Origin of the sequence: Cupriavidus alkaliphilus, from assembly GCF_014191175.1 — a bacterium.
In the GTDB taxonomy this organism is placed as follows: domain Bacteria; phylum Pseudomonadota; class Gammaproteobacteria; order Burkholderiales; family Burkholderiaceae; genus Cupriavidus; species Cupriavidus alkaliphilus.
In genome coordinates, this window is sequence record NZ_JACHWE010000003.1 from 223,073 (window position 1) to 331,746 (window position 108,674).

At 65.7% G+C, this 108,674-nt stretch carries 112 protein-coding genes, 5 tRNA genes and 1 pseudogene (2 of these 118 running past the window's edge); 71 read left to right on the plus strand and 47 right to left on the minus strand.

From position 1 onward, the window contains the following. A protein-coding gene (gene mutS / locus FHX60_RS12475) for a DNA mismatch repair protein MutS (protein WP_260163865.1) crosses the window boundary here: on the minus strand, positions 1-1,310 show its 5' portion. 1,315 nt of this gene lie to the left of the window's left edge; the window shows 1,310 of its 2,625 coding nt (coding positions 1-1,310); it begins with the start codon at positions 1,308-1,310; the stop codon falls past the left edge of the window. Positions 1,311-1,554: 244 nt separating this feature from the next. Between mutS and FHX60_RS12480 the strand changes: the two genes are divergently transcribed. From FHX60_RS12480 to FHX60_RS12490, 3 genes are all read left to right on the plus strand, one after another. Next, positions 1,555-2,835 (plus strand): tyrosine-type recombinase/integrase, encoded by a 1,281-nt coding sequence (locus tag FHX60_RS12480; RefSeq protein WP_183283525.1) that lies wholly within the window; start codon positions 1,555-1,557, stop codon positions 2,833-2,835. Between the two features lie 240 nt (positions 2,836-3,075). Beyond that, on the plus strand, positions 3,076-4,683 hold the full coding sequence (locus FHX60_RS12485) for an AAA family ATPase (protein WP_183283526.1): 1,608 nt from the start codon (positions 3,076-3,078) through the stop codon (positions 4,681-4,683). Then, positions 4,680-5,777 (plus strand): hypothetical protein, encoded by a 1,098-nt coding sequence (locus FHX60_RS12490; protein ID WP_183283527.1) that lies wholly within the window; start codon positions 4,680-4,682, stop codon positions 5,775-5,777. The genes FHX60_RS12485 and FHX60_RS12490 overlap by 4 nt, the downstream gene beginning before the upstream one ends. A gap of 284 nt (positions 5,778-6,061) precedes the next feature. Here the strand turns inward: FHX60_RS12490 and FHX60_RS12495 are convergent, their stop codons facing one another. Together FHX60_RS12495 and FHX60_RS12500 are read right to left on the minus strand one after the other, a co-directional pair. After that, the gene (locus tag FHX60_RS12495; RefSeq protein ID WP_183283528.1) at positions 6,062-6,520 is read right to left on the minus strand and encodes a hypothetical protein; all 459 of its coding nucleotides are present in this window, start codon (positions 6,518-6,520) and stop codon (positions 6,062-6,064) included. 17 nt (positions 6,521-6,537) lie between these two features. Then, a complete protein-coding gene (locus FHX60_RS12500; RefSeq protein ID WP_183283529.1) occupies positions 6,538-7,827 on the minus strand; it encodes an H-NS family nucleoid-associated regulatory protein in 1,290 nt (429 codons plus the stop codon). A gap of 54 nt (positions 7,828-7,881) precedes the next feature. Here FHX60_RS12500 and FHX60_RS12505 point away from each other — a divergent pair, with 54 nt between their 5' ends. The 7 genes from FHX60_RS12505 (at position 7,882) to FHX60_RS12535 (ending at position 10,791) form a co-directional block, all read left to right on the plus strand. Beyond that, positions 7,882-8,127: a hypothetical protein gene (locus FHX60_RS12505; protein WP_183283530.1), complete on the plus strand. Its 246-nt coding sequence runs from the start codon at positions 7,882-7,884 to the stop codon at positions 8,125-8,127. A gap of 104 nt (positions 8,128-8,231) precedes the next feature. After that, complete coding sequence (locus FHX60_RS12510) at positions 8,232-8,519, plus strand: hypothetical protein (RefSeq protein WP_183283531.1); 288 nt, start codon at positions 8,232-8,234, stop codon at positions 8,517-8,519. Beyond that, complete coding sequence (locus tag FHX60_RS12515; RefSeq protein WP_183283532.1) at positions 8,516-8,689, plus strand: hypothetical protein; 174 nt, start codon at positions 8,516-8,518, stop codon at positions 8,687-8,689. Before FHX60_RS12510 ends, FHX60_RS12515 begins: the two co-directional genes overlap by 4 nt. Before the next feature lie 79 nt (positions 8,690-8,768). Next, positions 8,769-9,086 carry a hypothetical protein gene (locus tag FHX60_RS12520; protein WP_183283533.1) on the plus strand — a complete coding sequence of 106 codons (318 nt, stop codon included), beginning with the start codon at positions 8,769-8,771 and terminating at the stop codon, positions 9,084-9,086. Positions 9,087-9,136: 50 nt separating this feature from the next. After that, on the plus strand, positions 9,137-9,778 hold the full coding sequence (locus tag FHX60_RS12525; RefSeq protein WP_183283534.1) for a glycoside hydrolase family 19 protein: 642 nt from the start codon (positions 9,137-9,139) through the stop codon (positions 9,776-9,778). Between the two features lie 91 nt (positions 9,779-9,869). Further along, complete coding sequence (locus FHX60_RS12530; RefSeq protein WP_183283535.1) at positions 9,870-10,283, plus strand: hypothetical protein; 414 nt, start codon at positions 9,870-9,872, stop codon at positions 10,281-10,283. Further along, entirely contained in the window at positions 10,276-10,791 is a 516-nt protein-coding gene (locus FHX60_RS12535; RefSeq protein WP_183283536.1) for a DUF2514 family protein, read from the plus strand. Before FHX60_RS12530 ends, FHX60_RS12535 begins: the two co-directional genes overlap by 8 nt. 9 nt (positions 10,792-10,800) lie before the next feature. Here FHX60_RS12535 and FHX60_RS12540 read toward each other — a convergent pair whose 3' ends face one another. From FHX60_RS12540 to FHX60_RS12560, 5 genes are all read right to left on the minus strand, one after another. Further along, positions 10,801-11,085 (minus strand): hypothetical protein, encoded by a 285-nt coding sequence (locus FHX60_RS12540; protein ID WP_183283537.1) that lies wholly within the window; start codon positions 11,083-11,085, stop codon positions 10,801-10,803. A gap of 119 nt (positions 11,086-11,204) precedes the next feature. Further along, positions 11,205-11,543 (minus strand): helix-turn-helix domain-containing protein, encoded by a 339-nt coding sequence (locus FHX60_RS12545; protein WP_183283538.1) that lies wholly within the window; start codon positions 11,541-11,543, stop codon positions 11,205-11,207. Positions 11,544-11,605: 62 nt separating this feature from the next. After that, entirely contained in the window at positions 11,606-11,863 is a 258-nt protein-coding gene (locus tag FHX60_RS12550) for a type II toxin-antitoxin system RelE family toxin (protein ID WP_183283539.1), read from the minus strand. A gap of 58 nt (positions 11,864-11,921) precedes the next feature. Next, positions 11,922-12,305 (minus strand): hypothetical protein, encoded by a 384-nt coding sequence (locus FHX60_RS12555; protein ID WP_183283540.1) that lies wholly within the window; start codon positions 12,303-12,305, stop codon positions 11,922-11,924. A 4-nt stretch (positions 12,306-12,309) separates the two neighbouring features. Then, entirely contained in the window at positions 12,310-12,558 is a 249-nt protein-coding gene (locus FHX60_RS12560; RefSeq protein ID WP_183283541.1) for a hypothetical protein, read from the minus strand. 445 nt (positions 12,559-13,003) lie between these two features. Here FHX60_RS12560 and FHX60_RS12565 point away from each other — a divergent pair, with 445 nt between their 5' ends. Genes FHX60_RS12565 through FHX60_RS12575 form a run of 3 tightly spaced genes read left to right on the plus strand, consistent with a single transcriptional unit; the run spans position 13,004 to position 16,059 of the window. Then, positions 13,004-14,152, plus strand: a complete 1,149-nt coding sequence (locus FHX60_RS12565; protein ID WP_183283542.1) for a ParB/RepB/Spo0J family partition protein — start codon at positions 13,004-13,006, stop codon at positions 14,150-14,152. A 1-nt stretch (position 14,153) separates the two neighbouring features. Continuing rightward, positions 14,154-15,161, plus strand: coding sequence for a hypothetical protein (locus tag FHX60_RS12570; protein WP_183283543.1), 1,008 nt, complete (start codon positions 14,154-14,156; stop codon positions 15,159-15,161). Continuing rightward, positions 15,154-16,059 (plus strand): DNA adenine methylase, encoded by a 906-nt coding sequence (locus FHX60_RS12575; RefSeq protein ID WP_260163868.1) that lies wholly within the window; start codon positions 15,154-15,156, stop codon positions 16,057-16,059. The genes FHX60_RS12570 and FHX60_RS12575 overlap by 8 nt, the downstream gene beginning before the upstream one ends. Positions 16,060-16,424: 365 nt before the next feature. Here FHX60_RS12575 and FHX60_RS12580 read toward each other — a convergent pair whose 3' ends face one another. From FHX60_RS12580 to FHX60_RS12595, 4 genes are all read right to left on the minus strand, one after another. Continuing rightward, positions 16,425-16,859 (minus strand): universal stress protein, encoded by a 435-nt coding sequence (locus FHX60_RS12580; RefSeq protein WP_112775385.1) that lies wholly within the window; start codon positions 16,857-16,859, stop codon positions 16,425-16,427. An 82-nt stretch (positions 16,860-16,941) separates the two neighbouring features. Then, positions 16,942-18,051, minus strand: coding sequence for a polyphosphate kinase 2 (ppk2, locus tag FHX60_RS12585; RefSeq protein ID WP_260163870.1), 1,110 nt, complete (start codon positions 18,049-18,051; stop codon positions 16,942-16,944). Between the two features lie 14 nt (positions 18,052-18,065). After that, positions 18,066-18,281 (minus strand): HP1242/YdcH family protein, encoded by a 216-nt coding sequence (locus FHX60_RS12590; RefSeq protein ID WP_183283545.1) that lies wholly within the window; start codon positions 18,279-18,281, stop codon positions 18,066-18,068. Positions 18,282-18,506: 225 nt separating this feature from the next. Continuing rightward, complete coding sequence (locus FHX60_RS12595; RefSeq protein ID WP_112775388.1) at positions 18,507-19,340, minus strand: inositol monophosphatase family protein; 834 nt, start codon at positions 19,338-19,340, stop codon at positions 18,507-18,509. 203 nt (positions 19,341-19,543) lie between these two features. Between FHX60_RS12595 and FHX60_RS12600 the strand changes: the two genes are divergently transcribed. Continuing rightward, positions 19,544-20,362: an RNA methyltransferase gene (locus FHX60_RS12600; protein WP_373861837.1), complete on the plus strand. Its 819-nt coding sequence runs from the start codon at positions 19,544-19,546 to the stop codon at positions 20,360-20,362. Positions 20,363-20,664: 302 nt separating this feature from the next. Continuing rightward, positions 20,665-21,408 carry a serine O-acetyltransferase gene (gene cysE, locus FHX60_RS12605; protein ID WP_183283546.1) on the plus strand — a complete coding sequence of 248 codons (744 nt, stop codon included), beginning with the start codon at positions 20,665-20,667 and terminating at the stop codon, positions 21,406-21,408. Between the two features lie 35 nt (positions 21,409-21,443). Here cysE and FHX60_RS12610 read toward each other — a convergent pair whose 3' ends face one another. The 4 genes from FHX60_RS12610 to FHX60_RS12625 form a co-directional block, all read right to left on the minus strand. After that, on the minus strand, positions 21,444-22,241 hold the full coding sequence (locus FHX60_RS12610) for a UDP-2,3-diacylglucosamine diphosphatase (RefSeq protein ID WP_183283547.1): 798 nt from the start codon (positions 22,239-22,241) through the stop codon (positions 21,444-21,446). Positions 22,242-22,307: 66 nt separating this feature from the next. Beyond that, complete coding sequence (locus FHX60_RS12615; protein WP_183283548.1) at positions 22,308-22,808, minus strand: peptidylprolyl isomerase; 501 nt, start codon at positions 22,806-22,808, stop codon at positions 22,308-22,310. Positions 22,809-22,830: 22 nt separating this feature from the next. Then, complete coding sequence (locus tag FHX60_RS12620; protein ID WP_092313732.1) at positions 22,831-23,415, minus strand: peptidylprolyl isomerase; 585 nt, start codon at positions 23,413-23,415, stop codon at positions 22,831-22,833. Between the two features lie 70 nt (positions 23,416-23,485). Continuing rightward, positions 23,486-24,211 (minus strand): tetratricopeptide repeat protein, encoded by a 726-nt coding sequence (locus FHX60_RS12625; RefSeq protein ID WP_112775391.1) that lies wholly within the window; start codon positions 24,209-24,211, stop codon positions 23,486-23,488. Between the two features lie 250 nt (positions 24,212-24,461). Between FHX60_RS12625 and cysS the strand changes: the two genes are divergently transcribed. The 10 genes from cysS to FHX60_RS12675 all read left to right on the plus strand — a co-directional run bounded on the left by cysS (position 24,462) and on the right by FHX60_RS12675 (position 37,614). Then, the gene (cysS, locus tag FHX60_RS12630) at positions 24,462-25,853 is read left to right on the plus strand and encodes a cysteine--tRNA ligase (protein ID WP_183283549.1); all 1,392 of its coding nucleotides are present in this window, start codon (positions 24,462-24,464) and stop codon (positions 25,851-25,853) included. Further along, positions 25,850-26,698 (plus strand): DNA-3-methyladenine glycosylase family protein, encoded by an 849-nt coding sequence (locus FHX60_RS12635; protein ID WP_112775392.1) that lies wholly within the window; start codon positions 25,850-25,852, stop codon positions 26,696-26,698. The genes cysS and FHX60_RS12635 overlap by 4 nt, the downstream gene beginning before the upstream one ends. A gap of 115 nt (positions 26,699-26,813) precedes the next feature. Then, positions 26,814-27,785, plus strand: a complete 972-nt coding sequence (locus FHX60_RS12640) for an acetyl-CoA carboxylase carboxyltransferase subunit alpha (protein ID WP_025582220.1) — start codon at positions 26,814-26,816, stop codon at positions 27,783-27,785. Next, complete coding sequence (tilS, locus tag FHX60_RS12645; RefSeq protein WP_260163871.1) at positions 27,751-29,205, plus strand: tRNA lysidine(34) synthetase TilS; 1,455 nt, start codon at positions 27,751-27,753, stop codon at positions 29,203-29,205. Before FHX60_RS12640 ends, tilS begins: the two co-directional genes overlap by 35 nt. A gap of 144 nt (positions 29,206-29,349) precedes the next feature. Further along, complete coding sequence (locus FHX60_RS12650) at positions 29,350-30,603, plus strand: aspartate kinase (protein ID WP_092313717.1); 1,254 nt, start codon at positions 29,350-29,352, stop codon at positions 30,601-30,603. Between the two features lie 129 nt (positions 30,604-30,732). Then, positions 30,733-30,826: transfer RNA gene (locus tag FHX60_RS12655), tRNA-Ser, on the plus strand. A 280-nt stretch (positions 30,827-31,106) separates the two neighbouring features. Further along, positions 31,107-32,036, plus strand: coding sequence for an adenylate/guanylate cyclase domain-containing protein (locus FHX60_RS12660; RefSeq protein WP_183283795.1), 930 nt, complete (start codon positions 31,107-31,109; stop codon positions 32,034-32,036). Between the two features lie 217 nt (positions 32,037-32,253). Then, complete coding sequence (locus FHX60_RS12665; protein ID WP_183283796.1) at positions 32,254-35,757, plus strand: pyruvate carboxylase; 3,504 nt, start codon at positions 32,254-32,256, stop codon at positions 35,755-35,757. Positions 35,758-36,030: 273 nt separating this feature from the next. Continuing rightward, a complete protein-coding gene (locus FHX60_RS12670; RefSeq protein ID WP_112775396.1) occupies positions 36,031-36,606 on the plus strand; it encodes an acyloxyacyl hydrolase in 576 nt (191 codons plus the stop codon). A 132-nt stretch (positions 36,607-36,738) separates the two neighbouring features. Then, positions 36,739-37,614 carry a pirin family protein gene (locus tag FHX60_RS12675; RefSeq protein WP_183283550.1) on the plus strand — a complete coding sequence of 292 codons (876 nt, stop codon included), beginning with the start codon at positions 36,739-36,741 and terminating at the stop codon, positions 37,612-37,614. A gap of 50 nt (positions 37,615-37,664) precedes the next feature. On the opposite strand, the gene FHX60_RS12680 is transcribed toward FHX60_RS12675, so the two are convergent. From FHX60_RS12680 to wrbA, 5 genes are all read right to left on the minus strand, one after another. Further along, the gene (locus FHX60_RS12680) at positions 37,665-38,063 is read right to left on the minus strand and encodes a Zn-ribbon domain-containing OB-fold protein (RefSeq protein WP_111519702.1); all 399 of its coding nucleotides are present in this window, start codon (positions 38,061-38,063) and stop codon (positions 37,665-37,667) included. A 17-nt stretch (positions 38,064-38,080) separates the two neighbouring features. Beyond that, positions 38,081-39,247 carry a thiolase family protein gene (locus tag FHX60_RS12685; RefSeq protein ID WP_183283551.1) on the minus strand — a complete coding sequence of 389 codons (1,167 nt, stop codon included), beginning with the start codon at positions 39,245-39,247 and terminating at the stop codon, positions 38,081-38,083. A gap of 333 nt (positions 39,248-39,580) precedes the next feature. Continuing rightward, on the minus strand, positions 39,581-40,999 hold the full coding sequence (locus tag FHX60_RS12690) for an FAD-binding oxidoreductase (protein ID WP_183283552.1): 1,419 nt from the start codon (positions 40,997-40,999) through the stop codon (positions 39,581-39,583). Between the two features lie 19 nt (positions 41,000-41,018). Further along, complete coding sequence (locus FHX60_RS12695) at positions 41,019-41,426, minus strand: DUF2069 domain-containing protein (RefSeq protein ID WP_183283553.1); 408 nt, start codon at positions 41,424-41,426, stop codon at positions 41,019-41,021. Continuing rightward, positions 41,423-42,025 carry an NAD(P)H:quinone oxidoreductase gene (gene wrbA, locus FHX60_RS12700; protein ID WP_092313672.1) on the minus strand — a complete coding sequence of 201 codons (603 nt, stop codon included), beginning with the start codon at positions 42,023-42,025 and terminating at the stop codon, positions 41,423-41,425. Before wrbA ends, FHX60_RS12695 begins: the two co-directional genes overlap by 4 nt. A 184-nt stretch (positions 42,026-42,209) precedes the next feature. Between wrbA and FHX60_RS12705 the strand changes: the two genes are divergently transcribed. After that, complete coding sequence (locus tag FHX60_RS12705; protein ID WP_183283554.1) at positions 42,210-43,556, plus strand: YihY family inner membrane protein; 1,347 nt, start codon at positions 42,210-42,212, stop codon at positions 43,554-43,556. Positions 43,557-43,996: 440 nt separating this feature from the next. On the opposite strand, the gene FHX60_RS12710 is transcribed toward FHX60_RS12705, so the two are convergent. From FHX60_RS12710 to FHX60_RS12720, 3 genes are all read right to left on the minus strand, one after another. Then, complete coding sequence (locus FHX60_RS12710) at positions 43,997-44,314, minus strand: Mpo1-like protein (RefSeq protein ID WP_183283555.1); 318 nt, start codon at positions 44,312-44,314, stop codon at positions 43,997-43,999. 98 nt (positions 44,315-44,412) lie between these two features. Next, positions 44,413-45,237 carry an alpha/beta fold hydrolase gene (locus FHX60_RS12715; protein WP_183283556.1) on the minus strand — a complete coding sequence of 275 codons (825 nt, stop codon included), beginning with the start codon at positions 45,235-45,237 and terminating at the stop codon, positions 44,413-44,415. Beyond that, positions 45,237-46,559 (minus strand): O-acetylhomoserine aminocarboxypropyltransferase, encoded by a 1,323-nt coding sequence (locus tag FHX60_RS12720; RefSeq protein WP_183283557.1) that lies wholly within the window; start codon positions 46,557-46,559, stop codon positions 45,237-45,239. Before FHX60_RS12720 ends, FHX60_RS12715 begins: the two co-directional genes overlap by 1 nt. Before the next feature lie 246 nt (positions 46,560-46,805). On the opposite strand from FHX60_RS12720, the gene FHX60_RS12725 reads away from it, so the two are divergent. From FHX60_RS12725 to FHX60_RS12745, 5 genes are all read left to right on the plus strand, one after another. Continuing rightward, complete coding sequence (locus tag FHX60_RS12725; protein WP_183283558.1) at positions 46,806-47,252, plus strand: CBS domain-containing protein; 447 nt, start codon at positions 46,806-46,808, stop codon at positions 47,250-47,252. Positions 47,253-47,401: 149 nt separating this feature from the next. After that, the gene (locus tag FHX60_RS12730; protein ID WP_183283559.1) at positions 47,402-49,300 is read left to right on the plus strand and encodes an MFS transporter; all 1,899 of its coding nucleotides are present in this window, start codon (positions 47,402-47,404) and stop codon (positions 49,298-49,300) included. 21 nt (positions 49,301-49,321) lie between these two features. After that, complete coding sequence (locus tag FHX60_RS12735; RefSeq protein WP_183283560.1) at positions 49,322-50,056, plus strand: glutathione S-transferase C-terminal domain-containing protein; 735 nt, start codon at positions 49,322-49,324, stop codon at positions 50,054-50,056. An 86-nt stretch (positions 50,057-50,142) separates the two neighbouring features. Further along, on the plus strand, positions 50,143-51,252 hold the full coding sequence (gene aroC / locus FHX60_RS12740; protein ID WP_026164292.1) for a chorismate synthase: 1,110 nt from the start codon (positions 50,143-50,145) through the stop codon (positions 51,250-51,252). A gap of 1 nt (position 51,253) precedes the next feature. Further along, on the plus strand, positions 51,254-52,525 hold the full coding sequence (locus FHX60_RS12745; protein ID WP_183283561.1) for an MFS transporter: 1,272 nt from the start codon (positions 51,254-51,256) through the stop codon (positions 52,523-52,525). Here FHX60_RS12745 and FHX60_RS12750 read toward each other — a convergent pair. Together FHX60_RS12750 and FHX60_RS12755 are read right to left on the minus strand one after the other, a co-directional pair. After that, positions 52,447-53,553, minus strand: a complete 1,107-nt coding sequence (locus FHX60_RS12750; protein WP_183283562.1) for an NAD(P)/FAD-dependent oxidoreductase — start codon at positions 53,551-53,553, stop codon at positions 52,447-52,449. The genes FHX60_RS12745 and FHX60_RS12750 overlap by 79 nt on opposite strands. 37 nt (positions 53,554-53,590) lie before the next feature. Next, positions 53,591-54,307 carry a FadR/GntR family transcriptional regulator gene (locus FHX60_RS12755; protein WP_183283563.1) on the minus strand — a complete coding sequence of 239 codons (717 nt, stop codon included), beginning with the start codon at positions 54,305-54,307 and terminating at the stop codon, positions 53,591-53,593. Between the two features lie 244 nt (positions 54,308-54,551). Here FHX60_RS12755 and FHX60_RS12760 point away from each other — a divergent pair, with 244 nt between their 5' ends. The 3 genes from FHX60_RS12760 to FHX60_RS12770 all read left to right on the plus strand — a co-directional run bounded on the left by FHX60_RS12760 (position 54,552) and on the right by FHX60_RS12770 (position 57,687). Further along, positions 54,552-55,439 carry a flagellar brake protein gene (locus tag FHX60_RS12760; RefSeq protein ID WP_183283564.1) on the plus strand — a complete coding sequence of 296 codons (888 nt, stop codon included), beginning with the start codon at positions 54,552-54,554 and terminating at the stop codon, positions 55,437-55,439. Between the two features lie 90 nt (positions 55,440-55,529). Next, positions 55,530-56,654 (plus strand): esterase/lipase family protein, encoded by a 1,125-nt coding sequence (locus FHX60_RS12765; protein ID WP_183283565.1) that lies wholly within the window; start codon positions 55,530-55,532, stop codon positions 56,652-56,654. Continuing rightward, positions 56,641-57,687: a lipase secretion chaperone gene (locus tag FHX60_RS12770; RefSeq protein WP_183283566.1), complete on the plus strand. Its 1,047-nt coding sequence runs from the start codon at positions 56,641-56,643 to the stop codon at positions 57,685-57,687. The genes FHX60_RS12765 and FHX60_RS12770 overlap by 14 nt, the downstream gene beginning before the upstream one ends. Before the next feature lie 82 nt (positions 57,688-57,769). Here the strand turns inward: FHX60_RS12770 and FHX60_RS12775 are convergent, their stop codons facing one another. Continuing rightward, on the minus strand, positions 57,770-59,458 hold the full coding sequence (locus tag FHX60_RS12775) for an electron transfer flavoprotein-ubiquinone oxidoreductase (RefSeq protein ID WP_112775414.1): 1,689 nt from the start codon (positions 59,456-59,458) through the stop codon (positions 57,770-57,772). 374 nt (positions 59,459-59,832) lie between these two features. On the opposite strand from FHX60_RS12775, the gene FHX60_RS12780 reads away from it, so the two are divergent. From FHX60_RS12780 to FHX60_RS12800, 5 genes are all read left to right on the plus strand, one after another. After that, positions 59,833-60,618, plus strand: coding sequence for an SDR family oxidoreductase (locus tag FHX60_RS12780; protein ID WP_018006823.1), 786 nt, complete (start codon positions 59,833-59,835; stop codon positions 60,616-60,618). A 267-nt stretch (positions 60,619-60,885) separates the two neighbouring features. After that, the gene (locus tag FHX60_RS12785; RefSeq protein ID WP_116308968.1) at positions 60,886-61,488 is read left to right on the plus strand and encodes a TRAP transporter small permease; all 603 of its coding nucleotides are present in this window, start codon (positions 60,886-60,888) and stop codon (positions 61,486-61,488) included. Beyond that, positions 61,485-62,789 carry a TRAP transporter large permease gene (locus FHX60_RS12790; RefSeq protein WP_174549297.1) on the plus strand — a complete coding sequence of 435 codons (1,305 nt, stop codon included), beginning with the start codon at positions 61,485-61,487 and terminating at the stop codon, positions 62,787-62,789. Before FHX60_RS12785 ends, FHX60_RS12790 begins: the two co-directional genes overlap by 4 nt. A 65-nt stretch (positions 62,790-62,854) precedes the next feature. Next, positions 62,855-63,883, plus strand: coding sequence for a DctP family TRAP transporter solute-binding subunit (locus FHX60_RS12795; protein ID WP_183283567.1), 1,029 nt, complete (start codon positions 62,855-62,857; stop codon positions 63,881-63,883). 52 nt (positions 63,884-63,935) lie between these two features. After that, complete coding sequence (locus tag FHX60_RS12800; RefSeq protein WP_183283568.1) at positions 63,936-64,337, plus strand: acyl-CoA thioesterase; 402 nt, start codon at positions 63,936-63,938, stop codon at positions 64,335-64,337. A gap of 12 nt (positions 64,338-64,349) precedes the next feature. On the opposite strand, the gene FHX60_RS12805 is transcribed toward FHX60_RS12800, so the two are convergent. Further along, positions 64,350-64,895, minus strand: coding sequence for a PAS and helix-turn-helix domain-containing protein (locus FHX60_RS12805; RefSeq protein ID WP_092313615.1), 546 nt, complete (start codon positions 64,893-64,895; stop codon positions 64,350-64,352). 181 nt (positions 64,896-65,076) lie between these two features. Between FHX60_RS12805 and FHX60_RS12810 the strand changes: the two genes are divergently transcribed. The 3 genes from FHX60_RS12810 to FHX60_RS12820 all read left to right on the plus strand — a co-directional run bounded on the left by FHX60_RS12810 (position 65,077) and on the right by FHX60_RS12820 (position 67,012). Further along, positions 65,077-65,778, plus strand: coding sequence for a CoA transferase subunit A (locus tag FHX60_RS12810; RefSeq protein ID WP_012352543.1), 702 nt, complete (start codon positions 65,077-65,079; stop codon positions 65,776-65,778). An 11-nt stretch (positions 65,779-65,789) separates the two neighbouring features. Further along, complete coding sequence (locus tag FHX60_RS12815; RefSeq protein ID WP_112775418.1) at positions 65,790-66,428, plus strand: CoA transferase subunit B; 639 nt, start codon at positions 65,790-65,792, stop codon at positions 66,426-66,428. Between the two features lie 203 nt (positions 66,429-66,631). Next, the gene (locus FHX60_RS12820) at positions 66,632-67,012 is read left to right on the plus strand and encodes a putative zinc-binding protein (RefSeq protein ID WP_183283569.1); all 381 of its coding nucleotides are present in this window, start codon (positions 66,632-66,634) and stop codon (positions 67,010-67,012) included. Between the two features lie 43 nt (positions 67,013-67,055). Here FHX60_RS12820 and FHX60_RS12825 read toward each other — a convergent pair whose 3' ends face one another. Together FHX60_RS12825 and FHX60_RS12830 are read right to left on the minus strand one after the other, a co-directional pair. After that, positions 67,056-67,547 carry a DUF411 domain-containing protein gene (locus FHX60_RS12825; RefSeq protein ID WP_183283570.1) on the minus strand — a complete coding sequence of 164 codons (492 nt, stop codon included), beginning with the start codon at positions 67,545-67,547 and terminating at the stop codon, positions 67,056-67,058. Between the two features lie 39 nt (positions 67,548-67,586). Further along, positions 67,587-68,363: a 3-hydroxybutyrate dehydrogenase gene (locus tag FHX60_RS12830; protein ID WP_112775421.1), complete on the minus strand. Its 777-nt coding sequence runs from the start codon at positions 68,361-68,363 to the stop codon at positions 67,587-67,589. A gap of 203 nt (positions 68,364-68,566) precedes the next feature. On the opposite strand from FHX60_RS12830, the gene phaZc reads away from it, so the two are divergent. From phaZc to FHX60_RS27715, 14 genes are all read left to right on the plus strand, one after another. Continuing rightward, positions 68,567-69,448, plus strand: a complete 882-nt coding sequence (phaZc, locus tag FHX60_RS12835) for a 3-hydroxybutyrate-oligomer hydrolase PhaZc (RefSeq protein WP_183283571.1) — start codon at positions 68,567-68,569, stop codon at positions 69,446-69,448. A gap of 69 nt (positions 69,449-69,517) precedes the next feature. Continuing rightward, entirely contained in the window at positions 69,518-69,880 is a 363-nt protein-coding gene (locus tag FHX60_RS12840) for a RidA family protein (protein WP_092313594.1), read from the plus strand. A 15-nt stretch (positions 69,881-69,895) separates the two neighbouring features. Next, a complete protein-coding gene (locus FHX60_RS12845) occupies positions 69,896-72,124 on the plus strand; it encodes a RelA/SpoT family protein (protein ID WP_092313591.1) in 2,229 nt (742 codons plus the stop codon). A 21-nt stretch (positions 72,125-72,145) separates the two neighbouring features. Further along, positions 72,146-72,222: transfer RNA gene (locus tag FHX60_RS12850), tRNA-Val, on the plus strand. A gap of 360 nt (positions 72,223-72,582) precedes the next feature. Continuing rightward, positions 72,583-74,490 carry a threonine--tRNA ligase gene (gene thrS / locus FHX60_RS12855; protein ID WP_183283572.1) on the plus strand — a complete coding sequence of 636 codons (1,908 nt, stop codon included), beginning with the start codon at positions 72,583-72,585 and terminating at the stop codon, positions 74,488-74,490. 47 nt (positions 74,491-74,537) lie between these two features. Then, positions 74,538-75,059 carry a translation initiation factor IF-3 gene (infC, locus tag FHX60_RS12860; RefSeq protein ID WP_081479471.1) on the plus strand — a complete coding sequence of 174 codons (522 nt, stop codon included), beginning with the start codon at positions 74,538-74,540 and terminating at the stop codon, positions 75,057-75,059. Positions 75,060-75,226: 167 nt separating this feature from the next. Beyond that, on the plus strand, positions 75,227-75,424 hold the full coding sequence (rpmI, locus tag FHX60_RS12865) for a 50S ribosomal protein L35 (protein ID WP_006575466.1): 198 nt from the start codon (positions 75,227-75,229) through the stop codon (positions 75,422-75,424). 28 nt (positions 75,425-75,452) lie between these two features. Further along, positions 75,453-75,809 carry a 50S ribosomal protein L20 gene (gene rplT, locus FHX60_RS12870; protein ID WP_008650487.1) on the plus strand — a complete coding sequence of 119 codons (357 nt, stop codon included), beginning with the start codon at positions 75,453-75,455 and terminating at the stop codon, positions 75,807-75,809. A gap of 250 nt (positions 75,810-76,059) precedes the next feature. Further along, positions 76,060-77,091, plus strand: a complete 1,032-nt coding sequence (gene pheS / locus FHX60_RS12875; RefSeq protein WP_112775424.1) for a phenylalanine--tRNA ligase subunit alpha — start codon at positions 76,060-76,062, stop codon at positions 77,089-77,091. A 58-nt stretch (positions 77,092-77,149) separates the two neighbouring features. Next, positions 77,150-79,597 carry a phenylalanine--tRNA ligase subunit beta gene (pheT, locus tag FHX60_RS12880; protein ID WP_183283573.1) on the plus strand — a complete coding sequence of 816 codons (2,448 nt, stop codon included), beginning with the start codon at positions 77,150-77,152 and terminating at the stop codon, positions 79,595-79,597. 87 nt (positions 79,598-79,684) lie between these two features. After that, positions 79,685-80,095, plus strand: a complete 411-nt coding sequence (locus FHX60_RS12885; RefSeq protein ID WP_037024300.1) for an integration host factor subunit alpha — start codon at positions 79,685-79,687, stop codon at positions 80,093-80,095. A 116-nt stretch (positions 80,096-80,211) separates the two neighbouring features. Then, the gene (locus FHX60_RS12890; protein ID WP_018006802.1) at positions 80,212-80,637 is read left to right on the plus strand and encodes a MerR family transcriptional regulator; all 426 of its coding nucleotides are present in this window, start codon (positions 80,212-80,214) and stop codon (positions 80,635-80,637) included. A 55-nt stretch (positions 80,638-80,692) separates the two neighbouring features. After that, positions 80,693-80,769: transfer RNA gene (locus FHX60_RS12895), tRNA-Pro, on the plus strand. Between the two features lie 113 nt (positions 80,770-80,882). Next, positions 80,883-81,698 carry a toll/interleukin-1 receptor domain-containing protein gene (locus FHX60_RS27715; RefSeq protein ID WP_260163879.1) on the plus strand — a complete coding sequence of 272 codons (816 nt, stop codon included), beginning with the start codon at positions 80,883-80,885 and terminating at the stop codon, positions 81,696-81,698. Between the two features lie 59 nt (positions 81,699-81,757). On the opposite strand, the pseudogene FHX60_RS27720 reads toward FHX60_RS27715, so the two are convergent. Next, a pseudogene (locus tag FHX60_RS27720) lies at positions 81,758-82,351 on the minus strand (site-specific integrase); the annotation flags it as partial. Next, a complete protein-coding gene (locus FHX60_RS12905; RefSeq protein WP_183283574.1) occupies positions 82,351-82,722 on the minus strand; it encodes a hypothetical protein in 372 nt (123 codons plus the stop codon). The gene FHX60_RS12905 and the pseudogene FHX60_RS27720, both read right to left, overlap by 1 nt. 827 nt (positions 82,723-83,549) lie before the next feature. On the opposite strand from FHX60_RS12905, the gene FHX60_RS12910 reads away from it, so the two are divergent. The 5 genes from FHX60_RS12910 (at position 83,550) to FHX60_RS28055 (ending at position 85,944) form a co-directional block, all read left to right on the plus strand. Further along, on the plus strand, positions 83,550-84,173 hold the full coding sequence (locus FHX60_RS12910; protein WP_183283575.1) for a hypothetical protein: 624 nt from the start codon (positions 83,550-83,552) through the stop codon (positions 84,171-84,173). A gap of 511 nt (positions 84,174-84,684) precedes the next feature. Next, entirely contained in the window at positions 84,685-84,960 is a 276-nt protein-coding gene (locus FHX60_RS12915) for a hypothetical protein (RefSeq protein WP_183283576.1), read from the plus strand. Continuing rightward, the gene (locus FHX60_RS12920) at positions 84,957-85,448 is read left to right on the plus strand and encodes a lysozyme (RefSeq protein ID WP_183283577.1); all 492 of its coding nucleotides are present in this window, start codon (positions 84,957-84,959) and stop codon (positions 85,446-85,448) included. The genes FHX60_RS12915 and FHX60_RS12920 overlap by 4 nt, the downstream gene beginning before the upstream one ends. After that, on the plus strand, positions 85,445-85,669 hold the full coding sequence (locus tag FHX60_RS27725) for a hypothetical protein (protein ID WP_260163927.1): 225 nt from the start codon (positions 85,445-85,447) through the stop codon (positions 85,667-85,669). Before FHX60_RS12920 ends, FHX60_RS27725 begins: the two co-directional genes overlap by 4 nt. Continuing rightward, positions 85,669-85,944, plus strand: coding sequence for a hypothetical protein (locus FHX60_RS28055; protein WP_512698853.1), 276 nt, complete (start codon positions 85,669-85,671; stop codon positions 85,942-85,944). Before FHX60_RS27725 ends, FHX60_RS28055 begins: the two co-directional genes overlap by 1 nt. On the opposite strand, the gene FHX60_RS12930 is transcribed toward FHX60_RS28055, so the two are convergent. Then, entirely contained in the window at positions 85,931-86,149 is a 219-nt protein-coding gene (locus tag FHX60_RS12930; RefSeq protein WP_183283817.1) for a hypothetical protein, read from the minus strand. The two genes, FHX60_RS28055 and FHX60_RS12930, sit on opposite strands and share 14 nt — an antisense overlap. Before the next feature lie 548 nt (positions 86,150-86,697). On the opposite strand from FHX60_RS12930, the gene FHX60_RS12935 reads away from it, so the two are divergent. Next, on the plus strand, positions 86,698-88,218 hold the full coding sequence (locus tag FHX60_RS12935; protein WP_183283578.1) for a hypothetical protein: 1,521 nt from the start codon (positions 86,698-86,700) through the stop codon (positions 88,216-88,218). 57 nt (positions 88,219-88,275) lie between these two features. On the opposite strand, the gene FHX60_RS12940 is transcribed toward FHX60_RS12935, so the two are convergent. The 4 genes from FHX60_RS12940 to FHX60_RS27985 form a co-directional block, all read right to left on the minus strand. Further along, a complete protein-coding gene (locus tag FHX60_RS12940) occupies positions 88,276-88,860 on the minus strand; it encodes an ATP-dependent DNA ligase (protein WP_183283579.1) in 585 nt (194 codons plus the stop codon). 530 nt (positions 88,861-89,390) lie between these two features. Continuing rightward, positions 89,391-89,618 carry a DUF2188 domain-containing protein gene (locus FHX60_RS12945; protein WP_183283580.1) on the minus strand — a complete coding sequence of 76 codons (228 nt, stop codon included), beginning with the start codon at positions 89,616-89,618 and terminating at the stop codon, positions 89,391-89,393. A gap of 192 nt (positions 89,619-89,810) precedes the next feature. Continuing rightward, positions 89,811-90,140: an SOS response-associated peptidase family protein gene (locus FHX60_RS27730; RefSeq protein WP_311729268.1), complete on the minus strand. Its 330-nt coding sequence runs from the start codon at positions 90,138-90,140 to the stop codon at positions 89,811-89,813. Beyond that, positions 90,056-90,493 (minus strand): SOS response-associated peptidase family protein, encoded by a 438-nt coding sequence (locus tag FHX60_RS27985; protein ID WP_375790537.1) that lies wholly within the window; start codon positions 90,491-90,493, stop codon positions 90,056-90,058. Before FHX60_RS27985 ends, FHX60_RS27730 begins: the two co-directional genes overlap by 85 nt. A 517-nt stretch (positions 90,494-91,010) precedes the next feature. Between FHX60_RS27985 and FHX60_RS12955 the strand changes: the two genes are divergently transcribed. Together FHX60_RS12955 and FHX60_RS12960 are read left to right on the plus strand one after the other, a co-directional pair. After that, positions 91,011-91,742: a hypothetical protein gene (locus FHX60_RS12955; protein ID WP_183283581.1), complete on the plus strand. Its 732-nt coding sequence runs from the start codon at positions 91,011-91,013 to the stop codon at positions 91,740-91,742. A gap of 411 nt (positions 91,743-92,153) precedes the next feature. Then, complete coding sequence (locus FHX60_RS12960; protein WP_165835159.1) at positions 92,154-92,294, plus strand: hypothetical protein; 141 nt, start codon at positions 92,154-92,156, stop codon at positions 92,292-92,294. A 15-nt stretch (positions 92,295-92,309) separates the two neighbouring features. Here the strand turns inward: FHX60_RS12960 and FHX60_RS12965 are convergent, their stop codons facing one another. From FHX60_RS12965 to FHX60_RS12975, 3 genes are all read right to left on the minus strand, one after another. After that, the gene (locus FHX60_RS12965) at positions 92,310-92,534 is read right to left on the minus strand and encodes a DUF2188 domain-containing protein (protein ID WP_092313567.1); all 225 of its coding nucleotides are present in this window, start codon (positions 92,532-92,534) and stop codon (positions 92,310-92,312) included. 265 nt (positions 92,535-92,799) lie between these two features. Then, positions 92,800-93,306: a cupin domain-containing protein gene (locus FHX60_RS12970; RefSeq protein WP_183283582.1), complete on the minus strand. Its 507-nt coding sequence runs from the start codon at positions 93,304-93,306 to the stop codon at positions 92,800-92,802. Positions 93,307-93,350: 44 nt separating this feature from the next. Next, positions 93,351-93,611, minus strand: a complete 261-nt coding sequence (locus tag FHX60_RS12975; RefSeq protein WP_112775428.1) for a hypothetical protein — start codon at positions 93,609-93,611, stop codon at positions 93,351-93,353. 185 nt (positions 93,612-93,796) lie between these two features. On the opposite strand from FHX60_RS12975, the gene FHX60_RS12980 reads away from it, so the two are divergent. The 3 genes from FHX60_RS12980 to FHX60_RS12990 all read left to right on the plus strand — a co-directional run bounded on the left by FHX60_RS12980 (position 93,797) and on the right by FHX60_RS12990 (position 95,037). After that, positions 93,797-94,183 carry a hypothetical protein gene (locus FHX60_RS12980; RefSeq protein WP_112775429.1) on the plus strand — a complete coding sequence of 129 codons (387 nt, stop codon included), beginning with the start codon at positions 93,797-93,799 and terminating at the stop codon, positions 94,181-94,183. Positions 94,184-94,313: 130 nt separating this feature from the next. Continuing rightward, positions 94,314-94,586 carry a hypothetical protein gene (locus tag FHX60_RS12985; RefSeq protein WP_112775430.1) on the plus strand — a complete coding sequence of 91 codons (273 nt, stop codon included), beginning with the start codon at positions 94,314-94,316 and terminating at the stop codon, positions 94,584-94,586. 97 nt (positions 94,587-94,683) lie between these two features. Next, on the plus strand, positions 94,684-95,037 hold the full coding sequence (locus FHX60_RS12990; RefSeq protein WP_112775431.1) for a hypothetical protein: 354 nt from the start codon (positions 94,684-94,686) through the stop codon (positions 95,035-95,037). Positions 95,038-95,058: 21 nt separating this feature from the next. On the opposite strand, the gene FHX60_RS12995 is transcribed toward FHX60_RS12990, so the two are convergent. Continuing rightward, the gene (locus FHX60_RS12995) at positions 95,059-99,912 is read right to left on the minus strand and encodes an NAD-glutamate dehydrogenase (protein WP_183283583.1); all 4,854 of its coding nucleotides are present in this window, start codon (positions 99,910-99,912) and stop codon (positions 95,059-95,061) included. Between the two features lie 165 nt (positions 99,913-100,077). After that, positions 100,078-100,638, minus strand: a complete 561-nt coding sequence (locus FHX60_RS13000) for a winged helix DNA-binding protein (RefSeq protein WP_092313549.1) — start codon at positions 100,636-100,638, stop codon at positions 100,078-100,080. Positions 100,639-101,026: 388 nt separating this feature from the next. Between FHX60_RS13000 and scpC the strand changes: the two genes are divergently transcribed. Continuing rightward, on the plus strand, positions 101,027-102,544 hold the full coding sequence (gene scpC, locus FHX60_RS13005; protein ID WP_183283584.1) for a succinyl-CoA:acetate CoA-transferase ScpC: 1,518 nt from the start codon (positions 101,027-101,029) through the stop codon (positions 102,542-102,544). 66 nt (positions 102,545-102,610) lie between these two features. On the opposite strand, the gene FHX60_RS13010 is transcribed toward scpC, so the two are convergent. The 3 genes from FHX60_RS13010 to FHX60_RS13020 form a co-directional block, all read right to left on the minus strand. Then, positions 102,611-102,970, minus strand: coding sequence for a hypothetical protein (locus FHX60_RS13010; RefSeq protein WP_183283586.1), 360 nt, complete (start codon positions 102,968-102,970; stop codon positions 102,611-102,613). 321 nt (positions 102,971-103,291) lie between these two features. Next, positions 103,292-104,272 carry a tripartite tricarboxylate transporter substrate binding protein BugE gene (locus tag FHX60_RS13015; protein WP_092313541.1) on the minus strand — a complete coding sequence of 327 codons (981 nt, stop codon included), beginning with the start codon at positions 104,270-104,272 and terminating at the stop codon, positions 103,292-103,294. A 343-nt stretch (positions 104,273-104,615) separates the two neighbouring features. Then, positions 104,616-104,691 (minus strand) — tRNA-Lys (locus FHX60_RS13020). Positions 104,692-104,831: 140 nt separating this feature from the next. Here FHX60_RS13020 and FHX60_RS13025 point away from each other — a divergent pair. Both FHX60_RS13025 and FHX60_RS13030 read left to right on the plus strand, forming a co-directional pair. Continuing rightward, positions 104,832-105,740, plus strand: a complete 909-nt coding sequence (locus FHX60_RS13025) for a LysR family transcriptional regulator (protein WP_112775483.1) — start codon at positions 104,832-104,834, stop codon at positions 105,738-105,740. Positions 105,741-105,878: 138 nt separating this feature from the next. Next, positions 105,879-107,267 (plus strand): 8-oxoguanine deaminase, encoded by a 1,389-nt coding sequence (locus FHX60_RS13030; protein WP_183283587.1) that lies wholly within the window; start codon positions 105,879-105,881, stop codon positions 107,265-107,267. A gap of 79 nt (positions 107,268-107,346) precedes the next feature. Here FHX60_RS13030 and FHX60_RS13035 read toward each other — a convergent pair. Beyond that, positions 107,347-107,422, minus strand: a tRNA-Lys gene (locus FHX60_RS13035). Positions 107,423-107,649: 227 nt separating this feature from the next. Here FHX60_RS13035 and FHX60_RS13040 point away from each other — a divergent pair. Next, positions 107,650-107,913 (plus strand): DUF1488 family protein, encoded by a 264-nt coding sequence (locus FHX60_RS13040; RefSeq protein WP_018006788.1) that lies wholly within the window; start codon positions 107,650-107,652, stop codon positions 107,911-107,913. Between the two features lie 183 nt (positions 107,914-108,096). Here the strand turns inward: FHX60_RS13040 and FHX60_RS13045 are convergent, their stop codons facing one another. Beyond that, positions 108,097-108,674, minus strand: partial view of a SulP family inorganic anion transporter gene (locus FHX60_RS13045; protein WP_183283588.1) — the 3' end only. It continues 1,216 nt past the right edge of the window; 578 of the gene's 1,794 nt are visible here — the last part of the coding sequence; its start codon lies off the right edge, out of view; it ends in the stop codon at positions 108,097-108,099.

Sequence of the window (108,674 nt, forward strand, 5' to 3'; positions counted from 1 at the left end):
AACTGGCCGCAGTTCTCGGAGATATCGCGCAGCTCGTCGAGCTCGGTATCGAAGCCGCGGGCGATCACGCCGCCGTCGCGCACCACGGTGGCGGGCTCTTCGGCCACGGCGCGCACCAGCAGGTCCAGGCAGTCCTGCGGCACGGCCAGGTCCTGCAGGGTCTGCACCAGCAGCAGGCTGCCCTGGTCGTCGCGCAGGCAGGCCTGCACCTCGGGCAGTGCGCGCAGCGTATCGCGCAGCGATGACAGGTCACGCGGGCGCGCGTTGAGCAGCGCCAGCCGCGAGGTGATGCGCTCGACGTCGGCCAGCCGGCGCAGCGCCGCGCGCAGCGCGTCGGTGCCCTGGTCGATCAGCACGCCGATGGCCTGCTGGCGCGCCTGCGGCACCGCCGGGTCGCGCAGCGGGTGGTGCAGCCAGTGGCGTAGCGCGCGGCTGCCCATGGCGGTGCAGCAGGTGTCCAGCAGCGAGAACAGCGTGGGCGACTCGCCGCCACGCAGGGTTTCGGTCAGTTCCAGGTTGCGCCGCGTGGCGGAATCCAGTCCGACATATTCCGATTCGCGCTCGACCTTCACGCCCTGCACATGGCGCAGCGACTGGCCCTGCGTGGTGGCGGCGTAGTTCAGCAGCGCGCCGGCCGCGCCCAGCGCGGCGCCCAGCCCGGCACAGCCGAACGGGTCCAGGCTGGCCACGCCCAGCTGCTCGCGCAGCCGGCGCGTGCCGGCATCCTGGTCGAAATGCCATTCCGGCAGGCGCGTGCGGGCGCACGCCAGCGCGGGCAGTTCGATGCCATCGGCATAGAGCAGCTCGGCCGGGCGAATGCGCTCCAGCTCGCGGCCCAGCAGCGCCGCTTCGCATTCCATCAGGCGCAGCTCGCCGCTGGCCAGGTTCAGCCATGCCAGCCCGGTCTTGCTGACGCCGCGGCGCGTGGTCTGCTGGTGCACTGCCATCAGGAAGGTATCAGCCTTGTCCGGCAGCAGCGCGGCGTCGGTCAGCGTGCCGGGGGTGACGATGCGCACCACCTTGCGCTCCACCGGCCCCTTGCTGGTGGCGGGGTCGCCGATCTGCTCGCAGATCGCCACCGACTCGCCCAGCTTTACCAGCCGCGCCAGGTACTGATCGGCCGAGTGGAAGGGGATGCCGGCCATGCGGATCGGCACGCCATTCGACGAGCCGCGCGCGGTCAGCGTGATGTCGAGCAGGCGCGCGGCCTTCTCGGCATCGTCATGGAAGAGTTCGTAGAAGTCACCCATGCGGTAGAACAGCAGGGTGTCTGGGTGGTCCGCCTTGATGCGCAAATATTGCTGCATCATCGGGGTGTGTTTCTCCGCGACGGGTTTTGCAACTTCCTGATTCAACTTGTTTTTCTCCTGCAATCCCTTTGCTCGTCTAGCTTCGCGGGTGTTTAGTGTTCGTCCGCTTGTGCTCCGAACGCTTCTGGTCACTTCACTACACTCAGGGCGCCAGCGTAGGTTTTTGACGCATCATGCCGGGAAGCCTACGCCGCTGCCTTCATTAGCGTTTGCGGCAAAACCTACGCTGCCGAAAACCTACGCCATGTACTTCGATGCCCGCGCCGCCAAGCAGCTGCAACCTGGTGAGCATCTCACAATCCCTGACCACCCGGGCCTGCGCCTTGAATGCAATGCCACGCGGCGCACCTGGATCTATCGATACAAATCGCCGCTCGATGGGCGTATGAAGCAAACGAAGATCGGTGCTTGGCCAGCGATGTCGCCCGCCGCTGCGATAGTCGAGTGGGAAAAGCTGCGTGCAGCCCGGGACGCTGGTTGTGACGTGGCGGCCGAGAAGCGCGCCGCTCGGTCGCTCGCGCAAGCGGTCAAGGAAGGGAGTTTACCGCAGGCCGGGCCGTACACCGTTCGTCGCCTGTGTGAGGACTACCTGGTTGGCCACGTCGAGCGCAATCGGGCCTTGAAGGGCGCCAAGGAAGTGCGGCGCATGTTCAACACCATGTTGGGCGATTTGGCGGCTGCGCGGCCCGAAACCATTACGCGCGCACAGGCCTTTGATCTGTTGAACTCACACGCATCCATCCCAGTACAGGCAGCGAAACTCCGCTCGGAATTGGGGGCGGTGTGGGACTACGCTTTGGACTCCGGGCGGCTGCCCGAAGCGGTGCCGAACTGGTGGCGCCAGATCATGCGTGGGCGCCTGCGCAGCGCCGGCAAGAAGATCCAGGGGAAGTCCGTTGGAGAAGTTAAGCGCGTTCTAACCGAAAGCGAGGTCGGGGAGTTGATCCGGTGGCTTCCAAACTTCAGTCGCATCGTAGCTGACGCACTGGCGCTTTACTTATGGACCGGCACGCACGGGTCGGAGATAGTCTCGATGGAGGCGGCCGAGATCAGCGAGGAGAGTGACGGTCTCTGGTGGACGATCCCGAAGGCGAAGACAAAGAACGCCAAGCGGCAGGGCGCGACGGACCTGCGCGTGCCGCTATTCGGCCAGGCCGAGCAGATTGTGCGCCGGCGGCTGGCGGTGGCTGGCGATGGATATCTATTCCCGTCCAGGGTCGGCGGCCCGACCGAACAGAAGACCATTCAGACGGCCGTGCACTACCATCAGCCATATTCCAAGACTCGGCCAGAGGACCAGCGCCCCCGGTTGACCGTTACCCACTGGGCTCCGCATGACCTCCGCCGCACTGCGCGCACGCTCCTAGCGTCTATGGGCTGCCCCACCGAGGTAGCGGAATCCATCCTCGGGCACATGCTGCCCGGCGTGCAAGGGGTCTACAACCGACATACCTATGACCGAGAGCGACACGAGTGGCTGGCAAAGCTATCGCAGAAGCTAGAGAGCCTGGAGGCTCTTCGCTAGGCTTATCGGAATCCGAAATGTACCGGTGAGAGGGATGCGAATGGCCGTGGGTTTCCGCCCGGGGGGCGGCGCTGCGGGGGCGGGGGCCTCGCCAAGTTAGCTTCTCATTTCCGATCGCCACCATTGGTAATGCGCTAATTTTTAAACATCCAGTTTCTCGGGCTTCGCAAGCGCTTTCGGCGGGGTTGCCACGCAGAGGAGGCTGACGCACAATGCAAAAAACTATAGGTAGGGCCAAATATGAAGGTCACGCAGGTTAGTAAGTTAAGGATCGAAAATCTTCGTGGGATCTTGGATACAGATTTTATTGATCTGAAGCCGATAACGCTTCTGGTTGGTAAAAATAGCGCGGGAAAAAGCTCATTTTCTCGGATATTTCCACTTTTGCGGCAAAGTGGTGAGGCAGTCCGAAGTGCTCCGGTTTTGTGGTGGGGGAAATATGTTGATTATGGTGATTTTTCGCGGGCGGTAAGTCGGCATGCAGATAAGAGGGAAATATCCTTCTCATTTGCATTCGATGTTGAGCCGGGAATAATAACCCATACAGATTTTGTTGGATTCCGCCGTAGTGCTGGAATGCTCGCTGCCAAAGCGACTGCAGTAGTTCGTGTCTCGATCGCAGAGTCGGAGAAGGGTGAATCTTATATATCGAATGTCAACCTAAAGATGTTCGATTTGACTTGTGATCTAAAAATATCTGAGGATAATCTCGTTGAATATATTCAGTGCGGCTCAGTAATTTGGCGGCCTAAGGCTGATGGCGAAATAATAGGCCATGTGACGACTGGTCAATTTCTGCCGGATATTTATTTTTCAAATATTGATGCTCGCGACGAGAGCAAAACCAGAAAAATTTATCCGGGTGCGCCACTTAAAGAGTTGTTTCATTCGTACTTGCGCGCCTATATTCATGGCAATGCTAGCCATGCAAGCATGAATAGTGCAGCAAGGCAAGTTGTTATTGCCGATAGGGATACTTGCCTACTTTCAATACAGGGTTCTAGAAGCGGGCCGCCATCGTGGCGTGAGAACGCTAAGAAATTTGTAGTGAATGGAAGCGGGTTGCGGAACCTGCGCTGCGCTAGCTTTATGGAGGCTCTTTCGGGCATTTTGCAAAGCTTAAACGAAAAGCTTGGTGGCTTTGCCGATGGGGTGCGCTACATGGAGCCTATACGTGCAACGGCCCAGCGCTTCTATCGCCAACAAGAATTGTCACTCACTGAAATTGATCCAAAGGGTGATAATCTGGCAATTTTCATAAATTCATTCAAGAAGCACCTTGGCTTCGGCCAATTCAACAATTGGTTGAAGGCGCATTTGGACTTTCGCGTTGCGCCAGCGGTGGAGGGGGCTCAAATTGAAATGAAGATTGCACTCGGCGATTCGCAAGAAGCCACGAATTTGGCGGACATGGGTTTCGGATACTCCCAGATATTGCCGATCGCAACTCAATTGTGGGCCTCAGCTCATCCGCGTTTAGAAGTCAGGCGTAGATCCGGCAATAATACGCAAAGTTGTATTGTGATCGAACAACCGGAGTTGCACCTGCATCCAGCCTATCAGGGGCGGATTGCTGACTTGTTTGTGGCTACGATTGGTGAGGCAAAGAAAGCGAACCCTGGCCCAATAGCATTGAGCATCATCGCTGAAACTCATAGTTCCGCGCTCGTGAATCGTCTCGGCGAGTTGGTGGCGACAAAGGTAATTCCGAAGGACGACGTCCAGATTCTTCTCTTTGAGCAGACGGATCATTCAGCGCCGGCATCCGTGCGAAGTGTCGGATTCGATGAGGAAGGCGTTTTGGAGAATTGGCCTTTCGGTTTCTTTTCTGGAACGGCATACGAATGATAATTGAATTTGATTCATCGATTATCGATTCGGATGCGCCAGAGGGCGAGGTTCGTTTTGCTATCGAATCGGTATGTGCGGCAGTACGGCGCGGCTATCATTTTTTATTTTCGGGGCGAGCTGTTCTGGATTATCTTTTGACATTTCCTGGTATCACAAAGGAGTCTCGGGTCGTTATTGATGGTGTTCGGTCGAGCTATGCGACGACCGCAGGATTTTTGTCTAGCTTTGGTTACAGAGTTATCATCCGTTCCGATATACCGGCGTGTCGCCAAGTTGCGGGGGGGCGATGGGAAGTCCCTTTGAGTAGCATCGTTGATCATGGTGTTCAGCCGGTTAATTTGTTGGGTGAAAATTCCAGGGATGCAGAACTCTATACGGAAGCTGCTAGGCATTACGTCATCAATAATAAACTGGGCCCTATACAAATTCATGGGGTACCGAGAAATGGAAATGGCGCGGGAACTTCACAGGAATTACGAAGATATATTGAGCAGCGACGGGAGTGGGTGGTTTGTCTGACCGATTCAGACCGATGTTGCCCTGCAGATTCGCTCGGCGACATTGCGCAAATGTGCGCGGGCGAGGTCAGGCGGGGCTCTTGGGTAGCGTTGCATGCTCACGTTTCGGGTAGAACGATCGAAAATGTGCTGCCGCATAATCTAGTAGCAGACGCTGTTCCACCAGAACTGCAAGAACGTGTTTCCAACGTTAGCAGGCTTCATCATCTTCATGGAAGCGAAGTAATCAACCACGCCAATCTAAAGGATGGCGTCCATGCGAAGTGGATCAGAAATTTAGGAGAAAATTCCGCCAGCCGAAATTTCTGGGAGCCAATTGCTGTTGCTGAGGGCATTGATTGCGCAGATTGTTGCTTGCCGCAAGCGCAGTGTGGCAGGGATAGCGTCTGTCAAAGGTATGTGCTCAGAGGCTTCGGTAGTGCGCTGAGCGAGCATGTTCAAAGGCATTTGGAGGGAATCAGTCCTCATAAGGCGGCGGAGAGGGCAAAGTCCTCTTTTAATTCCGATCTCTGGAATGCCATCGGAAAAGTGGTCTGCCTTATGGCTATGGCGCCAAAGCCTAGTAGGAGCTAATGCATTTATCGAACCCTGGTGCTCCTTCTGGCATCAGCCTGCGGCATCCAGGGGGGCATCGCTGTTTCGGATTTCGGATTTATTGTCTGATCGGCCGAGAGTCGGCAGGTGAGCGCGGCTAGAAGCGAAGGACGGAGTATTCCCATAGTCCGGGCATTGGATCTAAGCTAAGGCAGCCAAGCGGCGATGGATGTCATCCACCTGGCCTGCAGAATGGCAGCGTAGGTGCCACCGCGGCGAAGATCACTCCCGCGGTGGCCGTAACGATCAAAGCTGTGGTGCAGTTATTGCGGGGTGGCGTTCGCCTCGGCAAGGCGCGCTTCGAACTCGGCGATGCGCTGCGACTGGTCTTCGCGACTGCCCCACAGGAGCGCCCGTATGGCTGTCTGTGAGATGAGTTGGTGATCGCCGCCGCGCGCGTGCAGCATCATGGCGAAGTTGGCCACATCGACTGGGTCGCCCTTGCAAACGGCTTCGCCCAGCATTGCGGCAAGCCGCTCGATCGAGCATCCCATGGGATCGTCCCAGCCGCCGCGGCCGGCGGCGCGGCACTTGGCGAGCTTGCGTTTCATCGCGCTGGCCAGTTGATCCACGGCGATGTCGTCGGTGTGAGCGCGGGGCGCCTTTCGGAAGGTGTGAGCGTCGCGCGAGGTGGCGGCGAGCCGAATGCCTTGCTCTTTTGTGATGCGCGCGCCAATGCTGGTGATTAACGGCACGCGGGTGTTGCGGTTGCGCTTTGCCATGGAGATCTCCGGTGTGGTTAGCTGACCAGCAGCTCGTCAAGCGACTTACCGGCTTTCAGGGCTGCCTCGACCCAGCCGGGGCGCTTGCCGCGGCCGGTCCAGGTGTTGCCGTTCTCGTCGCAGTAGCGGATTGCGGGCTGGCCCGGCTTTCTGGTTGGGGCGCCCTTGGGTGCGGTCTTCTTCGGTCCGCGCAGGATCTTCGGCAGCCAGCGGGTGCCGGCAAGCAGCTTCTCGGCCTTGGCGGCCAAGTCGGCCTTCCTCATGATGGCCAGTGGGGCCGCGGCCTTTTTGCCGCAGGCCTCGGTAACGGCAGCGATCGCCATGGTCTTCGGCACGAAGCTCAAGTAACTGCCGGCGGTGACCGACCACCAGTCCGCCATGTCTAGGCCTGCGGCTTCTGCGACGGCGTCGGCGGCGCACGCGCCCTCGGCAGTAGAGACGGCGCTGGTGCAGGCGGCGGTGCAGAGCGCGACCAGTTGCAGCAGATCCTGCTGGGGCAGGGCGATCAGATGCGCCAGTAGTGCGCTGTCGGCCTTCGGCAGGTCGGCGAGAAGCTGCGCGCGAAGCTCCTGCAGGCGGATCGAGGCGGGACTGCGATCAAGGTCGTCGGCGATGGCGGGCAGGCCGTGCATCTTGTCGCTGACAGAAAGGTCCAGCGCGCTGAGAGATGCGAACTTGTAGCTGGCGTCGCGGAAGAGTTTCAGCAGCAAGCCATGCACCAGCACGGCAAGCGCCAGCGTCGGCTGCTCGACCAGGTGCAGCTGTAGGGCGGCGGTTTGGTGCGCGGTCAGGCGGCTGGCCAGACTGGCGGACAGGGTTGCCTTGTCGGCGGCCTTCTTCGCCGGCGTGCCGCTGTCATCGCTGCCGGAGCCGGTGGTACGGATCTTCTGTTTGACGACCAAGCCACGGTGGATCTGCAGCACGCCGCCCTCGGTGATAGCCAGGATCGCGCCGCTCTTCGCCTTATCCGCAGCACTCCAATCCTGTCGGCTCTCCTCGATGGCGGCAAGCTCGTCGTTGATGGCTTCCAGTCGGGCGGAATGCTCATCGTGCGCGTCGCCATAGTCGTCGTCCTCTTCGAGCTGATCGATCGCCTTCTCGGCCTCGGCGCGTTCCTTCTCCAGAGCCTTTATGCGCGCCTTCTGCGTCTTGCTGGGAGAGGTGGTGGTCGAATAGGGCAGGCGCTCGTAATCGTAGTGCACCTGATAGTTCTGGAAATCCGGCTTCGCCTCGGTCCAGCCCCAGCCTTCGGTGCGGAGGTCGGCGGCGGCCGCTTCGAGCTTGTCGCTGGCCAGCTGCTCGAGCAAGGCGCTGTCAGCGAGGTAGCCGTTGCCGGCGTCGCTGAACAGCTCGCGCTCGACATGGCCGCCGGCGGCCTCGTAGGCCTCCAGCGTGACGAACTTGGCCAGCTTGCTGTTGCGTACGTCGATCTCGCCCTTGGCAAGCTCGGGACCATGCGAGTAGTCAACTACAACACCGGAGCGATGATGGCTTCGGGAATGGGTGGGGCGTCCGTCGGACTATCTCTGGCGCCGGGGACCTACTACTACGCGCCGGAAGAATATGGCAACGCGTATTTCTGCACCGTCGTTATCCTCAAGAGGTAAGTCATGATTGATGCAAGCACAATGCCGGAAAGCGGGCGCTGCACTCCATACCAAGGTGACGGCAGATTGGGGGCACATTTCATTCTCCAGCCGAGCATCATCCAGTGCTTCAGGAGAACGAAGGGAAGCGGTTCTGGCCTGGGTGGCCAGACGGCGCCACCCATTACGTTAAGGAGGGTGCGCTGGTCGAACGCCCGGTCAACACGGCCCGGCTCGATGGCATGACGCTGCGGGATCTCCCGGTACCGTGCGTCATCGTCATCGACGGTGCGCGCTATGACTGCGATGAGCCCCTGGCTGAGCTGGATTTGTCGGGCCCGGGTATGTACGCCGTCACGGTGGAGGCCTTCCCGGCGCTGGATGCGAGCTTCGTGGTGGAGGTGTCAGCATGAAGATTCGCCACCGCCCCGACCACGCCCCCCGCCGCAAGGGCGAGTATCCGCCGATCGAAGAGCAGCTGGACGCGCTATGGCATGCCATGGATCGCGGCGAGCTTCCCAAGGTCAACGGATTCTATGACCGCATCAAGGAGATCAAGGACCGACACCCGAAACCTGACTGATCGCCGCATCCGTCTTTCAACCGACAGCCGCCAGCGAGCGGCTTTTCTTTTGCCCATCGGGCAGCAAAAAGGGGAATACATGCTTCAAAAAGCTATCGAAACGCCGACGACCGGCGCGCTGGCCAACCATCATGTGATCGTGAGCTATACGGCCGACCTGGCGAACAATCGCAGCGTCGTCGTTGTGAACAGCTATTTCAACGAGGCCGCCCACGCGGCTGGCCGTCAGGCCATGCATACCTGGCACGTCCAGCTCTACGAGGTGCCGCCGGTGAACCAGCCGGCTCTGCCGTGGTTCGAGCAGATGCTGGCCACCGACGAGGTGCCGCCGGAAGGCGACCCCTCCTGGAGCATGAGCCCAGACCGCTGGGTCTTCTCCGGCGCCCAGGTCCTCTGAGCGCCAGCCGAACAATGCCGCCGCCTCCGGGCGGCGCTTTCACTTGCGTTATGGACAAGAAGACATTTCAGTTGGCCGCAGGCCTCGGCGAGGCGCTGGCCGACCGCTGGTGGCCGCACGTCGACGCCGCGCTGTTCGAATTCGGCATCTTGCTCCCGCACCGGGTGGCGGCCTGGATTGCCCAGGTCGGCCATGAATCGAAGGGCTTCTCCACGTTGGCGGAGTCCTTCGATTACTCGGTGCCGGGCCTGGTGGCCACCTTCCGCACGCGCATGCCGGCCAAGCTGGCCAGTTCGCTGGGCCGGCAGCCCGGTGAGCGGGCGGTGCCCTCCGATCGGCAGCAACGCATTGCCAGCATCGTCTACGCCGGCCGCTACGGCAACGGGGACGCCGCGAGTGGCGATGGCTGGCGATACCGTGGCCATGGCCTCAAGCAGATCACGTTCGCCGACAACCACCGCGACTGCGGCTTTGCGCTCGGCGTCGACCTGGTCGCGCGGCCCGAGCTGCTAGCCACGGACGACCGCCTGGCTGCGCGATCCGCGGCGTGGTTTTGGTACGCCCACGGCTGCAATCAATTGATCGACGCCGGCGACTTCGTCGGCCTGACGCGACGCATCAATGGAGGTGTCAATGGCCTGGAGGATCGGCAAGCGCGCTGGGACCGCGCCAAACAGGTGCTGCTGGGATAAGCAGCCGATCGCGCCCGAGCAGGGCGCCGACAATCCATCAAGTAACTACAGAGCCCGCACGCGCGGGCTTTTCACTATGCGGGGTCAAAACATGTCGGAACCGATCAGCGGCAGTGCCGCTGCAGGAGCGGCCGGAGCGGCTGCATTCAAGGCGATGGGCGGAGCGGCTGGCATCGCTGCCGGGGCCAGCGGGCTCGCCGCCTTCGTCGTCATGCTGATGATGCGGCCGCGCACGCGCGGGGAATGGGCTGTCGCCCTGATCAGCACGCTGGTGTCGAGCATCGCCGGCGGGGCCGCCGTGGTCCAGTACTTCGAGCTGGAGCACTGGACGCACAACTACATCGGCCTGGTGGCGCTATTCGGCCTGGTGTTTTCCTGTGGGCTGCCCGGCTGGGCGCTGGTGCGCTGGCTATTCAACTTCATCGACCGCCGTCGGGACAAGGATCTGGCTGACGTGGTCGGCGATGTGCGCGACGTCATTGCAGGCGGGGGGCAACATGGTTGAGCGCGCGGTGCCGTGGCGCCTTGTTGCGGTGTTGCTGGCCGTCGCGGCACTGCTTGGCGCCGGCTGGGTAGCCAACGGCTGGCGCAAGGACGTGCAGCTCGCGCGGCAGGACGCCAAGACGGAGAAGCAGCGCGCGGACACCAATGCCGCGAAAGTTATAGAGCTGGATGATGCCAGGCGCGAGGACCAGCGCCGCATCGAAAAACAATCGGAGATTGCAAATGAAGCAACGAAACAGAGGAATGTGGCATTGGAGGATGCTCGCGCTGCTGGCCGTATCGCTGAGCAGCTGCGCGCGCGACTTGCCGCCTATGTCGCCGAGCGCCGTGCCGATGGTGCCGCCACTGCCGGCGGCAGCCCGCCAGCCGCAGACCCCATCGGAGTGCTCGTCGACGTGCTCGGCCGGTGTGACCGCCGAGCGGGAATCCTGGCTGAATACGCTGACGCCGCCCGGATCGCGGGGCACGCCTGCGAGCAGGCCTACGATGCGTTGACCGGCAAGCCGTAAGGCGGCGTGTCAGAACTGGTCGGGGATCGTAGGCGTGCTGACAACCTTGCGATCTTTCAGAATGAAGCTGGCCGACCGAGTGCTCCCGGCAAGAGCATTGGCGTGGCTGTAGACCCAAATGGTCTGTTCGCCGCGAGTGGTCACCATGTACGGCTTGCCCATGATTCCCTCCAGTTCTGCCTCGGTCATTCCAACCTTGACCGCCCGCGCCTGATTCCACTCGAACGATGTGCCGGCGCAACCGGCCAGAAGAGTTGTCGCTGCTGCAGCTGCCAGTGCAATTTTTCGGACCATGACCCCTATCCTGTTGTTTTGGGAAGGGCCCAACGATACACAATCCGGCGTGAAACCGACAAGGCCATGAAAAAAGCCGGCGCTAGGCCGGCTTAAATGGACAGTGACACTAACGCGGATCAGGCGACTACGTCGAGCTGTCCGGGGGTGATGCCGAGCGCCGTGGCGATCTTCTCGCGAGTGGCCTTGCGTAGCTTGCCAGTGCTGTTTTCCTGTTCGGCATAGGCCGGCTGGCTGATGCCAAGGCGCGCGGCCACTTCCTTCTGCGTCAGGCTAAGGTACTCACGCCACGCCCGCACGGGCGTCATGTCATCGACCAGGATGCGGCGCGCTACTTCGTTGGGCACCAGGTCCTTGTCCTGATCGCGTTGTGCCAGGTAGTCGGCATATGGGATCACAACAAATGCGGGGTGTCCTTGGGCGTCGTTGATGATCTGGATGTTTTGCGGTGTGTCCATCGTAATCCTCTGTCTTGAGGCGGGGGATCTGAAGGGGCCGGTTTCCCGGCCGGCCCCTTGTCTTAGTAGGTGTTCTCGTTTCGGATCTTTACTTCCTGTACATCCACGATCCTGATTTCGCCATCCCAATCAAACAACACCCTGTAATTTCCAACTCGAAGGCGGTAGCCATATTTGTGTCGCTCTAGCGCTTTGACGTTTCTTGTGTTCGGCATCTCCTTCAGTTCCTGTACTGCCGTGTAGATTTTGGTTCGAGTAGGCCGGTCCAGCTTACTCGCCTGTTTCAGCGCCTTTGGCGCCCACCGGATCGCGTTGTCCATGCACAGCAGTATAGGGAAAATATAGGTATATTGCAAGTAGAGTCGGGAAAATATAGGTTTATTCTTTTCCCCGTGCCCGGGCGCGCCGCTTGGCGATGCGGCCTCGCGCTTCCGCCTGCATGGTGGCCAGCCGAACCTCATGCTCCGGCGTGCGCACTTCCCCGCGCCAGCCCCGCGAGCCCGGCGTGCCGCTGCCGTAATCGGCCTCTAGCGCCTCGATGATGCACGGCTCGGCCATGAGCTGTTGCATCCAGCTTTGCCCCATCACCCCATCCTTCTCGTACAGCCGCTCCGCCATGTAGTGAGCCCGCTGTATCGTCTCGCGCAGCCGCGCAATCTCCCACAGCAGATCCCTCACATCCTGGTTGCGATGGCGCAGCCCGATGTCTCGCAGTTCCTCTCCCGTCAGCGCTGGAAGATCCAGCGGCACCTTGATCGCCATGGCGTCAGCGCAGCGCAAAGCGCACCGTCATCGGCGCCACAGCAATCCATGGCCCGACAGCCAGGCGCAGCAGTTGACCGTCCGCCCAGTAGGACAGGTAATCCGGGCGCCATTTCAGCTTCTGGAGCGGGCGCAGCTCAACGCCGGTGACGATCAGGCCGCCGCCCGCAGCAGCGACAGCCTCGCACGGCAGGCGCAGCTCTTTGTGGTCCTCGCCGAAGTAATGGGCTTCGAGACAGATAGTGGTGGCCATTGGGTGGTGTTTGTGATGGACTGTATAAATATACAGTGTCGTCCGCCAGCCATCCAAACATCAGGACCTGACGTGGCGGGAGATTGACGTCACCCTTTACTTGTCGTATCGCGTGCATTACAGGCTGGAGGCTGTAATGCAAATAAACAGCTGTTGGCCTGTGGCGCCATGCCAATGTAGGGTTGGAAGCACGTTCCCGGCGCGACAGCAAACGCCTCCTCCATGTGCGCTGGCGTGCCGGTTGCACCTTCGCAGCATGAGCCACTGCACCAAAGGACTGCGCGTCTGGGGGAGGAACCGAAAGCAGGGCCTTGAGGGAGGGCCGCGGAGGGAGAGATGGCTCAAGAGCGCAGAGGATTCCTCATGATTTCAGGGGCTTGCAGCGCGTTCGGGGAGAAGCCGTTAGGCTATACTTCGTCGCTTAACCTCCCAGCCAGAGCCCATTGTGCAAGCGCAAACCACAAATCTAATTCCTAGCATAGGCTCAGTTCAAAAAGTGGCATTTGAGCTACTTGAATTTGATAAGTCTAATCCTCGCCTGATGACCGGGGATGAGTGGGCCGTATCTGATGACGTCGCTATCATTAGCGCCTATCGGGAGATAGCCGCGCTGGACGAACTGGTCCTTTCCATCGCAACGAACACCTATCTCAATCTAGAGCCACTGATCATTCATGGGAACGATGGTGGTCCTTACAAGGTTCTAGAGGGCAACCGACGACTGGCAGCAATGAAGCTGCTCAGTGACCCCCAGCTGGCAAAGGACTGCAAAGTCTCTTTGCCAGAAGTCACACAGAAGGTCCTTGACTCTTTCTCGGACGTGTTGGTGTTTCGTGTGGCCAACCCTGAGGATGCGCACTCTTTCATTGGCTTCAAGCACATCAATGGTCCTCAACGGTGGGACGCCTACGCCAAAGCAAGATTTGTTGCGGAGTGGTACCGCAAAGACCAGGCCAACGGTTTAACGATTGATCAGATTGCTCGCCAAACGGGCGACACGAACGATACCGTGCGTTCCTACATTGGCGCCATCCTGGTAGCCGATCAAGCGGAGCGCCAAGGCCTTTTTGAGATTAAGGATCGATTTAATAAAGGGCGCTTTGCATTTTCGCATCTATATACGGCGCTTGATCGACCGGAGTATCGTAATTTTTTGGGATTGGAGCTCGGCTGGAATAACAATCCAAGTGAAGCACCGATTCCTGCTGAAAAGTCTGAAGAATTAAGGGAAGTCCTAACATACGTCTACGGCTCCAAGCGAGATAAGGTAAAACCGCTGGTGCTTAGTCAGAATCCTCACTTGGCTCAATTGGGCCGCTGCTTAGGGAATGAGCGAGCCCTTTTGAGACTCCGCGCCGGTGAACCTTTGTCTACGGCTTTTGCTGAGATTGAGGGCGGCTCGATGTTCAACCATGCGCTTGGCGAGTTGATGGCCAAGGCTGAGAAGGTGTTGTCGCTAGCGACAAAATACGACGGTAACCCCGAGTTGATGTCATTTGTCGCCGAAGTAAAGCTAAAGGTGGAAACCGTCGAGGCGATGATGGCCGTCAAAGCAAACAGTGTGTCCGCAAAGAACAAAATCGAGAAGAACTAAAATGGCTCTGGCAACGCCTCCCTTGAGGGATGACTTGCATGTTGTTTGTGATTGGTTGGAGTTATCCGTCTTGGCCGGAGAGTATTACACATATTCTTTCGAAAACTTGGCCCGGGCTTGGGACGTGCTTCGCAACAACGAAGATAGAGATCCTGAGGGTGGCGACGATACTGATGAGAGCTTTATCGAATCCGTGAAGTCGGAAATATTAGAGCGGATCGATGTCTTAGGGGATGCCTACCCTTTTCAGCTTTCGGCAAGCGGTGAAAGTTTAGAGTTCGATGAGGATTCGTGCTCTGCCGGTGGGTATGTGTATCTCCTGTGTTTATTGTTGTCTCATCCTAAGGCTGGCCCTGTTTTTTCGGGGAGCTATTTGCCACCAATAAACAATGTAGTCCGCGATTTTTTTCAAGCTTGTGCGACCTTGGCTGCTGCAGGTTTTTATTCAGGAAACTCTTATTCGTTCGGATTCCCGCGTCCGGACCACACGGGATTTCTGGAAAAACTGCGGATCGTTTACACGCATTTTGGTGAGAATGTGGAGGTAGTCGCGGCTGTGCCTAGCGGCGCCTCGCCCTACCAAAAGGATGCTCAGATTGATGTGATAGCTTGGGCAACGCCAAACGACGGCGCTGCTGGGAAGCCGTATTTGCTAGGTCAAGTGGCAAGCGGTGCAGATTGGACCGCGAAGACTATTAAGGGCGGGCCAATTGATTCGTTCCATAACGTATGGTTCAGTCGGTCGCCGGCCAGCATGGCAACCCCAGCTCTCTTCGTACCTATTTGTTATGGCAGCTTGTGCGATGGCTCAAACAATGATCGCGTAGGGATCCAGTGCTACGAGTTCGGTGTCATTTTCTATCGTTTCCGAGTACCTCTTTTGGCACAGAAGGGCCTCGAAATGGCTGCAAATGATGCGCTGGTTGTCGAGCGTGTAAATGATGTTGATGGTATCCGTCAGTGGGTATCGAGTCAAATAACGAGAATACGGGAAGTTTCAGTTGCGTGAGCGTCTAATAAGTCCTCTTCGATACCCTGGTAGCAAAGCAGGGCTAACTGGTTACGTGGAAAAATTTCTTCGTGATCATGATCTATGTGGCATGCAAATGGTGGAGCCATTTGCGGGAAGCGCTGCGCTCTCGCTCAATCTTTTGGCTAGGGACGTCATTGGTTCAATCATGCTTTTCGAGCGTGATCCGCTAGTGTTTAGTTTTTGGCATGCGGTTTTCTTTGAAACCGATCGATTGGTGCATTTAGTGCAAGCGTATCCACCAACGCTTGAGACGCGTCGAGAATTGGAATGGTTGCGGGAGATGGATGAGGTTCACGCAGACGTCGCCCTGATGGGTTATGCGGGACTCATGTTTAATAGAACTAGCTTCTCAGGCGTGCTGCATGCTGGGCCTATTGGCGGTGTTTCGCAATCGTCCGCGTATAAGGTTGGGTGTCGTTACAATGCCGTCGATTTGGTTCGGCGCATAAGTGAAATATCGGAATATCGCGATAGGGTAGAGGTCTATTTCGGCGACGCGCAGGATGCTCTTGCTGATGCATGCAATGTCGATAATGAGGGGCGATTCTTTTATGTCGACCCGCCTTATTATGTGCAAGGTCCAAGGCTCTATCGCTATAGTTATGGTTTTGCCGAGCATCATCGGCTTGCCTCAGTCTTGGCAGAGGCGAATTACAAGTGGTTCTTGAGTTACGATGATCATCCCGTCATTCGCCATTTCTATCGCGACTACCAAATACACGAACCGATTCTGCGGTATAGCTCCAAGGTACCTAAGTCTGAAGCAGAGGTGTTCATCACCAACGTGTCGACCGATGGGGTGATCGGAAAGGCATCGAGCGGGCGGTTAGCTTTACCTGAGCAGAATTCTGACGAGACTGCGCTTTTGGCCTAGCCAGTGTTGCAGCGCGTGGCTTTTGGCGTAGGTCAGCCCGTAGCTCCAGGCAGGGCTTGGCACAGGCGCTGCTGCATCATGGGCGTGTGGCGGCTGCCTGCGGCGTCTGCCTGTGCCTGTTCAGGGTCGGTTTTCTTCTGCAATCCCATTGCCATTTAGCCTGTCTGGCGGTGGGCCTGCGTCGTGCCGCCCGATCCGCGCCGAGCGCACCTTGCGTGCCGAAGAAAAGCGCCCCCGCGGGGGCGGGCCGGGCGCTGGTCCGGCGGCCGGTGGCCGCGGCACGAAGGGGCGTTTTCGAATATGGGCGATATGGTACAGCACGGTGCTGCCGCCGAAGGGCCGCAGACCGCCGCGCCGGCCCCGGATCAGCGGAACACCAGCACCGGGATGTCGCTATGGGTCAGCACTTTTTGCGTTTCGCTGCCCAGCAGCAGCCCGCTGAGCCCCCGGCGGCCGTGCGAGGCCATGAAGATGACATCGCAGCCCAGGTCGCGGGCGGCATGGATGATGCCCTGGTACGGCGCCGAAGCGCTGGAGACGTGGCCGCTGCATGGCACGCCGGCCAGCGCGGCCGCGGACTCGACCTTGGACAGTTCCTGGCGCGCCTCGGCTTCGGCGCGCTGCTGGTAGGCGTCGCGCTTTTCGTGCGAGCTGTCGCTGGTCAGCACATAGGGATAGCTCTCCACGCACATGTATGGCGTGAGCCGTGCCCCGGCGGTGCGGGCGAACTGGATGCCGGCGGAGACGGCCTGGTGCGACAGCTCCGAGCCGTCGACGGGGAGCAGGATGTGCTTGAACATGGGTTCCTTTTCTGTTGTGTGGAGGCAAGGGCGCGAAGCGAAGCGGACGCCAGCGGGTAGCGTCCGCGCTTCGGCGCCGCGTTCAGTTGGCCAGCGCGCGCCCGACGATCAGCGGATCCGGCTGGCCGATCGCGGTGGTGTCGCGGTTGGCATAGGGAAAGCGCGACAGGATGTAGCGCAGGGCATTGAGCCGCGCGCGCTTCTTGCAATCGGAGCGGATCACGGTCCAGGGCGCATCGGCGGTATCGGTATGCGCGAACATCGCTTCCTTGGCGCGGGTGTAGTCGTCCCATTTGTCGAGCGAGGCGACGTCGACCGGGCTGAGCTTCCATTGCTTGAGCGGATGGATCTCGCGCTCGCGAAAGCGCCGCCGCTGCTCCTTCTGGCTGACCGAGAACCAGAACTTGAACAGGTGGATGCCGCTGCGCACCAGGTGCCGCTCGAAATCGGGCGCCTGCTGCAGGAACTCCTGGTATTCGCGCGTCGAGCAGAAGCCCATCACATGCTCGACGCCGGCGCGGTTGTACCAGGAGCGGTCGAACAGCACGATCTCGCCCGCGGACGGCAGGTGCTGCACGTAGCGCTGGAAATACCATTGGCCGCGTTCGCCTTCGGTGGGCTTTTCCAGCGCCACCACGCGGGCGCCGCGCGGGTTCATGTGTTCCATGAAGCGTTTGATGGTGCCGCCCTTGCCGGCGGCGTCGCGGCCTTCGAACAGGATCACCACGCGCTGGCCGGTCTCGCGCACCCAGGCCTGGAACTTGAGCAGTTCCACCTGCAGGCGGTACTTCTGCTTCTCGTAATTGCGCCGCGACATCAGGTTCTGGTACGGGTACGCGCCTTCGCGCCAGCCGGCGGACAGCTCATCGTCCGGATGGCGCTGGCGCCCGGCCTGCCAGGCAGCCGGGTCGCCTTCGAGTATGAGGCTGCGCAGCTGCGCGGCCTCGTCCGGCGCCAGGCCGTCGAGCAGCGTGCGGATGGCGCCCAGCATGCCGCTGCCATCGCCGGCCTGGCTGGCGAGGATGTCCTGCATGCCGCTTGCCGCGAGTTGCACCGCGGCTTCGATGGCGCCGTCGACTTCATTGCGCTGGGCCGACAGCGCCGAACGGGTGGGCAGCACATCGCCCCTGGCGGTGGCGCGGGGTCGTGTTGCGGTGGGGATACGGGTGGGGAGGGTGTCGCGATCGGTCATCTGCGCGCCTCCGGTCAGGCGGTGGCACGGCGCAGGATCTGGTAGAGCTGGTCCTTGAGCAGCAGCTTCTCTTTTTTCAGCCGCTCGATCTCGAAGGTGGACGCAGGTACCAGGCCCGCTTCCATGTTGTGGATTTCCTGGTCGAGCGAATTGTGGCGGTGGAACAGCCGCGCAAAGCGGGCGTCCTGCGTCTTGAGGGCGGTGATCTGGTCGCGGTACTCGGGAAACATGCTGGCTCTCCTGTAGCTGGATCCGCGCGCACATGGCGTGGCGCATGGATTCATTCTGGTGAGCGCAGGGCGGCGCGGCCTTGACCAGGATCATGGCTCGCCGGGGAATGAGACGAGGCCGCAAGGCGGGATGCACGCGCTTGCGGCGGGGCCGGGAAAAACAAACGCCCGCCGGGATGCGGCGGGCGTGCTTGCCTGCATGGCCGCTCAGGCCATCTGCGAGGGTCAGGCGGCGCTGGGCCTGGCGCTCGGCTTGGCGTTGTCGAGCGAGTACGGCGACAGCAGGCGCACCATCTGGGCAAAGGCCTTGGGGTTGCCGGCCAGCACTTCGCCTTGTTCCAGCTGGCGCGGCTCGCCGGCGTAGTTGCCGACCAGGCCGCCCGACTCGGTGATCAGCAGCATGCCGGCGGCCATGTCCCACGGCTGCAGGCCACGCTCGAAGAAGCCGTCGAGGCGGCCGCAGGCGACGTAGGCCAGGTCCAGCGCGGCGGCGCCCGGGCGGCGCAGGCCGGCGCAGCTGCGCGTCATCAGCGCGAAGATCTCGAGGTACTCTTCCACGCCCTCCAGGTCACGGAAGGGGAAGCCCGTGCCGATCAGGCAGTCGGCCAGCTTGTCGCGGCGGGTGACGCGGATGCGGCGGTTGTTGAGGAAGGCACCGGCGCCCTTGGTGGCGGTGAACAGCTCGTCGCGGGTCGGGTCGTAGACCACTGCCTGCACCGGCGTGCCGCGGTGCAGCTGGGCGATCGAGACCGCGTATTGGGGAAAGCCGTGGATGAAGTTGGTGGTGCCGTCGAGCGGGTCGATGACCCAGGTGTACTCGTGGGTGGCTTCTTCTTCGGTCCAGGACTGGCCGGACTCTTCCGCTAGAATGCCGTGTTCCGGGTAGGCCGTGCGCAGGATCTCGATGATCGCGGCTTCGGCGGCGCGGTCCACCTCGGTGACGAAATCGTTGTGTTGCTTGCGCGAGACGCGCACCAGATCGACGTCGAGCGACGCGCGGTTGATGATGGATCCCGCCTTGCGGGCCGCCTTGATGGCGATATTGAGCATCGGATGCATGAATCTCTCCAGGCCGGCCATGACCGCGCGGCGGGGCGCCAAAGCGCCGCTCGCCCGCTCATGGGCAGCTGACAACACAACGGATTGTAGAAGAACGTGGGGCGTCGCCGGCCTTGCCGCAGGACGCTTCGCAAATGTGTCGCGAACGTCTCGCGGGCATGCATAAACCTGGCGCCGCGCCAAAGAAGAACCCCGAATTGTATATGAACCCGGCAATTGATACGAGCCAGCCCGCCACCCCCACGTCAGGCGGGGATGCCTTCGGCCGCGTGCGCTTCGTGCTGGTGGAAACCAGCCATCCCGGCAACGTCGGCTCGGTGGCGCGGGCCATCAAGACCATGGGCTTCGGCAGCCTGGTGCTGGTCTCGCCGCGCGAGCCCGAGGTGCTGCGGCATCCCGACGCCGTGGCCATGGCCAGCGGCGCCGACGACGTGCTGGCCGCCGCCGTGATCGTCGACCAGGTCGACGCGGCCCTGGCCGGGGCCGCGCTGACCGTGGCCATGACCGCGCGCCAGCGCGAGTTCGGACCGCCGCGGCTGCTGCCGCGCGCCGCCGCCGCGCGTGCGCGCCAGACCCTGTCCGGCAGCGGCGACGTGGCGTTCGTGTTCGGCAACGAGCGCTATGGCCTGCCCAACGAGGTGGTGGAGCGCTGCAACGCGCTGACCCATATCCCGGCCAATCCGGCCTATGCCTCGCTGAACCTGGCGCAGGCGGTGCAGCTGGTCGCCTACGAGATGCGGCTGACGCTGCTGGAGGCCGCCCCGGACGCGGGCGCCAATATCGGCTATGCTGGCGAGCCGGCCACGGCCGAACAGGTCGAGGCCATGTTCGGCCACCTGCAGGCCGGACTGGAGGCGATCGGCTTTCTCGATCCTTCCAATCCTCGCAAGCTGATGACCCGGCTGCGCCGTCTGCTGGCGCGCAGCGGCCTCGAGCGCGAGGAGGTGAACATCCTGCGCGGCATCGCCAAGCACATGCTGATTGCCGCGCAGAACCAGTCGGGCCCGCAGGCCGACCGGTGACAGGAGCAAGGGATCGTGGCAGCAACCCGTAGCGATGCGATGTGGGACCAGAACGGTGCATGCCGAGGCGGCGTGGTCGGGAGTCCTGCCGGCGCGGGTGGGCGCAGGCCCGGTCGATGTTGATCGCAGCATCGCAGCAATGTCCCTGGCGGATCAGGGGCCAATCGCCGGCGCCGCAAGGCGGCCCGGCAAATCCCTTACACTCCTGATCCTCTTCACCGGCCCCCGACCGCGCCGGCGACCCTGCCCCGGGCCTGGCCCGCGTGGCGCGGCGCACGGTGCGGCACCACGACACGACCAAGATGTTCTCTCGCCTGAAGGAAGATATCGACACCATCATGCTGCGCGATCCCGCCGCGCGCAGCCGCCTGGAAGTCCTGACCTGCTATCCGGGCCTGCACGCGGTGCTGCTGCACCGGCTGGCGCACGCGTGCTGGGGCGCGGGCTGGCACTGGCTGGGCCGCTGGATTTCGCACTGGTCGCGCTTCTTCACCGGCATCGAGATCCATCCGGCGGCGACGCTGGGCCGGCGCGTGTTCATCGACCACGGCATGGGGGTGGTCATCGGCGAGACCGCGCAGATCGGCGACGACTGCACCATCTACCAGGGCGTGACGCTGGGCGGCACGTCGCTGTACAAGGGCCAGAAGCGGCATCCGACCCTTGGTGTCGGCGTGGTGGTCAGCGCGGGCGCCAAGGTGCTGGGCGGATTCGAGGTGGGCGACGGCGCGCGCGTGGGTTCCAACGCGGTGGTGCTCAAGCCGGTGCCGCCGGGCGCGACCGCGGTCGGCATTCCGGCCCGCATCATCCTGCCGGATGCGCCGTCGGTGCAGCAGGGTGCGAAGCAGGAGTTTTCGGCCTACGGCATCACGCCGAATGCCGACGACCCGGTGTCGCTGGCGCTCAAGAGCCTGATCGACAATGCCGCGCTCCAGCACGACCGCATCGAGGCCGTGCTGGCTGCGCTCGACCGGCTCGGCGAACACCTGGAGAACACGCCGAACGACCCGTTCGATGCCAGCGAGCTGCGCAAGCTGATGAAGTAACTGCGCGAGGGAACGGGCGAGCGGGCCGGCGCCGCTCAGTCGGTCTGCGGCAGCAGCCGGAAGCCGTCCTGGTCCAGCTGCAGCACCGCGGCGCGCGGATGCGCGCCGTCCAGGTCCCAGTCGGTCAGGACCCAGCGCACGCCTGCGCCTTCCTCGTGGCGAGCAGGCCGATGGGTATGGCCATGGACCATCAGCGACGCGCCGGCGGCGCCCAGCAATTCGGCCGCCGCCGCGGGGGCCACATCACCATAGACCACCGGTACCGCCGCGCCGGCGCTGCGCTGCCTGGCGCGGTTGCCTTCGCTGTCCGCGCGCAGCTTGCGGGCGACGGCCAGGCGCGCGCGCAGCGGCAGCGCCAGGAACACGCGCTGCACCCAGCGCTTGCGGGTCCAGCGGCGAAAGCGGTTGTAGCGTTCGTCGTCGATGCACAGCATGTCGCCGTGGCTCAGCACCACGCGCTGACCGGCGCAGTGGATCACGGTGGGGTCGGCCAGCAGCGTGGCGCCGGCGGCGCCAGCGAAGCGGCGGCCCAGCAGGAAGTCGCGGTTGCCGTGCATCAGGTACACCGCCACGCCGCGCGCGGCCAGTGCGCGCAGCGCCAGCGCCACGCGTTGCGCGAACGGCGCCTCGGTTTCTTCGTCGCCGACCCAGAATTCAAAGAAGTCGCCCAGGATGAACAGCGCGCGCGCCTGCGTGGCGGCGCGCTCAAGCGTGCGCTCGAAGGCCGCCAGCGTGCGCGGCATGCCGGGCGTGAGATGCAGGTCTGAAATGAACCACGCCGGCGCCTGTACCTCGAGGGGACCGGCTACCGGCGTGTGGGAGATTGCGGTCATGCGTGGTGTCGGGAGAGAAAGGCCGGCACGCGGGCGCGCACGGTACCGCAATCGGCGGGCATCGGCTTATTCGACGACGACGGCCTTCTCGATCACGACGTCTTCCAGCGGCACGTCCTGGTGGAAGCCCGAACTGCCGGTGCGCACGCCCTTGATCTGCTCGACCACGTCGGTGCCGTCGACCACCTTGCCGAACACGGCATAGCCGAAGCCCTGCGGGGTCGGCGCCGAGAAGTTGAGGAAGTCGTTGTCGACCACGTTGATGAAGAACTGCGCGGTGGCCGAGTGCGGCGCATTGGTGCGCGCCATCGCCACGGTGTAGCGGTCGTTCTTCAGGCCGTTGCCGGCTTCGTTCTCGATCGGGGCGTCGGTGTCCTTCTGCTTCATGCCGGGCTCGAAGCCGCCGCCCTGGATCATGAAGTTCTTGATCACGCGGTGGAAGATGGTGTTGTCGTAGTGGCCCTTGCGGACATACGACAGGAAGTTCTCAACCGTTTTCGGGGCCTTTTCGGCGTCGAGTTCCAGGGTGATCACACCCTTGTTGGTCTGCAGCTGTACCTTGGACATGGCGGTTTCCTCTGTTCGGTAATTATTTGACGACGGTGGCCGACTCGATCACGATCGGCGCGGCCGGCACATTGCGCATCGGGCCGTAGGCCGTGGTCGGCACGGCCTTGATCTTGTCGATCGTGTCCATGCCTTCCACCACCTTGCCGAAGACGGCATAGCCATTGCCGTCCGGCTGCGGGTAGTCGAGATTCGGATTATCCACCACATTGACGAAGAACTGCGCGGCGGCCGAATCCGGGTTGCTGGTGCGCGCCATGGCAACCGTGCCGGCCTTGTTCTTCAGGCCGCTGCGGGCTTCCAGCGGGATCGGCGCGCGCGTGGGCTTTTCCTTCATGTCGCGGTCGAAGCCGCCGCCCTGCACCATGAAGCCGTTGATCACGCGGTGGAAGATGGTGCCACTGTAGAAGCCGCTCTTCACATATTCCAGGAAGTTCGCGACGGTCTTGGGTGCGGCCTCGGGATAGAGCTCGACCGTGAACTTGCCGGCGCTGGTGACGAACTGGACGCGCTCGGCGGCCTTCTGCTGGGCCAGCGCGCTGAACGAAGACAGCGCGAGGGCGCCTGCGGCCAGGCCGGCAATGACGATGCGACGGGAACGGATCATGAAGGGAACTCCGGTAAGTCGGGATGGACACGGCCCGGGCGTGCCGCGCCGGGCCTGCGGATGAATGCTGTCAGTTGGCCGCGGGGGCGCTGGCCGGCGCCTGGCGCCCGCCCGGAGCCGCCTTGCGGCCGGTGGCCGCGGGTGCGGCCGGTTTCGGTGGCGCTGCCACGGCGGAAGCCGGGGCCAGCTGGCGCAGGCCGGCACTGGCGCGGGCATCGCCGGGATTGCGGCGCAGCGCTTCGGTGTAGGCCTGCTCGGCCAGGCGGCGGTAGACGTCCCCGAGGTTGGTGTAGCCGACCGCGAAGGCGGGCTTGACCTCGGTGGCCAGCAGCAGTTCGGCTTCGGCGCGCTTCAGGTCGCCCCGCTTGGCATAGAGCAGCGCGAGGTTGTTGTGCGGCTCGGGCAGCTCGGGAAAGTCCTGCGCCATCTCGCTGAAGGCCTGGATCGCTTCGTCCTCGCGGCCGGCCTGGGCCAGCGCCCAGGCGCGCTGGAAGCGGGCCTGCGCATTGCGCGGGTTGGCGGCGAGCACGCGGTCGAAGCCCTTGATGGCGTCCTCGTAGCGGCGCGCGTTGGCGGCTTGCTGGGCCTCGCCCATGCCCGGGTCGGTCGACTGGATGCCGCCGACCGGCGAGGTCGGCACCGCCAGCGACAGCGGGCCGTTCTGCGCGGACGCGGGGCCCGCCAGCGCCGCGGCCAGGGCCAGCAGCGGCAGGACAGTGCGGGATCCGCGCCGGCGCGCGCGTGCAGCGCAGGCGGCGGAGGCAGCGGAAAACGGGGAGGGCAGCGGCAGGCTCATTGAGGACGGGTCCGTTATACTCCGCGGCATTCTAGCAAAGCGGCAAGTGCGGCACGAAGGCGATGCCGTGGCGGCCAGGCTTGCGGTGTCGATGTGTGACGTGCGTGCGCGCCGGCCGGCCGGGCCGCGGGTCCGACTCGCGCACCGCCTTCCGGTAAGATATGGGGCGCGACGGCATTGCGCCAGCAGCGCCGTTCGCGCTGCCTGCCGTGTGGAACCGGCAGACTCCTCTCACCACTCACTTCGTTTCATGCAGCCCCTCAACATCTACAACACGCTCGCGCGTGAGAAACAGCCATTCGTGCCAATCGAACCCGGCAAGGTCCGCATGTATGTGTGCGGCATGACCGTGTACGACTATTGTCACGTCGGCCACGCGCGCGTGATGGTGGTGTTCGACATGGTGCACCGGTGGCTGCGCGCCGCCGGCTACGAGGTGACGTATGTGCAGAACATCACCGATATCGACGACAAGATCATCCGCCGCTCGGTCGAGAACGGCGAGACCATCGGCGAGCTGACCACGCGCTTCATCCAGTACATGCACGAGGACGCCGCCGCGCTGGGCGTGATCCGTCCCGACCACGAGCCGCGCGCCACCGACTACGTGCCGCAGATGCTCGACATGATCGGCAAGCTCGAGGCCAGGGGCCTGGCCTACCAGGCCAGCGACGGCGACGTGAATTACTCGGTGCGCAAGTTCGACGGCTACGGCAAGCTGTCCGGCAAGTCGCTGGAAGACCTGCGTGCCGGCGAGCGCGTCAGCGCCAACGATGCCAAGCAGGACCCGCTCGACTTCGTGCTGTGGAAGTCCGCCAAGGCGGGCGAGCCGCCCGAAAGCAAGTGGGACTCGAAGTGGGGCGCCGGTCGCCCGGGCTGGCACATTGAATGCTCTGCGATGAGCTGCGCGCTGCTGGGCGAGCATTTCGACATCCATGGCGGCGGGGCCGACCTGCAGTTCCCGCACCACGAGAACGAGATCGCGCAGTCCGAAGGCGCCAGCGGCAAGCCCTTCGTCAACCTATGGATGCACAACGGCTTCGTGCGCATCAACGACGAGAAAATGTCCAAGTCGCTTGGCAATTTTTTCACCATCCGCGAGGTGCTGAAGGCGTACGACGCCGAGGTCGTGCGCTTCTTCATCCTGCGCGCGCACTACCGCAGCCCGCTGAACTACAGCGACGCGCACCTGGACGACGCGCGCCACGCGCTGACGCGCCTGTACACGGCGCTCAAGGACAGCCAGCCGGGCGGCTGCGCGGTGGACTGGGACGAGCCGCACGCGAAGCGCTTTGCCGAGGCCATGGGCGACGACTTCAACACGCCGATCGCGATGTCGGTGCTGTTCGACCTGGCCAGCGAGATCAACCGCACCGGCTCGACCGCGGCCGCGCGCCAGCTCAAGGGGCTGGCCGGCACGCTGGGCCTGCTCGAACGTGACCCGCATACCTTCCTGCAGGGCGGCGGCAAGACCGACGACGGCCCGGCGCCGGCCGAGATCGAGCGGATGATCGCGGCGCGCAAGGCCGCCAAGGCCGAGCGCAATTTCGCCGAGGCGGACCGCATCCGCGCGCAGCTGCTGGAAGCGGGCATCGTGCTGGAAGACAAGCCGGGCGGTGCCACCGAGTGGAGGCGTGCTTGAACGCTGCCGCGCGCAAGCCCGCCACCGCCACGCCGCCCGCCGCCGCGGGCCGGGCGAAGGCGGCCGGCCCGCGCCCGGCCAAGGCCGGCGCCAGGGAGGCGCCGCTGCCCGACGGCAAGGACACCGGCAAGGAGGTGCGGCCCGCGGCCAAGGCCACGCGCAACGCCAAGGCCGTGTTGCCCGAGGCGCAGGCAGTGCCGCTGCCGGTCGAGACCGTGGCCGACGCGGTGCGACCCGCCTACTGGGACGAGGCCTGCGCGGACCTGATGAAGCGCGACCGCATCCTGCGCAAGATGATCCCGACCTACGGCCCGGCGCACCTGATCTCGCGTGGCGATCCGTTCGTCACGCTGGCGCGCGCGGTGGTGGGCCAGCAGATCTCGGTCAAGGCGGCGCAGTCGGTGTGGGAACGGCTGCATGCGGTGTGTCCGCGGCTGGCGCCGGCGCAGTTCCTGCGCGCCGGCACCGAGAAGCTGGCGGGCTGCGGCGTGTCCAAGCGCAAGGCGGAATACCTGATCGACCTGGCCGGGCATTTCAAGGCCGGCACCGTTCATGTCGCCCAGTGGGCGCAGATGGACGACGAGGCCGTGATCGCCGAGCTGACCCAGATCCGCGGCATTGGCCGCTGGACTGCCGAGATGTTCCTGATGTTCAACCTGATGCGGCCCAATGTGCTGCCGCTCGACGACGTCGGCCTGATCAACGCCATCTCGACCAACTATTTCAGCGGCGAGCCGGTCACCCGCAGCGAGGCGCGCGAGGTGGCGGCCAACTGGGAACCGTGGCGCACCGTGGCAACCTGGTATATGTGGCGCAGCCTCGACCCCTTGCCTGTGACGTATTAAGCATCGCTACAACAAAATTTAACTGCGGGTGCAGTCCGGGCTATCTGGCAGGCGCTAAGATAGCGGCCAATTTCCGGTAGAATGCGCCCCTTCACAGACAGGTACGTGTGATTTTATGAAAACCACCTTCCTGGATTTTGAGCAGCCCATTGCCGAACTCGAGGCAAAGATCGAAGAACTGCGCTTCGTGCAGGACGATTCGGCTGTCGATATTTCCGAAGAGATTTCGCGGCTGGCCGGCAAGAGCCAGCAGCTGACCAAAGACATCTATGCCAACCTGACCCCGTGGCAGGTTGCGCAAATCGCCCGCCACCCCCAGCGCCCCTATACGCTGGACTACGTGCGCGAGATCTTTACCGATTTCCACGAACTGCACGGCGACCGCACCTTTGCCGACGACCTGTCGATCATCGGTGGCCTGGCGCGCTTCAATGGCCAGTCGTGCATGGTGATCGGGCACCAGAAGGGCCGCGACACGAAAGAGCGCGCCATGCGCAATTTCGGCATGCCCAAGCCCGAGGGCTACCGCAAGGCCAAGCGCCTGATGGAGCTGGCCGACAAGTTCGGGCTGCCGATCTTCACCTTCGTCGACACCCCGGGCGCGTTCCCCGGCATCGACGCCGAAGAGCGCGGACAGTCCGAGGCCATCGGCCACAACCTGTACGTGATGGCCGGCCTGAAGGTGCCGCTGATCGCCACCATCATCGGCGAGGGCGGTTCGGGCGGCGCGCTGGCGATTGCCGTGGGCGACGTGGTGCAGATGCTGCAGTTCGCCACCTACGCGGTGATCTCGCCGGAAGGCTGCGCCTCGATCCTGTGGAAGACCGCCGAGAAGGCGCCGGAAGCCGCCGAGGCGCTGGGCCTGACCGCGCACCGGCTGAAGGCGCTGGGCCTGATCGACAAGATCGTGAGCGAGCCGCTGGGCGGCGCGCACCGCGACTACAAGGGCATGGCGGCGCTGCTCAAGCGCTCGCTGGCCGAGTCGCTGCGCCAGTTCCAGGGCATGAGCGTGAAGGAGTTGCAGGCACGCCGCTACGAGCGCCTGCTGGCCTATGGCAAGTTCAAGGAAACCGGCGCCCAGGACTGACCCGTCCGCCCGGCTGACCGACAAGGTCGCACAGGCCCTGCAGGCCGGTGCGGCCTTTGTTGTTTCTGGCGGTGCCGCGGCGGGCGCGCCGACGGTCGCGGTGGCCCTGTCGGGCGGGCGCGACTCGGTCGCGCTGCTGCATGCCGCGCGCGCGGCGGTGGCGCAGGCGGGCGATGGCGCGCGCGTGGTGGCGCTGCATGTCCATCACGGCCTGCAGGCCGAGGCCGACGACTGGGACCGCTTCTGCGCCGCGCTGTGCGCGCAATGGCAGGTGGGCTATTTCGTGCGGCGCGTGTCGGTGCGGCCCGCGGCGGGCGAGGGCGTCGAGGCGGCCGCGCGCCGCGCGCGCTATGCCGCGCTGGCGGCGATGTGCGCCGATAGCGGCGCGCGCCTGCTGCTGTTCGCCCATCACCAGGACGACCAGGTCGAGACCGTGCTGCTGCGGCTGTTCCGCGGCGCCGGCGTGGCAGGCATGGCGGGCATGCCTGCCATGCGCCCGCTGGATCCGCGCAGCGGCGTGATGCTGCTGCGCCCGTGGCTCGATGTCCCGCGCGCCGGCATCGAGGCATACTGCGCCGCCCACGCGCTGCAGTGGGTCGACGACCCGTCCAATGCCGACGGGCGCTATGCGCGCAACGCCTTGCGTGCGCAACTGCCGGCCCTGCAGGCGGCCTTTCCCGCGCTGGCGGTCAATGTGGTGCAGGCGGCCGCGCATTTTGCCCAGGCCGGCGCGCTGATCGACCAGCTCGCCGCCAACACGCTGGCGACGCTGGCGCGTGCCGGCCGCGACGCCGACACGCTGTCCGAACTCGATCTGCCCGGCCTGCGCGCGTTGCCGGCGCCGCAGGCCGATGCGGTGCTGCGCCTGTGGCTGCGCGACCTCGGCGTGCGCGCCCCGTCCACCGCGCGGCTGGCGGCGATGCGCGAGCAACTGATTGCGCACGCCGGCGGCGAGCCGGCGATCGCGCATGAAGGCATGGTGCTGCGCCGTTTCCGCGAGCGCGTGCTGGCGTGCGTGCCGCCGCCGGCGGTGGCGCCTGCGCCCGTGCTGCTGGACTGGCGCGGCGAGGCCCGCATCGTCGTGCCCGCCTGGCACGGCGAACTCCGTTTCTTCCGCGACGACACCTTCGGCGTGCCCGAAGCCGTGTTGCGGCAGCCCTTGCGCCTGGCCGCGCGCCGCGGCGGCGAGCGCATCGTGCTGCGCCCCGGCGGCCCGGCCCGGGCGCTGAAGCAAGCCTGCCAGGAGGCCGGCATCCCGGCCTGGCGCCGGGCCTGGCTGCCGCTGCTGTGGGCCGGCGACACGCTGGTGCTGGCCGCCGGACTGGGCATGCACCGCCGCTGGCCCGACGCCGCGCCGGCGCCGCGCTGGCGCGTGGCGTGGCATCCGCACGCGCCGGCGCCGGCGATGCCGCCGCGCTGATCTCGCCGAGACGAGGTCCGCCGCGGTCCGATAGTCGCCGGCATCACATCCGATCTGCCGCGCTTGGCCCCCGTGCGCCTTGCCTGACCGGGCCGCTTCGTGTATTTTCAAGGGCTTTGCACAATCGCTGGCGTCGACAAGAAGATGGCTCTCATCGTTCACAAATACGGCGGCACTTCGATGGGTTCCACGGAACGCATCAAGAATGTCGCCAAGCGCGTGGCCAAGTGGCACCGCGCCGGTCACCGCGTAGTCGTGGTGCCTTCGGCCATGTCGGGCGAGACCAATCGCCTGCTGGGACTCGCCAAGGAAATTTCGCCCCAGCCCAATCCGCGTGAACTGGACATGCTCGCCTCCACCGGCGAACAGGCCAGCGTGGCGTTGCTGGCGATCGCGCTGCACGGCGAAGACATCGACGCCGTCAGCTACACCGGCTGGCAGGTTCCGGTGAAGACCGATTCGTCCTACACCAAGGCCCGCATCGAATCGATCGACGACGAGCGCATCCTGGCCGACCTCGACGCCGGCCGCGTGGTGGTGATCACCGGCTTCCAGGGCATCGACGACGACGGCAACATCACCACGCTGGGCCGCGGCGGCTCGGACACCTCGGCCGTGGCCATTGCCGCCGCGATCGAGGCCGACGAGTGCCTGATCTACACCGACGTCGATGGCGTCTACACCACCGATCCGCGCGTGGTCGAGGACGCCCGCCGCCTGGACCAGATCACCTTCGAGGAAATGCTGGAAATGGCCAGCCTCGGCTCCAAGGTGCTGCAGATCCGCTCGGTGGAGTTCGCCGGCAAGTACCGCGTCAAGACCCGCGTGCTGTCGTCGCTGACCGACCCGCTTATGCCGCTCGAGCAGGAAATGCACTCGGGCACGCTGATCACTTTTGAGGAAGAAGACTCCACCATGGAAGCCGCTGTCATCTCCGGCATCGCCTTTGCCCGCGACGAAGCCAAGATCACCGTCCTGGGCGTGCCCGACAAGCCCGGCATCGCCTACCAGATCCTGGGCCCGGTCGCCGACGCCAATATCGACGTCGACATGATCATCCAGAACCAGTCCGTCGACGGCAAGACCGACTTCACCTTCACCGTGCCGCGCGGCGAGTACCAGCGCGCGCTGGCCATCCTGAACGATGGCGTGAAGGCGCACATCGGCGCCGGCAGCGTGTCGGGCGACCCCAAGGTGTCGAAGGTGTCGGTGGTAGGCGTGGGCATGCGCTCGCACGTCGGCATCGCCAGCAAGATGTTCCGCACGCTGTCGGAAGAGGGCATCAACATCCAGATGATCTCCACCTCGGAAATCAAGATCTCTGTGCTGATCGACGAGAAGTACATGGAACTGGCCGTGCGCGCGCTGCACAAGGCCTTCGAACTGGAACAGGCGTGATCCGTTCGTAAGCTTTTCTGGCGAGGCCGCAAAATTTGTGTTGAGTCATCGATTTTTCATTGACCAACCCCGGCGGCATCGCTAGAATACGCGCTTCGTTGTGTGGCTCCCTCACACAACGCAAGTTTGGGAGACGTGGCCGAGAGGTCGAAGGCACTCCCCTGCTAAGGGAGCATCCGGGCCAAAACCTGGATCGAGGGTTCGAATCCCTCCGTCTCCGCCAATGACAACCGTCCTTGGCGGCGGAACCCCGGAAGATCGCGGTCTTCCGGGGTTTTGTTTTTTGGGCGCCCCGCAGGGCGCATCCCGCAACATCGGCAATCCGTTCGCGTTGCCTTGCGCCGCTCACCCGATGCGTGCGCCGATCTCCTTCCCTTCCTCGTCCGGCGCGCTCCAGATTCATATTGAGCATCGGCTTTGCCGGTGCCAGAATTCCCAGCATGCGGAAGCGCGGCGCCGGCAGCTGGCCGGATCGCCGCGCGGGGATGGCGGGACGGATCGGGATGCACATGGACCGGGAACTGCTGCACCAGGCGTCGGAGGGTTCGGTACTGTTCGCGGATGTCAGCGGCAGTACGCGGCTCTATGAACGGGCGGGCAACGCGGCCGCCCTTGCCGCGGTCGGCCGTTGCATCGGCGCGATGAAATCCTGTTCCGAGGCCTCGCAAGGCCGGCTGGTCAAGACCATCGGCGACGAGGTGATGGTGCTGTTTCCCTGTGCCGAGCAGGCGCTGCAGGCGGCATTGGACATACAGCGGGCGGTTGCCGAGCTGCCGCCCGTGGCCGGCTTCACCATGTCGTCCCATATCGGCTTTCACCATGGCCCGATCCTGTCGGACGCGTCCGGCGATGTCTTCGGCGATGCCGTGAACCTGGCCGCACGGCTGTCCGGGCTCGCCGCGCGCGGACAGATCATCACCAGCAAGGACGCGGTCGCGGACCTGCCCGCGCCGCTGCGCCAGATGACGCGCTACCTGTACCCGATCCACGTGCGCGGCAGGGCGCAGCCGGTTGAGCTGTACGAGGCGATCTGGCAGCAGGCCACCGACCTGACCCTGATCGCGGGATTCAAGGAGCCGCTGTCGCATGCCGCGTTCCTCACCTTGCGCTATCGGGACACCGTGGTCGAGATGAACGCCGTCTCGGCGCCGGTGACCATCGGGCGGGACGCCGGCATGACCATCGTGGTGTCGGACCGCCTCGCGTCGCGCTTCCAGGCCATGGCCGAGCCGCGCGCCGGCAGGTATGTACTGATCGACAGAAGCTCGAACGGCACCCATGTCAGCATGGATGGCGCCGAGCCATTCATTTTGCGCCGCGACGAGGTCACGCTGAGAGGGCACGGCTGGATCGGGTTTGGCCAATGGACGGGGCCGAGCGCGGAGTGCATCGAATTCGCCCTGCAGGTGGACAAGACCGGTGCGGGCCGATAGCTGCAATGCGCATGAAATCGGCCGGGGAATTTCAGTTTTGAATTCCATGTGTGCCCGGCGGCGTTGAAAATCCGCTTGTAAATCAACAAGCGGGGCGGTGGCTCGCTTCTTGCGCCCATGCGGGTACAGGCGCATGCTGGTTCCCGCCTGTGATCCGCCATTCCCCCTCACCCGACTTTCCGTGGCCACGCGCACGGAGGGACATTTTCTTGCCGCCATGGACTACCGCCCGATCCAATCCCTGCTGATTGCCAACCGCTCCGAGATCGCGATCCGCGTCATGCGCGCGGCCGCCGAGATGAATGTGCGCACGGTGGCGATCTATTCGAAGGAAGACCGCCTCGCGCTGCATCGCTTCAAGGCCGACGAGAGCTACCTGGTCGGCGCGGGCAAGAAGCCGCTGGCGGCCTATCTCGATATCGACGACATCCTGCGCATTGCGCGGCAGGCCGGGGTCGACGCGATCCATCCGGGCTATGGCTTCCTGTCGGAGAACCCTGAGTTCGCGCAGGCCGTGATCGATGCCGGCATCCGCTGGATCGGCCCGTTGCCGGAGGTGATGCGCAAGCTCGGCAACAAGGTCGCGGCGCGCAACGCGGCGATCGCCGCGGGCGTGCCGGTGATGCCGGCCACCGAGCCGTTGCCGCATGACCTGGACACGTGCAAGCGCCTGGCCGCCGGCATCGGCTATCCGCTGATGCTGAAGGCGAGCTGGGGCGGCGGCGGGCGCGGCATGCGCGTGCTGGAGAGCGAGCAGGACCTGGAGGGCGCGCTCGCGGCGGCGCGGCGCGAGGCGCTGGCGGCGTTCGGCAACGACGAGGTCTACGTCGAGAAGCTGGTGCGCAACGCGCGCCATGTCGAAGTGCAGGTGCTGGGCGACACGCACGGCAACCTGGTGCACCTGTACGAGCGCGACTGTACCGTGCAGCGGCGCAACCAGAAGGTGGTCGAGCGCGCGCCGGCGCCGTATCTCGACGATGCCGGCCGCGGCGCACTGTGCGAGTCCGCGCTGAGGCTGATGCGCGCGGTCGGCTACACCCATGCCGGCACGGTCGAGTTCCTGATGGATGCCGACTCGGGCCAGTTCTACTTCATCGAAGTCAACCCGCGCATCCAGGTCGAGCACACCGTCACCGAGATGGTCACCGGCATCGATATCGTCAAGGCGCAGATCCGCATCACCGAAGGCGGCCATATCGGCATGACCGAGAACACGCGCGATGCCGACGGCAAGATCGTAGTGCGCGCCGCGGGCGTGCCGGTCCAGCAGGATATCCATCTGAACGGCCACGCGCTGCAATGCCGGATCACCACCGAGGATCCGGAAAACGGTTTCCTGCCGGACTACGGCCGCCTGACCGCGTATCGCAGCGCCGCCGGCTTCGGCGTGCGGCTCGATGCCGGCACCGCCTATGGCGGCGCGGTGATCACGCCGTACTACGACTCGCTGCTGGTCAAGGTCACCACCTGGGCGCCGACCGCGCCGGAATCGATGCGGCGCATGGACCGGGCGCTGCGCGAGTTCCGCATCCGCGGCGTGGCGTCCAACCTGCAGTTCCTCGAGAACGTCATCAACCATCCCGCGTTCCGCTCGGGCGACGTCACCACGCGCTTTATCGACAAGACCCCGGAACTGCTGGCCTTTGCCCGGCGCCAGGACCGCGCCACCAAGCTGCTGCGCTACCTGGGCGAGGTCAGCGTCAACGGGCACCCGGAGCTGAGCGGACGCGCGCTGCCGACGCTGCCGCTGCCCGCGCCGGTGCTGCCTGCGATCGACACCGGCGCTGCGCTGCCGTACGGCACGCGCGACCGGCTGCGCGAACTGGGCGCCGAGAAGTTCTCGCGCTGGATGCTGGAACAGAAGCGCGTGCTGCTGACCGACACCACCATGCGCGACGCGCACCAGTCGCTGTTCGCCACGCGCATGCGCACCGCCGACATGCTGCCGATCGCGCCGTTCTATGCGCGCGAGCTGTCGCAGCTGTTTTCGCTGGAGTGCTGGGGCGGCGCCACTTTCGACGTGGCGCTGCGCTTCCTGAAGGAAGACCCGTGGCAGCGCCTGGAGCAGTTGCGCGAGCGCGTGCCCAACGTGCTGTTCCAGATGCTGCTGCGCGGCTCCAACGCGGTGGGCTACACCAACTATGCCGACAACGTGGTGCGCTTCTTCGTGCGCCAGGCGGCCAGCGCCGGCGTCGACCTGTTCCGCGTGTTCGATTCGCTCAACTGGGTGCGCAATATGCGCGTGGCGATCGATGCGGTAGGGGAAAGCGGCGCGCTGTGTGAAGGCGCGATCTGCTATACCGGCGACCTGTTCGACCCGAAGCGTTCCAAGTACGACCTGAAGTACTACGTCGGCATCGCGCGCGAGCTGCAGCAGGCCGGCGTGCATGTGCTGGGCATCAAGGACATGGCCGGCATCTGCCGGCCGCAGGCGGCCGCGGCGCTGGTCAGGGCGCTCAAGGAAGAGACCGGGCTGCCGGTGCATTTCCACACGCACGACACCAGCGGCATCTCGGCCGCCTCGGCGCTGGCCGCGATCGAGGCCGGCTGCGACGCGGTCGACGGCGCGCTCGACGCGATGAGCGGGCTGACCTCGCAGCCCAACCTGTCGAGCATCGCCGCGGCGCTGGCGGGCAGCGAGCGCGACCCGGGCCTGGACCTGGAGCGCCTGCACGAGGCGTCGATGTACTGGGAAGGGGTGCGCCGCTACTACGCGCCGTTCGAATCCGAGATCCGCGCCGGCACCGCCGACGTCTATCGCCACGAGATGCCGGGCGGCCAGTACACCAACCTGCGCGAGCAGGCGCGCTCGCTCGGCATCGAGCACCGCTGGACCGAGGTCTCGCGCGCCTACGCCGAGGTCAACCGGATGTTCGGCGACATCGTCAAAGTCACGCCGACCTCCAAGGTGGTCGGCGACCTGGCGCTGATGATGGTGGCCAACGACCTGAGCGCCGCCGACGTGTGCGATCCGGGCAAGGAGATCGCGTTCCCGGAATCGGTGGTGTCGCTGTTCCGCGGTGAGCTGGGCTTCCCGCCCGACGGCTTCCCGGCGGCGCTGTCGCGCAAGGTGCTGCGCGGCGAGCCGCCGGCGCCGTACCGGCCCGGCGACCAGATCGCGCCGGTCGACCTCGACGCGGCCCGCGCCGCGGGCGCGGCGGCGTGCGAGCAGCCGCTCGACGACCGCCAGCTGGCCTCGTACCTGATGTATCCGAAGCAGGCGGCCGAGTACCACGCGCATGTGCGCCTGTACAGCGATACCTCGGTGGTGCCCACGCCGGCCTACCTGTACGGCCTGCAGCCGCAGGAAGAGGTGGCGATCGACATCGAGCCCGGCAAGACCCTGCTGGTGTCGCTGCAGGGCACCCATCCCGATGCCGACGAAGGCAAGATCAAGGTCCAGTTCGAGCTGAACGGGCAGTCGCGCACCACGCTGGTCGAACAGCGCAGCACCGCGCAGGCCGCGGCCGCGCGCCAGGGCCGGGCGGCGGCCGAGCCCGACAACCCGCTGCATGTTGCCGCGCCGATGCCGGGCTCGATCGTGACGGTGGCGGTGCAGCCCGGCCAGCGCGTGGCCGCGGGCACCACGCTGCTGGCGCTGGAGGCGATGAAGATGGAGACCCATATCGCCGCGGACCGGGATTGCGAGATCGCGGCGGTCCATGTGAAGGCGGGCGATCGGGTGGCGGCGAAGGATCTGCTGGTCGAACTGAAGGACTGACCCGGGCAGCACGACACGCCGCTGCGCCAGAGTCAGCCCTGCGCGGAACCGCGGAAGACCACGGTCTTTCCGGGGTTTTTGCCTGGCTGGCGCGGCAGCCGGGCCGCCATGGATCGCGTCCCCTGGCGCGCATCGCAATATTGTTCCTGCAATGAAACACTGTGTTTGCCTGACGGAGGCTTCTGCAATCTCAAAGCGCTGCTATCGTGTCGAGCCGTGATCAAAAGAAAGCGGTGGCGCGGCAATCTCGCAGGCGCTGCCCGACACAGACGGATGTCAGTGAAGAAAAACACATTGTCAGGGGGGCTGCCGCGCGCGGCTCTGGTGTCGATTACGGCCGGCCTGCTGGCGCTGCCGTCCGCCGCCGGCGCCGCGGCATTCTCGATGCAGGCGGGCTATGGGCGCGACAACCGGCACGGCGTGGAGAAATACGAAGTGGCGGCGCGCTGGGACGAGATCGTGCAGTGGCAGCTGTCGAGCCGGCTGGCGCTGGCGCTGGACGGCGAGGTCAGCATTGCCAACTGGCGCGCGCTGTCGTCGCGGCCGTCGAGCCAGCTGACCGAGTTCGGCGTGTCGCCGATCTTCCGGCTCAGCTATGCGGGGGAGTACGCCACGCCGTTCGTCGAGGCCTCGGTGGGCCTGCGCGTGCTGACCCACACCGAGATTGCCGGCGGCCACCGCATGGGCTCGGCGTTCCAGTTTTCCGACATGATCGGCGTCGGCGTCGCCTTCGGCAAGGCGCAGCGGCTGACGATCGGCTACCGCTTCCAGCACCTGTCCAATGCCGGGATCAAGGACCCGAATCCTGGCACCAACTTCAGCATGGGATACGTGCGCTACCGCTTCTGAGCGCTGGCGGCATCGTTCCAGCGGCAGGACGCTGCATCGCAATCCCGCCGCCTACCGCGCACCGGCCGCGGCACCTATCATCGCTTCATGGATCATTGCCGGCCCGCGTGGCCGGCATTCTCGGAGATCGACATGAAGCGCATTCTGGGTGTCTACAGCGCACCGCGTCCGCACTGGGTCGGGGATGGTTTCCCGGTACGTTCGATGTTCTCGTACACCAGCCACGGCAAGCAGCTGAGCCCGTTCCTGCTGCTCGACTACGCCGGTCCGGCCGACTTCACGCCGACGCAGCGTCCGCGCGGGGTGGGCCAGCATCCGCACCGCGGCTTCGAGACCGTCACCATCGTCTACAAGGGCGAGGTCGCGCATCGCGACTCGACCGGGCAGGGCGGGGTCATCGGCCCGGGCGACGTGCAATGGATGACGGCGGGCGCCGGCATCCTGCATGAAGAGTTCCATTCGCCCGCCTTTACGCAAAGCGGCGGCGCGCTGGAGATGGTGCAGCTGTGGGTCAACCTGCCGGCGCGCGACAAGATGGCCGCGCCGGGCTACCAGGCCATCGTCGACCGCGACATCCCGGCAGTGCCGATGCCCGACGGCGCCGGCACGGTGCGCGTGATCGCCGGCGAATACGAAGGCAAGCGCGGCCCGGCACGCACCTTTACGCCGATGCATGTGTGGGACATGCGCCTGAACCAGGGCACCGGCACGCGCGTGGCGCTGCCCGAAGGCTGGCATACCGCGCTGGTGGTGCTGCGCGGCAAGGTCACGGTCAACGCCGAGGCCACCGTGCGCGATGCCGAGATGGTGGTGCTGGATGGCGCCGGCGATGCGGTCAGCATCGAGGCCGGCACCGATGCGGTGGTGCTGCTGCTCAGCGGCGAGCCGATCGACGAGCCCATCGTCGGCCACGGCCCGTTCGTGATGAACACCGAGGCGGAGATTGCCGAGGCGTTCCGCGACTTCAGCAGCGGCCGCTTCGGCAGCATGGCCGCGGGCCAGCAGTAGGCCACCGCACGCAGTCGGGCGGCGCGTCGCCGGCTGGCTGCGGCGCCGCCTCAGGCGAGCGTGAAGGTCGGCACCGGTGCGCCGCCGTCGCTGGGCGAGAACTTGACCTGCACCTTCTGGCCGATCCGCACCGTGTCGAGATCGCAGTCGACGATATGGGTCATCATGGTCACGCCTTCTTCCAGCTTCACGTAGGCGATGCAGAACGGGTTGGGGCCGGCGCGGCGCGTCACGCTGTAGGTGTAGATGGTGCCGCGGCCGCTGGCCTGCTTCCACGAGGTGGTGCCCATGCAGAACGGGCACAGCACGCGCGGGTACCAGTGCGGCTTGCCGCAGTCGTCGCAGACCTTGACCAGCAGCTTGCCCTCGCGCGCGGCCTGCCAGAACGGCAGGTTGTCGGGCTGTTCGTCGGGCGCCTTGTAGACGGCTGGGATGTGTGGGGTCGTCATGTCAGTGCTCCGGCGCGTTATTCACGTTCAAGGATCAGGGTGGCGCTGCCGTGGCGCGAGCCCAGGTAGCCGCCGGTGCCTTGCGCCAGCGCGAGGTCGCAGTTGGCGACCTGCACCGCGGGATGGGCCTCGCCGCGCAGCTGGCGCACGGCTTCGATGACCTTGGTGATGCCGCCGCGGTTGGCCGGGTGGTTGTTGCACAGGCCGCCGCCATCGGTATTGAACGGCAGCTTGCCGACGCCCGAGATCAGGTTGCCGTCGGCGACGAACCTGCCGCCTTCGCCCTTCTTGCAGAAGCCCAGGTCTTCCAGCTGCATCAGCACGGTGATGGTGAAGCTGTCGTAGATCGACGCGTACTTGATGTCAGCCGGGGTCACGCCCGCTTCGGCAAAGGCCGTCGCGCCCGAGAAGCGCGCGCCCGACCAGGTCAGGTCGACTTCGCCGCCGAGCTGGCCCTTGATGTACTCGCCGGCGCCGCGGATCTTCACCTTGGGCCGCTGCAGCGTGGCGGCGATTTCCGGACGCGCCACCACCAGCGCGCCGCCGCCGTCGGAGACCACGCAGCAGTCCAGCTTGTGCAGCGGATCCGAGATCATCGGCGAGTTCAGCACGTCTTCGACCGTGACCACGTCGCGCAGCATGGCGTGGGGGTTGTGCTGGGCGTGGTGCGACGCCGCCACCTTGACCCAGGCGAGCTGCTCGGCGGTGGTGCCGTACTCGTGCATATGGCGCATCGCCGCCATCGCGTACAGGTTGACGGTGACCGGGCTGAACGGGCTTTCGAACGGCAGGTCGGGCAGGTTGGCGCCCCAGTTGCGCGCCTGCGTGCCGGTGGAGCCTTCCGAGCGCGGCCGGCCCGCGAGCGTGATCAGCGCGACGTTGCACTTGCCGGCGGCGATCGCCTGCGCGGCGTGCGAGACATGGACCAGGTACGCGGAGCCGCCCGTATCGGTGGAATCGACATGGCGCACCTTCAGGCCGAGGTAGTCGACCATGTTGACCGCGCCCAGCCCGGGCGCGTCGCCGGCGCAGAAGTAGCCGTCGACGTCGGCCAGGGTCAGGCCGGCGTCCTGCAGCGCGCCCTTGGCGCTTTCGGCGTGCAGTTGTGCCACGGTCTTGTCGGGTGCCTTGCGGGTCGGGTGCTCGTAGGCCCCGACGATGTAGGCCTTGCCGTTGATGCTCATCTGTTCTCCTTCGGTGCGTCAGGTGGTGCCAGCGCGAGGGCGGGGCGATGCTGGCACGGCGATCCCGAGAGTATTGCGTAGCTTGCCCGCTGCGTTGTATTCGGAAGTGCCGAAGGGTGTATTCGGTCCAGGCGGGGGATGCTGCCATCGAAGCCGGGCGGGAGGCGCTTGCGGCGCGAACGATTGCGGCGACCGCAACAATCTGCGCTGGACAGTTCTGAACCTAAATAAACAGGATCGATGACCTGCTTCGTTGAAGCGGTGGATGAGGCCCAGGGCCTGCTGATGCTGGCGGCAGGGCAGCCATCGCTGCGCCGCTGAGCGCACGCGCGCTCACACCACCTTGCCCGGATTCATCAGCCCGAGCGGATCCAGCGCAGCCTTGATCGCCCGCATCATGGCAAGTTCGACCTCGCTCTTGTAATGCCGGTTTTCCTCGCGCTTGAGCTGGCCCAGGCCGTGCTCGGCCGAGATCGAGCCGTTATGCGAGCGCACGCTGTCGTGCACGATGCGGTTGACCTGGTCCTGGTGCGCCAGGAAGGCATCGTGGTCGACGCCTTCGGGCGGCGCCACGTTGTAGTGCAGGTTGCCGTCGCCGAGATGGCCGAAGGTGACCATGCGCGCACCGGGAAAGGCGTTCTGCAGCAGCGCGTCGGTACACTCGATAAAGTCCGCGACGCGCGATACCGGCACGGCGATGTCGTGCTTGATGTTCTTGCCGTCTTCCACCTGCGCCAGCGGAATATGCTCGCGCAGGTTCCAGAAGTCGCGCGACTGCTGCACCGATTCGGCCACCACCGCGTCGGCGACCACGCCGGCGTCGAAGGCGGCCGACATCATGGTTTCGAAGATGCCGCGCGCATGGGCTTCGCTTTCGCTGTCGGACAGTTCCAGCAGCACCAGCTGCGGATGCATGTCGGCGAACGGATAGCGCAGCTGCGGGAAGTGCCGCGTCACCAGCGTCATGCTGAGCGCCGACATCAGCTCGAAGCCGGTCAGCATGGCGCCGGCGTGCGACTGGGCGATGGCCAGCAGCGCCAGCGCGGCGCGCGGGCTGTGCACCGCGGCCAGCGCCGTGACCGACGCGCGCGGCAGCGGGAACAGCTTCATCACCGCGGCGGTGATGATGCCCAGCGTGCCTTCGGCGCCGATGAAGAGGTCGCGCAGGTCATAGCCGGTGTTGTCCTTGCGCAGGCCGCGCAGCCCGTGCCAGGTGTCGCCGGAGGGCGTCACCACTTCCAGCCCCAGGCACAGTTCGCGCGTGTTGCCGTAGCGCAGCACCGCGGTGCCGCCGGCATTGGTCGACAGGTTGCCGCCGATGGTGCAGCTGCCCTCGGCCGCCAGGCTCAGCGGAAACAGCCGGCCGTGCTCGCGCGCCACCTCCTGCAGCTGCTGCAGCACCACGCCGGCCTCGACCGTGATGGTGTTGTTGAGCGGATCGAGCTGGCGGATGCGGTTGAGCCGCTGCAGCGAGATCACCACTTGCGGTGCGCCCGCCACCGGCGTGGCGCCGCCGCACAGGCCGGTGTTGCCGCCCTGCGGTACCACGGCGATCCGGTGCGCGTGGCAGGCATGGACCACCTCGGCGACTTCCGCGGTGGTGCCCGGGCGCAGCACCGCCAGCGCCTCGCCGCGATAGCGCTTGCGCCAGTCGGTCAGGTAGGGCGCCTGGTCGGCCGCATCGGTCAGCACGTGCTGCGGGCCCAGCGCGGCGCGGCACAGTGCGAGGAAGGAGTCTTGAGGCGAGGTCATGGCGATGGATGGACGCGGTTCAGGACTTGGGCTCGGCGGCCTTGCCGGCGGCGCGGGCGCGGCGCTTGTACGGGCGCAGGTAGAGGATGGTGCTGGTGAAGAACACCAGCGTCAGCGCCACCTCGACCCACGCCAGCGTGGACGAGGGCGCGCGGTCGCTGGTGGCGCGCACGATGCCCTCGGTGAAGAACAGCAGGATCAGCATCGACGACCACTGCATGGTGTAGCGGTTGCGCGTGAGCACGCCGCGCAGCGGCAGCAGCAGCGGCAGGAACTTGAGGATCAGCCACGAGCCGCCCGGCCGCAGCGGCGCCAGGAACCATTCCCAGGCAATGCACAGCACCAGCAGCGCCAGCAGGCTGCCTACGCTGAGCCGGTACAGCCATGGGCTGTGCAGGGCCTGGTCGCTGTTCACACCGGGGGTCATGCCTGCGCTCCGGCCAGGCGCAGCGCGGTCTGCGCCAGCCGGCGGCCCATGGCCAGGGCCAGCGCCGATTCGTCTTCGGTGACGGGCCCGCGGTTGTCGCCGTGGGCATGGTGGCTGGGGCCGTACGGCGTGCCGCCCGAGGCCGTCGTCATCAGCCCCTTCTCGGAATAGGGCAGGCCCAGGATCAGCATGCCGTGGTGCAGCAGCGGCAGCATCATCGACAGCAGCGTGGTCTCCTGCCCGCCGTGCAGGCTGCCGGTGGCGGTGAACACGCAGGCGGGCTTGCCGGCGAGCGCGCCCGACAGCCACTGGGCCACGGTGCCGTCGAGGAAGTATTTCACCGGCGCGGCCATGTTGCCGAAGCGGGTAGGGCTGCCCAGCGCCAGACCGGCGCATTCCTCCAGGTCGCGCAGCTCGGCATACGGCGGGCCGTCGGCGGGGATCTCCGGCGCGGTGGCCTCGCACACGGTGGAAACCGGCGGCACCGTGCGCAGGCGGGCCTGCGCGCCGGGGACGCTGTCGATGCCGGTGGCGATCAGTTCGGCGAGCTTGCGGGTGCTGCCGTGGCGGCTGTAGTACAGGACGAGGATCTCGGTCATGGAGCGGGATGGCCGGCGGTGAAGGGGCAGCGAAGCGTGATGCGGGAGGATGCCGGCAACAATGCGCGTATTATAGATGCGCCCCCCGCGCCATCTCCCGATGGCCTCGCGCTGCACGCGCCACGGGGCCATCCTTGAATTCGACAGACGATCCGACAGACCAGATCCAGGAGGTTGCTTGCGCATGATTGGAGCCCGCGTCGCCCGCCTGCGCCGGGAATGGAACCTGCAAAAGGTGCGTGCCCTGGCGCGCTATGCGCTGCGCCGCGCCGCCGAAGACCGCCTGCCGCAGGTCTCGGCCAGCCTGACCTTCACCACCGTGCTGGCGGTGGTGCCGGTGCTGACCGTGGCCTTCGCGCTGCTTGCCGCGTTCCCGGTGTTCCGCGACTTCCGCAACGCCATCGAGGCCTACCTGTTCCAGAACCTCATTCCTGGCAACGTCAGCGAGTCGATCCAGCGCTATCTCGGCATGTTCGCCAAGAGCGCGCGCGGGCTGACCGCGATGGGCCTGGGCGGGCTGATGGTGACCTCGGTGCTGACCATGCTGACGGTGGAGGACGCGCTCAACGCGATCTGGCGCGTCAAGCAGCGCCGCCCGCTGGCGCAGCGGGTGCTGGTGTTCTGGGCGGTGCTGACCTTCGGCCCGGTGCTGATCGGCGCGAGCCTGTCGATCAGTTCCTACCTGATCTCGATCTCGGCCGGCTATGTCGGCACCATGCCGGTGGGGCTGGGCCTGCTGGTGGGCGCGGCGCCGGTGCTGCTGTCGGCGCTGGCCTTTGCCTTCCTGTACACGGCGGTGCCCAACGCCTATGTCGAGTGGCGCGACGCCATCGTGGCCGGGCTGGTCGCGGCGGTGGCGTTCGAATTCGCCAAGCGCGGCTTCGGCTATTTCATCACCGAGATCCCGGCCTACACCGCGGTCTACGGCACCTTCGCCGCGCTGCCGCTGTTCCTGCTGTGGATCTACCTGAGCTGGCTGGTGACGCTGCTGGGCGCGACCATCGCCGCCAACCTGCCGGTGATCCGGCAGGGCTACTGGCGCCGCCGCAGCTTTGCCGGCAGCGAGTTCTTCGACGCGCTGGGCGTGCTGCTGCTGCTCTACCGCGCCCGCGATGAAGTGCCGCGCAGCGTCGGCGAACTGGACCTGAGCCGCAAGCTGCGGGTCGAGGCTGACTACCTGGCCAGCCTGCTGGACAAGCTCAAGGCCATGCATCTGGTCGGCCGCCTGCAGCAGGAGCGCGGCCAGGCCCACTGGGCGCTGCTGTGCGACCCGTCGCAGGTGACGCTGCGCACGCTGCATGACCGGCTGGTGCTGAACCTGCCGCGGCTGCCTCGCACGGCGCTGGCGCAGCATCTGCGCGGCGCCGATGCGCTCAAGTCGATATTGGACAATCCGCAGCTGGACCAGACGCTGGAAACGGTGTTCCGGCAGCAGCCGGTGGACTTGCCGCCCACGGCCAGCGATGGCGATGGGCAGCGCCAGCGGCGTCAGCTGGAGGTGGTGCCACCGGGGTGGCATGGGCAGGTTTGATTTCTGATTGGCTGGCGCTAGATTCGGTGGGGTCACCGGCCGACAGCGCCAAGCGAGCGCAGCGAGGCGTACCGTGCCAGGGGCCCACGCCCCGCGATACTGACGGCGCAGCAGCCGAAGGCGTTCCTACGACAAGGCCCGCAGCAGGGGCCACTCCGCGCTCTGGGCTCGTTCAACCCACACTTCAACGCCCTTGCCACCGTGGTGCACCCCTGCGGCAGGCAGTCCCGCTATGTGAGGAAGCCCAGCCCCGTACGAAAACGCCCGGGCACACTACGATAAGACATGCCGCCCGCAGGGCAGTAAACGCGCTTTTTGGTTACTTTTTGGCGCTCGGCCAAAAAGTGACCCGCCCAGGAGGGCGGAACCAGGCGGTTCAAGCGCCGACAGCATGTCACCAACAGCGACCACCCCAAAACAAGCACCAGGACCCGTTCCCCTCAAAACGAAATCCTCCCCCGCCACATATCCGCATACATCACCCAATCCCCCATCAGGCTATAAACCGGATGCCGGAACGTAGCCGGCCGATTCTTCTCGAACCCGAAATGCCCGACCCAGGCGAACGCATACCCCGCCACCACCGCGGCGAGCAGCCACCAGGCATTGCCGGTCGCGACCAGCGCCACCAGGCACAACAGCGCCACCGTCGAGCCGGCGAAATGCAGCCGCCGGCAGGTACGGTTCTGGTGTTCGCTCAGGTAGTAGGGATAGAAGGCCGCGAAATTCTCGAACTCGCGCGCGCGGGCGTGGGCCATGGCTGTCTCCGGCAGGTCTTGTTTGCTGCAGTGTAGACCTTCGGCGCCGGGATGTAATGCGAACGGCCGCCGGCGTGGCCAGCCGTCCGGGATCAGAGTCAGCCCGCTGCCACCACCTTGCGCGCAAACGCCGCCAGCGCATCCAGCACTTCGTCCGGGCGCTCGCCCATCAGCGCATGGCCGCACGGCACCGTCACCACGCTGGCGCTGCGCATCTTGCCCGCCAATGCCTGGGCCGCCTTGGGCGAGGTCATCATGTCCTTGCTGCCGGTGATGAACAGCGCCGGGCAGGCCGCCGCCACGGCGGCTTCCTCGCCATGCGCATAGGCGTTGCAGGCCGTGAAGTCATTGTGGAACACATGCGCCTGCGGGTTGTTGCGCGACACCCGTTCCATCAGCCGCTGGCTGCCGCCATGCATCCACGCGCCGGGGCCCGGCGACGACGGCTTGTTGGCGAGGCTGGAATGCGACCAGGCGTTGACCATGGCGATGGCTTCGCCCTCGCGGTTGAGCGAGGCGTCCAGCAGCGCGTCCGAGACCTTCATCGGATAGGCCGTGGCCAGCAGGCCGATGCCGCGCACCGCCTGCGGATGCCGCGCCGCGCATTCCAGCGCGATCAGCGAGCCCATGCTGTGGCCGAACACCAGGGCCGGCGCGGTGACGCCGGCGGCGGCCACCAGCGCCATGACCCAGTCGGCCATGGCTTCGACCGTGGCCAGCGGCGCGCCCTTGCTGCGGTTGTGGCCGGGCAGGTCCACCGCCAGCACCGAGAAGCCATGGTTGGCGAACCAGCGCGTCTGCAGCGCCCACACGCTGTGGTCGTTCTGCGCGCCGTGGACGAAGACGGCGCAGGGCAGGGCGGGATCGAAGGGTTTGCCGCCGGTATAGGCGTAGGCCGGCTGGCCGGCAAGGTTCAGTTCCATCAGGCTTGCCCTCCCTGTTTGGCGGCGCCCGCGCCCATGGCCTTCTCGGCCGCCTTCAGCCCGCGCTTGAGATCGTCGATCAGGTCGTCGGCATCCTCCAGGCCGACCGACAGCCGGATCGTGCCTTCGGTAATGCCCGCCGACTGCAGCGCGGCCGCGTCCATGCGGAAGTGCGTGGTCGAGGCCGGGTGGATCACCAGCGAGCGCGCATCGCCCACGTTGGCCAGGTGCGAGAACAGCGACAGGCTTTCGATAAAGCGCTGGCCGGCGACCCGGTTGCCCTTCAGGTTGAAGCTGAACACCGCGCCGCAGCCGCGCGGCAGCAGGCGCTTGGCCAGTTCATAGTCGGGGTGCGATTCCAGTTCCGGGTACGACACCGACTCCACCATCGGATGCGACACCAGGAACTGCACCACCTTGCGGGTGTTGTCGACATGGCGGCTCATGCGCAGCGGCAGCGTCTCCACGCCCTGCAGCAGCTGCCACGCCGCCATCGGGTTCATGCACGCGCCGAAATCGCGCAGCCCTTCGCGGCGCGCGCGCAGCAGGAACGGCGCCACCGTGCTTTCCTCGGTGAACACCATGTTATGAAAGCCCTCGTACGGCTCGGACAGCTCCGGGAAGCGCCCCGAGGCCTCGAAGTCGAAGGTGCCGCCTTCGACCAGCACGCCGCCGATGGTGGTGCCGTGGCCGCCCAGGAACTTGGTGGCCGAGTGGCAGAGCAAGCCGGCGCCATGGTCGAACGGCCGCAGCAGGTAGGGCGTGGTGAAGGTGGAGTCCACCAGCAGCGGGATGCCGTGGTCCTGGCCCAGTTGCGCCAGGGTCGGGATGTCGAGCACGTCCAGCCCGGGGTTGCCCAGCGTCTCGCCGAACAGCAGCCGGGTATCGGGCCGGATGGCCGCGCGCCAGGCGTCGATGTCGCGCGCCTTGACGAAGGTGGTCTCGATGCCGAAGCGGCGCAGCGTGTAGTGCAGCAGGTTGTGCGAGCCGCCGTACAGCGCCGACGACGCCACGATATGCGAGCCCGCACCCATCAGCGTGGCCACCGCCAGGTGCAGCGCGGCCTGGCCCGAGGCCGTGGCGATGGCGCCGGCGCCGTTCTCGAGCGCGGCGATGCGCTCCTCGAGCACGGCCACGGTGGGATTGGAAATGCGCGAGTAGACGTGCCCGGCGCGCTCCATGTTGAACAGCGACGCGGCGTGCTCGCTGTCGCGGAACACGAAGGACGTGGTCAGGTGGATGGGGGTGGCGCGGGCCCCGGTGGCGGGGTCGGGCGCGGCGCCGGCGTGCAGCGCCAGCGTGTCGAAGCGGGTTCCGGACATGGTCGGTCGGCCTTGAGTTGTCTCCGGCCAGCATCGTAGCATCGTGTGCCCGCCCACGCTCGGTGGCGGCCCGCAAACCGGCCTCCCGCTTTACTTTGGCGGCGGGTTTGGGCTAGCATCGGCCAACGGGCAAGGCGCCCGCACACCCCTAAACAGAAAACAATGTGACCGGCATCGCCCCCCGCCAGCGGCCGCGGCGATGCCCTCAGTTTCAGCTCGGACAGAGCGCAGGCAGCGGAGACCATCATGAAAGTCAGCGACATCCTCCAGATCAAGGGCAATACGCTCTATACCGTGACGCCTGACACCTCCTTGCTGGTCGCGGTGCACACCATGGCCGAGCACGATATCGGCTCGCTGGTGGTAATGGAGTACGGCGACCTGGTGGGCATGCTGACCTTCCGCGAGATCATCGAGACCCTGGCGTGCAACCACGGCAACGTCGGTACCAGCAGCATCCGCAAGGTGATGGACGATGCGCCGCTGACCTGCACCATGGAAACCGACGTCAACGAGGTCCGCCGGATGATGCTGGAGCGTCACACCCGCTACCTGCCGGTGCTCGACAACCGCACCCTGATGGGCGTGATTTCGTTCTACGACGTGGCCAAGGCCGTGGTCGAGGACCAGAGCTTCGAGAACAAGATGCTCAAGGCCTATATCCGCGACTGGCCGGAAGAGCGCGCCGAGTGATGGCGCCGGGCCGCGCCGGCTGAAGCCCTCTGCGGAAATACCCTAGATCGGCGCCACCTGGTCGCGGCAAGGTGGCGGCAAGGCCGCGGCTGCGGCACACTAGCCGGCGTTCCCATTTCCGTGGCGGTCCCCGACCGACCGGCCCCCTCATGAGCCAACACAGCCAGTTTCGACTGCTCGGCCTGCGCCGTTTCGCGCCGTTCTTCTGGACCCAGTTCCTGGGGGCGATGAACGACAACGTGTTCAAGGTCGCCTTCACCTCGCTGGTGACCTACCACACGGCGCTGTTCGAGGGCGTCGACGCGCGCAGCGCGGCGTTCCTGATCTCGGCCATCTTTATCGCGCCGTTCGTGCTGTTCTCGGCCACCAGCGGGCAGATCGCCGACAAGCTGGAGAAGTCGCGCCTGATCCGGCTGGTCAAGTCGCTGGAGATCGCCATCATGGTGCTGGGGCTGGCCGGCTTTGCCTGGCACAGCGCGCCGCTGCTGTACGCCGGCACCTTCCTGATGGGGCTGCATTCCACGCTGTTCGGGCCGGTCAAATTCGCCTACCTGCCGCAGCACCTGGACCAAAGCGAACTGGTCGGCGGCAACGGGCTGGTCGAGATGGGCACCTTCGTCGCGATCCTGATCGGCACGCTGATCGGGGGCGAGCTGGCCGGGCTGCAGCAGGGCGGCGCCATGGTCGGGCCGCTGTACGTGGGCGCGGCCTGCGTGATCATCGCCGTGGCCGGGCGGCTGGTGGCGGGCCGGATCCCGGCGTCGCCGGCGCCGCAGCCGGACCTGCGCATCAACTGGAACCCGTTTTCCGAGACCTGGCGCAACCTGGCGCTGGCGCGCGGCAATCGCACCGTGTTCCTGAGCCTGCTCGGCATTTCGTGGCTGTGGTTCCTCGGCGCGACCTTCCTGACCTCGTTCTTCAGCTATGCCAAGGATGTGCTGGGCGGCGACCAGAATGTGGTGACGCTGCTGCTGGCGGTGTTCTCGCTGGGCATCGGCACCGGTTCGCTGCTGTGCGAGCGCCTGTCGGGGCGCCATGTCGAGATCGGCCTGGTGCCGTTCGGCTCGATCGGCATGACGGTGTTCGCGGTCGACCTGTACTTTGCCAGCCAGGGGCAGGCGCCGGCCGCGTTGAGCGGCATCGGCGCCTTCCTGGCCGCGCCGCACCACTGGCGCGTGCTGGCCGACCTGTTCTTGCTGGCGATGTTCGGCGGCTTCTACAGCGTGCCGCTGTACGCGCTGATCCAGAGCCGCAGCGCGCCCACGCACCGCGCCCGCATCATCGCCGCCAACAACATCCTGAACAGTTTCTTCATGATCGCGGCCTCGCTGCTGGGCGTGGCGCTGACCCAGGCGGGCTACACCATCCCGCAGCTGTTCCTGGTGGTGGGGCTGCTCAACGCGGTGGTGGCGGTCTATATCTACTCGCTGGTGCCGGAATTCCTGCTGCGTTTTATCGCCTGGATCCTGGTCCATACCCTCTATCGCCTGCGCCGCATCAACGCCGAGCGCATCCCCGCCGAAGGTCCGGCGGTGCTGGTATGCAACCACGTCAGCTTCGCCGACGCGGTGGTGCTGATGGCGTGCAGCCCGCGCCCGGTGCGCTTCTTGATGGACCACAACATCTTCAAGGTGCCGCTGCTGTCGTGGTTCTTCCGCCAGGCGCGCGCGATCCCGATCGCGCCGGCGCACCAGGACCCCGAGATGCTCAGGCGCGCCTACGACAGCGTAGCCCAGGCGCTGGACGATGGCGACCTGGTCTGCATCTTCCCTGAAGGCAAGATCACCGCCACCGGCGACATCAATCCGTTCAGGCAGGGCGTGCAGCAGATCATCCGCCGCACCCCGGTGCCGGTGGTGCCGATGGCGCTGCGCGGGCTGTGGGGCAGCTTCTTCTCGCGCAAGGGCGCGCCGGCGATGTCGCGGCCGTTCCGGCGCGGCATCCTGAACCGGCTGGAGCTGGTGGTGGGCGAGCCGGTGCCGCCCGAGTCGGCCACGCCGGAAGGCCTGCAGCAGATGGTGCAGACGCTGCGCGGCGAGTGGCGCTAGCTGACGCAAAGGCGATCCCCGATGATTACCCTCTACACCTTCGGCCCCGCCTTCGGGCTGCCCGATGCCAGCCCCTTCGTCACCAAGGCCGAGATGCTGCTGAAGCTGGCCGGCCTGCCGTACACGGCGCGCGACGGCAGCCTGCGGCGCGCGCCCAAGGGCAAGCTGCCGTACCTGGACGACATGGGCCGGATCGTGGCTGATTCCACCATGATCCGCTGGCATATCGAGAAGACCTACCACATCGATTTCGACGCGGGCCTGAGCGCGGCCGAGCGCGGCATCGCCTGGGCCGCCGAGAAGCTGATGGAGGACCACCTCTACTGGGCGGTGGCGCGGGTGCGCTGGCTCGACCAGGCCAATTTCGACAAGGGGCCGGCGCAGTTCTTCCGCAGCGTGCCGGCGCCGGTGCGCGGGCTGGCCGAGCGGCTGGTGCGCTACAAGGTGCGCAAGACGCTGTGGGGGCAGGGCCTGGGCCGGCATAGCGAGGAAGAACTGGTGGCGCTGGCCAGCAAGGGCGTGACCTCGATTGCCGACATCCTCGGCGACAAGCCCTACCTGATGGGCGACCAGCCGTGCGGGGCCGATGCCACGCTGTTTGCCTTTGCCGGCAGCCTGCTGTGCCCCGTATTCGACACCCCGATCCGCACCGCGGCCGAGGGTCATGCCAACCTCGTGGCCTATATGGACCGGATGCGCGCCGAGTTCTACCCGGAGCTGGCCGCCGCGCCGGTGGCGCAGGGCGTCGCCGCCTGAGCCCCGCCGGCGCGGCCAATGGCCGCCCGAGCCCGGCCATTGGCCTTACAATGGAGGCCGTCCCCAATTCCTGTGCGGTTTCCATCATGTCCGGCAACACCCTTGGCCTGCTTTTCACTGTCACCACCTTCGGCGAATCGCACGGGCCCGCCATCGGCGCGGTGGTGGACGGCTGCCCGCCGGGCCTGGCGCTGACCGAGGCCGATATCCAGGGCGACCTGGACCGCCGCAAGCCCGGCACCTCGCGCCACGTCACCCAGCGCAAGGAACCCGACCAGGTCGAGATCCTGTCCGGCGTGTTCGAGGGCAAGACCACCGGCACCCCGATCTGCCTGCTGATCCGCAACACCGACCAGCGCAGCAAGGACTACGGCAATATCGTCGAGACCTTCCGTCCGGGCCATGCCGACTACACCTACTGGCAGAAGTACGGCATCCGCGACCATCGCGGCGGCGGCCGCTCGTCGGCGCGCCTGACCGCGCCGGTGGTGGCGGCGGGCGCGGTGGCCAAGAAGTGGCTGCGCGAGCAGTACGGCACCGAGATCCGGGGCTATATGTCGCAGCTGGGCGAGATCGCGGTGCCGTTCACCGACTGGTCGCACGTGCCGGAGAACCCGTTCTTCGCCGCCAATGCCGACATCATCCCCGAGCTCGAAACCTATATGGACGCGCTGCGCCGCGACGGCGACTCGGTCGGCGCGCGTATCGAGGTGGTGGCCAGCAACGTGCCCGTGGGCCTGGGGGAGCCGCTGTTCGACAAGCTCGATGCCGATATCGCGCACGCGATGATGGGCATCAACGCGGTCAAGGGCGTCGAGATCGGCGCCGGCTTCGACAGCGTCGCGCAGCGCGGCAGTGTCCATGGCGACGAGCTGACCGCCGCGGGCTTCCGCACCAACAACGCCGGCGGCGTGCTGGGTGGCATCTCCACCGGGCAGGACGTCACCGTGTCGCTGGCGATCAAGCCGACCTCGTCGATCCGCACCCCGCGCGAATCGATCGACAAGGCCGGCAACGCCGCCACCGTCGAGACCTTCGGCCGCCACGATCCGTGCGTGGGCATCCGCGCCACGCCGATCGCCGAGGCCATGCTGGCGCTGGTGCTGATCGACCACGCGCTGCGCCACCGCGCCCAGTGCGGCGACGTCCGCGTCGAAACGCCGCGCATCCCCGCGCAGGCCGGCCAGACCCGCTGACTTGACGCCGCAGCGCGCGGGCGGCGAAAGCGGGGCCGGCGGCCCCGACCATGCCCGCTTCGGGCTCTTTTACCTGGGCTATTACGGCTACGTCGGCCTGATCTCGCCCTACGTCAGCCTGTACTTCGCCGATCGCGGTTTCGACCCGGTGCAGATCGGCGTGCTGATGGCCAGCTTCCAGGTCAGCCGCATCGTCGGGCCCTACCTGTGGGGCTGGCTGTCCGACGTGATGCACACGCGCGTGCGCATCCTGCGCGTGAGCGCGTTCACGTCGCTGCTGGCGTTCCTGATGCTGCCCGGCGTCGGCAGCTACGGCGGCATGATGGCGATGATGCTGACGCTGAGCCTCTTGACCAGCGCGATGTCGCCGCTGGGCGATGCCCTGACCATTTCCACGCTGCGCCGTCACGGCGCCTTCGACCACAGCTACGGCCGCATCCGCATGTTCGGCTCGCTCGGCTTTATCGGCGCGGTGCTGGCCGGCGGGGCGTTGTTCGAGGCGGTCGGCATGCGCGCGTTCCCGTGGGTGGCAAGCGCCGTGCTCGCGATCCTGGCCGGGGTGGTGCTGACCATGCGCGACGCCGCCGACGAGGGCCCGCGCACGGCGCCGCCGCGCGCCTTGCCGCTGCTGCGCCGCCCGGACGTGGCCTGGTTCCTGGCCTCGGCCTTCCTGATGATGTTCGCGCACGCCGCGCTCTACGTGTTCTATTCGCTGTGGCTGGAGACGCTGGGCTACAGCAAGTTCGCCATCGGCATGATGTGGACCATCGGCGTGGTCGCCGAGATCGTCTTCTTCTACTACCAGGGGCTGCTGTTCGCGCGCCTGGCGCTGCGCACCATCCTGGCGGGCACCTTCGTGCTGGCGGCACTGCGCTTCGGGCTGACCGGCTACTTCGCGCAGTTGGCATGGCTGATGGCGCTGGTGCAGGTGCTGCACGCGGCGACCTTCGCCGCGCACCACAGCGCCAGCCTGAAGCGCCTGCAGGCCTGGTTTGCCGGGCCGCTGCAGGGGCGCGGGCAGGCGCTGTACACCGGCATCTCCTACGGTGTCGGCGGCACGCTGGGCGGGCTGGCGATGGGCTGGACCTGGAATGCGCTGGCGCCGGCGCACACCTTCGGGCTCGCCGCCGCGGCCGCGGCGGCGGGGGCGTTCTGCGCGGTGATGAGCTTTCGCGCGGAAGGCGACGGCGCGCTTCAGTCCAGCGCCGCGCAGACCCGCTCGGCGATCGCCAGCGACGAGGTCAGCCCCGGCGATTCGATGCCGAACAGGTGAACCAGCCCCGGCACGCCGTGCACGGCGGGGCCGTCGATGCGGAAGTCGGCCGCGGCTTCATGCGGGCCGCTGATCTTGGGGCGGATGCCGGCGTAGCCGGGCTGCAGCGCGCCGTCGGCCAGTCCCGGCCAATAGCGGCGCACCTCGTCATAGAAGGCGTCGGCGTCCGCCGCATCCACGCCGTATTCGATCTCGTCGATCCAGCGCACATTGGGGCCGAAGCGCGCCTGGCCGCCCAGGTCGATGGTCAGGTGCACGCCAAGGCCGGCGGCCTCGGGCACGGGATAGATCAGCCGTGAGAACGGCGCGCGGCCGGCCAGCGTGAAATAGCAGCCCTTGGCGTAGTACTGCGGCGGGATGTGGGCTTCGGGCATGCCGTCGATGCGGCGCGCCAGTTCGGGTGCCGTGAGCCCGGCCGAATTGACCACCGTGCGCGCCAGCAGCGTGGTGGCGCTGCCGTCTTCCGCGCCGATCTCCAGCCGGATGCCGTCCGCCGTGACCGCGCCGCCCAGCACCGGCGACTGCACCGCCAGCATCGCGCCGACGTTTTCCGCATCGCCCAGCAGCGCCGTCATCAGGCCATGGCTGTCGACGATGCCGGTCGACGGCGATAGCAGCGCCGCGTGGCACTGCAGCTGCGGCTCCAGCGCCTGCGCTTCGGCGCGGTCGAGCAGGCGCAGGTCGTCCACGCCATTGGCGGCGGCCTTGGCGCGGATGCCTTCGAGCGTCGCCACCTGCGCCGCGCTGGTGGCGACGATCAGCTTGCCGCAGCGCTGGTGCGCCACGTGCCGGCTCGCGCAGTAGTCGTACAGCATGGCCTTGCCGCGCACGCACAGCTGTGCCTTGAGCGAGCCGGCCGGATAGTAGATGCCGGCATGGATGACCTCGCTGTTGCGCGCGCTGGTGATGGTGCCGAAGGCGTTCTCGGCTTCCAGGATGATCACTTCGCGGCCTTGCAGCGCCAGCGCGCGCGCGACCGCCAGTCCCACCACGCCGGCGCCGATCACGACGCAATCCACTGTTTCCATGGTTGTTCCTTGCTTCAGGGTCTCGATATATCCGGGTTCAGGCGGGCAGGCCCAGGCGCGCGGCGGCGGCTGCCAGGTGCTGCTGCGCGGCGTTGCGCGCGGCCGTGACGTTGCCGGCGGCAATGGCTTCGGCCAGGGCCGCGTGCTCCTGGTCGGCGGCGCGCGGCGCGCCGGTGGCGCGGCTCAGCCGCGCGGTGTTCTCCCACGCGCGCTGGCGCGCGGCCAGCATCTGCTGGCTGACGAAATCCGTCAGCCCGGTAAAGCAGGGGTTGTGCGCGGCTTCGGCAATGGCATGGTGGAACGCCATGTCGGCCGCGGCGGCGCTGGCCATGTCGCCGTGCCCGTCGGCCTGCGCCTGCATCGCCGCCAGCGCGGCGCGGATGGCCTCGATGTCGGCCTCGGTGCGCCGCCGCGCCGCCATTTCGGCGCAGGCGGTCTCCACCACGCGGCGCAGCTCGAACAGCTGCGCCAGCGTAGGGCCGCCATCGGGGGCGCTGGCCACGCGCCAGGCCTGGCCGCCCGGGGTCTCCGACACAAAGGCGCCGGAGCCCTTGCGCGTCACCAGCACGCCGTCGGCCTTCAGCTGGGCAATGGCCTCGCGCACGATCGGGCGGCTGACGCCGAAGGCGTCGGCCAGCGCGGACTCGGCCGGCAGGCGCGCGCCCGCGCCGTAGCGGCCGGCAAGGATGTCGTCATGCAGGGTCTGCGCGATGCGTGTGGCAAGCGAAGCCGGCCGGGGCAGGAGAGTGGTCATGGCGGTCGATGTGTCAGGCTGTCTGACAGCTTTTCAGGATTCTGGCCTCAACTTTGCGGCGCGTCAAGCTTGCCGCAGGTAGCCGATGCTACACATGCGGCCTCGGTATTCATTGCCCGGCACTAAATTTCCCCGCACGGACGCCGATAGAAGCCCAATACAGGCGGCGGAAGTCCGTGCGTCAGTTCCGCCCAGGGCTCGTCGCGTCCCAGCACGCCCACGCCGGGGCCAACTGCAAACAGCCATGATCCAGCTCACCCCTAACGATCTTCCCGTCGGCCACCCGCTGCCCTGGTCATTGCTCGATGGCGAGGGCAACCTGGTGCTCGGCAGCGGCAACATCATTCCCGATGCGCGCGACCTGGCGCTGGTGTTCCGCCACGGCACGGTGTGCCGCGACGACGCCGGCGACGAGGCTGCCGAGGACTTGCGCCCGGCCACCGGGCCGCTCGGCCTGCAGGTCGGCACGCTGCTGCATGTCAAGCTCGACGGCGAGTCCGCGCGCCCGGCCGCCAGCCGCCTGATCGGCTTTATCGAGCAGGGCCTCTTTGTCACCTGGCCGCAACTGGGCGGGCGCGACCTGCCGCTGCAGGCCGGCGATGGCGTGGTGCTGCGCGGCTTCTCGGGACACGCCATCCACAGCTTCACCTCGACCATTACCGCCGTGTGCCGCAGCCCGTTCCGCTACCTGGTGCTGTCGGCGCCGGTGCAGCGGCACGCGACGCCGGTGCGCAAGGCGGCGCGCGTGCCCACCCGCCTGGCCGCCTACCTGACCGAACCCGGCGATGATGACGGCAGCGCGGGCAGCGCCGCGCGCCTGTCGCTGCTGTCCGACCTCAGCACCGGCGGCGCGCTGGTGCAGACCACCTCTCCGGCCCCCGCGCCGGGCAGCCGCGTGCGGCTGCGCTTCAAGCTGCGTACCGCGTCGCTGGACAGCGAGGTGGTGATCGACGGCTGGGTCCGCATGGCGCCAGCCGGGGCCGCCGGCGACGATGCCGACTTCCCCGCGTTCGGCGTGGCCTTCGATGTCCTGGCCGAGCGCGAACTGACGCTGCTGCAGTGCTACATCTACGAGCAGCTGCTTTCCAGCACCCGCATGCCCGTGCAATCGGCGGCTGTAGCGGCCGTTTAGAGGAAATCCGCTAATGTTTTGATTGTCTCCCCGGGGCGGGGCCGTCTTTACTGCTTCCAGCATAAAAAGACCCACCACCGAGGAGACCAGATGGAGCACGGCGAACCCCACGCGTGCGGGCAACACACGCCCGTACCACGCGCGCAGCAGCCCCGTAATTCCCTGCGCAGGCTGGCAGGCACCGCCGCGGCACTGGCCGCCGCGGCCATGCTGGCGCAACCGGCGCCGGCCGTCGCCGCCGTCACCACCGCCAGTGGCGACTACGCAAAGACGCGCTACCCGATCGTGCTGGTCCACGGGCTGACCGGTGCGGCGAAGATGGCTGGCGTGCTCGACTACTGGTATGGCATCCCCGAAGTGCTGCGGGCCCATGGCGCGCAGGTCTATGTCGCCACGGTGCCGTCGTTCAACAGCGACGCCGAGCGCGCGCTGGCGCTGCAGGCTTATGTGCGCGCGGTCAAGCTGGAAAGCGGCGCCGACAAGGTCAACCTGATCGGCCACAGCCAGGGCGGGCCCACCTCGCGCGTGCTGGCGGCGATGTCGCCGCAGGACGTGGCTTCGGTCACCACCATCGGCAGCCCGCACCGCGGCAGCGAAGTGGCCGACACCGTGCTCGACCTGATCAACGGCATCGGCACCATCCCGATCGCCGGCCCGGTGCTGGTCAGCCTGATCCAGGGCGTGTTCGATACGGTCGGCTGGTTCAACGGCATCGGCAACGGGCAGGCGCTGGACCAGGATGCGCTGGCGTCGCTCAAGAGCCTGACCACGCGCGGCGCCGCCGAGCAGAATGCGCGGCTCGACGCCACGCTGGTGCCAGGGACCAGGTCGGCGCTGGGCGCGGACTGCGACAGCGCCGGCGCAGTGGCCGAGCAGCGCCAGGCGCGCGACGCCGCGGGCAATCTCGTCACCCATGCCCAGGCCGCGTATTCGTGGACCGGGCAGGGCGGTCCGCTCAGCCTGCTGCGCTCCAACCTGCTGGATCCGTCCACGGTGATGATGTCGACCTCGGCAGGGCTGATGGCGCTGAAGGGCGCCGGCGCCAATGACGGGCTGGTCTCGGTGTGCAGCAGCAAGTGGGGGCGGGTGCTGGCCACCGGTTATTACTGGAACCATCTCGACGAGGTCAACCAGATGGCGGGGCTGTACCAGGATGCCGATCCGCGCACGGTCATCCTGAACCACGCCAACCGGCTGCGCAATGACCAGCTCTGAGCGTGCGCCGCGGATCTGGCTGGCCCTGCTGCCGGCCGGCGCCGCGGCCGCAGCGGCGTACTGGCTGACCATGCCGGCGGATCCGGCGCCCGTGCCGCGGCAGGCGGCAGCGGCGAACGCCGCGGGTCCGCTTGCGCCAGCGGCGGATCCGGTGGCCGCTGGCGACGCCGCCTGGCCATCGCTGGCCGGCGTGGAGATGCCCGCAGGCCCCGAGGCCGATGCCGCGGGCAACCTGCGGCTGACGCGCGCGCTGCGCACCTATTTCGATTATTTCCTGAGTGCGCGTCACGACGCCGGCGGCATCGATGCGCTCGACGCGGTGGTGCATGACGATATCCGCCGCCAGGTGCCGCAGCCCGCGGCCGGGCAGGCCTGGCAGCTGTGGCGCCGCTACGTGGCCTGCCTGGCCGAGATCCAGCCCGAGGCCGCGCGCAAGCCGCTGGCGGATGCGGACGGCACGCTGGATGCGCTGCAGGTGCGGCAGCTGCGCGCGCTGCTGGCGCAGCGCCATGCAGCGCGCCAGCGCTGGCTGCCCGAGGTCGCACAGGCCTGGTTCGGCGACGAGCACGCCCATGACGAGGCCATGCTGGCGCGGCTGGAGACCGCGGCGCAGGCCGGCCTGGACGACGCGCAGCGGCGGCAGCGGCTGGCCGAGCTCGACGCCACGCTGCCAGAGCCCTTGCGCGCCGCGCGCGACGCCAGCGCACGCCCGCGGGCTATCAGCCAGACCATCGCCGACCTGCAGGCTGCCGGCCGCGGCGCGCAGGACATCGGCGCGGCGCTGGCGCAGGCCTACGGCCCCGAGGTGGCGCAGCGCTACCAGCAGCAGGCGCAGGCCGAGCAGTCATGGCAGCAGCGCTATGACGACTATGCCGCGCGCCGCGCGCAGATCGAGGCATTCGCGGGGTTGTCGGAGCAGGATCGGCGGCAGCAGCTGGACACGCTGCGCAGGCAGGCTTTCGACAATCCGAGCGAGGCGCTGCAGGCGGAGGTGGTCGACCAGGCGATGGCAGCGCGGCGGCAGGCACGCTAACGCGTGCCGCGGTCGAATGAAAAGAAAACGGCACCGGGAACCCGGTGCCGTATTCACTTGCCAGCGCGCTTGCGCGGCCGCCTTACATGCCGACGTAGTTCGGGCCGCCGCCGCCCTCCGGGGTCACCCACACAATGTTCTGGGTCGGGTCCTTGATGTCGCAGGTCTTGCAGTGCACGCAGTTCTGCGCGTTGATCTGCAGGCGTTCCTTGCCCGAGGTCTCGTCCTGCACGAACTCATACACGCCCGCCGGGCAGTAGCGCGACTCGGGGCCGGCGTACTTGTCCAGGTTGATGTCGACCGGCACGCTGGCGTCCTTCAGCGTCAGGTGCGCCGGCTGGTTTTCTTCATGGTTGGTGTTGCTGATGAAGACCGAGCTGAGGCGGTCGAAGGTCAGCTTGCCGTCCGGCTTCGGATACTCGATCTTCTGGCATTCGGCGGCCGGCTTCAGGTAGACGTGGTCCGGCTTCTCGCGATGCAGGGTCCAGGGCGGGTTGCGCACGCCCAGCTTGGGCAGCAACCATTGCTCGATGCCGGTCATCAGCGTGGCGGTGGTGCGGCCCTTCTTGAACCACTGCTTGAAGTTCTTGGCCTGCAGCAGCTCCTTGTACAGCCAGCTCTGCTCGAACGCGGCCGGGTAGGCGCTCAGTTCGTCGTGCTGGCGGCCGGCCTGCAGCGCGTCGTAGGCGGCCTCGGCGGCGAGCATGCCGGTCTTGATCGCGGCGTGGCTGCCCTTGATGCGCGAGGCGTTCAGGTAGCCAGCATCGCAGCCGACCAGCGCGCCGCCCGGGAACACGGTCTTGGGCAGCGACAGCAGGCCGCCGGCGGTAATGGCGCGCGCGCCGTACGACAGGCGCTTGCCGCCTTCGAAGTACTGGCGGATTTCCGGATGGGTCTTGAAGCGCTGGAATTCCTCGAACGGCGACAGCCACGGGTTGGTGTAGTCCAGGCCGACCACGAAGCCGACCGCGACCTTGTTGTCTTCCATGTGGTACAGGAACGAGCCGCCGTAGGTGGCCGGGTCCAGCGGCCAGCCGGCGGTGTGCACCACCAGGCCGGGCTTGTGCTTGGCCGGATCGATTTCCCACAGTTCCTTCAGGCCGATGCCGTAGCTCTGCGGGTCCTTGCCGGCATCCAGGCCGAACTTGTCGATCAGCTGCTTGCCCAGGTGGCCGCGCGCGCCTTCGGCGAAGATGGTGTACTTGGCATGCAGCTCCATGCCGAGCTGGAAGTTGTCGGTCGGCTCGCCTTCCTTGTTGATGCCCATGTTGCCGGTGGCCACGCCCTTGACCGAGCCGTCTTCGTTGTACAGCACCTCGGCGGCCGGGAAGCCGGGGAAGATCTCGACGCCGAGCGCCTCGGCCTGCTGGCCCAGCCAGCGCACGAAGTTCGACAGGCTGACGATGTAGTTGCCTTCGTTGTGGAAGCACTCGGGCAGCAGCGCCGGCGGCGTGCCTTTGGAGCCGGTCTCGTTCAGGAACAGGAACTTGTCCTCGGTCACGGCCTGGTTCAGCGGCGCGCCCAGCTCCTTCCAGTTCGGGATCAGCTCATTCAGGGCGCGCGGGTCCATGATGGCGCCCGACAGGATGTGCGCGCCGGGCTCGGAGCCCTTTTCCAGCACGCACACGTTGACGTCGGCGCCTTTCTCCTGCGCGAGTTGCTTCAGGCGGATGGCCGTGGCCAGGCCGGCGGGGCCGCCGCCGACGATGACCACATCGTATTCCATGGCTTCGCGCGGGCCGAACTGCTCCAGGAGCTGTTGCTGATCCATTTGTCTCTAACCCTCTGTTTCTTTGCTGCTAGCTGGCAATTGTGGGAAATGCGGTGATCGTTTTGCTGAGAACCCGGCCCGGGCGAGGCGCGGGGGCCGCCAGGGGAGCCGCGCGGGCCCGGCGGTGAATCGGCGCCGATTCGCGATCGGACGGCGATCGAACGGCGACGGAACAACGCTGGAACGGCGTCCGAAGGCGGCCGGATCGCGCGTTTTCCCTCTTTCCCTTTGCGGGCCAAGTTCTTAGAATCTCCGGCATTGTCCGGGACTCGCCACCCACAGGCAAGGATTTTTTTGGAACGGTCGTTCTTTTTTTTGATATGCTGCCTTCTGCTCCTGATGAGGCCAGAGGGGCTCCCGCACAAGAGGTAATCATGGGTTTGTCGATCAATCTGGAAGGCAAGGTGGCGCTGGTGACCGGCGCGTCCAGCGGGCTGGGCTCGCGTTTCGCCACGGTGCTCGCTGCCGCCGGGGCCAAGGTGGTGCTGGCCTCGCGCCGCACCGAGCGGCTCAAGGAACTGCGCGCCGCGATCGAGGCCGAGGGCGGCAGCGCGCACGTGGTGCGCCTGGACGTGACCGACCCCGACAGCATCCGCGCCGCGGTGGCGCACGCCGAGACCGAAGCCGGCGCCATCGATATCCTGGTCAACAACTCCGGCGTGTCGACCACGCAGAAGCTGACCGAGGTGGCCCCGGAAGACTTCGATTTCGTCTTCGACACCAATACCCGCGGGGCGTTTTTCGTCGCGCAGGAAGTCGCCAAGCGCATGATCGCGCGCGCCAAGGGCGCCGAGCGCAACGGCAGCCCGCTGCCGCAGGCGCGCATCGTCAATATCGCGTCGGTGGCGGGGCTGAAGGTGCTGTCGCAGATCGGCGTGTATTGCATGAGCAAGGCGGCGGTGGTGCACATGACCAAGGCCATGGCGCTGGAATGGGCGCGCCATGGCATCAATTCCAACGCCATCTGCCCCGGCTATATCGACACCGATATCAACCACCACCATTGGGATTCCGACGCCGGGCAGAAGCTGATCCAGATGCTGCCGCGCAAGCGCCTGGGCAAGCCGGAAGACCTCGACGGCCTGTTGCTGCTGCTGGCATCGGACCAGTCGCAGTTCATCAACGGCGCCGTCATCACCGCCGACGACGGCATGGTCTGAGCGCCCGCGCGCTGACACCGGGGGCGCAAGTCCCCCGCATCCCGCTCACGCGCCAAAAGCGCCGCGGGATGCCCGAGCGGCAGCCCAGGGCTTATCCGGTCCCCTTGGGCGCGCCGTCGTCAGTACGCGTCAAACTTCAGAAATTTCGTGCGTGGCAGGCCAGTCTTGGCATAATCCGCCATGTCTGCAGATTAAGTCTTTACATACAAAGCGAGAACGCCGCGGTGGCCGCATGGCCCGAGCGGCCCTGGACCGGAGGCCGGGGAGATGGAGCAACAAACAGAGGCACGGCGCAACGCCGTGCCGCAACACGTCGTCGATTCCGCGGTGATCCCGCGGGCCGCCGACGAAGCGCAGGACGCTGAATTCCGGGTATCGCCCCGCATCGAGGACTGGATTGGCGTGATCGTGATGGTGCTGCTGGTCGGCATCACCTTCGCCAACGTGGTGGTCCGCTATTTCACCGACGAGTCGTTCGCCTGGACCGAGGAATTCTCGGTCTTCCTGATGATCGTGCTGGCCCTGGTCGCCGGCAGCGCCGCGGTGGCGCGCGACCGCAATATCCGCATCGAATTCTTCTTCGAACGCGGCAGCGCCGCGCGCCAGCGGCGCCTGGCGATCCTGTCGGCGCTGGCGGTGGCGGTGATGTTTATCGCTCTGGCGGTGCTGGGGGCGCGCATTACGTGGGATGAGTACACCTTCGGCGAGACCTCGCCCGGCATCGGCGTGCCGAGCTGGTGGTACTCGATCTGGCTGCCGGTGCTGTCGGCCGGCATCGCGCTGCGCGCGCTGGCCCTGATGGTGCGCAACGTGCGCGCGCTCAAGGCGCTGCATCAACAGAGCCAGTCGGCGACGGAGCGTGCGCCATGACGCTGGTTGCCATCATCCTGTTCGTGGTCTTTATCGGCCTGATGCTGCTCGGGGTGCCGATCGGCGTGTCGCTGGGGCTGGGCGGCCTGGTTGCGATCGGCCTGTCCAATCTCGATACGCAGATGTTCGGCCTGCTGGCGGTGCCGCAGAACTTCTACGCGGGCCTGGCCAAGTACCCGCTGCTGGCGATCCCGATGTTCGTGCTGGTGGGCTCGATCTTCGATCGCTCCGGCGTGGCGCAGCGGCTGGTGACCTTTGCCATCGCCGTGGTCGGCCGTGGCCCTGGCATGCTGCCGCTGGTGGCGATCCTGGTGGCGATGTTCCTCGGCGGCATTTCCGGTTCGGGCCCGGCCAACGCGGCCGCGGTCGGCGGCGTGATGATCGCGGCGATGTCGCGCGCGGGCTATCCCGGCTCGTACAGCGCGGCGGTGGTCGGCGCGGCGGCCGCGACCGACATCCTGATCCCGCCGTCGGTGGCATTCATCATCTACAGCGTGCTGGTGCCCGGTGCATCGGTGCCGGCGCTGTTCGCGGCCGGCATGATCCCGGGCGTGCTCGCGGGCATCGCGCTGATCGTGCCGGCGGTGTGGCTGGCGCGCAAGCACAATATGGGCGCCGCCGAAGCCGCGCTGCCGCGTCCGCCGTTCTGGAAAAGCCTGCGCGAGGCCGCTTGGGGCCTGGTGGCGCCGTTCCTGATCCTGGGCGGCATGCGCGCCGGCTGGTTCACGCCGACCGAAGCCGCCGTGGTGGCGGTGGTCTATGGCCTGTTCGTCGGCATGGTGGTGTACCGCAGCATCGGCATGCGCGACCTGTTCACGATCTTCCAGGAAGCGGCCGAGACCTCGGCGGTGATCCTGCTGGTGGTGGCGCTGGCCGGCATCTTTGCCTATGCGCTGTCGACGCTGGGCGTGATCGACCCGCTGGCGCAGGCGATCGCCACCTCCGGGCTGGGCGAATACGGCGTGCTGGCGCTGATCGTGCTGCTGCTGATGACGGTGGGCATGTTCCTCGACGGCATTTCGATCTTCCTGATCTTCGTGCCGCTGCTGCTGCCGATCGCCAATGCCTTCCAGTGGAACCCGGTGTGGTTCGGCGTGGTGCTGACGCTGAAGGTGGCGCTGGGCCAGTTCACGCCGCCGCTGGCCGTGAACCTGATGGTGTCGTGCCGGATCGCCCGCGTGCGCATGGAAGAAACCGTGCCCTGGGTGATCTGGATGCTGCTGGCGATGTTTATCGCCATGCTGATGGTGCTGGCCTATCCGCCGCTGGCGACGTGGCTGCCGGAGTACCTCGGCTATTGACCGCTGTCGATGCCGTGTTTGCATTCACCAACAAGAACCTGACGCTTTTCCCCTGAGGAGATGAAATGAAACGTCGTGCCCTGATGCTTGCAACGGCCGCCGCCCTGGCCGCTTCCGCCTTCGCCCCCGCCGGTGCTATGGCCCAGACCTACAAGTCCGAGTACAAGATGTCGCTGGTGCTCGGCCCGGCCTTCCCGTGGGGCAAGGGCGGCGAGATCTGGGCCGACCTGGTCAGGCAGCGCACCAGCGGCCGCATCAACATCAAGCTGTACCCGGGCACCTCGCTGGTGGCCGGCGACCAGACCCGCGAGTTCTCGGCGATCCGCCAGGGCGTGATCGACATGGCGGTGGGCTCGACCATCAACTGGTCGCCGCAGGTCAAGGAACTGAACCTGTTCTCGCTGCCGTTCCTGATGCCCGATTACAAGGCGCTGGACGCGCTGACGCAGGGCGAGGTCGGCAAGTCGATCTTCGCCACGCTGGAGAAGGCTGGCGTGGTGCCGCTGGCGTGGGGCGAGAACGGCTTCCGCGAGGTGTCGAACTCCAAGCGCGAGATCCGCAAGCCGGAAGACCTCAAGGGCCTGAAGCTGCGCGTGGTGGGCTCGCCGCTGTACATCGAGACCTTCAACGCGCTGGGCGCCAACCCGACCCAGATGAGCTGGGCCGACGCGCAGCCGGCGATGGCCTCGGGCGCGGTCGACGGCCAGGAGAATCCGCAGTCGGTGTTCGCCGCCGCCAAGCTGTACACGGTCGGCCAGAAGTACGTCACCACCTGGGGCTACGTCGCCGATCCGCTGATCTTCGTGGTCAACAAGCAGATCTGGGAAAGCTGGACCCCGGCCGACCGCGAGATCGTCAAGCAGGCCGCCATCGATGCCGGCAAGCAGGAAATCGCGCTGGCCCGCAAGGGCCTGGCCGAGGCCGGCACGCCCGCGTGGAAGGACATGGAGGCCCACGGCGTCAAGGTCACGCACCTGACCCCGGCCGAGCATGACGCCTTCCGCAAGGCTACCGCCAAGGTCTACGACAAGTGGAAGAAGCAGATCGGCACCGACCTGGTGACCAAGGCCGAAGGCGCGATCGCCAAGCGCTAAGTCATGAAGCAGGCCCGCCAGTATTGGCGGGCCTGTTGCTTTGGAGGCTGAGATGAAGCACGTCTATACGGTGGTGATGCCGATCCGGTGGGGCGACATGGATGCGATGGGCCATGTCAACAACACCGTCTATTTCCAGTACCTGGAGCAGGCGCGCATCGAATGGTTCGCGTCGCTGGGCCGCGGCGGCAAGGATGCGAACGGGCTGGGGCCGGTCATCATCAATGCGCATATGACTTTCCTGAAGCAGTTGCGCTATCCGGGCGAGATCGAATGCCGGGTCTATGCCGGGCAGCTGGGACGGACCAGTTTCGAGACGCGCATGGAGATCCGGCGCACCGATCTGCCCGACGTAGTGTGGGCAGAGGGTGGGGCCAAGGTGGTGTGGTGCGATTATGCGGCGGAGAAATCGGTGCCGGTGCCGGCGGAGATTCGGGCGATCATCGAAGGGTGATCGTTTTCGGCGTCAGTGGGCCACCAGCCGCTGCACCAGATCCACCGACGTACTCGCCCCATACTTCTTCATCAGCCGCGCCCGATAGATGTCGACCGTGCGCGGGCTGATCGCCAGCAGCTTGCCGATCTGCTTGCTGGTCTTGCCTTCCACCAGTTGCGCCGCGATCTCGCGTTCGCGCGCGGTCAGTTCGGCGGTGACCTGGCGTTTCTGCGACAAGTCCTCGAAGGTCCAGATCCCTGCGCCGAGCGGCTGCGCCCGGTCCAGCGCGCGACCGGTGACGTGGCACCAGAACAGTTCCCCGCCGGCGCGCTTCATGATGCGTTCGTCCGAATACATGCCGCGCTTGCCCATGATCGGCGCGATGCGCGCGCCGGTGCGCTCGAATTCGTCGGCGGTGGGGTAGAGCACCTGGAACGACTGGCCCAGCAGGGCCTCGCGCGTGGTGCCGAAGATGCGGCAGACCTCTTCGTTGCAGTCCTCGATCACGCGCTCGCGTGACAGCACCAGGCCCACGGGGGCGAGCTGGAAGGCGGTCTGGTAGTCGATGGCGGGCATCTGCTTATGTATTTTTACGTAATGGCGTAGCCGGCTGTGCTTGCGTATGCTGTCGGTCGGACGCGTTACGGCGACGGCCGACCGCCCGTTGCCGATTGTACCGTTACAATTTCCCTGCGTCGCCCGCCGCACTACCCGCCGGCGGGGAGATCGACAGGGACTACCGAGGAAGGAGCGAAGCATGAACAAGGTCTACGCCAGCGCCGCAGAAGCGCTTGCAGGCGTCGTCCGCGACGGCCAGACGATCGCCGTGGGCGGTTTCGGCCTGTGCGGCATCCCCGAGGCGCTGATCGGCGCGCTGCGCGACAGCGGCGCCAAGCAGCTGACCTGCATCTCCAACAACGCCGGCGTCGACGGCTTCGGCCTGGGCCTGTTGCTGGCCACGCGCCAGATCAAGAAGATGATCTCGTCCTACGTGGGCGAGAACAAGGAGTTCGAGCGCCAGTACCTGGCCGGCGAACTGGAACTGGAATTCACCCCGCAGGGCACGCTGGCCGAAAAGCTGCGCGCCGGCGGCTCGGGCATCCCGGCCTTCTTCACCAAGACCGGTGTCGGCACCATCGTCGCCGAAGGCAAGGAAATCCGTGAATTCGACGGCGAAAAGTACGTGATGGAACGTTCGCTGACCGCCGACGTGGCGCTGGTCAAGGCCTGGAAGGCCGACAAGGCCGGCAACCTGGTGTTCCGCCGCACCGCGCGCAACTTCAACCCGATGTGCGCGATGGCGGGCAAGGTCACCGTGGCCGAGGTCGAGCAGATCGTCGAGACCGGCGAACTCGATCCCGACGAGATCCACCTGGCCGGCATCTTCGTGCAGCGCCTGGTGCTCAACGCCAACCCCGAGAAACGCATCGAGCAGCGCACCGTGCGCGCGGCCAGCTAAGGAGACCCATCATGGCATGGACACGTGACGAAATGGCCGCGCGCGCCGCGGCCGAGCTGCAGGACGGTTTCTACGTCAACCTGGGCATCGGGCTGCCGACGCTGGTGGCCAACTGGGTGCCCGAAGGCATGGAAGTCTGGCTGCAATCCGAGAACGGCCTGCTCGGCATCGGCCCGTTCCCGACCGAGGCCGAGGTCGACGCCGACATGATCAATGCCGGCAAGCAGACCGTGACCACGCTGCCGGGCTCGTCGATCTTCTCGTCGGCCGACTCGTTCGCGATGATCCGCGGCGGCCACATCAACCTGGCCATCCTGGGCGCGATGCAGGTCAGCGAGAAGGGCGACCTCGCCAACTGGATGATCCCCGGCAAGATGGTCAAGGGCATGGGCGGCGCGATGGACCTGGTCGCCGGCGTCGGCCGCGTGGTGGTGCTGATGGAACACACCGCCAAGAAGAAGGACGGTACCGAGGACATCAAGATCCTGAAGCAGTGCAACCTGCCGCTGACCGGCGTGGGCGTGGTCAATCGCATCATCACTGACCTGGGTGTGATGGACGTGACTGCCGACGGCCTGAAGCTGGTCGAAACCGCACCGGGCGTCAGCCGCGAGGAAATCCAGGCCAAGACCGGGGCGCCGCTGCTGTAAGCAAACCTTCGGCATTGCCTGACGGGCCCTGTGGCGCATTGCGCCACAGGGCTTTTTTCATTTGGTGCCCGGGAGCTGGCTACGCAGATCGGCCGTGCGGGCTAGCTCTATCGGCGAATGGCCCGTCCCCGCACAAGTCACTATGCTGGCCGCTTCCCAGCAGGCGTGGTCCTGTCAACACAAGTCCTGACGGAAGGAGCGCGATGCCGGCTTCCCCCACCCGATCCCTGCCCCTGGTGTACGCCTGCTCCGGCTGCTCCAGCGTGGCGCAACTGGCCAATGCCTGCGCGGTGCGGCTGGACCGCGGCGGCCGCGCGGAAATGTCGTGCATCAGCGGCGTGGGCGGTGACGTGCCGGCGCTGACGCGGGTGGCGCGATCGGGCCGGCCGATCCTGGCGCTGGACGGTTGCCCGCTGGCTTGCGTGCAGGCCTGCCTGGCCAACGCGGGCGTGGTGCCGGACCAGCACCTGGTGCTGAACCGGCTGGGCGCGGTCAAGCGCCAGCATGGGGAATGCACCGAGGGCGAGACCGAGGCGGTGTGGCGGGAAGTCGAGGCGGCGCTGGAGCGCCTCGCACAGGGGTAGGGCATTGCCGGATGCGCCGCGGCGCATCCGGAGCCGCGACACCTCAGGCCGCCGGCTTGTTGTGGCGGCTGAACACCGAGGCCGCGCCGTCGGCCTTGACCAGCAGCACGTCGAAGGGATCCTTGCGCGGACCCTGTTCCATGCCCGGCGAGCCGACCGGCATGCCCGGCACTGCCAGCCCGACCGCCTTGGGTTTGGCGGCCAGCAGCTTGCGGATATCGGCGGCGGGCACGTGACCCTCGATCGCATAGCCGGCGATATGGCCGGTATGGCAGGAGCCGAAGCGCTCGGGCATGCCGAAGCGCTTGCGGTACTCGCCGGTATCCTCGACGTCATGCACCGTCACGGTGAAGCCGTTGGCGCGCAGGTGCTTGACCCATTCCTCGCAGCAGCCGCACAGCGGACTCTTGTAGACGTCGATGGCCAGCGGCTTCGCCTGCGCGAAGGCATCGGCCGCCGGGCCCAGCACACCCGCGGCGAGCGTGCCGAGCGCGAGTGCGCCCAGGGTGCCGAGAAAACGTCGTCGTTGCATCATTGCTTGTTGCTCCTTGCTGTGGTGCGCCGATGTGGCACCTTACTGCGCCACCCAGCCGCCATCCATGTTCCAGATCGCGCCGCGCACCTGGCGGGCCGCCTCGGACGACAGGAACACGGCCAGCGCGCCCAGTTCGTCGGGCGTGACGAACTGGCCCGACGGCTGCTTCTCCAGCACCAGCTCGCGCTTGGCCTGCTCGACCGGGATGCCTTCCTTCTGCGCGCGGGCTTCGACCTGCTTCTGCACCAGCGGCGTCAGCACCCAGCCCGGGCAGATCGCGTTGGCGGTGACGCCGGTCTGCGCGGTTTCCAGCGCGGTCACCTTGGTGAAGCCGACGATGCCATGCTTGGCCGCCACATAGGCGGATTTCTGCGCCGAGGCCACCAGCCCGTGGGTGGAGGCGACGTTGATGATGCGCCCCCAGTTCTTCTGCTTCATGCCGGGCAGCGCCAGGCGCGTGGTGTGGAAGGCCGAGGTCAGGTTGATGGCGATGATCGCGTCCCAGCGCTCGGGCGGGAAATCCTCGATGGTGGCGACGTGCTGGATGCCGGCGTTGTTGACCAGGATGTCGGCGCCGCCGAAATCCGACTGCGCGTAGCGCATCATGTCTTCGATCTCGGCCGCCTTGCTCATGTCGGCGCCGTGGTAGCCGACGCGGATGCCCTGGCCCGCCTGCGCGATCTCGTTCTTTGCGGCGTCGGCGTCACCAAAGCCGTTGACGATGATGTTGGCGCCCTGCGCCGCCAGCGCCTTTGCGATGCCGAGCCCGATGCCGCTGGTCGAGCCAGTTACCAGTGCGGTCTTGCCGTTGAGCATGTAAGCCTCCGTCGAGAGAAAGGGGATGCCACGGCAGGACAGCCGCCGGATTGGCAGCGCGCGCCGTGGCGTGCGCGGCCGCGCGCGGGGCGCGGACACTGTGCTGTGGCATTGTACCCGCTGCGGCGTACAATCCAGCTTTGCTCAACTTCCGGCGGCGGCGTCTCCTGGCGCTGTGCGGGCCGGTTTGCCAGGGAGTCCAGATGTCTGCCAGTCCGCGTCTCGGTTTCGTCCAGTGCATCAGTCCGGCGGGCCTGCACCGCATGGCCTACCACGAGTGGGGCGATCCCGCCAATCCGCGCGTGCTGGTGTGCGCGCATGGCCTGACGCGCACCGGGCGCGACTTCGATGCCGTGGCCCGCGTACTGTGCGGCGACTACCGCGTGGTGTGCCCGGACGTGGTCGGCCGCGGCCGTTCCGAATGGCTGGCCGATGCCAGCGGCTACGTGGTGCCGCAGTATGTCTGCGACATGGTCACGCTGATTGCACGGCTCAATGTGGAGAGGGTGGACTGGTTCGGCACCTCGATGGGCGGACTGATCGGCATGGGCCTGGCCGGGCTGCCCAAGTCGCCGGTGCGCAAGCTGCTGCTCAATGACGTCGGTCCCCGCATCGCGCCCTCGGCGGTCGAGCGTATCGGCGCCTACCTCGGCCTGCCGGTGCGCTTCAAGACCTTCGAGGAAGGGCTGGCGTACCTGCAGACCATCAGCGCCTCGTTCGGCCGGCACAGCGCCGAGCAGTGGCGCGAGCTCAACGCCGCGATCCTGAAACCGGTGCAGGGCGCAGATGGCCTGGAATGGGGCTTGCATTACGATCCGCAGCTGGCGCTGCCGTTCCGCAAGTCCACGCCCGAGGCCATCGCCGCCGGCGAAGCCGCGCTGTGGCGCAGCTTCGAAGCCATCGAGGCGCCGGTGCTGGTGGTGCGCGGCGCGCAGTCCGACCTGCTGCTGCGCGAGACCGTGGCCGAGATGGTGGCGCGCGGCAAGCATGTGAGCTCGGTGGAAGTGCCCGACGTGGGCCACGCCCCGACCTTTGTCGATCCGGCGCAGATCGCGATCGTGCGCCAGTTCTTTACCGGCGCCTGAGCGCGCCCGCTGCCGGCCTGCTTACCGGCCTGATGTGATCCGGCTGTTTTTATTGAGTTACGCATTGCCATGAGTCTTACTGAACTGAAGCGCGCCCACGTGGGCAAGCGCCTGTCCGAATACGCGGTCTACAACGGCGTGGTGTATCTGGCCGGCCAGGTGCCCGAGGTCGATCCCAAGGCCGATATCCGCGGCCAGACGCGCGAGGTGCTGGGCCATATCGACCGCCTGCTGGCCGAGGCCGGCAGCGACAAGACCCGCATCCTGTCGTGCCAGATCTTCCTGACCAACATCGATCTGATCGGCGAGATGAACGAGGTCTGGGATGCCTGGGTGCCGCAAGGCAACACGCCGCCGCGCGCCACCGTCGAAGCCCGCCTGGCCAATCCCGATTACCTGATCGAAGTGGTGGTGACCGCTGCGCTCAACTGATGCAGGCGCTGTGACATGGTGACGTCGACCGACCTGGCTGGCCGGGTCGCGGGCATTCCGGATACCGAGCTGGTCGAGCGCGCGCTGGCGTACGTGCGCGAGCACGGCGCCGGCGTTGCGCTGCCCACCGGCGAGACCGTGCAGTCGCACGCGGAGGGGATGCTGCGCATCCTCGACGGCCTGCGCGTGGACGATTCCGCGCGCGCGGCCGCGTGCCTGTTCGGCCTGGCGGCATTCGTGCCCGAGACCGACGCCGAGATCGAGCCGCGCTTCGGCGAGGAAGTGGCGCGGCTGGTCAATGGCGTGCGGCAGCTGCTGCGCATCGGCGCCATCGCCGGCAATCGCCCTGAGGTGGAGTCGGCCGCGCCGTCGAAGAACGAAGCCCAGGCGCGCCACGAGCAGGTCGAGGCGCTGCGCAAGATGCTGCTGGCCTTCGCGCAGGATATCCGCGTGGTGCTGGTGCGGCTGGCGTCGCGCCTGCAGACGCTGCGCTGGCTGGCCGAGACCAAGCAGGCGCCGCTGCCCGGCGTGGCGCGCGAAACGCTCGACATCTACGCGCCGCTGGCCAACCGCCTGGGCATCTGGCAGATGAAGTGGGAGCTGGAAGACCTGGCCTTCCGCTTCGAGCAGCCCGATACCTACAAGCGCATCGCCCGCCTGCTGGATGAAAAGCGCATCGAGCGCGAAGGCTATATCGCCGGCGCGATCGCGCGGCTGCAGTCCGAGCTGACCGCCGCGGGCATCCGCGCCGAGGTGAGCGGCCGGCCCAAGCACATCTACAGCATCTGGAAGAAGATGCGCGGCAAGGAGCTGGATTTTGCCGACCTGTACGATGTGCGCGCGTTCCGCGTGATCGTCGACGATATCAAGGACTGCTATACGGTGCTCGGCATCGTCCACCATATCTGGCAGCCGATCCCGCGCGAGTTCGACGACTACATTTCACGGCCCAAGGCCAACGGCTACAAGTCGCTGCACACGGTGGTGATCGGCGACGACGGGCGCGCCTTCGAGGTGCAGATCCGCACCCACGAGATGCACCACTTCGCCGAATACGGCGTGGCCGCGCACTGGCGCTACAAGGAGGCGGGCAGCCGCGGCTATGCCGGGCAGTTCTCCGCCAGCGAGCGCTACGACGAAAAGATCGCCTGGCTGCGCCAGCTGCTGGCGTGGAAGGACGATGCCGACCACAGCGTGGCGCACGACGAATCGTGGGAGCAGATCAAGCACGCCGCGATCGACGACCACATCTACGTGCTGACGCCGCAGGCGCGCGTGGTGGCGCTGCCGCAGGGCGCGACCGCGGTGGATTTCGCCTACTACCTGCATAGCGACCTCGGCCACCGCTGCCGCGGTGCGCGCGTGGACGGCACCATGGTGCCGCTGAACACGCCGCTCAAGAACGGCCAGACCGTCGAAATCATCGTGGTCAAGCAGGGCGGGCCGTCGCGCGACTGGCTCAATGCCGATCTCGGCTACCTGGCCAGCAGCCGCGCCCGCGCCAAGGTGCGCGCGTGGTTCAACGCGATGGACTCGCAGGAAACCATTGCGCAAGGCCGCGCGCTGATCGACAAGACCCTGCAGCGCGAAGGCAAGACCGCGGTCAAGCTGGAAGACCTGGCGACGCGGCTGGGCTTCAAGACCCCCGACGAGTTGTTCGCCGCGGTGGCCAAGGACGAGTTCAGCCTGCGCCATGTGGAGCACGCGCTGCGCCACCCCGAGGGCGAAGTCCAGGCGCCGCTGAGCGAGGAAGACGCCGTTACCAAGAAGAGCCGCGCCACCAGCGTGGCGCGCGGCGCCAAGAGCGGCGTGCTGGTGGTGGGCGTCGATTCGCTGATGACGCAGATGTCGCGCTGCTGCAAGCCGGCGCCGCCGGACGAGATCGTCGGCTTTGTCACGCGCGGGCGCGGGGTGTCGATCCATCGCCGCAACTGCCATACCTTCCAGCAGCTGTCGGCGCGCGCGCCCGAGCGCGTGATCCAGACCGAGTGGGGCAAGAAGAGCCACGCCGCGGTCTATCCGGTCGACATCCAGGTCGAGGCGATCGACCGGCAGGGCCTGCTGCGCGACATCTCCGAAGTGCTGTCGCGTGAGAAGATCAACGTCACCGGGGTCAAGACGCTGTCGAGCAAGGGCGTGGCGCGCATGCAGTTCACCGCCGAGGTGTCCGAGGCGACGCAACTGCAGCGCGCACTGCTGATGATCGAAGAGGTCCAGGGGGTGTTGCAGGCGAAAAGAAAGTGATGCTATACTTGCGGCTTCGCTAGGCTCGTAGCTCAGCTGGTTAGAGCACCACCTTGACATGGTGGGGGTCGTTGGTTCGAGTCCAATCGAGCCTACCAACGAATTGCAGTAAAGCAGTAACAAGAAGTGCGGCAAGTCCGATTCAACCCCATACGGAACGGAAGGGCATCATGGTTATGACACCGCGAACTACTACCGCTGGCAAGCGACAGTAGTCGAGGTGCGCCTTCGACCCGGTTGGATCGGGTTTGACAAAGAGAAACGCGGCCTTGGCCGCGTTTTTTTTTTCGTCCGTCGCTTGCCAGCGCCCTGATAAGCTGCCGCCTTCCCGTGCGGCAGGGCGGGGCAGCCAAGAACCAATCGCCGGCGCGCAGGCATGCGGGCCGGCGCCACAAGATGCAGTTTGATCCGCCCGGGCAAAGGCGCAAGGCGCCGCCGGCGGAACCTGGAGAGTCGAAATGATCGCAATCACGCTGCCGGACGGGTCCCGCCGCGAGTTTCCCGGCCCGGTGACGGTTGCCGAAGTGGCGCAGAGCATCGGCGCCGGCCTGGCCAAGGCCGCGCTGGCCGGCAAGGTGGATGGCCAGCTGGTCGACACCAGCTACAGGATCGAGCGCGATGCGGAACTGGCCATCGTCACGGACAAGGATGCCGACGGCGTCGATGTGATCCGCCACTCCACGGCGCACTTGCTGGCCTACGCCGTCAAGGAGCTGTATCCGGAGGCGCAGGTGACGATCGGCCCTGTGATCGAGAACGGCTTCTACTACGACTTCGCCTACAAGCGCCCCTTCACGCCGGAAGACCTCGCCGCCATCGAGAAGAAGATGGCGGAACTGGCGCGCAAGGACGAAAAGGTCACGCGCGAAGTGTGGAACCGCGACGAAGCGGTGGCGCTGTTCGAATCGATGGGCGAGAAGTACAAGGCCGAGATCATCGGCTCGATCCCGGCCGACCAGGAAATCGGCCTGTATCGCGAAGGCAATTTCGTCGACCTGTGCCGCGGGCCGCACGTGCCGTCGACGGGCAAGCTCAAGGTCTTCAAGCTGATGAAGGTGGCCGGCGCCTACTGGCGCGGCGATGCCAACAACGAGATGCTCCAGCGCATCTACGGCACGGCATGGGCCAGGAAGGAAGACCAGGAAGCCTACCTGCACATGCTGGAGGAGGCCGAGAAGCGCGACCACCGCAAGCTGGGCAAGACGCTGGACCTGTTCCACCTGCAGGAAGAGGCGCCCGGCATGGTGTTCTGGCACCCCAAGGGCTGGCAGGTGTGGCAGGCCGTCGAGCAGTACATGCGCGGCCGCCTGACGGACGCCGGCTACGACGAGGTGCGCACGCCGCAGGTGATGGATCGTTCGCTGTGGGAGAAGTCGGGCCACTGGCAGAACTACAAAGAGAACATGTTCGTCACGGAATCGGAAAAGCGCGACTACGCGATCAAGCCGATGAACTGCCCGGGCCATGTTCAGATCTTCAACCACGGGCTGCGCTCGTACCGCGACCTGCCGCTGCGCCTGGCGGAGTTCGGCGCCTGCCATCGCAACGAGCCGTCCGGCGCGCTGCACGGGCTGATGCGCGTGCGCGGCTTTGTGCAGGACGATGCGCATATCTTCTGCACGGAAGAGCAGATCGTGGCCGAGGCCAAGGCCTTCAACGAACTGGCTTTTTCCGTTTATGACGACTTCGGCTTCAAGGATGTGAAGGTCAAGCTGTCGCTGCGCCCGGACCAGCGCGCCGGCTCGGACGAGATCTGGGACCACGCCGAAGAAGGCCTGCGCCTGGCGCTGCGCGCCTGCGGCGTGGACTGGGAAGAGCTGCCGGGCGAGGGCGCCTTCTATGGCCCGAAGGTCGAGTATCACATCAAGGACGCCATCGGCCGCTCGTGGCAGTGCGGCACGCTGCAGCTGGACCTGGTGCTGCCCGAGCGCCTGGGTGCCGAGTACGTCTCCGAGGACAACTCGCGCAAGCGCCCGGTGATGCTTCATCGCGCCATCCTGGGCTCGTTCGAGCGCTTCCTGGGGATCCTGCTGGAAAACCATGCCGGCGCGCTGCCGGCCTGGCTGGCCCCGGACCAGGTAGTGGTGATGAATATTGCGGATTCGCAGGCAGAGTACGCCGAAAGCGTCGTGCAATTGCTGCAAAAACAAGGGTTTAGGGCCAAGGCCGATTTGCGTAACGAGAAAATTACGTATAAAATCCGCGAGCATTCGCTTCAAAAGGTCCCCTACCTGCTGGTAGTGGGCGACAAGGAGCGGGATGCCAATCAAGTGGCCGTGCGTGCCCGTGGCAACGTGGATCTGGGTGTGATGCCCGTCTCCGCGTTTGTTGAGCGTCTGCAACACGACGTCGCCAGCAAAGCCTGAGGGTGGTGAGCACGGCTTGTTTTTTTGTCTTCTTGAGGTAACGCAACATCGCTACGGACAAAGGTCATCGCATCAACCGGGAAATCAGCGCGCCTGAATTGCGCCTGGTAGGGGTTGATAACGAGCAGCTCGGCATCGTCAAGTTCATGGACGCTCTGCGGCTGGCTGAGGACAAGGACTTGGACCTGGTGGAGATCGCCCCCAACGCGACTCCGCCCGTCGCCCGGATCATGGATTACGGGAAGTTCAAGTACGAGGAAGCCAAGCGCGCCCACGAGGCCAAGCTGAAGCAGAAGATCATCCAGGTCAAGGAAGTCAAGTTCCGGCCGGGTACGGATGATGGCGACTACAACGTCAAGCTGCGCAACCTGAAGCGCTTCCTGGAAGATGGCGACAAGACCAAGATCACGCTGCGGTTCCGTGGTCGCGAGATGGCCCACCAGGAAATCGGCGCGCGCATGCTCGAACGCCTGAAGGCGGACCTGGAAGAGATCGGCCAGGTCGAGCAGATGCCGAAGATGGAAGGGCGCCAGATGGTGATGGTGCTCGCCCCCAAGAAGAAGAAGTAATTCCTGCGCGGTGCGGCGGCCGGGATGCCAGTCATCCCGGCGTTGCTTCGTGCGGAAGTCGCGCGGGGTCCGCCAGGGCCATCGTGCAACAACAAGTGGATGCGGGTCTTGCAAGCGTCGGCGTCAGTCGTCCACCTGCATGCATGTCATATGAGCTGGAGTTTTTCATGCCGAAGATGAAGACGAAGAAAAGCGCCTCCAAGCGCTTTACTGCCCGTCCGAACGGTTCGTTCAAGCGTGGCCAGGCCTTCAAGCGTCACATCCTGACCAAGAAGACCACCAAGAACAAGCGTCAACTGCGCGGTACTCAGGACGTCCATGAGACGAACCTGAAGTCGGTGCGCGCGATGATGCCTTACGCATAACCCCTGACGACAACGAAAGGAGAATTACATGCCTCGAGTAAAGCGTGGGGTCACTGCACGGGCCCGTCACAAGAAGGTTATCGACGCTGCCAAGGGTTACCGCGGCCGTCGCAATAATGTCTATCGCATCGCCAAGCAGGCGGTCATGCGTGCTGGCCAGTACGCGTACCGCGATCGCCGCAACAAGAAGCGCGTGTTCCGCGCGCTGTGGATTGCGCGTATCAATGCCGCGACGCGTGAGCATGGCATGACCTACAGCGTGTTCATGAACGGTCTGAAGAAGGCCTCGATCGAACTGGACCGCAAGGTGCTGTCGGACATGGCTATTCACGACAAGCCTGCCTTTGCCGCCATCGTCAACCAGGTGAAAGCCACCGTTGCCTGATGCCGGCTCCGGTCGCGCGCAAGCGCTGCCGGGCAAGCACCGACCGCAAGGTCGACCGCTGACCGCAAGGTCTGCTGAAACGGGGCTCCTCACCGAGCCCCGTTTTTATTTGCGGTTCCGGATGCCGTTTTGCGATTGTCGATGAAACCGCATCCGGAAACGCATACCGCACGAAGTGCCAACCCACGTCGGGCCGGCCTTGTCGCATGACAGGGTTCCACCGACGCCAGAACACTCCACGACCGCCGCCATGTCTCAGGATCTGGACCAAATCGTCGCTGACGCCCAGGCCGCTTTCGCCGCCGCCAATGACAACGCCACGCTGGAAAACGAGAAGGCCCGCTTCCTCGGCAAGACCGGCGCGCTGACCGAACTGCTCAAGGGCCTCGGCAAGCTCGACCCGGAGACCCGCAAGAGCGAGGGCGCGCGCATCAACCAGGTCAAGCAGCAGGTGGAAGCCGCGCTGCAGGCGCGCCGCCAGGCACTGGCCGACGCGCTGATGAACGCGCGCCTGGCCGCCGAGGCCATCGACGTCACGCTGCCGGGCCGCGCGGTGGCGCGCGGCAGCCTGCATCCGGTGATGCGCACCTGGGAGCGCGTCGAGCAGATCTTCGGCTCGATCGGCTTCGACGTGGCCGACGGCCCCGAGATCGAAACCGACTGGATGAACTTCACCGCGCTGAACAACCCGGACAACCATCCGGCGCGTTCGATGCAGGACACCTTCTACGTGGACGGCCGCGACAGCGAAGACAAGCTGCTGCTCCTGCGCACGCATACCAGCCCGATGCAGGTGCGCTACGCCAGGATGCACGTGGAGAAGTACGCGGGCAAGGCAATGCCGCCGATCAAGGTGATCTGCCCCGGCCGCACCTATCGCGTCGACAGCGACGCCACCCACTCGCCGATGTTCAACCAGGTCGAAGGCCTGTGGATCGGCGAGGACGTCAGCTTCGCCGACCTGAAGGGCGCGTACACCGACTTCCTGCGCAAGTTCTTCGAGCGTGACGACATCCAGGTGCGCTTCCGTCCTTCGTACTTCCCGTTCACCGAGCCGTCGGCGGAGATCGACATGGCCTTCGGCAATGGGAAGTGGCTGGAAATCTCCGGTTCGGGCCAGGTGCATCCGAACGTGCTGCGCAACATGGGCCTCGATCCCGAGCGCTATATCGGTTTCGCGTTCGGCTCCGGCCTCGAGCGCCTGACCATGCTGCGCTATGGCATCAACGACCTGCGCCTGTTCTTCGAGGGCGACGTGCGCTTCCTGCGCCAGTTCGCCTGACAGGCGACCGTCAAACTCGTCACCGACTACACAGAATACTTACCGGATCAGAAGCGCCATGCAATTCTCGGAATCCTGGCTTCGCACCTTTGCCAACCCTGAAAAGATCTCCACCGACGCGCTCTCGCACAGCCTGACCATGGCCGGCCTGGAAGTGGAAGAGGTCGGCCCGGTCGCGCCGCCGTTCGACAAGGTGGTGGTCGCGCACGTGCTGTCGACCGAGCGCCATCCCAACGCCGACCGCCTCAACGTGTGCCAGGTCGACGCCGGCACCGGCGAGACCCTGCAGATCGTCTGCGGCGCGCCCAACGTCAAGCCCGGCATCAAGGTGCCGTGCGCGCTGGTCGGCGCGGTGCTGCCGCCGGCAGAGGACGGCGGCAAGCCGTTCGAGATCAAGGTCGGCAAGCTGCGTGGTGTCGACAGCTACGGCATGCTGTGCTCGGCGCGCGAACTGAAGCTGTCGGAAGACCACGGCGGCCTGATGGTGCTGCCGGAAGACGCAGTGGTCGGCCAGAACATCCGCGAGCACCTGAACCTGGACGACCAGGTCTTCGTCATCAAGCTGACGCCGAACAAGGCCGACTGCCTGTCGATCCATGGCGTGGCGCGCGAGGTGTCGGCGCTGACCGGTGCCGCGCTGAACCTGCCCGACATGTCGCCGGTGCCGGTGACGATCCCGGACAAGCTGCCGGTCAAGGTATCGGCCCCGGATCTTTGCGGCCGCTTCTCCGGCCGCATCATCCGCGGCGTCAACGCGCGTGCCGCCACCCCGTTGTGGATGGTTCAGCGTCTGGAGCGCTCGGGCCAGCGCAGCGTGTCGGCGCTGGTCGATATCTCCAACTACGTAATGCTGGAGCTGGGCCGTCCCTCGCACGTGTTCGACCTGCACAAGATCCACGGTGGCCTGGACGTGCGCTGGGGCCGCAAGGGCGAGCAGATCAAGCTGCTGAACGGCAATACCATCGAGGTCGATGAGCAGGTCGGCGTGATCGCCGATGACAAGGAGATCGAGAGCCTGGCCGGCATCATGGGCGGCGACAGCACCGCGGTGACGCTGGACACCACCGACATCTACCTCGAGGCCGCGTTCTGGTGGCCGGCCGCGATCCAGGGCCGCAGCCGTCGCTACAACTTCTCGACCGACGCCGGACACCGTTTCGAGCGTGGCGTGGACTACGCCACCACGGTCGAGCATATCGAGCGCATCACCGCGCTGATCCTCGACATCTGCGGCGGCCAGGCCGGCCCGGTGGACGACCACGTGGTCAACCTGCCGGTGCGCAAGCCGGTCAGCCTGCGCGTGGCGCGCGCCGAGCGCGTGCTCGGCATCGAGCTGTCGCCGGCGGCCATCGCCGACGTGTTCCAGCGCCTGCAGCTGCCGTTCACGCGTGCGCAGGGCGCCGAGGGCGAAGTGTTCGAAGTCACGCCGCCGAGCTACCGCTTCGATATCGAGATCGAGGAAGACCTGATCGAGGAAGTCGCGCGCATCTACGGTTTCGAGCGCATCCCGGCGCGCCCGCCGGTTGCCGAAAGCGAAATGCGCCCGACCGACGAAGCCCGCCGCTCGACCCACGTGGTGCGCCATGCCGTGGCCGCGCGCGACTACCAGGAAGTGATCAACTTCGCCTTCGTCGAAGAGAAGTGGGAGCGCGACTTCGCCGCCAACGACAAGCCGATCCGCCTGCTCAACCCGATCGCCAGCCAGCTGGCGGTGATGCGCTCGACGCTGATCGGCGGGCTGGTCGACAAGGTGCGCTACAACCTCAACCGCAAGGCCGCGCGCGTGCGCATGTTCGAGGTGGGCCGCGTGTTCCATCGCGACGCCGAGGTCAGCGATGGCGGTCTCACCGTGGCCGGCTATGACCAGCCGATGATGGCTGCGGGCATCGCCTACGGCCCGGCGTTCGAAGAGCAGTGGGGCGTCGCCACGCGCAATGTCGACTTCTTCGACATCAAGGGCGACGTCGAGGCGCTGTTCCATCCGCGCGTGCCGCGCTTCGAGCCGGTATCGCACCCGGCGCTGCATCCGGGCCGCGCCGCGCGCGTGCTGCTCGACGGCGAGCCGGTGGGCGTGGTCGGCGAACTGCATCCGCGCTGGCTGCAGGAGTATGAGCTGGCGCATGCGCCGGTGCTGTTCGAACTGCAGCTCGACGCGCTGCGCGCCACCGGCCTGCCGGCATACACCGAGATCTCCAAGTTCCCCGCCGCCGTGCGTGACCTGGCCGTGGTCGTGAAGCAATCGGTACGCGTGCAGGACCTGCTCGACACCATGCGCGCGGCCCTGGAAAAACAGGGTTACGGCCGCTTCTGCCAGAGCCTGGTGCTGTTCGACGAGTTCCGTCCCAAGGGGGCTTCCACGGCCATCGGCGCGGACGAGAAAAGCCTTGCGTTCCGGGTGACCTTGCAAGATACTGGGTCGACCCTTCAGGACGAAACCGTCGACAGCGCGGTGCGCTGCATGGTCGACGCGCTGGCCGAAGCCTTCCAGGCGCGGCTGCGCGGCTGATCCGTCGCCAGGACCGACGGAACACGATAAAAAGGGCGCCCGGGCTCGCCCCGGGCGGATCGCCAGACAGACACTCGAGCGATCGACATGAATGATCGAGACGCGAATTCCATGACCGCTGCAGCACTGGGTGAGATGAGCGACCGGCAGGCATCCTCCCTTGACGATGCCATGCCGGACGCCCGCGCGACCGAAGTTCCCACGCTGACCAAGGCCGAGCTTGCCGAGATGCTGTTCGACCAGGTGGGCCTGAACAAGCGCGAGTCGAAGGACATGGTCGAGGCCTTCTTCGATGTCATCCGCGAAGCGCTGGAGCAGGGCGACAGCGTCAAGCTTTCCGGCTTCGGCAACTTCCAGTTGCGCGACAAGCCGCAGCGGCCCGGCCGCAATCCCAAGACCGGCGAAGTCATTCCCATCACCGCGCGCCGCGTGGTGACGTTCCACGCCAGCCAGAAGCTCAAGGGCCTGGTCGAAGAACGCGCCGGCATCGTCGGCTGACCCGTCACCCGAACGGCGGATTGCTTCCCGAGGCCGGCATCGGTATTCTTCTGGGCGCGCGCGCGAGGCGCGCCAACCTCCTGGCCGGCATGGCCTGACGCTCGTCTACACACTGCATGTCGGACAAACCCAGCGACCGCATCGCGTTGCCGCCGATCCCGGCCAAGCGCTACTTCACCATCGGTGAGGTGAGCGAGCTGTGCGCCGTCAAGCCGCACGTGCTGCGCTACTGGGAACAGGAGTTCACGCAGCTCAAGCCGGTCAAGCGCCGCGGCAACCGCCGCTATTACCAGCACCATGAAGTCCTGCTGATCCGCCGCATCCGCGAGCTGCTCTACGAGCAGGGCTTCACCATCAACGGCGCGCGCAACCGCCTCGACGAAGGCCGTCATCACAGCGCGGCCACGGCAACGCAGGAATCGATGGAAGCCGGCGTGGAAAAAGCGCCGGCATTGTCGGTCGACATCGCCGGCCTGCGCAACGCACTGGTCGACGTGCAGCATCTGCTGGCGCAGCTGCGCGAGATCGCGAAGCACGGATAATTTCCACGTCAGGAGCTAGTCATACGAGAAATGCTTCTGTTATAATCTTTTGCTTCGGGGCGTAGCGCAGCCTGGTAGCGTACCTGCATGGGGTGCAGGTGGTCGGAGGTTCAAATCCTCTCGCCCCGACCAAGTAAATAAAGGCCCGGCCGGTTTTTCCGTCCGGGCCTTTTGTCTAACATGTGCTGGGTTGTCTAACTTGGCTCTGTCTGACCTGGCAATTGCGCCCCTTATGGAGACCTCGCATGGCGCCGCAACTCATCTTTCTGTCCCATATTCATGAGGAACGCGAACTCGCTGTGCTTCTGAAAAAGGCCATTGAGACAGAGTTTGGTGGCTTCGCAAGGGTTTTTGTGTCGTCCGACGGTGAAAGTATCCCGGCTGGCGCCAACTTTCTCGAAGCGATCGAGACGGGCTTGATAGATTGCGCCGCGGCGCTTTATTTGATTAGTCCGCAATCAGTGAGGCGCCCTTGGATCAACTTTGAGTTGGGGGCAGTGTGGTCGCGGGGAGCGGTTGCAAAAAGGCAGGGTGGTTCGCGTTTGTTTGCGGTGCCAATTTGCCACTCTGGGGCCTTCCCCAGTACGCTTCCCGTTCCACTCAACAACCTTAACGGTATCGAGGCAAGCAAGGCCGACAGGCTCGAATTCGCTTTCGTATCGTTGCAGTGCGCCCTTGGCGGATCAGGTCCGCTGAGGACAAACTTCAACGACCTTGCAGCCCAAATTCAAACCCTTGAGGCGAAATACACAGCAGGCGTCAAACTTGTCCGTCTTTTTGCCACCATGCAGGGGCAACCCCATGAAATACGGATGATTGTTGAGCAATGTGAGAAATTGGCGCCACATACAAGCTTCGGGATAGATTTAGGGCCGATCCCCAGGGAGCGCCTGGAGAGTATTCGGGAAGCTGCCGCTCCATTAGGACAAGCTGTACAGATTGTCACCGAGCGGGCGGGCATGTACTTGTCCGGTTCAGATTCGTATGCAGGGTCAAATGTGAAAGTCATGGTCGCATGCGGAGTTGTTGCCGAGTTCGGGCACATGCTGCTGAGCACCTGACGTGATTTTGTGTAGTGTGCCGTCATCTCTGCCGTCGTATGTCCTGCTAGCGCCTGGGCAGCTGCTGCGCCGGCTTGCCTTCGTAAGTCAGTCAGCGCCTTCGCCCGCAGATCATGGAAGTGTATGCCCATCAGTAGGCGCGGGTCTGGAATCTTGCCAGCTAGCACACACTGCTTCTCGTACCTATGCCTGGCTCGCTGACATGCCGCTTCCACGCAGTCTGGGCCCCGCTGTAACGTGAACCGGCCACCGGCCTGCGTGGAGATGACAGGTCCAATCGCCTTCACCTTGCCGGCCTTGGTGCTGGCCAGTGTGGCCTGCAGGTCAGGGGTCATCTCGACCAGCATCCGAACACCGGAACTATTCACCGTCTTGGAAGGGCGGAACATGATACCTTCATCACTTACGTCCGCCCAGTTCAGCGCCAGGAGATCGCCAATTCGCTGAGCCGTTAGGTAAGCGAGGTCGATTAACGCCACTATGGCCGAGCCTGAAGGCGTGGGCTTGTTGTCGTTTCCCAACAGCGCGGCAGCGCGCACGGCTTCCAGTTCGGCGTCCGTGATGTATCTGTCACGTTTTTTCTCGGAGGCGCCTGCCACCTCCGTCACAGGGTTGGCGTTTCGCAGCCCCTTGCGAACGGCATAAGTGAACATCACCGACAGCAGGGCCCGGTACTTGTTGTTGGCATTCGCTTCCCGTCGAAGTGCTTGTCTAGGAACCGCGCAATGTCCTTTGGCTCGACGTCCGCAACGAGGCACTGATCATCAAATTCCGATCTGATGAAGGTGGCCATCCGCCGGTATTCCTCTTGCGTCGTCGCCGCGTCGGCCCCCAACTTTGCCAGCAACCAGGCATCGATTAAGGCCGGCATAGTGTTCGTCTGTCGCTCGTCTAGGTCACGGTTAATCGCAGCGAGCGCCGTATACAGTGCGGTAAGCCCCTCGCTGACACGGCAGAGCTTATGCCACTTCCGTCGGATGTCGACGAAGTACCAGGCGCCGTTCTTCTCGTACTCGATGCGCAAGCGGCAGCCGATGCCGCACTAGCTGCTGGTCAATCGGCCCAATCGGCTGGCCAGCGTGCGCAGGCCGCCGGTGACGCCGCGTCTGCGGCGGCAGCCCGTGCACTGTTTGCTGGCGACAAAGCGGGTGAGGCGGCCGCCAGCGCACAGACGGCTGCGGCGAAGCGCGACGAAGCTGTCCAGGCTGCAACCGACGCCGGTCGCCCGGGGGCAATGGGGGTATCTGGAGCGGCTCTACTGCGACAGGTGGTAAAGGCGGTGACCTTGGCTGGGCAAACGAAATTTCAGTCACGCCAGGTACAAACATCTTTGTCCAGTTCTCATCCAGTGGGGCGCAGATCTACAGTCGCGTCTCTCTGCCGAACGGCGCTGGCGAGCTCCACGTGTACACGGGGCAATCGAGCGTGAGAACGGGCGCGTTCAGCCTGGCTACGGTCTACAGCGGGGGGCAGCAGCGCCTATTACTCGTCCGGTGGCGGCGGCGGAGGTGCCGGCGGCTACACCGGCGCTGGGGGCAACGGGCAGGGCAGCAGCAGCGGCACGGCGGGCGCGGGCGGCGCCGGTGGTGGTGGGGGACGCGAGTGCGGGGCCGGTGGCATCGGATTGAAGGGCCAAGGGTCGAACGGCACCTATTCAAGCGGCTCGCCCGGTGGTGGTGGCTCCGGCGGATCTGCTGGCAGCGGCAAGAACGGCGGCAACTACGGTGGGGGCGGCGCGGGAGGGCGCAATGGCAGCACGGATGGCGGTGTCGGCGGCAAGGGCGCGATTCGCATCCTGTGGGGTGGTGGGCGCTCCTATCCAAACAACGCTGCGGACGTTTGAGGAACGGCATGCAATACGTGAAGATCGAGAACGGCCAGCCGGTCGGCCCCATCATCAACCAGCATCAACTTCGCCAACAACTGCCCGCGGAGATCTCGTTCCCGCTGGTTATCCCTGGGGAGATGGCCGCCGAGTACGGTTTTGCTCCAGCGATGGATATGACACAGCCGACCGTCGGGCTGCTGGAGTTTGTCCAGGATGCCGGCTTCAAACTGGTCGACGGCACCTACTACCAGAACTGGTCGGTCTCGGTGGTTGGCTCGCTGGAAGCAGCGCAGACCATCGCCATCGAGGCGATCGAAGCGCTCGCGAAGGGAAAACGTGATGCGGTGGTAGCTGCCTACAGTCCAGCGGAGATGGCGGCGTGGGGCATCAAGCGTTGGGAGGCGGCCAGGTATCAGGATACGCAGGATCCGGAGCGTGCGCCGAATCTGGCGATGGAGGCACAGGTGCGCGAGATCCCTCTGGCCGAGCTGGTGGCAAAGGTGCTGTCCAAAGCTGCGGCGTTGTCCCAGCTTGAGGCAGGGATCGCCGGCACGTGCGGACGAAAACAGGACGCGGTGCGCGGTTGCACAAGCATCGCGGAGGTCAAGGCACTTTGCGACGAGATTGGGGTGGGCTGGCCGATATGAGCTGGCTTTCGCAGCCGTGCTCCTCACAACTGTGATCCCATAACATGCGGTGCACTGCGGAAAGCGCGGCCTGTTCTGTTGGGTATGGGGTATTAAATTCCAGCGTATAACCTCTAATGGGCCATTCGACGATCCAACCATTCGGCGTCTTTCGCGCCTTCGCGTTGCGGAAGCTGTTTCTCACGTCCTTTCGCTCCAGTTCCTGCTTCCGTGTCGGCATAGAGCAGTCTCGGCGTGAAGTACTACGGCACGCCATACGCAACTGCTGGAATTGGCACCAAGGAATTGGAGAGGTAATCTCGCGGGGCTGGTGGTGACGCCGACCAAGGCTGGCCTACAAAGAGCCAGGCGACCCGAGGGAAGCCTGGCATTCGGGCAAAGCGCGAGATGTTCCCGAACACACTGACTGTAGACCGACAGCAATAGATTTCTGTGATGAAGATCACAAGCCGCTTCGTGCGGCTTTTTTTGTGCCCGCCGCGTGCGGGCTTTTTCATTTGACGGGGAGTACATGCCGGATAACGCAAACCATGTCAGCCGGGAAGAGTTTGAGCAGCTGGTCGGGGAGGTAAAGGCCCTCAAGGAGAGCGTGGCCGAGAACACCGAGTGCACGCGCCGGACCGAAGCCAACACACAGGGACTGGTCGAGCTGTTCGATGCCCTCTCTGGTGGATTCAAAGTCATCGCCTGGCTTGGGCGGGCTGCAAAGCCAATCGGCTATATCGCGGGCGCCCTGGCCGCGGTCATTGGGCTGTGGACCGCCATCAAGGGAGGCGGTCTCAAATGAGCAAGGCGAGGCTGGTTGCGCTAGTGGGAGCGCCGACGGCGGCGTGGCTGCTCGCTATCACGCCGCAGCTCGAGGGAAAGGTCCTGCGCGGCTACAAAGACCCGATCGGCATTGTCACTGCCTGCTCAGGGCACACGAAGACGGCCGTGCTGGGACGGCCTTACACCGACGCCGAGTGCGAGAAGCTGCTGCTTGAGGATCTCATCGAACATGCGGAGCCGGTGCTGCGCTGTACGCCGGGGCTCAAGGGACGGCCCTGGCAGCTTGGGGCCGCAGTGAGCTTCGCCGTCAACGTGGGCGTGGGGGCTTACTGTGGCAGCACCACGGCGGCGCGCTTCAACGCCGGCAACTTTCGCGGCGCCTGCAAAGCGATGAACGAGAGTGACAGCGGGCGGCCGCAATGGGTGACAGCAGGCGGCAAGGTGTTGCCCGGGCTGGTCAAGCGGCGCGCGCTCGAGCGTAGCGTCTGCGAACGAGGGCTGCCATGAGTCTGCACCTGTGGCGCGCGGCAGGCGCCTTGGTGCTGTGCGCAGGCGTGTTTGGCGCCGGCTGGGCAGCGAATGGCTGGCGTCTTGGCGGCAGAGTCCAGCAACTGCAGGCCGACCATGCCAAACAGCGGGAAGGGCAGGCGACGGCCCTGGCCGGAGCGTCAGAAGCAGCACGCGCCGAAGAACAACGCAGGAACCGCAGAACAGAGGGGAATTGCTGATGCTGCATCGAAAGAACGTGACCGGGCCCTGGCTGATGCTCGCGCCGCTGGGGCTGTTGCTGAGCAGCTGCGCGGGCGAGCTGCCCAGCTTGCCGCAGCTGCCCGCGCCGCCGGCAATTCCGCCGCTGCCACCGGAAGCGCGACAGCCGGAGATCCCCTCGATGTGCTTACCGACGTGCTCGGCCGGGCTGATGCGCGAGCGGGAGAGCTGGCTAAGTATGCCGACGCCGCTCGGGTCGCCGGCCAAGCCTGCGAGCGAAGTTACGACTCGTTGACGCTACCGGCAGGGACGCGGACATCACCGTCCGGCGCTGCCGACGTGCAATGACTTAAAGGGGGCGGCTCGTGGGTCAGAACGTCCCTTGGATCTTCGTTGTCCTCGCGCAGTAGAGGATCACTTTTCACCAGGCAAAACACTCCAGCGGCAAGCGTGCCGATCGAAACAAGGATGCTAATCGAGATTGTGGTGATGTTGCTCATGCTAATCCGTTCACGTCCTATCGAGCGAATTTATTGCCTTCTGAGTCAGCATGGCAGTGATAGCCGCAACAATGAGACAGTTGTTTTCATTTTGTGGCTCGACCGGACAACCCTCAAGAGGGCCGGACCTTCGTCGTAGACACTGAGGCGACCTTCAGTTTCCGCCATGCTGGACGTTGGTCACAATACACATCCCCAAAACTGGCGATTGTTATTCGGTGCCGCCGTCCTAGGCTAAAGATGCACGTCATAGCAGTGAGGAGAGACAGTCATGAAGGAGGCACTGATTCTTTCCGCTTGCTTCGCTGTAACTACCGCGCGCTGCTTTGCGAAGCATGGGCCTGTAGTTTTCATTCTTATGGATGAGGAAAGTTAGCGTGCCGCTTGCCTAAGATAAGGGATACCGCTGGCTTCAATTACACCAGGTGTGGGACGGTAGAAGCAGTGCACGGCTACCACAGAGACGCAGGCGGCTAATCTTTAGCCCCAATTGCTTGCTGAGGCGAAAGTAAGCGGGATTCTGCGACCTCACTCTCCAGGAGGCGAAGATGCGGGCATTCGTGCGATACGATCAGTTCTCCTTCATACCTGCAGGCCGTCTTCTGTTGGCCAGCTTGGCGATTCTTTGCGTATCATGCAGCAGCCGACCCACCGGGTACGGTGCCACTGAGAAGAACATCACAGCCCGAGGAGGAATTGTCGGGGAAGCGGGGCTGTTCCACGACATCGTCTACAACCCTGAAGCGATTGGTCTGACGTTCCCCGGCTATATAGTGGGATTGGATAAGGGGCGTCAGGCTGCTGTCATCGGCGACGCCGTCCTTCCGGCGCCACGCGACAGCGATATAGAGGCGATCCGGGACTTCAAGACGCGCCTGAACACAGAGCCAAAACTTCACTACATCTCTCATGTGGTCCGAAACGAAGGCCGTCCCTACGGCAATGGGAACTGCATTCTCTATTCGATTTATCGTGACTGGGGAAGCGGCGAAAAAGGCATGTCGTTCTCCGAGAACGAAGTCGATCGCAATTTTGGCTGCGGAGGCGATTTTCCGATCTTCGGTAGACCGGCCAGCGCATTCCCGGACTCGTGGACCGGCCTGGACGTGCTGGCCAAGGAGTTAGAACGGCAATTTTCGGAACGAGATGCCGCCAGTGCATACACCCAGGCCATCGTTATTGTCATGGGGTGGAATACACCGCAATTGGAGGCGGTACGCAATTTCAATTCGGTCCTTAGCCATCTGCAGCGAGCTGCAGGTCCGGACTTTCGCCCACTTGTCATTGGGGTGACGTGGGCAAGCTCCTGGTCCGCGAATTGGCTGGAACCGCTCGTTACACTGAGCAGTTACCGGGCCAAAGCAAACGATGCTGATGAGATCGGCTTTACATGGCTGGCTGAAGTGGTCCGCGTAGTTCAGCAAACCACGGCTGGACGGATTCCTACCGTCGCAATTGGCCACTCGTTTGGAGCTCGGGCACTGGCCACAGCGCTATGCATGGGCTCGCAGATTGAGCGTTCCAGCTTAGGCCAGGAGCCGTCAAAAAGCCAAGCACGTCGCTCGGTACCGTGGAACCTGTTCATCGCTTGGCAGGGCGCCTTCTCGATCAACCGATTCGGCAAGGGCTCGAGTGAGGGCTTCAAGTATGACGGACACTGCGGCGACATAGGGGCCATCGTTCTGACATCCAGTTCCCATGACCAGGCTAACACCAAGAGCTCTTGGTCCGATACGGTTGGGTCGTACGAGGTATTTAGGCAATTCTGCGGCGAAGGCAAGTTCGGTTCGTTTAACCGTCTGGATGTGCAGTGCATACGCCGGGAGGAAATTTCCGCAGAAGGCGGGCACAGATTCCGCTTTACGGCGGGCATGCCAAATTACGTCGACGCCTCGAATATCGTTTACTTCAATCAGCCCAATACCGGTGGTGGCGCGCATAGTGACATCTTTCGCCCGATCCACGGTCGATTCATATGGGCTGCGATTCAGTCGCTGGAGTGGACGCCTCCCGGCTCACATAGGACACAGCAGAGAACTGCAACGGAGCCATCGAGTTCGCGGCCGTGAGGCTTGATGACCCGGTCTTCCTTTGAAATTTCGGGAGGCCGGGCATTATGAGTCAGCTTATCTAGTGAATCTTTTGCTGGGAATCGCACCTGGCCGTTTGATTTTCTGCCAGTCACGCGATCGCTCCCCCGCCTGATACGACGAGCCGGCGCGCTTCGCGATGACCCCTTCCAGTCTCAGCGCCAGCGCGTGGCCGTACAACCAGGCTCCGTCCTCAACGCTGTCAACATAGAGCAGCCCCGGCGGCGGCTCGGCCAGCATCTTCCGTAGCACTGCCTTGCGCCGTTCGATCGGCTGTGCCCGTAGATCCATTCCTTTCCCGACCAGCAGGTCGAAAACGCAGTAGGCGACGGCATCCGCGCCGCGGTACCAGCCCTTGCGCCTGGCGCGCGCGTGCAGCCGCTCGAAGTCGCTCTTGCCGATGTCGTCCAGCACGCAGACCTCGCCGTCCAGGATGTAGCCGACGGGGAGGGTCGTCAGGGCGTCGACGAGTTCAGGGAACCAAGTGGTGGCGTTGGCCCCGTTGCGAGACTTCAGCTGTGGCGCATTGCCGGTGGAAGCCAGCAGTCGGTACCCGTCGTACTTAATCTCGAAATGCCAGCCAGGCGCGCGCGGGATGGTCTTGCGCTCGCACAGGAGCATCGGACGCAGGTCAGCGAGGGAAGGCGGCGGCGGTTGGCGTGTGGTCACCGCAGTGAGCGTTCTAAGGCAGGCCGAAAAAGAGACCCTCTGGGCCCGGGGGTTCCCAAGGGGCCCGGAAAACACAGGGCTGGCGCCAGCCTTGCGTCTCCCAATGCTGGATGAAAGGCGCGCGTTGTGCGTCGACCAGACGGCCTACATTCGGCGGGCATTTGGGGTGATTCACGAATGAACCTACGCCTTCGCGCTATCCTGCGAAGTCTGCGGGATTGGTGCTCTCGGCGCTGAGCAGGACGCCGCCGGCCAGTGGCTGGATTTGCAGCTCGATGTTTTGGCGCCGCGCGCGAGCCCAGCCCGCGCTGATCGCGGCTTCAAGCGTAGGGAGAATTGACGCGGCTCGGACGTGCCGTCTATTTCGAGCGCCTAATCCTGATCGACGGGCATGACGCTAAGGCTTGTTGCTGGCATCGCAAACTCCTAAGGCCGTCGCAGCGAGCTGCAGCGAGTAGATGCCACCCCGTGCTAAGGGCGTGTCAGCCTTTGATGTCGCGCGGATCGTTTCCGAACGAGTTCCGCTCACGGATCTGGCCGTCGCGGCCGTGGACGAGCAGTTCGACCTTATCTTGCTTTGCCTTCTCGGTTCCAGCAGCGATCGCCTCTTCCTGGCTGGGATAGTGCGTGGTCGCGCCATCTGTGCCTTCAACGGACACCGCCCAACCTTGGTCGCCGGCGGGCACGACATGGATGTTCTTGCCTGGCATGGCTGTCTCCTGGCTATTGATGCTGCTGCCAGTCTCTGCGCGACTTGTGAGCGGCGGTATCGGATGCTGTCCGACAAAAAAAGCCCGCGCGAAGGCGGGCTGCGGGAAGTGCTGCCGAGAGGGGTCAGCTCGCGACTGACCAATATTCGCTAAAATATGAATTACTGTGCATCCCGCGCGGGGGTTATTTTCTTACAGGGGCAACTGATTATCCTGGTCTGACGCCGGCTGCTGCTCCTTGGAGCGACGCACGATGGAAGCCGGCTCGGTGGCCATGGCATCCGGCGGCAAGATGGTCATGAACGTTCGTGCAACCTCGGGGTCGCGAGACGCCAGCCATTCATCCCACTGCTGACGCGGCACGATCACCACGGAGCTCTTTTCCTTGCCGGGCGCGTGCATCCGATTCATGACTGGGTGCTTGTCCGCGTTGACGGTCAGAATGGTGAAGGAGTAAGCCCCGTCTGGCCAGTCTCGCCAGAGGCCGGCAATGCCAAAGGCCGGCTCACCAGGCAGCCAGATCTTGTACCGTGTCGACTTCGGCCCGGCTTCCTAGTTGGGTTCGTAGAGACCGCGGTTACAGGAATCAGGCAGAGCTGCCCTTTCTTCCCTGGGCCGCTGAATGTCCGCTTCTCGCCAACCGTCTCGGACCTGGCGTTCATGGTGTCGTATGGACGAACGCCTTGCGGGACGCGGGAGCGCGGCACCAGGCCGAAGCTTGCCAGAACGCTGTCGCGCCGGCCGTCGCCATCCATGCGCACGATTGGCGCGGCGTAGTCTGGCCAGGTCTCGGGCTTCCACTCCGCTGGCGGCGGCTCAACGCCGAAGATCTCCCGCAGGATCTGGCGCTGCACTGGGGCGTAGTTGGTGCACATCCTGATCTCCTATCCCCCTTGGCTGGCCTTGGCGCTTTTTTCTTCTTGGCGCCTGCTTCGCGCTGCAGCTCGGCTTCGTGCTCGAGCATCCATTCCTGGGCGCCTCGCAGGTATGGCTCGTTTGCGATTTCCTCGCGCAGGTAATGCAGGACCATATCTCGGTTGGAGCCACCCAGGTAACCCGTTGGAGGGAATATGTCTGGAACTGCCAGGCGCGCCGGACAATGTTCTGCGGCCGCTTAATTTCCCACAGGAGTGCGCGAACCTCGGGAGAGCGGTTTCGGACCCAAATGTCCCATAGCTGATCGTCATCCAGCGGGGGGCGGAGCCGGTCAGAGTAGGGGTCGTTGATCATGGTTGAATACTGTATGAATATACAGTGTAGCCGGTCATGCGAACGCACACGCCTTTTCGTTGCTCGCGAGAACAGACGGCAAATTTGACCTCTGAATGTGCAGTCAGCCTCACTGCATTCCGCTACGATCTCGCTTCAAGATTCTCCAACTTCAGAGGTGGTATGGCCGACACAACTGGCAACGGGCGATGGTGGGAGTTCTATGCGGTCCGGTACGGTATGGGGACTGTCATCGGGGCTGCTATTGTTTTCCAGCTCTTCAAGGGCAATCCGAACCTTACGCCTCTGCTCTTTGGTGCCGACAAAGGTGAACTCGACGGTATCAAACTGGCTATCCTGGCCGGCTATGGTCTGACGTTCTGCTATCTCGCCAGCGCTCCGATCCTGGTGTTCCATGCGGGCCGATTCTTCTTCATAAGTTCCGAGCTACCGGTCACTGGCCAGCCAAAGTTGTGCGTACTCCGTTGGATATTTTGGTTTGTGTTTGTGGCTTCGGGCATTTGCATGATGATCTTTGTGCCTGGGCAGTGGGCCATCACTGGGGCCGATTCGTTAGTTCTACTACTCGTGCTGCTGGTAATTTGGTCGCAAGTGATAGTGGTAATTGCTCTTCTCAGTAAGCACCGCTTTGCGTTTCAGCGATACGCGAGTTTGGCGAAAGCTCGTGGCGACGACGACAAAGGGGGCATCATTGAGTCTTACCGCCATCTTCGCGAGCATGGAAACTCGTTCTTTATCGTGGCGCTGGAGCTTTTGCTCGGAGCTGGCTTCGGTGTGCTATCCATGTCCCAGGGAAGCTTGTATGCATACGGCACCCTGTTGGTCCTGTGGTTTACGCCCGCCGCTTTCGTGTGGCTGGCGGCTACGTTGCTTGAACGGAACTTCATGGACTGAGCGATGGCTGGGCGCGTGCAATACGAGAATGGCCAACTCCCATAGAAGTGATGCCCGTAAGGCTGTCTAACTTAGGGCAGAAATCGTCCGGAAAGCCGCATGCTCCGGTACCTAAGATTTGCGCAGCAAGTTAGAGGTTTCATCCTAAGTGGCTGATTTCGGTAACAAACATATATATTTTTTGGGTGCAGGTGGTCGGAGGTTCAAATCCTCTCGCCCCGACCAGGCAAAAAACCCGCTTGGTAAATCGCCAAGCGGGTTTTTTTATTTTCGTGTCTTGTGGCGCGCGTGTGCTGCTTCGCGCCTGGAACCAGCGTGGTCACCGCGTGAACGCAGCCATGGCCGTTTTTCGATTCAGCTCGTTGCACCTATAGTGGTGGCACAGTGGACTTCATCGCGACGGAGGCTGTAATGACCGACAAGGGCAACGGGATCGCCGGCACCACATGCATCGCCTTGGCAGTAGCCGGCCTGGCACTGACCGCATCGCTGGTGCTTGCTTATTACGCGACGCGCGCGCGCGTGGAAGGGCTGCGCGCCAGCGGCGGCTGACGCGCGGCGGACTGTTCAGCCCTGGATATCGCGAGGATCGTTGCCAAAGCTGTTGCGCATCCGGATGCGGCCGTCGCGGCCGTGGACGAGCAGTTCTGCATGGAGCTGCCGGGCTTTCTCGGTGCCCGCGGCGATCGCGTCTTCTTGCGTCGCGTAGAGTTGGCGCCCGCCCGCGCCATCTTCGGATTCAATGGCCCAGCCGTTGTCGAGCGGTACGACGTGGATGTTCTTGGCCGGCATGGCGCACCTCCGTGGTGGAAGATGCCCTAGTCTCCACGCTGCTTACTGTGGCCGGTATCGGTGCCCGTCTGACAGCGCCGGTGTCTTTTGCTGCGCAGCGCCCTTGGCAGCATTGGCCATGTGACTCCTCGGCCCTCAAATCAGAAAAGGCGCCCGGATACCGGGATGCTCCGGGCATGGCGCCGACGCAGGTGCACGTAGACTGGCTGGGCTGTACTCACCAGCCCGCCCGCACCCCGCCTCGGCGGGCTGTTTTTTTGCGGCGCTAGCGGAGTAGCCGCTGCCACCGCATGTCATGTCCGCGCACGAGTCCGGCAAGCGTCGCCGCGCTGGCCAGTTCGAATTCGCTGAACTGGAAGGCCGGCGCCACGGTGCAGCCGACCAGCGCAAAGTCCTCGGGGCCGCCAGCGTCCGCGCGTTCGGCGGCAAACCACTGGCCACCCGGCACCAGCGCCTGGAACGCCGCGCCGGGATGACGCAGCGGGTCGCCCAGGCGCTGGGTGACGATGGTGCCTTCGACGATGCGGTGCACGTCCAGCGGGGAGCCGGCGTGGTAGTGCCACAGCTCGTCGGAGCGGATGCGATGCCAGGCGGAATAGTCGTTGCCGCAAAGCATGTAGTGGATGGCGGTGCAGGCTTCGCGCGTGCGTCCGTCCTGGCATGCGACGCGTTCCTCGCTGCGATAGGTTTCGCGGTAGTAGCCGCCTTCTGGATGCGGCCGCAGGTCGAGTGCGTGGATCAGCTGGCGGGCGGTCGGGCTCAGGTCTGGCATGGGGGCATGGCGCGCGGCGCATTGGCGGAATCGGAAGGCGTAGCTTAAAGCAGGGCGAAGCGCGCCTGCGCGGGGCCGACCAGCGCCGGGCGGCTCACCGGGTAGCGGTGGCGCATGCCTTGCGCCTCGAACGAGAGGAAGTCCGGGGTCCAGCGCAGCGACTGCAACTGGCGCGGCTCGATGCCGTCGACCAGGATGGCGCCGGCGTTCACGCAGACGCTGCCGCAGCGCAGGCGCACGGATTCGGTGTCGTCGCCGAAGTAGTGGGCTTCGAGCAGGATGGAATCGGACTGGTACAAGGGCATGGCAGTGTCCAGATACTGTATGGATGTACAGTATAGCCGCGGCATGCCGTTCGGTCATCCTCCCGATTCTCAATTTCGGGCGGCGGCGCGGCGGTACGTGGTCGCTGCCTGGTATAACCTGAAACCGGTGACAGTTCCTCACAACGCTGTCTTGCCGCGACCGCCGGGTCGCTACAGGAGATGCCATGGCTGGGAGCGGAAGCAAAGCCTGCTGGTTTGGCCTGGGCGTGCTGCTTGGCGTGGCGGCCGGCGGCGCGTTGGCGCGGCCGGCGCGCGCGGCCGCCGGTCCGCGCGAACCGCTTCAGTCCGATGCGCCGCTGCTGCCTGCCGATGTCACCGCGGACCAGGTGCTGACCGATGCCGCCACCGACGTGTTGGAGTACCGCGGCTTCGTCATCCACGTGTTCTGCCATGCGCTGGGCATGGGGCGGTTCAAGGCGCTGTGCGATATCTGGGAATCGGGCGCCGTGGTGCTCGAAGGCGGTGCGCCGCCGACCACCCATGCCACGCCGGACGAGGCCCGGTCCGCGGCGATTGCGTGGGCGCAGCAGTGGGTGCAGCGCAATGGCTGAAGCGCGCGGCCATGCCGGCCGAGCGGCGCAATCCGCGCATTCGGCGGCAAATCGACCCGCTGGCGCGCGACAGGCCTGATAATCGCGTCCGTGCCGGCAGTCGATCGGCACGAATCCTCCAGGAGAATTCATGTTTGTTTGTGGGAACCAGGCTTGCGGCGCCAGCTGGGAGCCGGACGAGGTGCAGATCCGCGATGAAGGGCAGGGACTGGTGTTCCGCTGCCCGCAGTGTGGCGCGCGCAACCATGTCGTGGCGCGCACGGCGAAGGATGGCAGCACGACCTATCGCCAGGTACCCGCCGGCGCAGCGCAAAAGGCACCGGCGAAGCGGCCCGCTGGAGCGCGGCCGAAGGCGCCGGGGAAGGCACCGGCCCAGGGCCGCGCCAAGCCCGCATCGCGCTGACCGGCACTGGCGGCAGGCCATGTTACCCCACCTGTGTGGGGTCAAATTCACATCGTTGGCGGCTTAAGCTAGTTTAGGCAGGACCGTTAAACACAACATGGACTTTGCCGACCTCCCCAACGACCCCGCTTCCAATGCCGAGCGCATGGGCTGGGCCAACGCTTCGCCCGAAGTTATCGCGAAGGTGTTGAACTCGGCGCTGGCGGCGCAGGACCTGTCCGGCTTTGCCGCGCTGCTGTCGGACATCGCGCGCGACCGCGGCCTGAAGGGCGAGCGCGCGGCGCACCAGTCGATCTACGACATGCCGTACGCCAGCCTGTTGCCGCGGCAGAAGCACCTGCTGTCCGATGCCTTCGAGCTGCTGATCCTGCTTGGCCTCGAGCTGCGTCCGCGCAGCGCCGACGCCGATGCGGACCTCGGCGCTGACCCTGACACTGACACCGACGAGTAAGCCGCCAGGCAGCCGGCGCGGCTAGCTTCGCTCCAGCATGCCGATCTCGCGCACCGCGACCGACAGCATCGACAGTCCCGCGGCCCCCGAGGCGCGCTGGTCCGCCAGCATGCGCGTGAAGCGCTCGAGCGCGCCGTGGCGGCTGGCGCGCCAGGCGTCGATCATCGCTTCCGGCGAGGTCTGATCGCCCGCCTGCGAGAGCACGCTGACCGTCAGCGCGCGCTTGAGCCGTCCCAGGTCTTCCAGCGTGGTGGTGCGCGCCAGCAGGTCCCAATGGGTGTCCGACGGCAGCGCCAGCGCGCGTTCACGCAGCCAGCTGAAGCTCAGGTGGCTGTCCAGCGCGAAGTAGACGCCGGCCACCAGATCCAGGCTGCGCTCGCACGCCGCGGCGACTTCGGCAATGTCGAGCGCCGCGGCGGAAATCTCGCTGCCGGCCACGCGCGCGGCCAGCGTCTCGCCCACTCTCGCTTCGATCAACGCACGCGTATGCTCGGTCAACGCCGCGGCGTCCGCCTGCGGCAATAGTTGCGGCAAGCGGGGCCCCAGCCACTGTGCCGCCTGCGCAAAGCGCGCCAGGTCTTCGGCGGCGCTGCTGCCGCTGCGCAGATAGCGGATGAACCACAGGCACGCGCGCTCCAGCAGCAGCGCCACCGAGCCGAACATGCGCGCCTGTTCGGCGTCGGCGACGCGATTGTCGAGCGCGTCGATCTCTTGCCACAGCGCGGTCAGCCCGAACACGTCGCGCGCGATCAGGCAGGCGCGCACGATATCGGCGGGTCGCGCATCGGTTTCTTCCATGATCCGGTGCACGAAGGTGGCGCCGATGCGGTTGACCAGCATATTGGTCAGATGCGTCGACAGGATCTCGCGCCGCAGCGGATGTCGCTGCATGGCCTCGCCGTAGCGCTGGCGCAGCGGCACCGGGAAGTAATCCACAAGCAGTCCGGACACCAGCCCGTCCTCCGGCACGTCGGAGCCCAGCAGTTCGTCGTACAGCCACATCTTGCTGTAGGCCAGCAGCACCGCGCGCTCGGGCGAGGTCAGGCCTTCGCCGGCGAGCTTGCGCTCGGCAATGTCCTCGTCCGACGGCAGGAATTCCAGCGCGCGGTTCAGCCGCCCGGCGCGTTCCAGCCAGCGCACCAGGCGTGCCTCGCCGTCGAGCAGCGCGCCGCTGCTGCGGCCGGCCACCGACAGCGCCTGGGTCTGGTAGTAGTTGTCCTGCAGCACCAGCAGGCCGACTTCGTCGGTCATCTCGGCCAGCAGCTTGTTGCGCTGCTTCTCGGTCATCTCGCCGTCGGCCACCACCAGACCCAGCAGGATCTTGATGTTGACCTCGTGGTCAGAGCAGTCGACGCCCGCCGAGTTGTCGATGGCATCGGTGTTGATGCGGCCGCCCTTGCGCGCGAACTCGATGCGGCCGAGCTGGGTGAAGCCGAGATTGCCGCCTTCGCCGACCACCTTGCAGCGCAGGTCGCTGCCATTGACCCGCACCGCGTCGTTGGTGCGGTCGCCGGCCTGCAGGTGAGTTTCCTGGCTGGACTTGACGTAGGTGCCGATGCCGCCGTTGTAGAGCAGGTCCACCGGCGCCATCAGGATGGCGTGGATCAGTTCGGCCGGCGACAGCGCGCTCGCCGTGATGCCGAGCACCTTCTGCACCTGCGGCGACAGCGGGATGGTCTTGGCGGTGCGAGGGAAAATGCCGCCGCCGCCGGAGATCAGCGTGGCGTCGTAGTCGGCCCAGCTCGAGCGCGGCAGCCCGAACAGGCGCGCGCGTTCCTGCAGGCTGCGCGCCGGGTCCGGATCCGGGTCGAGGAAGACGTGGCGGTGGTCGAACGCGGCCACCAGCCGGATATGCGGCGACAGCAGCATGCCATTGCCGAACACGTCGCCCGACATGTCGCCGATGCCGGCCACGGTGAAGTCCGTGGCCTGGATGTCGATGCCCATCTCGCGAAAATGCCGCTTCACCGATTCCCACGCGCCGCGCGCGGTGATGCCCATCTTCTTGTGGTCGTAGCCGACCGAGCCGCCGGAGGCGAAGGCATCGTCCAGCCAGAACCCGTACTCGGCCGAGATCGCGTTGGCGAAGTCAGAGAACGTAGCCGTGCCCTTGTCCGCGGCCACCACCAGGTAGGGGTCGTTGTCGTCGTGGCGCACCACCTCGGGCGGCGGCACCAGCTCGCCGCCGACGAGGTTGTCGGTCAGGTCCAGCAGCCCGCGCAGGAAGGTCTGGTAGCAGGCGATGCCTTCGCGCAGGAAGGCGTCGCGGTCGGTGGGCGGCGGCGGGCGCTTGACCACGAAGCCGCCCTTGGAGCCGACCGGCACGATCACCGTGTTCTTGACCATCTGCGCCTTCATCAGGCCCAGCACTTCGGTGCGGAAGTCCTCGCGCCGGTCCGACCAGCGCAGCCCGCCGCGCGCCACGCGTCCGCCGCGCAGGTGCACCCCTTCCACGCGCGGCGAGTAGACCCAGATCTCGAACATCGGACGCGGCTCGGGCAGGCCCGGCACCAGGGCCGGATTGAACTTGAACGACAGGTACGGACGGGGCTGGCCGTCCTCGCCGCGATGGAAATAATTGGTGCGCACGGTGGCGTTGATCACGCCGAGAAAGAGCCGCAGGATGCGGTCTTCGTCGAGGTTGGGGACCTTGTCCAGGGCCGTGCCGATGTCGGCCAGCAGCTTGTCGCAGCGCGCCTGGCGCGCGGTGTCGGCGGCCACCTGGCTGATGGTGTCGAAGCGCGCCACGAACAGCGCCACCAGCATCGCGGCAATGCCCGCATTGCCGGTCAGCGCCCGTTCGATATAGGCGTCGCTGAAGGTGGAGCCCACCTGGCGCAGGTAGCGCGCGTAGGCGCGCAGGATGGTCACGTCGCGTGCGGCCAGCTCGGCGCGCAGCACCAGGCGGTTGAGATCGTCGTTTTCGATCTCGCCGTGCCATGCGCGCGCGAAGGCGTCCTCGAACAGCGCCTTGACGCGTGCGATGTCGAACTCCGCAGCAGCGCCGCCGTCGGCGATTTCGAGCCCGAAGTCGTGCACCCAGACCGGCGCGCCGCTGTCGGGCTCGATCCGGTAGGGGCGCTCTTCATCGACGCGCACGCCCAGGTGCTCCAGCATCGGCAGGCTCAGCGACAGCGCGATCGGTTCGCCGGCGCGGTACACCTTGAAGCGGAAGGCGCCGGGCGCGGCTTCGATCGGCCGGTACAGGTTCATCGCCATGCCGTTGCCGCGCACCGCGTGCTCCATCAGCTCGATATCGCGCACCGCGGTGCGCGCCGGATAGTCTTCGCGATAGCCGGCGGGGAACGAGCCGCCATAGCGCTGCAGCAGCCGGTTGCCGTGCTCTTCGCCGTGGCTTTCGTGCAGCGCTTCGGCGAGGTCGTCCTGCCAGCGGCGGCTGGCATGCACGATGCGCGCTTCCAGCTCCTGCGTGTCGACCTTGGGCATGGTGCCGGGCTCGCCGCGCACGGTCAGCTGGATGCGCGCCAGCGGCGATTCCGACAGCAAGGGCGTGAACTCGCAGCTGGTGCCGTGGAAAGCGGCGGTCAGCAGCTTCTGGATCTTCTGGCGCAGGTCGGTGTTGTACTTGTCGCGCGGCACGAACACCAGGCACGAGACAAAGCGGTCGAAGCGGTCGCGCCGCACGAACAGCCGCGTGCGCTGGTGTTCCTGCAGCCGCAGGATGCCGGTGGTGATGTCGAACAGCTCGTCCTCGCTCGCCTGGAACAGTTCGTCGCGCGGATATTGCTCGAGGATCGTGACCAGCGACTTGTACAGGTGGCCCTTGGCGAGGAACCCTGCGCGCGCCAGGATGTTGGCGCATTTGCGCCGCACCAGCGGGATGTCGGCGATCGGCGCCATGTAGGCGGTCGAGGTGTAGAGGCCGACGAAGCGCCGCTCGCCGAACAGCTGCCCGTTTTCGTCGAGCAGCTTGACCCCGACGTAGTCGAGATAGCCGGGCCGGTGCACGGTGGCGCGCGAATTGGCCTTGGTCACGAAGATCGGCGAGCTGCCTTCGATGATCGCGGTGGCCGCGGCGGGCAGCGGGGTCAGGTCTTCGGCGTCGGGCTCGCGCAGGCTTTCGCGCAGGATGCCGGCGCCGGAGCCGGCCACGCCGCGCAGGAAGTAGCGCCCGTCGCGCGCCACCAGCTGGTAGTCGCGCTGTCCCAGAAACGAGAAATGGTCGTCCATCATCCATTCCAGGAAGGCGCGCGCCTCGACGCTCTCCGCTGAGGCCGCGTCCGGCGACTGCGCCATGGCATCGATGGTGGCGCGAGTGATGTCGCACATCTCCGGCCAGTCTTCCACCGCGGCGCGCACGTCGACCAGCACCTGCGAGATGCCGTTGCGCAAGGCGTCGAGGCGCGACGACTCGCCGGTGCGGTCGATCTCGAAATGGATAAAGGACTCCAGGCGCGAGCTGTCGCCGGCCTCGCCGGCGCCGCCAGGGGCGATCCGCTCGATGCCGGCGCCGCCGCGCCAGACCCTGAACACCGGATGGATGGCGGAATGCAGCGCCAGGCCCTGGCGATTGATCTCCATCGTCACGGAGTCGACCAGGAACGGCATGTCGTCGTTGACGATCTCGACCACGGTGTGGTCGGAGTGCCAGCCGTGCTCTTCCAGGTTGGGGTTGTAGACGCGGATGCGCGCGCTGCCGGGGGTGAACTTCTGCGCCGTCTGCCAGTGCGCCATCACGGCGCCGTACAGGTCGGCCACTTCGCGCCGCAGCAGGTCTTCGGCGTCGGCCTGGTCGTAGTAATGCAGCAGGAAGGGCTCGACCACGCTGAACATCGCCGCCGGCAGCCGCCCGCGCGCGAAGTTGGCCAGTTCGTCCAGCAGGTGCGCGACCTTGTCTTCGTTCTCCTGCGGCATGTTCCCCTCCTCGCGGTGTCGATGGGCCGCCGGGGCATGTGCCGGGGCATGCTCATACTTTAGGAAAAATCCGAGTGCCCGGCGCAACAAAGTGGCGCGCACCGGCGATCGCGAGGGAGGGGCACGGAAGGGTCCCGACGGCGAGCCGCGGGACCCGGGCAGCGCTCAGAAGCGCGTGGCGAGGCTGGGGCAGGAGGAGGGGCGGTGGGCGACCGGCGGCACGCCGGGGCAGGGCAGCGGCTGGCCATGCTGACTGTGCCGTTCCTGCCGGGGGGCCTCGGAGACGGCTCTGACCTGGCGCGAGGTGTGGCCGTCCAGCGTGGTTTTCATCCGATCCAGCAGGCCGGCCAGCGCGGCACGTTCCTGCGAATTGAAGGAGGCGACCGAGACGCTGTGCAGCGCGCTCAGGGCCTGCGCGGTACGTTGCACCCGCGCGGTGGCGCCTTCGGCGATACGGGGCGCCAGCGTCGCGGTGTACTCGATCCAGCCGTCGCGGCGCAGTTCGTCGAGCATGGTCTCCGATTGCGCCGCGTCGAGCGGCATCGGACCAGCCAGCGGCAAGCCACGCTTGAAGGCACCCTGGCGGATGGCCCGCAGCAGCAGCCACTGGGAATAGTTAAGGCCCGAGGCGCGCAGGGTCTGGTCCAACGCACCTTGCCAGGCGGTGACTGCGTCAATCAGGGCAAGGACAACCGGCTCGCTGGGTTCGAGGGGTCTTGGCTGCATGAATGGCGTCTCCTGTTGTGGTTTGCCGCCACCGCAATGCACAGGCACCCGCAGGGGTGCAAGGGGCCGGAGCATGGCCGGCCCGGGCGGCACGGCCGCCGCAGCCTCTGGGGCGGGCTGGGTCGACCGAACGGCGAGACTAACAGAAACTTTTGCCGGATTTGTGACACTGCGGGAATGTCCTGAGCCGGTAGCGCGCGATAGTGGCGGCTGCTGCGCGCGCCGTCTGCCGAATTATGAAAAAAACGACTTGGACGGATAACTTTAAATCATCGATGGAATGAGCGTGGCTGGCTAAACTGCCTGCCGGAGACCCCGCAAGCAGCCGCCAGGCCAGCACGGGGCGAACGGCGCAGGCACGGGCCGGCCGTCAGACCGGAGATCCAAGATGTACAAGGAACGCATTCGCCTTGCCAGGCTGCATGACAAGGTAGTCTCGGCCGACGAAGCCGCCGCGCTGATCCGCGACGGCATGACGGTAGGCATGAGCGGATTCACGCGCGCGGGCGACTGCAAGGAAGTGCCGTTCGCGCTGGCACGGCGCGCCGCCACCGAGCCGCTGCGCATCACCCTGATGACCGGCGCCTCGCTCGGCAACGACATCGACCGGGTGCTGGCGGAGGCTGACGTGATCGCGCGCCGCCTGCCGTTCCAGTCCGATGCCACGCTGCGTCGCAAGATCAATGCGGGCGAAGTGATGTTCATCGACCAGCATCTGTCCGAGACCGTGGAGCAGCTGCGCTCGGGCCAGATCGCACCGGTGGACGTCGCGGTGGTGGAAGCGGTGGCGATCACCGAGCAGGGCGGCATCATCCCCAGCACCTCGGTGGGCAACTCGGCCAGTTTCGCCATGCTGGCGCGCAAGGTGATCGTCGAGATCAACCTGAACATGCCGCTGGAGCTGGAAGGGCTGCACGACATCTATTTCCCGGTGCAGCGCCCGTACCGCCAGCCGATCCCGCTGATCGCGCCCGCGCAGCGCATCGGCCTGCCGTATATCCCGATCGATCCCGAGAAGATCGCGGCCATTGTCATCACCGCCAAGGACGACAGCCCTTCCAACGCGCTGCCGCCGGATGCCGATACCAGCCAGATCGCCGGCCATCTCAACGAATTCCTGCTGCGCGAGGTGCGCGCCGGGCGGCTGTCGCCGTCGCTGCAGCCGTTGCAGGCCGGCATCGGCACCATTGCCAACGCGGTGCTGCACGGGATGGTCGAGTCGCCTTTCCGCGATCTGCAGATGTACTCGGAAGTGCTTCAGGACAGCACCATCGAGCTGCTGGATGCGGGGCGCCTCGCCTTTGCCTCGGCCTCGTCGGTGACGCTGACGCGCGAGGTGTACCAGCGCTTCCTGGCGAACCTGGACCGTTACCGTTCGCGCTTGCTGCTGCGGCCGCAGGAAATCAGCAACCATCCGGAGATCCTGCGCCGGCTGGGGCTGATCACCATCAATACTGCGCTCGAGTGCGATATCTACGGCAACGTCAACTCGACCCATGTGGGCGGCACGCACATGATGAACGGCATCGGCGGTTCGGGTGACTTTGCCCGCAATGCGCACCTGTCGGTGTTCGTGACCAAGTCGGTGGCCAAGGGTGGCGATATCTCCAGCATCGTACCGATGGTGGCGCACGTCGACCATACCGAGCACGATGTCGACATCATCGTCACCGAGCACGGCCTGGCCGACCTGCGTGGCCTGGCGCCGCGCGAGCGCGCGCGCACCGTCATCGCCAACTGCGCCGACCCGCAATACCGTGACCTGCTGGGCGATTACTTCCGCCGCGCCTGTGCGCATGGCGGCCAGACCCCGCACCTGGTGGAAGAGGCGCTGTCCTGGCATGCCGCCTTCCGCGACCGCGGCACCATGCAGCCGGCGCGGCCGGCACCGGCGCTGGCCGCCTGAGGCCAGGGCAATCCCCAAAACAAAACAGCCCGCGCAGGCGGGCTGTGGGACCGGGCGAGGGCGGTGTTACTGCGCCTTGGTGCCCTGGCTGGCGGGCGCCTTGGCGCCGTCGGTATAGGGATCGGCCTTGCCGGCCTTGGCGCCGTCGGTGTACGGATCGAACTTGCCGGACTTGGCGCCATCGGTGTTCGGATCGAACTTCTTGCCCGAGTTGGTCAGCTCCGACTTGGTCGATTGCTTGGCGCCGTCGGTGTACGGGTCGAACTTGCCGGACTTGGCCGCGCTCTGGTTCGGGCCGGCTTTCTTGGTGTGGCTGCCGCTGTAGAGATCGCCGCCGTCGGTGTAGTTCTTCTGCGCATGCACCTGGGTCGCGCCGAGCGCGGCCAGTGCTGCAACGATCAGGATCGGAACGGACTTCTTCAGCATCTTGTTAATCCTCGCGAATGACGGTCGCGCAGCGCCTGCGCGAAACCGGTTTGGGGCCGGACGTTGGCCGGTCGACTGCCGGCGCTTGTTGCGGAGCACCCGGTAAATGTACCGAGTCGGCGCATGTCCGCAAAGTGAAAGTTTCTTCTAGACGTATTGAACGTTACCGACACGGCCGGCGTGCTGCGCGGGATCAAACGCGCGCGCAATAGGAATAATCTGAGTGGCGCGCCGGGCATTTTCGGAGGCCGCGCATAAAAAAACCGGCTGCCGTGGCAGCCGGTTTCCAATTCGGCAGGCGGCTCGCGCCGCCTGGCCAGCTTATTCCAGCGTGATGTTCTGGTCGCGCGCGATCTTCTTGCGCAGGTCCAGTTCGCGCTTGATCTGCGTGGCGTATTGCTGCGGCGTGTTGCCGTCGGTGTAGGCCCCGCTGTCGGCCAGGCGGCGCTTGACGTTGGGATCCTGCAGCGCCTTGACCGCGGCATCATGCACGCGCGTGATGATCGCCGCCGGCGTGCCGGCCGGGGCCACCAGGCCGTACCAGGCCATGTTGTTCATGTCCTTCATGCCGGCTTCGGCAAAGGTCGGCACGTCGGGCAGGCCTTCGACGCGCTTGGGCGCCGCCACCGCCAGCGCGCGCAGCTTGCCGGCCTGGATATGCGGCATCGACGACGGCAGGTTGTCGAACTGGGCGTTGACCTGGCCGGCCAGCGTGTCGTTCAGCGCCGGGCCCGATCCGCGGTAGGGGATGTGGACCATGTCGGTCTGGGTGATGTCCTTGAACAACTCCCCATCCAGGTGCGAGATGCTGCCCTTGCCGGCCGAGGCGTAGCTGTACTTGCCCGGGTTGGCCTTCAGCATCGCCACGAATTCCTTCAGGGTCTTGGCCGGAACCTTCGGATTCACCGTCAGCACGTTGGGCACGTTGACCAGGTTGGTGATCGGCGCGAAGTCCTTGAGCGGATCGTACGGGTTCTTGGGGTTGGTGGCCGGGTTGGTCGCCATGGTGCTGACCGTGGCGATGCCCAGGGTGTAGCCGTCCGGCGCCGACTTGGCGAGCGCATCGGCACCGATGGCGCCGCCGCCGCCGCCGCGGTTTTCCACCACCACCGGCTGGCCCAGTTCACGGCCCAGGCCGTCGGACACCGCGCGCGCCACGATATCGGTGGTGCCGCCGGCCGCGAACGGCACGATCAGGCGGATCGGCTTGGCAGGGTAGGACTGGGCGTGCGCCAGGCCGGCGTGGGCCAGGCCGAGGGCCGCGATGCATGCGGCTGCGCCGGCGTTAAGGACTGCTTTCAAGGAGGGCCTCCATTCTTCTTTCACTGATTCGCCAGCCAGGCTGCAGGCGTGTCCGCGGATCGGCTACGGATCCGGCGCCCGCGCTGTCAGGGTTTCCCGGGCTGGCATGACCGGGCCGTGCCGGGATGCGGTACGGCCGGCGCCTTGCGATAGTTCCGCGATACGGAACTATGTTCCACAATGGCGCGGGAGCGATTCAACCGGGAAAGCGCCTGCAGGGGAATTGGTGAGAACCCGCGTATCAAGAATCGGGCTGCGCTGCCGATCGCGCGCGTGGCCTGGATGGAGGCAAGCGCAAAAGCAAAAAGCCGGAAGCAAGGCTTCCGGCTTTTTCTGAATTCGCTGGTGGGGCGTGAGTGACTCGAACACTCGACCTACGGATTAAGAGTCCGCTGCTCTACCAACTGAGCTAACGCCCCAACGAAGAAAAAGATTGTAGCAAGGTATCGGATGCGGCGCAATAGCCTTTGCGGCATTTTTTACGGTGCCTGGCCGCTACAATGCAGGCCGCCGTCATGCGCCTCCGCGCCGGCACCGCACCCACCTGTTTGCCAGCTCCATGCACGCCAGAGTTCTACGCTATCTCGACGAGGTCGTCCGCCGCGGTTCCATCCGCAAGGCGGCCGAACACCTGCACGTGGCGCCGACCGCGGTCAACCGGCAGATCCTCGACCTGGAGGCCGAACTGGGCGCGCCGCTGTTCGAGCGCATCAACAAGCGCCTGCGCCTGACGCCGCTGGGCGAGATGGTGCTGGCCCACGTCCGCCAGACGCTGCGCGAGCACGACGCGCTGCGCGAGCGTATCGAGGACTTCAAGGGCGCGCGCCGGGGCGAGGTCACGGTGGCGGTGACGGCGGGCCTGGCGGGCTCGCTGATGCCGTCGCTGGTGCATGACTTCCGCCAGCGCTATCCGGGCATCGTCGTGCGCGTCAACGACCTGCCGGTGGCTGACATCGTGGCGGCGGTGGAGCAGGGCGATGCCGACCTCGGCTTGGGCTATGACCTGCCGGAACTGCCGGCCTTTCGTGCGCTGGCCAGCAGCGACTGGCAGATCGGCGCGGTGGTGCCGCCTGGCCATGCGCTGGCGGCGCGGCCATCGGTGCTGCTGAGCGAGTGCGTCGGCTATCCGCTGATCCTGCCGGCACCTTCCCTGTCGATCCGCGGCATCCTCGATGCGGCGTTTGCGCGCAATGCGATCGAGGTCTCGCCGGTGGCGGAATCGACCTCGACCGTGCTGATCCGGCAACTGGTGCTGCTGGGGACCGGCATTGCGCTGCTGAACCCGCTCGATGTGATGGAGGAGCGCGCGCGCCAGGCGCTGGTGTACGTGCCATTGCGCGACCGCCACCTGCAGGGCCAGACGTTGACGCTGGTGGCGCGCGCCGGCGGCCAGCTCAGCGCCGCGGCCGGGCTGATGGCCGAGCGCATCGGCGACGCGCTGGCGATGCTGTTCGCGCAGGCGCGCTGAGCCGGACTCGGCGGCTGTCCACTTTTTGTGGACAGGCTGCTCGGAATTCTATGCTTGGGACGCGGCATCGCGCCGCCGTAGACTGGCGGCGATCGTATCTGCCCTCAATCCCATCCGCTTCACAGAAGGAATTCCGCCATGACCCTGATAGCCCTCAATGTCGACGTCCTGGTGACCATGGACGCCCAGCGTCGCGAGATCCGCGACGGTGCGCTGGTCGCAGAAGGCCCCGCGGTGCAATGGGTCGGCCCCACCGCTGAGCTGCCGCCGCAATACCGGCGCATGGTCGACGACGGCAGCGCGCAGGTGCTGGACATGCGCGGCCGCGTGGTCACGCCCGGGCTGGTCAACACGCACCATCACATGTACCAGAGCCTGACGCGCGCGGTGCCCGCGGCGCAGGACGCCGAGCTGTTCTCGTGGCTGACCAACCTGTACATGCTGTGGTCGCACCTGACACCGGAAATGATCGCGGTGTCGACCAAGACCGCGATGGCCGAGCTGATGCTGTCGGGCTGCACCACCACCAGCGACCACCTCTACCTGTTTCCCAACGGTTCGCGCCTGGACGATTCGATCGCCGCGGCGCAGGAGATGGGCATGCGCTTCCATGCCGCGCGCGGCTCGATGAGCGTGGGCCGCAGCAAGGGCGGGCTGCCGCCTGACGTGGTGGTGGAAGAGGAAGCTGCGATCCTGCGCGACAGCCAGCGGCTGGTGGAGCAGTACCACGACAGCGCGCGCCACGCGATGCTGCGCGTGGTGCTGGCGCCGTGCTCGCCGTTCTCGGTATCGCGCGACCTGATGCGCGAATCGGCGGTGATGGCGCGGCACTACGGCGTGTCGCTGCATACGCACCTGGCCGAGAACGACAACGACATTGCCTATTCGCGCGAGAAATTCGGCCTGACGCCGGCGCAGTATGCCGAGGACCTGGGCTGGGTCGGCCACGATGTGTGGCACGCGCACTGCGTCAAGCTGGACGACGAGGGCATCGCGCTGTTCGCCCGGACCGGCACCGGGGTGGCGCATTGCCCGTGCTCGAACATGCGGCTGGCATCGGGCATTGCGCCGGTGCGTGCCATGCGCGATGCGGGCGTGCCGGTGGGCCTGGGGGTGGACGGCAGCGCGTCGAACGACGGCGCGCATATGCTGGGCGAGGCGCGCCAGGCGATGCTGCTGCAGCGGGTGGGCTACGGTCCGGCCGCGATGAGCGCGCGCGAGGCGCTGGAAATCGCCACGCTGGGCGGCGCGCGCGTGCTCAATCGGGACGATATCGGTGCGCTGGCGCCGGGCATGTCGGCGGACTTCGTCGCCTTCGATCTGTCGTCGGCCGGGTTTGCCGGCGCCGGCCATGACCCGGTGGCGGCGCTGGTGTTCTGCACGCCGGCCAATGTCGCGGCCAGCGTGATCAATGGCAAGGAGGTGGTGCGCGACGGCGAGCTGCTCACGGCCGACCTGCCAGCGGTGCTGCTGCGGCATCGCGCGCTGGCGCGCACGCTGTTCGAGCGGGCCAGCGTCGGCGCGTGACGCAGCGCATCCGCGCGGCCGGTGGCGTCCAAAGCAAAAGGCCGGAAGCATTGCTGCTTCCGGCCTTTCTTGTATTCGCTGGTGGGGCGTGAGTGACTCGAACACTCGACCTACGGATTAAGAGTCCGCTGCTCTACCAACTGAGCTAACGCCCCAACGAAGAACGAGATTCTAGCATGATTTCCGGCGCTGTCAATTGCCTGACGCAATTGCCATGGCAAGCTGCGCGAACCTGCCCCGCGTGCGAAGGGGTTGGCCGATGGAACCGAACGGCGGTCGCGATGGTCTTCCGAATGAACCCTGTCGCATAGGGTTCTACCCATACGATTTTGCCGGAGCCATGTTAGGATGTTTCTCCACTTGCATATGGAGGGCTGCACCGATGGATATCAAATTCCAAGAGCAAGAGCGCTACGACATCAATAACGAAGGCTTGTTGTTCCAGGCACTTGTCAATGGCGAGAAGGTGACTTGCGTGGTGACACGCGAAGCACTGTGGGAAGGTTTCAGCGCCGACCAGGTGCTGTCACTTGAAGAAGCATTCCGCGCCGGCCGCGAAACCATCGAACGCGCCGCTGTGGTGCTGATCGAGCAGGGCGCGCCGCAGCCTATCGTCGTCAAGCGCGCCCACGTGGCGCCGATCTGATGCGGATGGATGCCCCGGCCAGCCCCAGGCAAGCCGCGGGCGCCCATCTGGAATCAGGTATCAGAGCATAGGCCGTCCGGCCTTGCTTGCCAGCCGGCGCCGCCGGCGCAGGCAGTCCCCAGTTTCTTCCGTTTTTTTTTGCCGCCGTGACCGTGGCGAAGCGCGCCTGTGCGGGCGCTCCGTTCATGGTTGCGCGCAAGCTGCCGGCGCCGACGTGGCGCCCGGCCGCGACGCGCACTCTTCGAAGATGCGCACGGTACAGCGCGCGCAGACTTGCGGCGACAGCTGATCGATGATGGTGTGCAGCGCCTGCCGCTTGGTCGGGAACACATGGTCGGCGCCGAGCTTGTCGGTAAAGCCGGTCTGCGCCCAGGTCTGCAGCACCTGCGTGCGCGGACGGTGGAAGTACAGGTCGCCGCCGAGCGCGCGGCGCTCGCTCAGCTCGTATTCCCACATTTCCGCGCCGGCAAGGTCGATGAAGTTCATGCTCTTGGTCATCGCCAGCAGGTGGGTCTGGCCGGGGTTGACGGTGCGCAGCCAGTGCAGGCGATCCGTCACGTATTGCACCGCCCCGAAGTAGATCGCACCCTCCATGCGCAGCAGCTTGAGCTGCGGGCATTCCGGTTGCGGGCGGCGCAGCTCGTCCAGCGGCGTGAAGCGACGGCCGGGGTCGTCGGCATCCGGCACCAGGCTGCGCACCGCGGGCCGCGAGGTGCGGTACAGGTAGGCCACCAGCGACAGCACGGTGCCGAGCAGCACCG

What these genes read in the sequence shown, in the direction of transcription:
- cysS (WP_183283549.1), top strand. Translation starts at nt 24,462, where the DNA reads ATGCAGCCCCTCAACATCTACAACACGCTCGCGCGTGAGAAACAGCCA.
- FHX60_RS12840 (WP_092313594.1), top strand. Translation starts at nt 69,518, where the DNA reads ATGAGTCTTACTGAACTGAAGCGCGCCCACGTGGGCAAGCGCCTGTCC.
- FHX60_RS12620 (WP_092313732.1), bottom strand. Translation starts at nt 23,415, where the DNA reads ATGATCCGTTCCCGTCGCATCGTCATTGCCGGCCTGGCCGCAGGCGCC.
- FHX60_RS12675 (WP_183283550.1), top strand. Translation starts at nt 36,739, where the DNA reads ATGAAGCGCATTCTGGGTGTCTACAGCGCACCGCGTCCGCACTGGGTC.
- FHX60_RS12915 (WP_183283576.1), top strand. Translation starts at nt 84,685, where the DNA reads ATGCCGGATAACGCAAACCATGTCAGCCGGGAAGAGTTTGAGCAGCTG.
- FHX60_RS12540 (WP_183283537.1), bottom strand. Translation starts at nt 11,085, where the DNA reads ATGGTCCGAAAAATTGCACTGGCAGCTGCAGCAGCGACAACTCTTCTG.
- FHX60_RS12590 (WP_183283545.1), bottom strand. Translation starts at nt 18,281, where the DNA reads ATGTTTCCCGAGTACCGCGACCAGATCACCGCCCTCAAGACGCAGGAC.
- FHX60_RS12970 (WP_183283582.1), bottom strand. Translation starts at nt 93,306, where the DNA reads ATGCCAGACCTGAGCCCGACCGCCCGCCAGCTGATCCACGCACTCGAC.
- FHX60_RS12995 (WP_183283583.1), bottom strand. Translation starts at nt 99,912, where the DNA reads ATGCCGCAGGAGAACGAAGACAAGGTCGCGCACCTGCTGGACGAACTG.
- FHX60_RS12920 (WP_183283577.1), top strand. Translation starts at nt 84,957, where the DNA reads ATGAGCAAGGCGAGGCTGGTTGCGCTAGTGGGAGCGCCGACGGCGGCG.
- FHX60_RS28055 (WP_512698853.1), top strand. Translation starts at nt 85,669, where the DNA reads ATGCTGCATCGAAAGAACGTGACCGGGCCCTGGCTGATGCTCGCGCCG.
- FHX60_RS12805 (WP_092313615.1), bottom strand. Translation starts at nt 64,895, where the DNA reads ATGCCCGCCATCGACTACCAGACCGCCTTCCAGCTCGCCCCCGTGGGC.
- FHX60_RS12640 (WP_025582220.1), top strand. Translation starts at nt 26,814, where the DNA reads ATGAAAACCACCTTCCTGGATTTTGAGCAGCCCATTGCCGAACTCGAG.
- wrbA (WP_092313672.1), bottom strand. Translation starts at nt 42,025, where the DNA reads ATGACCGAGATCCTCGTCCTGTACTACAGCCGCCACGGCAGCACCCGC.
- FHX60_RS12940 (WP_183283579.1), bottom strand. Translation starts at nt 88,860, where the DNA reads ATGCTCCTGTGCGAGCGCAAGACCATCCCGCGCGCGCCTGGCTGGCAT.
- FHX60_RS12680 (WP_111519702.1), bottom strand. Translation starts at nt 38,063, where the DNA reads ATGACGACCCCACACATCCCAGCCGTCTACAAGGCGCCCGACGAACAG.
- FHX60_RS12650 (WP_092313717.1), top strand. Translation starts at nt 29,350, where the DNA reads ATGGCTCTCATCGTTCACAAATACGGCGGCACTTCGATGGGTTCCACG.
- FHX60_RS12790 (WP_174549297.1), top strand. Translation starts at nt 61,485, where the DNA reads ATGACGCTGGTTGCCATCATCCTGTTCGTGGTCTTTATCGGCCTGATG.
- FHX60_RS12760 (WP_183283564.1), top strand. Translation starts at nt 54,552, where the DNA reads ATGATCCAGCTCACCCCTAACGATCTTCCCGTCGGCCACCCGCTGCCC.
- FHX60_RS12780 (WP_018006823.1), top strand. Translation starts at nt 59,833, where the DNA reads ATGGGTTTGTCGATCAATCTGGAAGGCAAGGTGGCGCTGGTGACCGGC.
- scpC (WP_183283584.1), top strand. Translation starts at nt 101,027, where the DNA reads ATGTACAAGGAACGCATTCGCCTTGCCAGGCTGCATGACAAGGTAGTC.
- FHX60_RS12580 (WP_112775385.1), bottom strand. Translation starts at nt 16,859, where the DNA reads ATGTTCAAGCACATCCTGCTCCCCGTCGACGGCTCGGAGCTGTCGCAC.
- FHX60_RS12960 (WP_165835159.1), top strand. Translation starts at nt 92,154, where the DNA reads ATGACCGACAAGGGCAACGGGATCGCCGGCACCACATGCATCGCCTTG.
- FHX60_RS12660 (WP_183283795.1), top strand. Translation starts at nt 31,107, where the DNA reads ATGCACATGGACCGGGAACTGCTGCACCAGGCGTCGGAGGGTTCGGTA.
- FHX60_RS12545 (WP_183283538.1), bottom strand. Translation starts at nt 11,543, where the DNA reads ATGGACACACCGCAAAACATCCAGATCATCAACGACGCCCAAGGACAC.
- FHX60_RS12690 (WP_183283552.1), bottom strand. Translation starts at nt 40,999, where the DNA reads ATGACCTCGCCTCAAGACTCCTTCCTCGCACTGTGCCGCGCCGCGCTG.
- FHX60_RS12720 (WP_183283557.1), bottom strand. Translation starts at nt 46,559, where the DNA reads ATGTCCGGAACCCGCTTCGACACGCTGGCGCTGCACGCCGGCGCCGCG.
- FHX60_RS12755 (WP_183283563.1), bottom strand. Translation starts at nt 54,307, where the DNA reads ATGACCACTCTCCTGCCCCGGCCGGCTTCGCTTGCCACACGCATCGCG.
- ppk2 (WP_260163870.1), bottom strand. Translation starts at nt 18,051, where the DNA reads ATGACCGATCGCGACACCCTCCCCACCCGTATCCCCACCGCAACACGA.
- FHX60_RS12770 (WP_183283566.1), top strand. Translation starts at nt 56,641, where the DNA reads ATGACCAGCTCTGAGCGTGCGCCGCGGATCTGGCTGGCCCTGCTGCCG.
- FHX60_RS12820 (WP_183283569.1), top strand. Translation starts at nt 66,632, where the DNA reads ATGCCGGCTTCCCCCACCCGATCCCTGCCCCTGGTGTACGCCTGCTCC.
- FHX60_RS12665 (WP_183283796.1), top strand. Translation starts at nt 32,254, where the DNA reads ATGGACTACCGCCCGATCCAATCCCTGCTGATTGCCAACCGCTCCGAG.
- FHX60_RS12990 (WP_112775431.1), top strand. Translation starts at nt 94,684, where the DNA reads ATGGACTTTGCCGACCTCCCCAACGACCCCGCTTCCAATGCCGAGCGC.
- FHX60_RS12810 (WP_012352543.1), top strand. Translation starts at nt 65,077, where the DNA reads ATGAACAAGGTCTACGCCAGCGCCGCAGAAGCGCTTGCAGGCGTCGTC.
- FHX60_RS12825 (WP_183283570.1), bottom strand. Translation starts at nt 67,547, where the DNA reads ATGATGCAACGACGACGTTTTCTCGGCACCCTGGGCGCACTCGCGCTC.
- FHX60_RS13025 (WP_112775483.1), top strand. Translation starts at nt 104,832, where the DNA reads ATGCACGCCAGAGTTCTACGCTATCTCGACGAGGTCGTCCGCCGCGGT.
- FHX60_RS12505 (WP_183283530.1), top strand. Translation starts at nt 7,882, where the DNA reads ATGGCCGCCGGCGGCCTCGTAGGCCTCCAGCGTGACGAACTTGGCCAG.
- thrS (WP_183283572.1), top strand. Translation starts at nt 72,583, where the DNA reads ATGATCGCAATCACGCTGCCGGACGGGTCCCGCCGCGAGTTTCCCGGC.
- FHX60_RS12725 (WP_183283558.1), top strand. Translation starts at nt 46,806, where the DNA reads ATGAAAGTCAGCGACATCCTCCAGATCAAGGGCAATACGCTCTATACC.
- FHX60_RS12490 (WP_183283527.1), top strand. Translation starts at nt 4,680, where the DNA reads ATGATAATTGAATTTGATTCATCGATTATCGATTCGGATGCGCCAGAG.
- FHX60_RS27715 (WP_260163879.1), top strand. Translation starts at nt 80,883, where the DNA reads ATGGCGCCGCAACTCATCTTTCTGTCCCATATTCATGAGGAACGCGAA.
- FHX60_RS12610 (WP_183283547.1), bottom strand. Translation starts at nt 22,241, where the DNA reads ATGACCGCAATCTCCCACACGCCGGTAGCCGGTCCCCTCGAGGTACAG.
- FHX60_RS12710 (WP_183283555.1), bottom strand. Translation starts at nt 44,314, where the DNA reads ATGGCCCACGCCCGCGCGCGCGAGTTCGAGAATTTCGCGGCCTTCTAT.
- FHX60_RS12800 (WP_183283568.1), top strand. Translation starts at nt 63,936, where the DNA reads ATGAAGCACGTCTATACGGTGGTGATGCCGATCCGGTGGGGCGACATG.
- FHX60_RS12550 (WP_183283539.1), bottom strand. Translation starts at nt 11,863, where the DNA reads ATGGACAACGCGATCCGGTGGGCGCCAAAGGCGCTGAAACAGGCGAGT.
- FHX60_RS13040 (WP_018006788.1), top strand. Translation starts at nt 107,650, where the DNA reads ATGGATATCAAATTCCAAGAGCAAGAGCGCTACGACATCAATAACGAA.
- FHX60_RS12910 (WP_183283575.1), top strand. Translation starts at nt 83,550, where the DNA reads ATGCAATACGTGAAGATCGAGAACGGCCAGCCGGTCGGCCCCATCATC.
- FHX60_RS12695 (WP_183283553.1), bottom strand. Translation starts at nt 41,426, where the DNA reads ATGACCCCCGGTGTGAACAGCGACCAGGCCCTGCACAGCCCATGGCTG.
- FHX60_RS12945 (WP_183283580.1), bottom strand. Translation starts at nt 89,618, where the DNA reads ATGCCAGGCAAGAACATCCATGTCGTGCCCGCCGGCGACCAAGGTTGG.
- FHX60_RS12815 (WP_112775418.1), top strand. Translation starts at nt 65,790, where the DNA reads ATGGCATGGACACGTGACGAAATGGCCGCGCGCGCCGCGGCCGAGCTG.
- rplT (WP_008650487.1), top strand. Translation starts at nt 75,453, where the DNA reads ATGCCTCGAGTAAAGCGTGGGGTCACTGCACGGGCCCGTCACAAGAAG.
- FHX60_RS12985 (WP_112775430.1), top strand. Translation starts at nt 94,314, where the DNA reads ATGTTTGTTTGTGGGAACCAGGCTTGCGGCGCCAGCTGGGAGCCGGAC.
- cysE (WP_183283546.1), top strand. Translation starts at nt 20,665, where the DNA reads ATGTTCTCTCGCCTGAAGGAAGATATCGACACCATCATGCTGCGCGAT.
- FHX60_RS12785 (WP_116308968.1), top strand. Translation starts at nt 60,886, where the DNA reads ATGGAGCAACAAACAGAGGCACGGCGCAACGCCGTGCCGCAACACGTC.
- FHX60_RS12625 (WP_112775391.1), bottom strand. Translation starts at nt 24,211, where the DNA reads ATGAGCCTGCCGCTGCCCTCCCCGTTTTCCGCTGCCTCCGCCGCCTGC.
- FHX60_RS12795 (WP_183283567.1), top strand. Translation starts at nt 62,855, where the DNA reads ATGAAACGTCGTGCCCTGATGCTTGCAACGGCCGCCGCCCTGGCCGCT.
- phaZc (WP_183283571.1), top strand. Translation starts at nt 68,567, where the DNA reads ATGTCTGCCAGTCCGCGTCTCGGTTTCGTCCAGTGCATCAGTCCGGCG.
- FHX60_RS12705 (WP_183283554.1), top strand. Translation starts at nt 42,210, where the DNA reads ATGATTGGAGCCCGCGTCGCCCGCCTGCGCCGGGAATGGAACCTGCAA.
- FHX60_RS12485 (WP_183283526.1), top strand. Translation starts at nt 3,076, where the DNA reads ATGAAGGTCACGCAGGTTAGTAAGTTAAGGATCGAAAATCTTCGTGGG.
- FHX60_RS12845 (WP_092313591.1), top strand. Translation starts at nt 69,896, where the DNA reads ATGGTGACGTCGACCGACCTGGCTGGCCGGGTCGCGGGCATTCCGGAT.
- pheS (WP_112775424.1), top strand. Translation starts at nt 76,060, where the DNA reads ATGTCTCAGGATCTGGACCAAATCGTCGCTGACGCCCAGGCCGCTTTC.
- FHX60_RS12480 (WP_183283525.1), top strand. Translation starts at nt 1,555, where the DNA reads ATGTACTTCGATGCCCGCGCCGCCAAGCAGCTGCAACCTGGTGAGCAT.
- FHX60_RS12570 (WP_183283543.1), top strand. Translation starts at nt 14,154, where the DNA reads ATGGCTCTGGCAACGCCTCCCTTGAGGGATGACTTGCATGTTGTTTGT.
- FHX60_RS12670 (WP_112775396.1), top strand. Translation starts at nt 36,031, where the DNA reads ATGTCAGTGAAGAAAAACACATTGTCAGGGGGGCTGCCGCGCGCGGCT.
- FHX60_RS12615 (WP_183283548.1), bottom strand. Translation starts at nt 22,808, where the DNA reads ATGTCCAAGGTACAGCTGCAGACCAACAAGGGTGTGATCACCCTGGAA.
- FHX60_RS12525 (WP_183283534.1), top strand. Translation starts at nt 9,137, where the DNA reads ATGGACAAGAAGACATTTCAGTTGGCCGCAGGCCTCGGCGAGGCGCTG.
- FHX60_RS27725 (WP_260163927.1), top strand. Translation starts at nt 85,445, where the DNA reads ATGAGTCTGCACCTGTGGCGCGCGGCAGGCGCCTTGGTGCTGTGCGCA.
- FHX60_RS12975 (WP_112775428.1), bottom strand. Translation starts at nt 93,611, where the DNA reads ATGCCCTTGTACCAGTCCGATTCCATCCTGCTCGAAGCCCACTACTTC.
- FHX60_RS12600 (WP_373861837.1), top strand. Translation starts at nt 19,544, where the DNA reads ATGAACCCGGCAATTGATACGAGCCAGCCCGCCACCCCCACGTCAGGC.
- FHX60_RS12495 (WP_183283528.1), bottom strand. Translation starts at nt 6,520, where the DNA reads ATGGCAAAGCGCAACCGCAACACCCGCGTGCCGTTAATCACCAGCATT.
- FHX60_RS12930 (WP_183283817.1), bottom strand. Translation starts at nt 86,149, where the DNA reads ATGAGCAACATCACCACAATCTCGATTAGCATCCTTGTTTCGATCGGC.
- FHX60_RS13000 (WP_092313549.1), bottom strand. Translation starts at nt 100,638, where the DNA reads ATGCAGCCAAGACCCCTCGAACCCAGCGAGCCGGTTGTCCTTGCCCTG.
- FHX60_RS12715 (WP_183283556.1), bottom strand. Translation starts at nt 45,237, where the DNA reads ATGGAACTGAACCTTGCCGGCCAGCCGGCCTACGCCTATACCGGCGGC.
- FHX60_RS12595 (WP_112775388.1), bottom strand. Translation starts at nt 19,340, where the DNA reads ATGCATCCGATGCTCAATATCGCCATCAAGGCGGCCCGCAAGGCGGGA.
- FHX60_RS12535 (WP_183283536.1), top strand. Translation starts at nt 10,276, where the DNA reads ATGGTTGAGCGCGCGGTGCCGTGGCGCCTTGTTGCGGTGTTGCTGGCC.
- FHX60_RS12530 (WP_183283535.1), top strand. Translation starts at nt 9,870, where the DNA reads ATGTCGGAACCGATCAGCGGCAGTGCCGCTGCAGGAGCGGCCGGAGCG.
- FHX60_RS12955 (WP_183283581.1), top strand. Translation starts at nt 91,011, where the DNA reads ATGGCCGACACAACTGGCAACGGGCGATGGTGGGAGTTCTATGCGGTC.
- FHX60_RS12965 (WP_092313567.1), bottom strand. Translation starts at nt 92,534, where the DNA reads ATGCCGGCCAAGAACATCCACGTCGTACCGCTCGACAACGGCTGGGCC.
- FHX60_RS12890 (WP_018006802.1), top strand. Translation starts at nt 80,212, where the DNA reads ATGTCGGACAAACCCAGCGACCGCATCGCGTTGCCGCCGATCCCGGCC.
- FHX60_RS12885 (WP_037024300.1), top strand. Translation starts at nt 79,685, where the DNA reads ATGAATGATCGAGACGCGAATTCCATGACCGCTGCAGCACTGGGTGAG.
- rpmI (WP_006575466.1), top strand. Translation starts at nt 75,227, where the DNA reads ATGCCGAAGATGAAGACGAAGAAAAGCGCCTCCAAGCGCTTTACTGCC.
- FHX60_RS12750 (WP_183283562.1), bottom strand. Translation starts at nt 53,553, where the DNA reads ATGGAAACAGTGGATTGCGTCGTGATCGGCGCCGGCGTGGTGGGACTG.
- tilS (WP_260163871.1), top strand. Translation starts at nt 27,751, where the DNA reads ATGGCAAGTTCAAGGAAACCGGCGCCCAGGACTGACCCGTCCGCCCGG.
- FHX60_RS12980 (WP_112775429.1), top strand. Translation starts at nt 93,797, where the DNA reads ATGGCTGGGAGCGGAAGCAAAGCCTGCTGGTTTGGCCTGGGCGTGCTG.
- FHX60_RS13030 (WP_183283587.1), top strand. Translation starts at nt 105,879, where the DNA reads ATGACCCTGATAGCCCTCAATGTCGACGTCCTGGTGACCATGGACGCC.
- pheT (WP_183283573.1), top strand. Translation starts at nt 77,150, where the DNA reads ATGCAATTCTCGGAATCCTGGCTTCGCACCTTTGCCAACCCTGAAAAG.
- FHX60_RS12515 (WP_183283532.1), top strand. Translation starts at nt 8,516, where the DNA reads ATGAAGATTCGCCACCGCCCCGACCACGCCCCCCGCCGCAAGGGCGAG.
- FHX60_RS13010 (WP_183283586.1), bottom strand. Translation starts at nt 102,970, where the DNA reads ATGCTGAAGAAGTCCGTTCCGATCCTGATCGTTGCAGCACTGGCCGCG.
- FHX60_RS12765 (WP_183283565.1), top strand. Translation starts at nt 55,530, where the DNA reads ATGGAGCACGGCGAACCCCACGCGTGCGGGCAACACACGCCCGTACCA.
- FHX60_RS12555 (WP_183283540.1), bottom strand. Translation starts at nt 12,305, where the DNA reads ATGGCGATCAAGGTGCCGCTGGATCTTCCAGCGCTGACGGGAGAGGAA.
- FHX60_RS12560 (WP_183283541.1), bottom strand. Translation starts at nt 12,558, where the DNA reads ATGGCCACCACTATCTGTCTCGAAGCCCATTACTTCGGCGAGGACCAC.
- FHX60_RS27985 (WP_375790537.1), bottom strand. Translation starts at nt 90,493, where the DNA reads ATGTGCACCAACTACGCCCCAGTGCAGCGCCAGATCCTGCGGGAGATC.
- FHX60_RS12830 (WP_112775421.1), bottom strand. Translation starts at nt 68,363, where the DNA reads ATGCTCAACGGCAAGACCGCACTGGTAACTGGCTCGACCAGCGGCATC.
- aroC (WP_026164292.1), top strand. Translation starts at nt 50,143, where the DNA reads ATGTCCGGCAACACCCTTGGCCTGCTTTTCACTGTCACCACCTTCGGC.
- FHX60_RS12520 (WP_183283533.1), top strand. Translation starts at nt 8,769, where the DNA reads ATGCTTCAAAAAGCTATCGAAACGCCGACGACCGGCGCGCTGGCCAAC.
- FHX60_RS12685 (WP_183283551.1), bottom strand. Translation starts at nt 39,247, where the DNA reads ATGAGCATCAACGGCAAGGCCTACATCGTCGGGGCCTACGAGCACCCG.
- FHX60_RS12935 (WP_183283578.1), top strand. Translation starts at nt 86,698, where the DNA reads ATGCGGGCATTCGTGCGATACGATCAGTTCTCCTTCATACCTGCAGGC.
- FHX60_RS12730 (WP_183283559.1), top strand. Translation starts at nt 47,402, where the DNA reads ATGAGCCAACACAGCCAGTTTCGACTGCTCGGCCTGCGCCGTTTCGCG.
- FHX60_RS12735 (WP_183283560.1), top strand. Translation starts at nt 49,322, where the DNA reads ATGATTACCCTCTACACCTTCGGCCCCGCCTTCGGGCTGCCCGATGCC.
- FHX60_RS12775 (WP_112775414.1), bottom strand. Translation starts at nt 59,458, where the DNA reads ATGGATCAGCAACAGCTCCTGGAGCAGTTCGGCCCGCGCGAAGCCATG.